Annotated in this window: 108 protein-coding genes, 2 tRNA genes, 2 pseudogenes and 2 riboswitches (2 of these 114 cut by a window edge); of the genes and pseudogenes, 70 read left to right on the forward strand and 42 right to left on the reverse strand. The window is 63.9% G+C overall.

Going from position 1 to position 111,095, the window contains the following annotated elements:
* Positions 1-19, forward strand: partial view of a DegQ family serine endoprotease gene (locus ACFX5Q_RS04095; protein WP_404275577.1) — the final stretch only. 1,499 nt of this gene lie to the left of the window's left edge; 19 of the gene's 1,518 nt are visible here — the last part of the coding sequence; its start codon lies off the left edge, out of view; the stop codon is at positions 17-19.
* Positions 20-65: 46 nt separating this feature from the next.
* Here ACFX5Q_RS04095 and ACFX5Q_RS04100 read toward each other — a convergent pair whose 3' ends face one another.
* Positions 66-638: a GNAT family N-acetyltransferase gene (locus tag ACFX5Q_RS04100; protein WP_404275579.1), complete on the reverse strand. Its 573-nt coding sequence runs from the start codon at positions 636-638 to the stop codon at positions 66-68.
* Positions 635-1,522 (reverse strand): phosphoserine phosphatase SerB, encoded by an 888-nt coding sequence (gene serB, locus ACFX5Q_RS04105; RefSeq protein ID WP_404275581.1) that lies wholly within the window; start codon positions 1,520-1,522, stop codon positions 635-637. The genes ACFX5Q_RS04100 and serB overlap by 4 nt, the downstream gene beginning before the upstream one ends.
* Here serB and miaA point away from each other — a divergent pair.
* Both miaA and ACFX5Q_RS04115 read left to right on the forward strand, forming a co-directional pair.
* Positions 1,512-2,480 carry a tRNA (adenosine(37)-N6)-dimethylallyltransferase MiaA gene (gene miaA, locus ACFX5Q_RS04110; protein WP_404275844.1) on the forward strand — a complete coding sequence of 323 codons (969 nt, stop codon included), beginning with the start codon at positions 1,512-1,514 and terminating at the stop codon, positions 2,478-2,480. The genes serB and miaA overlap by 11 nt on opposite strands.
* 127 nt (positions 2,481-2,607) lie before the next feature.
* The gene (locus ACFX5Q_RS04115) at positions 2,608-3,399 is read left to right on the forward strand and encodes a GGDEF domain-containing protein (RefSeq protein WP_404275582.1); all 792 of its coding nucleotides are present in this window, start codon (positions 2,608-2,610) and stop codon (positions 3,397-3,399) included.
* Positions 3,400-3,607: 208 nt separating this feature from the next.
* Here the strand turns inward: ACFX5Q_RS04115 and ACFX5Q_RS04120 are convergent, their stop codons facing one another.
* Positions 3,608-5,443: an ATP-binding protein gene (locus ACFX5Q_RS04120; protein ID WP_404275584.1), complete on the reverse strand. Its 1,836-nt coding sequence runs from the start codon at positions 5,441-5,443 to the stop codon at positions 3,608-3,610.
* A gap of 153 nt (positions 5,444-5,596) precedes the next feature.
* Between ACFX5Q_RS04120 and ACFX5Q_RS04125 the strand changes: the two genes are divergently transcribed.
* The 3 genes and pseudogenes from ACFX5Q_RS04125 (at position 5,597) to ACFX5Q_RS04135 (ending at position 7,070) form a co-directional block, all read left to right on the forward strand.
* Positions 5,597-6,163 carry a helix-turn-helix domain-containing protein gene (locus tag ACFX5Q_RS04125; RefSeq protein ID WP_404275586.1) on the forward strand — a complete coding sequence of 189 codons (567 nt, stop codon included), beginning with the start codon at positions 5,597-5,599 and terminating at the stop codon, positions 6,161-6,163.
* Positions 6,164-6,167: 4 nt separating this feature from the next.
* Positions 6,168-6,476: pseudogene (locus tag ACFX5Q_RS04130) on the forward strand (hypothetical protein).
* A gap of 66 nt (positions 6,477-6,542) precedes the next feature.
* Positions 6,543-7,070, forward strand: coding sequence for a GNAT family N-acetyltransferase (locus ACFX5Q_RS04135; RefSeq protein ID WP_404275587.1), 528 nt, complete (start codon positions 6,543-6,545; stop codon positions 7,068-7,070).
* Positions 7,071-7,072: 2 nt separating this feature from the next.
* Here the strand turns inward: ACFX5Q_RS04135 and ACFX5Q_RS04140 are convergent, their stop codons facing one another.
* Positions 7,073-7,954 (reverse strand): LysR family transcriptional regulator, encoded by an 882-nt coding sequence (locus ACFX5Q_RS04140; RefSeq protein WP_404275589.1) that lies wholly within the window; start codon positions 7,952-7,954, stop codon positions 7,073-7,075.
* Positions 7,955-8,060: 106 nt separating this feature from the next.
* Between ACFX5Q_RS04140 and ACFX5Q_RS04145 the strand changes: the two genes are divergently transcribed.
* The 4 genes from ACFX5Q_RS04145 to ACFX5Q_RS04160 all read left to right on the forward strand — a co-directional run bounded on the left by ACFX5Q_RS04145 (position 8,061) and on the right by ACFX5Q_RS04160 (position 11,655).
* On the forward strand, positions 8,061-9,212 hold the full coding sequence (locus ACFX5Q_RS04145) for a gamma-butyrobetaine dioxygenase (RefSeq protein ID WP_404275591.1): 1,152 nt from the start codon (positions 8,061-8,063) through the stop codon (positions 9,210-9,212).
* Entirely contained in the window at positions 9,209-9,793 is a 585-nt protein-coding gene (locus tag ACFX5Q_RS04150) for an HD domain-containing protein (protein WP_404275593.1), read from the forward strand. Before ACFX5Q_RS04145 ends, ACFX5Q_RS04150 begins: the two co-directional genes overlap by 4 nt.
* A gap of 700 nt (positions 9,794-10,493) precedes the next feature.
* Positions 10,494-10,802, forward strand: a complete 309-nt coding sequence (locus ACFX5Q_RS04155; RefSeq protein ID WP_404275595.1) for a hypothetical protein — start codon at positions 10,494-10,496, stop codon at positions 10,800-10,802.
* A gap of 1 nt (position 10,803) precedes the next feature.
* The gene (locus tag ACFX5Q_RS04160) at positions 10,804-11,655 is read left to right on the forward strand and encodes a PcfJ domain-containing protein (protein ID WP_404275597.1); all 852 of its coding nucleotides are present in this window, start codon (positions 10,804-10,806) and stop codon (positions 11,653-11,655) included.
* A 61-nt stretch (positions 11,656-11,716) separates the two neighbouring features.
* Here the strand turns inward: ACFX5Q_RS04160 and ACFX5Q_RS04165 are convergent, their stop codons facing one another.
* Complete coding sequence (locus ACFX5Q_RS04165) at positions 11,717-13,519, reverse strand: NAD(P)/FAD-dependent oxidoreductase (protein ID WP_404275599.1); 1,803 nt, start codon at positions 13,517-13,519, stop codon at positions 11,717-11,719.
* Positions 13,520-13,949: 430 nt separating this feature from the next.
* Here ACFX5Q_RS04165 and ACFX5Q_RS04170 point away from each other — a divergent pair, with 430 nt between their 5' ends.
* The 10 genes and pseudogenes from ACFX5Q_RS04170 (at position 13,950) to ACFX5Q_RS04215 (ending at position 25,839) form a co-directional block, all read left to right on the forward strand.
* On the forward strand, positions 13,950-15,731 hold the full coding sequence (locus tag ACFX5Q_RS04170; RefSeq protein WP_404275602.1) for an acetolactate synthase 3 large subunit: 1,782 nt from the start codon (positions 13,950-13,952) through the stop codon (positions 15,729-15,731).
* Between the two features lie 81 nt (positions 15,732-15,812).
* Positions 15,813-16,385 carry an acetolactate synthase small subunit gene (gene ilvN / locus ACFX5Q_RS04175; protein ID WP_404275604.1) on the forward strand — a complete coding sequence of 191 codons (573 nt, stop codon included), beginning with the start codon at positions 15,813-15,815 and terminating at the stop codon, positions 16,383-16,385.
* A gap of 119 nt (positions 16,386-16,504) precedes the next feature.
* Positions 16,505-17,101, forward strand: a complete 597-nt coding sequence (locus ACFX5Q_RS04180; protein WP_404275606.1) for a LysE family translocator — start codon at positions 16,505-16,507, stop codon at positions 17,099-17,101.
* 318 nt (positions 17,102-17,419) lie between these two features.
* Complete coding sequence (locus ACFX5Q_RS04185; RefSeq protein ID WP_404275608.1) at positions 17,420-18,703, forward strand: efflux RND transporter periplasmic adaptor subunit; 1,284 nt, start codon at positions 17,420-17,422, stop codon at positions 18,701-18,703.
* Positions 18,700-21,861: an efflux RND transporter permease subunit gene (locus ACFX5Q_RS04190; protein WP_404275610.1), complete on the forward strand. Its 3,162-nt coding sequence runs from the start codon at positions 18,700-18,702 to the stop codon at positions 21,859-21,861. Before ACFX5Q_RS04185 ends, ACFX5Q_RS04190 begins: the two co-directional genes overlap by 4 nt.
* A 61-nt stretch (positions 21,862-21,922) precedes the next feature.
* The gene (gene nthA / locus ACFX5Q_RS04195) at positions 21,923-22,528 is read left to right on the forward strand and encodes a nitrile hydratase subunit alpha (protein WP_404275612.1); all 606 of its coding nucleotides are present in this window, start codon (positions 21,923-21,925) and stop codon (positions 22,526-22,528) included.
* Positions 22,525-23,184: a nitrile hydratase subunit beta gene (gene nthB, locus ACFX5Q_RS04200; protein WP_404275614.1), complete on the forward strand. Its 660-nt coding sequence runs from the start codon at positions 22,525-22,527 to the stop codon at positions 23,182-23,184. Before nthA ends, nthB begins: the two co-directional genes overlap by 4 nt.
* Positions 23,171-23,560 carry a nitrile hydratase accessory protein gene (locus tag ACFX5Q_RS04205; protein WP_404275616.1) on the forward strand — a complete coding sequence of 130 codons (390 nt, stop codon included), beginning with the start codon at positions 23,171-23,173 and terminating at the stop codon, positions 23,558-23,560. The genes nthB and ACFX5Q_RS04205 overlap by 14 nt, the downstream gene beginning before the upstream one ends.
* A gap of 76 nt (positions 23,561-23,636) precedes the next feature.
* Positions 23,637-24,533 (forward strand): annotated as a pseudogene (gene fusA, locus ACFX5Q_RS04210) (elongation factor G); the annotation flags it as partial.
* Positions 24,534-24,711: 178 nt separating this feature from the next.
* Positions 24,712-25,839: an ATP-dependent RecD-like DNA helicase gene (locus ACFX5Q_RS04215; RefSeq protein WP_404275845.1), complete on the forward strand. Its 1,128-nt coding sequence runs from the start codon at positions 24,712-24,714 to the stop codon at positions 25,837-25,839.
* Here ACFX5Q_RS04215 and ACFX5Q_RS04220 read toward each other — a convergent pair whose 3' ends face one another.
* Positions 25,840-26,244: an STAS/SEC14 domain-containing protein gene (locus ACFX5Q_RS04220; RefSeq protein ID WP_404275618.1), complete on the reverse strand. Its 405-nt coding sequence runs from the start codon at positions 26,242-26,244 to the stop codon at positions 25,840-25,842.
* A gap of 108 nt (positions 26,245-26,352) precedes the next feature.
* Between ACFX5Q_RS04220 and ACFX5Q_RS04225 the strand changes: the two genes are divergently transcribed.
* The 3 genes from ACFX5Q_RS04225 (at position 26,353) to ACFX5Q_RS04235 (ending at position 30,189) form a co-directional block, all read left to right on the forward strand.
* Positions 26,353-27,093, forward strand: a complete 741-nt coding sequence (locus tag ACFX5Q_RS04225) for a pyridoxine 5'-phosphate synthase (protein WP_404275620.1) — start codon at positions 26,353-26,355, stop codon at positions 27,091-27,093.
* A 103-nt stretch (positions 27,094-27,196) separates the two neighbouring features.
* A complete protein-coding gene (locus ACFX5Q_RS04230; protein WP_404275622.1) occupies positions 27,197-29,116 on the forward strand; it encodes a potassium transporter Kup in 1,920 nt (639 codons plus the stop codon).
* Positions 29,117-29,148: 32 nt separating this feature from the next.
* The gene (locus tag ACFX5Q_RS04235) at positions 29,149-30,189 is read left to right on the forward strand and encodes an SDR family oxidoreductase (protein WP_404275624.1); all 1,041 of its coding nucleotides are present in this window, start codon (positions 29,149-29,151) and stop codon (positions 30,187-30,189) included.
* A gap of 17 nt (positions 30,190-30,206) precedes the next feature.
* Here the strand turns inward: ACFX5Q_RS04235 and ACFX5Q_RS04240 are convergent, their stop codons facing one another.
* Positions 30,207-31,127, reverse strand: a complete 921-nt coding sequence (locus tag ACFX5Q_RS04240) for an SDR family oxidoreductase (protein ID WP_404275626.1) — start codon at positions 31,125-31,127, stop codon at positions 30,207-30,209.
* Positions 31,128-31,263: 136 nt separating this feature from the next.
* Here ACFX5Q_RS04240 and ACFX5Q_RS04245 point away from each other — a divergent pair, with 136 nt between their 5' ends.
* Together ACFX5Q_RS04245 and ACFX5Q_RS04250 are read left to right on the forward strand one after the other, a co-directional pair.
* On the forward strand, positions 31,264-31,668 hold the full coding sequence (locus tag ACFX5Q_RS04245) for a winged helix-turn-helix transcriptional regulator (protein ID WP_404275628.1): 405 nt from the start codon (positions 31,264-31,266) through the stop codon (positions 31,666-31,668).
* Positions 31,669-31,759: 91 nt separating this feature from the next.
* Positions 31,760-32,998 carry an FAD-dependent oxidoreductase gene (locus ACFX5Q_RS04250; protein WP_404275630.1) on the forward strand — a complete coding sequence of 413 codons (1,239 nt, stop codon included), beginning with the start codon at positions 31,760-31,762 and terminating at the stop codon, positions 32,996-32,998.
* Here ACFX5Q_RS04250 and ACFX5Q_RS04255 read toward each other — a convergent pair.
* Positions 32,946-33,734, reverse strand: coding sequence for a glutathione S-transferase family protein (locus ACFX5Q_RS04255; protein ID WP_404275632.1), 789 nt, complete (start codon positions 33,732-33,734; stop codon positions 32,946-32,948). The two genes, ACFX5Q_RS04250 and ACFX5Q_RS04255, sit on opposite strands and share 53 nt — an antisense overlap.
* Before the next feature lie 97 nt (positions 33,735-33,831).
* On the opposite strand from ACFX5Q_RS04255, the gene ACFX5Q_RS04260 reads away from it, so the two are divergent.
* On the forward strand, positions 33,832-34,284 hold the full coding sequence (locus tag ACFX5Q_RS04260) for a MarR family winged helix-turn-helix transcriptional regulator (protein WP_404275634.1): 453 nt from the start codon (positions 33,832-33,834) through the stop codon (positions 34,282-34,284).
* 38 nt (positions 34,285-34,322) lie between these two features.
* Here the strand turns inward: ACFX5Q_RS04260 and ACFX5Q_RS04265 are convergent, their stop codons facing one another.
* Positions 34,323-34,757 carry a DUF1772 domain-containing protein gene (locus tag ACFX5Q_RS04265; protein WP_404275636.1) on the reverse strand — a complete coding sequence of 145 codons (435 nt, stop codon included), beginning with the start codon at positions 34,755-34,757 and terminating at the stop codon, positions 34,323-34,325.
* Positions 34,758-34,891: 134 nt separating this feature from the next.
* On the opposite strand from ACFX5Q_RS04265, the gene ACFX5Q_RS04270 reads away from it, so the two are divergent.
* Together ACFX5Q_RS04270 and ilvC are read left to right on the forward strand one after the other, a co-directional pair.
* The gene (locus ACFX5Q_RS04270) at positions 34,892-35,542 is read left to right on the forward strand and encodes a TetR/AcrR family transcriptional regulator (protein ID WP_404275638.1); all 651 of its coding nucleotides are present in this window, start codon (positions 34,892-34,894) and stop codon (positions 35,540-35,542) included.
* Positions 35,543-35,566: 24 nt separating this feature from the next.
* The gene (gene ilvC, locus ACFX5Q_RS04275) at positions 35,567-36,586 is read left to right on the forward strand and encodes a ketol-acid reductoisomerase (RefSeq protein WP_404275640.1); all 1,020 of its coding nucleotides are present in this window, start codon (positions 35,567-35,569) and stop codon (positions 36,584-36,586) included.
* 97 nt (positions 36,587-36,683) lie between these two features.
* On the opposite strand, the gene ACFX5Q_RS04280 is transcribed toward ilvC, so the two are convergent.
* A complete protein-coding gene (locus ACFX5Q_RS04280; RefSeq protein ID WP_404275642.1) occupies positions 36,684-36,968 on the reverse strand; it encodes a PilZ domain-containing protein in 285 nt (94 codons plus the stop codon).
* A 172-nt stretch (positions 36,969-37,140) separates the two neighbouring features.
* Positions 37,141-37,674 carry a BA14K family protein gene (locus tag ACFX5Q_RS04285; RefSeq protein WP_404275644.1) on the reverse strand — a complete coding sequence of 178 codons (534 nt, stop codon included), beginning with the start codon at positions 37,672-37,674 and terminating at the stop codon, positions 37,141-37,143.
* A gap of 177 nt (positions 37,675-37,851) precedes the next feature.
* Here ACFX5Q_RS04285 and ACFX5Q_RS04290 point away from each other — a divergent pair, with 177 nt between their 5' ends.
* Both ACFX5Q_RS04290 and ACFX5Q_RS04295 read left to right on the forward strand, forming a co-directional pair.
* On the forward strand, positions 37,852-38,964 hold the full coding sequence (locus tag ACFX5Q_RS04290) for an endonuclease/exonuclease/phosphatase family protein (RefSeq protein WP_404275846.1): 1,113 nt from the start codon (positions 37,852-37,854) through the stop codon (positions 38,962-38,964).
* A 2-nt stretch (positions 38,965-38,966) separates the two neighbouring features.
* Positions 38,967-39,713 (forward strand): hypothetical protein, encoded by a 747-nt coding sequence (locus ACFX5Q_RS04295; RefSeq protein WP_404275646.1) that lies wholly within the window; start codon positions 38,967-38,969, stop codon positions 39,711-39,713.
* 20 nt (positions 39,714-39,733) lie between these two features.
* Here ACFX5Q_RS04295 and ACFX5Q_RS04300 read toward each other — a convergent pair whose 3' ends face one another.
* Positions 39,734-40,855, reverse strand: coding sequence for a 1-aminocyclopropane-1-carboxylate deaminase (locus ACFX5Q_RS04300; RefSeq protein WP_404275648.1), 1,122 nt, complete (start codon positions 40,853-40,855; stop codon positions 39,734-39,736).
* A gap of 148 nt (positions 40,856-41,003) precedes the next feature.
* On the opposite strand from ACFX5Q_RS04300, the gene ACFX5Q_RS04305 reads away from it, so the two are divergent.
* Positions 41,004-41,480 (forward strand): Lrp/AsnC family transcriptional regulator, encoded by a 477-nt coding sequence (locus ACFX5Q_RS04305; RefSeq protein ID WP_192181050.1) that lies wholly within the window; start codon positions 41,004-41,006, stop codon positions 41,478-41,480.
* Positions 41,481-41,516: 36 nt separating this feature from the next.
* On the opposite strand, the gene ACFX5Q_RS04310 is transcribed toward ACFX5Q_RS04305, so the two are convergent.
* The 4 genes from ACFX5Q_RS04310 to ACFX5Q_RS04325 form a co-directional block, all read right to left on the reverse strand.
* Entirely contained in the window at positions 41,517-41,759 is a 243-nt protein-coding gene (locus ACFX5Q_RS04310; RefSeq protein ID WP_404275650.1) for a hypothetical protein, read from the reverse strand.
* A 133-nt stretch (positions 41,760-41,892) separates the two neighbouring features.
* The gene (locus ACFX5Q_RS04315; RefSeq protein WP_404275652.1) at positions 41,893-43,110 is read right to left on the reverse strand and encodes an ABC transporter permease; all 1,218 of its coding nucleotides are present in this window, start codon (positions 43,108-43,110) and stop codon (positions 41,893-41,895) included.
* A 3-nt stretch (positions 43,111-43,113) separates the two neighbouring features.
* Positions 43,114-43,818, reverse strand: a complete 705-nt coding sequence (locus tag ACFX5Q_RS04320) for an ABC transporter ATP-binding protein (protein ID WP_404275654.1) — start codon at positions 43,816-43,818, stop codon at positions 43,114-43,116.
* Positions 43,819-43,822: 4 nt separating this feature from the next.
* The gene (locus tag ACFX5Q_RS04325) at positions 43,823-45,115 is read right to left on the reverse strand and encodes an efflux RND transporter periplasmic adaptor subunit (protein WP_404275656.1); all 1,293 of its coding nucleotides are present in this window, start codon (positions 45,113-45,115) and stop codon (positions 43,823-43,825) included.
* A 101-nt stretch (positions 45,116-45,216) separates the two neighbouring features.
* On the opposite strand from ACFX5Q_RS04325, the gene ACFX5Q_RS04330 reads away from it, so the two are divergent.
* Together ACFX5Q_RS04330 and ACFX5Q_RS04335 are read left to right on the forward strand one after the other, a co-directional pair.
* Positions 45,217-46,128, forward strand: coding sequence for a PhzF family phenazine biosynthesis protein (locus tag ACFX5Q_RS04330; protein WP_404275658.1), 912 nt, complete (start codon positions 45,217-45,219; stop codon positions 46,126-46,128).
* 103 nt (positions 46,129-46,231) lie between these two features.
* A tRNA-Lys gene (locus tag ACFX5Q_RS04335) sits at positions 46,232-46,307 on the forward strand.
* A 528-nt stretch (positions 46,308-46,835) separates the two neighbouring features.
* Here ACFX5Q_RS04335 and cobT read toward each other — a convergent pair.
* Genes cobT through cbiE form a run of 7 tightly spaced genes read right to left on the reverse strand, consistent with a single transcriptional unit; the run spans position 46,836 to position 53,158 of the window.
* A complete protein-coding gene (gene cobT, locus ACFX5Q_RS04340) occupies positions 46,836-47,846 on the reverse strand; it encodes a nicotinate-nucleotide--dimethylbenzimidazole phosphoribosyltransferase (RefSeq protein WP_404275660.1) in 1,011 nt (336 codons plus the stop codon).
* Positions 47,847-47,870: 24 nt separating this feature from the next.
* Positions 47,871-48,647 (reverse strand): adenosylcobinamide-GDP ribazoletransferase, encoded by a 777-nt coding sequence (locus tag ACFX5Q_RS04345; RefSeq protein ID WP_404275662.1) that lies wholly within the window; start codon positions 48,645-48,647, stop codon positions 47,871-47,873.
* A 3-nt stretch (positions 48,648-48,650) separates the two neighbouring features.
* Positions 48,651-49,961 (reverse strand): cobyrinate a,c-diamide synthase, encoded by a 1,311-nt coding sequence (locus ACFX5Q_RS04350; protein WP_404275664.1) that lies wholly within the window; start codon positions 49,959-49,961, stop codon positions 48,651-48,653.
* A complete protein-coding gene (cobA, locus tag ACFX5Q_RS04355; protein WP_404275666.1) occupies positions 49,958-50,776 on the reverse strand; it encodes a uroporphyrinogen-III C-methyltransferase in 819 nt (272 codons plus the stop codon). Before cobA ends, ACFX5Q_RS04350 begins: the two co-directional genes overlap by 4 nt.
* Positions 50,773-51,537, reverse strand: a complete 765-nt coding sequence (cobM, locus tag ACFX5Q_RS04360) for a precorrin-4 C(11)-methyltransferase (RefSeq protein WP_404275668.1) — start codon at positions 51,535-51,537, stop codon at positions 50,773-50,775. The genes cobA and cobM overlap by 4 nt, the downstream gene beginning before the upstream one ends.
* Positions 51,534-51,920, reverse strand: coding sequence for a cobalamin biosynthesis protein (locus ACFX5Q_RS04365; RefSeq protein ID WP_404275670.1), 387 nt, complete (start codon positions 51,918-51,920; stop codon positions 51,534-51,536). Before ACFX5Q_RS04365 ends, cobM begins: the two co-directional genes overlap by 4 nt.
* Positions 51,917-53,158: a precorrin-6y C5,15-methyltransferase (decarboxylating) subunit CbiE gene (gene cbiE, locus ACFX5Q_RS04370; RefSeq protein ID WP_404275672.1), complete on the reverse strand. Its 1,242-nt coding sequence runs from the start codon at positions 53,156-53,158 to the stop codon at positions 51,917-51,919. Before cbiE ends, ACFX5Q_RS04365 begins: the two co-directional genes overlap by 4 nt.
* A 1-nt stretch (position 53,159) precedes the next feature.
* On the opposite strand from cbiE, the gene ACFX5Q_RS04375 reads away from it, so the two are divergent.
* Positions 53,160-53,927, forward strand: a complete 768-nt coding sequence (locus tag ACFX5Q_RS04375; protein WP_404275674.1) for a cobalt-precorrin-6A reductase — start codon at positions 53,160-53,162, stop codon at positions 53,925-53,927.
* On the opposite strand, the gene ACFX5Q_RS04380 is transcribed toward ACFX5Q_RS04375, so the two are convergent.
* From ACFX5Q_RS04380 to ACFX5Q_RS04415, 8 genes are all read right to left on the reverse strand, one after another.
* Complete coding sequence (locus ACFX5Q_RS04380; protein WP_404275675.1) at positions 53,891-54,655, reverse strand: precorrin-3B C(17)-methyltransferase; 765 nt, start codon at positions 54,653-54,655, stop codon at positions 53,891-53,893. The two genes, ACFX5Q_RS04375 and ACFX5Q_RS04380, sit on opposite strands and share 37 nt — an antisense overlap.
* A complete protein-coding gene (locus ACFX5Q_RS04385) occupies positions 54,652-55,410 on the reverse strand; it encodes a precorrin-2 C(20)-methyltransferase (protein ID WP_404275677.1) in 759 nt (252 codons plus the stop codon). Before ACFX5Q_RS04385 ends, ACFX5Q_RS04380 begins: the two co-directional genes overlap by 4 nt.
* Positions 55,407-56,039, reverse strand: a complete 633-nt coding sequence (locus tag ACFX5Q_RS04390; protein WP_404275680.1) for a precorrin-8X methylmutase — start codon at positions 56,037-56,039, stop codon at positions 55,407-55,409. The genes ACFX5Q_RS04385 and ACFX5Q_RS04390 overlap by 4 nt, the downstream gene beginning before the upstream one ends.
* 2 nt (positions 56,040-56,041) lie before the next feature.
* A complete protein-coding gene (cobG, locus tag ACFX5Q_RS04395; protein WP_404275682.1) occupies positions 56,042-57,553 on the reverse strand; it encodes a precorrin-3B synthase in 1,512 nt (503 codons plus the stop codon).
* On the reverse strand, positions 57,550-61,122 hold the full coding sequence (locus ACFX5Q_RS04400; RefSeq protein ID WP_404275684.1) for a cobaltochelatase subunit CobN: 3,573 nt from the start codon (positions 61,120-61,122) through the stop codon (positions 57,550-57,552). Before ACFX5Q_RS04400 ends, cobG begins: the two co-directional genes overlap by 4 nt.
* A gap of 19 nt (positions 61,123-61,141) precedes the next feature.
* Positions 61,142-62,194, reverse strand: a complete 1,053-nt coding sequence (gene cobW, locus ACFX5Q_RS04405) for a cobalamin biosynthesis protein CobW (RefSeq protein ID WP_404275686.1) — start codon at positions 62,192-62,194, stop codon at positions 61,142-61,144.
* A 2-nt stretch (positions 62,195-62,196) separates the two neighbouring features.
* Complete coding sequence (locus tag ACFX5Q_RS04410) at positions 62,197-62,625, reverse strand: DUF1636 family protein (protein WP_404275688.1); 429 nt, start codon at positions 62,623-62,625, stop codon at positions 62,197-62,199.
* Positions 62,626-62,663: 38 nt separating this feature from the next.
* Positions 62,664-62,870: riboswitch (cobalamin riboswitch) on the reverse strand.
* Positions 62,871-62,899: 29 nt separating this feature from the next.
* Positions 62,900-64,099 carry a winged helix-turn-helix domain-containing protein gene (locus ACFX5Q_RS04415; RefSeq protein WP_404275690.1) on the reverse strand — a complete coding sequence of 400 codons (1,200 nt, stop codon included), beginning with the start codon at positions 64,097-64,099 and terminating at the stop codon, positions 62,900-62,902.
* 334 nt (positions 64,100-64,433) lie between these two features.
* Between ACFX5Q_RS04415 and ACFX5Q_RS04420 the strand changes: the two genes are divergently transcribed.
* From ACFX5Q_RS04420 to ACFX5Q_RS04545, 26 genes are all read left to right on the forward strand, one after another.
* Positions 64,434-64,799 carry an NADH-quinone oxidoreductase subunit A gene (locus tag ACFX5Q_RS04420; RefSeq protein ID WP_006203254.1) on the forward strand — a complete coding sequence of 122 codons (366 nt, stop codon included), beginning with the start codon at positions 64,434-64,436 and terminating at the stop codon, positions 64,797-64,799.
* Positions 64,790-65,371, forward strand: a complete 582-nt coding sequence (locus tag ACFX5Q_RS04425) for an NADH-quinone oxidoreductase subunit B family protein (RefSeq protein ID WP_006203252.1) — start codon at positions 64,790-64,792, stop codon at positions 65,369-65,371. Before ACFX5Q_RS04420 ends, ACFX5Q_RS04425 begins: the two co-directional genes overlap by 10 nt.
* 4 nt (positions 65,372-65,375) lie before the next feature.
* Positions 65,376-65,978, forward strand: coding sequence for an NADH-quinone oxidoreductase subunit C (locus ACFX5Q_RS04430; protein WP_404275693.1), 603 nt, complete (start codon positions 65,376-65,378; stop codon positions 65,976-65,978).
* A gap of 41 nt (positions 65,979-66,019) precedes the next feature.
* Positions 66,020-66,397 (forward strand): four helix bundle protein, encoded by a 378-nt coding sequence (locus ACFX5Q_RS04435; protein WP_404275695.1) that lies wholly within the window; start codon positions 66,020-66,022, stop codon positions 66,395-66,397.
* A 65-nt stretch (positions 66,398-66,462) separates the two neighbouring features.
* Positions 66,463-67,653 (forward strand): NADH-quinone oxidoreductase subunit D, encoded by a 1,191-nt coding sequence (locus ACFX5Q_RS04440; protein ID WP_404275697.1) that lies wholly within the window; start codon positions 66,463-66,465, stop codon positions 67,651-67,653.
* The gene (locus tag ACFX5Q_RS04445; protein WP_404275699.1) at positions 67,654-68,949 is read left to right on the forward strand and encodes an NADH-quinone oxidoreductase subunit E; all 1,296 of its coding nucleotides are present in this window, start codon (positions 67,654-67,656) and stop codon (positions 68,947-68,949) included.
* Positions 68,950-68,959: 10 nt separating this feature from the next.
* Positions 68,960-70,264, forward strand: a complete 1,305-nt coding sequence (gene nuoF, locus ACFX5Q_RS04450; protein WP_404275700.1) for an NADH-quinone oxidoreductase subunit NuoF — start codon at positions 68,960-68,962, stop codon at positions 70,262-70,264.
* A 75-nt stretch (positions 70,265-70,339) separates the two neighbouring features.
* Positions 70,340-71,053: an NADH-ubiquinone dehydrogenase gene (locus ACFX5Q_RS04455; protein ID WP_404275702.1), complete on the forward strand. Its 714-nt coding sequence runs from the start codon at positions 70,340-70,342 to the stop codon at positions 71,051-71,053.
* Positions 71,054-71,056: 3 nt separating this feature from the next.
* Complete coding sequence (locus tag ACFX5Q_RS04460; RefSeq protein WP_404275704.1) at positions 71,057-71,362, forward strand: pentapeptide repeat-containing protein; 306 nt, start codon at positions 71,057-71,059, stop codon at positions 71,360-71,362.
* On the forward strand, positions 71,362-73,443 hold the full coding sequence (gene nuoG, locus ACFX5Q_RS04465; RefSeq protein ID WP_404275706.1) for an NADH-quinone oxidoreductase subunit NuoG: 2,082 nt from the start codon (positions 71,362-71,364) through the stop codon (positions 73,441-73,443). The genes ACFX5Q_RS04460 and nuoG overlap by 1 nt, the downstream gene beginning before the upstream one ends.
* A 2-nt stretch (positions 73,444-73,445) precedes the next feature.
* A complete protein-coding gene (gene nuoH, locus ACFX5Q_RS04470; protein WP_404275708.1) occupies positions 73,446-74,489 on the forward strand; it encodes an NADH-quinone oxidoreductase subunit NuoH in 1,044 nt (347 codons plus the stop codon).
* A complete protein-coding gene (gene nuoI, locus ACFX5Q_RS04475) occupies positions 74,489-74,980 on the forward strand; it encodes an NADH-quinone oxidoreductase subunit NuoI (RefSeq protein WP_006203240.1) in 492 nt (163 codons plus the stop codon). Before nuoH ends, nuoI begins: the two co-directional genes overlap by 1 nt.
* A gap of 241 nt (positions 74,981-75,221) precedes the next feature.
* Positions 75,222-75,842, forward strand: coding sequence for an NADH-quinone oxidoreductase subunit J (locus tag ACFX5Q_RS04480; protein WP_192180967.1), 621 nt, complete (start codon positions 75,222-75,224; stop codon positions 75,840-75,842).
* A gap of 1 nt (position 75,843) precedes the next feature.
* A complete protein-coding gene (gene nuoK / locus ACFX5Q_RS04485; protein ID WP_023798863.1) occupies positions 75,844-76,152 on the forward strand; it encodes an NADH-quinone oxidoreductase subunit NuoK in 309 nt (102 codons plus the stop codon).
* Between the two features lie 11 nt (positions 76,153-76,163).
* On the forward strand, positions 76,164-78,137 hold the full coding sequence (nuoL, locus tag ACFX5Q_RS04490; RefSeq protein WP_404275713.1) for an NADH-quinone oxidoreductase subunit L: 1,974 nt from the start codon (positions 76,164-76,166) through the stop codon (positions 78,135-78,137).
* Positions 78,137-79,642, forward strand: a complete 1,506-nt coding sequence (locus ACFX5Q_RS04495) for an NADH-quinone oxidoreductase subunit M (RefSeq protein WP_404275715.1) — start codon at positions 78,137-78,139, stop codon at positions 79,640-79,642. Before nuoL ends, ACFX5Q_RS04495 begins: the two co-directional genes overlap by 1 nt.
* 19 nt (positions 79,643-79,661) lie before the next feature.
* Positions 79,662-81,098 (forward strand): NADH-quinone oxidoreductase subunit NuoN, encoded by a 1,437-nt coding sequence (nuoN, locus tag ACFX5Q_RS04500; protein WP_404275717.1) that lies wholly within the window; start codon positions 79,662-79,664, stop codon positions 81,096-81,098.
* Between the two features lie 4 nt (positions 81,099-81,102).
* The gene (locus ACFX5Q_RS04505) at positions 81,103-81,924 is read left to right on the forward strand and encodes a biotin--[acetyl-CoA-carboxylase] ligase (RefSeq protein WP_404275719.1); all 822 of its coding nucleotides are present in this window, start codon (positions 81,103-81,105) and stop codon (positions 81,922-81,924) included.
* 20 nt (positions 81,925-81,944) lie between these two features.
* Positions 81,945-83,615 carry a ribonuclease J gene (locus ACFX5Q_RS04510; protein WP_404275721.1) on the forward strand — a complete coding sequence of 557 codons (1,671 nt, stop codon included), beginning with the start codon at positions 81,945-81,947 and terminating at the stop codon, positions 83,613-83,615.
* A gap of 161 nt (positions 83,616-83,776) precedes the next feature.
* Complete coding sequence (gene mce / locus ACFX5Q_RS04515; protein ID WP_404275723.1) at positions 83,777-84,181, forward strand: methylmalonyl-CoA epimerase; 405 nt, start codon at positions 83,777-83,779, stop codon at positions 84,179-84,181.
* A complete protein-coding gene (locus ACFX5Q_RS04520; RefSeq protein ID WP_192180974.1) occupies positions 84,178-84,462 on the forward strand; it encodes a DUF1467 family protein in 285 nt (94 codons plus the stop codon). Before mce ends, ACFX5Q_RS04520 begins: the two co-directional genes overlap by 4 nt.
* Positions 84,463-85,113: 651 nt before the next feature.
* On the forward strand, positions 85,114-86,442 hold the full coding sequence (gene proS / locus ACFX5Q_RS04525; protein WP_404275725.1) for a proline--tRNA ligase: 1,329 nt from the start codon (positions 85,114-85,116) through the stop codon (positions 86,440-86,442).
* Positions 86,439-87,725: a lipoprotein-releasing ABC transporter permease subunit gene (locus ACFX5Q_RS04530; RefSeq protein WP_404275727.1), complete on the forward strand. Its 1,287-nt coding sequence runs from the start codon at positions 86,439-86,441 to the stop codon at positions 87,723-87,725. The genes proS and ACFX5Q_RS04530 overlap by 4 nt, the downstream gene beginning before the upstream one ends.
* Entirely contained in the window at positions 87,722-88,405 is a 684-nt protein-coding gene (locus ACFX5Q_RS04535; protein ID WP_192180977.1) for an ABC transporter ATP-binding protein, read from the forward strand. Before ACFX5Q_RS04530 ends, ACFX5Q_RS04535 begins: the two co-directional genes overlap by 4 nt.
* A 478-nt stretch (positions 88,406-88,883) precedes the next feature.
* The gene (locus ACFX5Q_RS04540) at positions 88,884-89,300 is read left to right on the forward strand and encodes an endonuclease domain-containing protein (protein ID WP_404275730.1); all 417 of its coding nucleotides are present in this window, start codon (positions 88,884-88,886) and stop codon (positions 89,298-89,300) included.
* Positions 89,301-89,490: 190 nt separating this feature from the next.
* Positions 89,491-90,741 carry a site-2 protease family protein gene (locus tag ACFX5Q_RS04545; protein ID WP_404275732.1) on the forward strand — a complete coding sequence of 417 codons (1,251 nt, stop codon included), beginning with the start codon at positions 89,491-89,493 and terminating at the stop codon, positions 90,739-90,741.
* A 107-nt stretch (positions 90,742-90,848) separates the two neighbouring features.
* Here ACFX5Q_RS04545 and lipB read toward each other — a convergent pair whose 3' ends face one another.
* Entirely contained in the window at positions 90,849-91,592 is a 744-nt protein-coding gene (gene lipB / locus ACFX5Q_RS04550) for a lipoyl(octanoyl) transferase LipB (RefSeq protein WP_404275734.1), read from the reverse strand.
* A 268-nt stretch (positions 91,593-91,860) separates the two neighbouring features.
* Here lipB and ACFX5Q_RS04555 point away from each other — a divergent pair.
* Positions 91,861-91,945: transfer RNA gene (locus tag ACFX5Q_RS04555), tRNA-Leu, on the forward strand.
* A 286-nt stretch (positions 91,946-92,231) separates the two neighbouring features.
* On the opposite strand, the gene ACFX5Q_RS04560 is transcribed toward ACFX5Q_RS04555, so the two are convergent.
* The 6 genes from ACFX5Q_RS04560 to ACFX5Q_RS04585 form a co-directional block, all read right to left on the reverse strand.
* Positions 92,232-94,916 (reverse strand): phosphoenolpyruvate carboxylase, encoded by a 2,685-nt coding sequence (locus ACFX5Q_RS04560; protein ID WP_404275735.1) that lies wholly within the window; start codon positions 94,914-94,916, stop codon positions 92,232-92,234.
* 39 nt (positions 94,917-94,955) lie between these two features.
* Complete coding sequence (gene sucD / locus ACFX5Q_RS04565) at positions 94,956-95,855, reverse strand: succinate--CoA ligase subunit alpha (RefSeq protein WP_404275737.1); 900 nt, start codon at positions 95,853-95,855, stop codon at positions 94,956-94,958.
* Positions 95,856-95,866: 11 nt separating this feature from the next.
* Positions 95,867-97,051, reverse strand: coding sequence for a malate--CoA ligase subunit beta (locus ACFX5Q_RS04570; protein ID WP_404275739.1), 1,185 nt, complete (start codon positions 97,049-97,051; stop codon positions 95,867-95,869).
* A gap of 19 nt (positions 97,052-97,070) precedes the next feature.
* Positions 97,071-98,033, reverse strand: coding sequence for an HpcH/HpaI aldolase/citrate lyase family protein (locus ACFX5Q_RS04575; RefSeq protein WP_404275741.1), 963 nt, complete (start codon positions 98,031-98,033; stop codon positions 97,071-97,073).
* Positions 98,034-98,047: 14 nt separating this feature from the next.
* Positions 98,048-99,238 (reverse strand): aminotransferase class V-fold PLP-dependent enzyme, encoded by a 1,191-nt coding sequence (locus ACFX5Q_RS04580; RefSeq protein ID WP_404275742.1) that lies wholly within the window; start codon positions 99,236-99,238, stop codon positions 98,048-98,050.
* A gap of 112 nt (positions 99,239-99,350) precedes the next feature.
* Positions 99,351-100,013: a LuxR C-terminal-related transcriptional regulator gene (locus ACFX5Q_RS04585; RefSeq protein WP_404275745.1), complete on the reverse strand. Its 663-nt coding sequence runs from the start codon at positions 100,011-100,013 to the stop codon at positions 99,351-99,353.
* A 274-nt stretch (positions 100,014-100,287) separates the two neighbouring features.
* Between ACFX5Q_RS04585 and ACFX5Q_RS04590 the strand changes: the two genes are divergently transcribed.
* The 3 genes from ACFX5Q_RS04590 to ACFX5Q_RS04600 all read left to right on the forward strand — a co-directional run bounded on the left by ACFX5Q_RS04590 (position 100,288) and on the right by ACFX5Q_RS04600 (position 103,457).
* Positions 100,288-101,301 carry a phosphatase PAP2 family protein gene (locus ACFX5Q_RS04590; RefSeq protein ID WP_404275747.1) on the forward strand — a complete coding sequence of 338 codons (1,014 nt, stop codon included), beginning with the start codon at positions 100,288-100,290 and terminating at the stop codon, positions 101,299-101,301.
* 221 nt (positions 101,302-101,522) lie between these two features.
* Complete coding sequence (mgtE, locus tag ACFX5Q_RS04595) at positions 101,523-102,929, forward strand: magnesium transporter (protein WP_404275749.1); 1,407 nt, start codon at positions 101,523-101,525, stop codon at positions 102,927-102,929.
* Between the two features lie 141 nt (positions 102,930-103,070).
* Entirely contained in the window at positions 103,071-103,457 is a 387-nt protein-coding gene (locus ACFX5Q_RS04600; protein ID WP_006203215.1) for a MerR family DNA-binding transcriptional regulator, read from the forward strand.
* 50 nt (positions 103,458-103,507) lie between these two features.
* Here ACFX5Q_RS04600 and ACFX5Q_RS04605 read toward each other — a convergent pair whose 3' ends face one another.
* The gene (locus ACFX5Q_RS04605; RefSeq protein WP_192180987.1) at positions 103,508-103,984 is read right to left on the reverse strand and encodes an isoprenylcysteine carboxylmethyltransferase family protein; all 477 of its coding nucleotides are present in this window, start codon (positions 103,982-103,984) and stop codon (positions 103,508-103,510) included.
* Entirely contained in the window at positions 103,981-104,985 is a 1,005-nt protein-coding gene (locus tag ACFX5Q_RS04610) for a DUF1624 domain-containing protein (RefSeq protein ID WP_404275753.1), read from the reverse strand. Before ACFX5Q_RS04610 ends, ACFX5Q_RS04605 begins: the two co-directional genes overlap by 4 nt.
* Before the next feature lie 260 nt (positions 104,986-105,245).
* Between ACFX5Q_RS04610 and ACFX5Q_RS04615 the strand changes: the two genes are divergently transcribed.
* The gene (locus tag ACFX5Q_RS04615; RefSeq protein WP_404275755.1) at positions 105,246-106,445 is read left to right on the forward strand and encodes an MFS transporter; all 1,200 of its coding nucleotides are present in this window, start codon (positions 105,246-105,248) and stop codon (positions 106,443-106,445) included.
* A gap of 3 nt (positions 106,446-106,448) precedes the next feature.
* On the opposite strand, the gene ACFX5Q_RS04620 is transcribed toward ACFX5Q_RS04615, so the two are convergent.
* Positions 106,449-107,630, reverse strand: a complete 1,182-nt coding sequence (locus ACFX5Q_RS04620; protein WP_404275756.1) for an aromatic ring-hydroxylating dioxygenase subunit alpha — start codon at positions 107,628-107,630, stop codon at positions 106,449-106,451.
* A gap of 144 nt (positions 107,631-107,774) precedes the next feature.
* Between ACFX5Q_RS04620 and ACFX5Q_RS04625 the strand changes: the two genes are divergently transcribed.
* The 5 genes from ACFX5Q_RS04625 (at position 107,775) to cobO (ending at position 110,875) form a co-directional block, all read left to right on the forward strand.
* On the forward strand, positions 107,775-108,467 hold the full coding sequence (locus tag ACFX5Q_RS04625; RefSeq protein ID WP_404275758.1) for a gamma-glutamylcyclotransferase: 693 nt from the start codon (positions 107,775-107,777) through the stop codon (positions 108,465-108,467).
* 67 nt (positions 108,468-108,534) lie between these two features.
* A riboswitch (cobalamin riboswitch) is annotated at positions 108,535-108,732 on the forward strand.
* A 35-nt stretch (positions 108,733-108,767) separates the two neighbouring features.
* Positions 108,768-108,947 carry a CbtB domain-containing protein gene (locus tag ACFX5Q_RS04630; protein WP_404275760.1) on the forward strand — a complete coding sequence of 60 codons (180 nt, stop codon included), beginning with the start codon at positions 108,768-108,770 and terminating at the stop codon, positions 108,945-108,947.
* 15 nt (positions 108,948-108,962) lie between these two features.
* Positions 108,963-109,751 carry a CbtA family protein gene (locus ACFX5Q_RS04635; protein ID WP_404275762.1) on the forward strand — a complete coding sequence of 263 codons (789 nt, stop codon included), beginning with the start codon at positions 108,963-108,965 and terminating at the stop codon, positions 109,749-109,751.
* A complete protein-coding gene (gene cobU / locus ACFX5Q_RS04640; RefSeq protein ID WP_404275764.1) occupies positions 109,744-110,259 on the forward strand; it encodes a bifunctional adenosylcobinamide kinase/adenosylcobinamide-phosphate guanylyltransferase in 516 nt (171 codons plus the stop codon). Before ACFX5Q_RS04635 ends, cobU begins: the two co-directional genes overlap by 8 nt.
* Position 110,260: 1 nt before the next feature.
* Complete coding sequence (gene cobO, locus ACFX5Q_RS04645) at positions 110,261-110,875, forward strand: cob(I)yrinic acid a,c-diamide adenosyltransferase (protein WP_404275766.1); 615 nt, start codon at positions 110,261-110,263, stop codon at positions 110,873-110,875.
* Positions 110,876-110,914: 39 nt separating this feature from the next.
* Here the strand turns inward: cobO and cbiB are convergent, their stop codons facing one another.
* Positions 110,915-111,095, reverse strand: partial view of an adenosylcobinamide-phosphate synthase CbiB gene (cbiB, locus tag ACFX5Q_RS04650; protein ID WP_404275768.1) — the final stretch only. Its footprint extends 797 nt past the window's final position; only the last 181 of its 978 coding nucleotides appear in the window; the start codon falls outside the window, past its right edge; its stop codon occupies positions 110,915-110,917.

Consider the following 111,095-nt stretch of genomic DNA (forward strand, 5'->3'; position numbering starts at 1 on the left):
GACGATCCGGATGAATTGAGTCCGGAAAAGCCAGCAATAGTCTGATTGAAAAAGAAAAAGGGCGGCTAACGGGCCGCCCTTTTCCTTGCCTGCCAGTCCTGGCGCGACAGCCGGTAAAGGACATGCCGCTTGAGCGAAGGGTGGCTGTCGGGAATACTGGGATGGTCGAAGTCGCTTGATGGGTCGGCGCTCATGCCGAGGCGTTTCATGACGGCGGTAGAGCGATGGTTATCGGCCACGGCGAAGGAGACGATCTCCTCGAGATCAAGCGTTTCGAAACCAAAGGCCAGCCAGGCCTCCGCCGCCTCGGTCACATAGCCCTTGCCCCAGAATTCGGGCGCCAGCCGCCAGCCGATCTCGATCGTGCCGGCCGGCAGGGAGGGCACATGATCGGTGTCGAGGAGGCCGACAAAGCCGATGCACTCGCCGGTGGCCGCGATCTCGACTGCGGCGAAACCGTAACCATCCTCCGCGATCCAGTCCCTGAATTCGTCCATTTTGGCGTCGGCTGCGGTACGGTCGCGGCGAAACGGAAAGAACTCCATGACGCGTTCGTCGGAGTTGATGCGGTGGAAAAGCGCGCGATCGCGATCCTCCCAATTGCGCAGGATCAGGCGCTCGGTGCGCATCGGCTTCATTCGGCAAACTCCTCCCGACGGTAGCCCTGCAGATAGAGCAGCGCGGTGAGGTCGGCATGATCGATGCGGACCTTTGCCTCGGCTGCTACGGTGGGCTTGGCGTGCAGGGCGACGCCGGTGCCGGCGAGGCGGATCATGTCGAGGTCGTTGGCGCCGTCACCGACGGCAATGGCATCGGCCGGCGTCAGGTCGAGACGGGCAGCAATTTCGAGCAGCGCTTCAGCCTTGGCGGCGCGGCCAAGGATCGGCTCGGCGACGAGCCCGGTGAAGAGGTCGTTCTCCTCGATCAGCCGGTTGGCGCGGCTTTCCTGGAAGCCGAGCTTGGTGGCGATGCGACTGGTGAAGACATCGAAGCCGCCGGAGACGAGTGCCGTCCAGGCACCGTTGGCCCTCATGGTCTGGACAAGCGCGCGCCCGCCGGAAGCCAGCGTCAGCCGGTTGGCGATGATGCGGTCGACGACAGCCGTGTCGAGACCCTTCAGCAGACTGACACGCTCGCGCAAGGCCGGCTCGAAGGCGATCTCGCCGTTCATCGACCGCGCTGTGATCGCCGCGACGCGATCCTTGACGCCGATCTCGTCGGCCAGCTCGTCGATACATTCCTGGTCGATCATCGTCGAATCCATGTCGGCCAGCAGGATCTTCTTTCTCCTGCCGTCGGCCGGTTGCACGATGATGTCGACCGGTTCGGAGGCCAGTGCCGTGCGTAGCCTGGCGGTCATTTCGCCGGCTTCGGCTTGCTCGGGCAAAACGAGATCGCAGGCGATGTCTTCGGCCAGCCAATGAACAGCGCTTGCACCGACCGACCGTGAGGCCATATTCGCACGCGCGGCCGACACTGCGCGGCCTTCGGGATGGGACACAAGCGTGGCGATCAGGGGCATCGAAAATTCCGGTGGGCAGGCGGGCGAGGGCCGCGTGAAGAACGCGATCCTGATAGCCGGGCCAACCGCCAGCGGCAAGTCGGCGCTTGCGCTCGATCTCGCCGAACGCAGCGGCGGCGTCATCGTCAACACGGATTCCATGCAGGGCTATTCGGTGCTCGACGTGCTGACGGCGCGCCCGAGTGCCGCCGAACTCGCCCGCGTGCCGCATTTTCTCTACGGCCATGTCCATCCGTCCGTCGCCTATTCCACCGGCGCCTGGCTGCGCGACGTGACGAAGCTGATCGACGACGGCACGTTCTCCGAACGACCGGACGGCACGTTTTCTGAGCGGCCCGTGATTTTCGTCGGTGGCACCGGGCTTTACTTCAGGGCGCTTGCGGAAGGGATTTCGGACATGCCCGAGATTCCACAGTCGATCCGCGACCGCTGGCGCCATGAACTTAAGGAGCAAGGTGCTGCCAGGCTGCACGGCATCCTGCTGCGCGAGGATTCGGCGGTCGCAATGCAGCTGAAACCGACCGACAGCCAGCGCATCGTGCGGGCGCTGGAGGTGCTCGACGCCTCGGGCCGCTCCATTGCGGAATGGCAGGCGGCGCGCGGCCGGCCGCTGATCGACCGCGACAGCGCACGCTTCCTGGTGATCGAGCCGGACCGGGCGGAACTGGTCGAACGGATCGAGGCGCGGTTCGACCGGATGCTGGACAAGGGTGCGCTGGACGAGGTCAAGCGGCTGATGGCTCTCGGCCTCGATCCGGATCTCCCGGCGATGAAGGCGATCGGCGTTCGCGAGTTGCAGGCGGCAATGGCCGGGCAAATGGGTTTTCCCGAGGCGATCGAGCGCGCCAAGATCGCCACGCGGCAATATGCCAAGCGCCAGGCGACGTGGTTTCGGCATCAGCTGGGGCCAGAATGGCAACGATTGCATCCGTCTGCCGGCGCGGCGCTCCCGGTTTGATGCCCGTTTCCAATGCAATTAGAAAACTGGAAACAAACCGAGCTTCCCGCTCAGGTTGTCCCGATTAACCCTCCGTAAGGCGGCGGCATGTCATAACGCCGATGGGCTGTTTTGCTACGGGGAGCAAATGCGTTTCCATAAGGCGGAATCCGCATTTTTCGTGTTTATTTTCGTGATCCTGGCCGCCGGCCTGGTGACGCTGCACGCCTATGGTCTTCTGCAAGGCATCGCGACCGACCTGGATACAGCCTCGCGCCTTGAAAAGATCGTCTATCTCAACAAATTGCTGTTCGCGACCGGCGTGCTTCTGGCAACGGCGCTGTTCTTCGGCGTCTTCTTCATTTACCCGATGATCCGCGGTCAGGCGACGGAAGAGGGCAAGCTGCGCGCCATGACCGTCTCGCTCAGCGCGCGCTCGGAGACGCTGGAGCACGCAGCGCTGACCGACGGCCTGACCGGCATGCAGAACCGCCGCTATTTCGACGATGCGCTGAAGGAATATCTCGAGGAATTCCGCCGCATCGAAAAGCCGGTTGGGCTGATGATCCTCGACCTCGACCATTTCAAGCAGGTCAACGACACGCATGGCCACGATGTCGGCGACGAGGTGCTGAGGGCGGTCGCCGGCTGCCTGAAGGGCATGACCCGCTATCACGACGTGGTGGCGAGGCTCGGCGGCGAGGAGTTCGCCGTGGTGACGCCGAACATGGACGCCGAACTGCTCTCCAAATTCGCCGAACGCATCCGCAAGGCGATCGCCAACATGTCGGTTCTGTCGGGCAATGTCCGGCTGAAGATCACCACCAGCGTCGGCCTCGCCGTCTGGGACCGCAAGGAAACGGCCGAGGATTTCTACCGCCGCGCCGACCGCCAGCTTTATGAAGCCAAGAGGCAGGGACGCAATCGCGTCTGCGCCTAAAATCCCATCATTGAATTCGTGATGCTGGCCGTATGCTGCCGTTTTCTGTGCTTCCGGTGCTCACGGACTAAAATGTCCGCTCCGCTCCGGGTTCTCGAAAGCCACGTCATTCGATCCGGCCTGATGAATTCCCTTTCGGGATTTACCCACGCTGGCCAACGGAGCCTTGAGTTCAAATCTGTTGGTAAAAGGACGTAGGACCGTTGGCTCAGTCGTTCTGCGGGCGCAACCCGAAGGTCGACGGCTTGAGGCCGTAGCGCAGGTCGAAATCGTCGTCCGGCTGCATGCGCGGGGTTGTGGTGGCTGGCTTGCGATAGTCGGGGTCGCCGGCCTGCCGGCCGCTATCGACGACCTCGGCGAACGCCATCTGCTGCTGCGGTTTCGGCACATTGCGCAGCCGTTCGACGATCGCCGCGAGATCGACGTCGTCGCCGGTCTCGGACGACGAGGCCTGCTCGCGCTTGCCCGTGCCGGGGATCAGATCCTGCGGCAGTTTTTCGAATTTCAGCCGCATGGTCGTCGCCACGCCCTCGCCGAAGGCGATAGCCTCGCGCTGGCCCATGGATGACAGGAAGGCGAGCGTCGAGGCCGAGGAATCGGCGATCGCCGAACGGATGATCGCCTGGTCCTGCTCATTGGCGAGCCGCATGGCGAAGAAGGTCGAGCATTGCGACAGGATGGTGGGATCGAGTTCCCCCGGGCGCTGGGTGACGACGCCGAGATAGCAGCCATATTTGCGGCCTTCCTTGGCGATGCGCGACAGCGCGTGCCTGGTCGGCGCAAAGCCGAGGCGCGGATCGGCCGGCATGTAGCGGTGCGCTTCCTCGCACAGCAGCAGCAGTTGCAGCTTCCCTTCGCTCCACAAAGCAAGGTCGAAAGCCAAGCGCGCCAGTACCGAGCAGACGGAGTTGACGACTTCGGACGGCATGCCGGCCATCTCGAAGCAGGTGACCGGACGACCGTGGTGCGGCACGCGGAAGATGTTGCCGATCGTCTCGTGGATCGTGTCCTCGATCAGGCGCGAGTTGAACATGAAGCGGTAGCGCGGATCGGACGCCGCCGATTCGATGCGGGTCTTCAGCGATTTGAGGATGGGGCGGTCGTTCTTGCTTTCCAACATACCAATGCGCTCGTCGATCTGCTTGATGAGATCGGCGATACGGTAGGGCACCGGCGTATCGGCCGTCAGCGCGTCGCTGCCGCGCCTCAGGTAGGTACCGGAACCAGGGTTGCGATAGAGGTTCTTGGCGGCGGGGATGAGATCGCGCAAGGCATCGACTTCTTCCGCCACCGTCTCGCGGCCGCGAAACAGTACCTCGGCGAATTCCTCGAGCCTGAACATCCAGAAGGGCAGGTCCAGCGTCTTCGAATCGACCCTGACGCAATGTTCGGGCAGCGAGGCGGCAAACTCGTTGTGCGGGTCGAGGATGAGAATGCGCAAATCGGGCCGCGCGGCAATCGACTTGCGCAGGAGTAGCGAGACGGCAGTCGACTTGCCGACGCCGGTGGTGCCGACAATGGCGAAGTGACGCGCCAGCGTGTCGTCGATGGCGATGTTGGCGTCGATTGCCTCGTCCTGCGACAGCGTACCGATGGTGATCGAATGACGCCCGGCGAGATCGTAGACCGCCTGCAGGTCGCGGCTGCGGATGCGGTGGGCGATGGCGCCGATATGAGGATAGGTGGTGATGCCGCGATCGAAGACCGGCTTGGCGCCGGGCTCGGTGGCATCGCGCACTTCACCGATGAGCTCGATGCTGACCTCGATCGGGTTCTGGCCTTCATTGCTCCAGGCGCGGTCCGACTTGCCGATTTCATAGACAAGGCCGACGGTTCGCGTGGAGCCGAGATTGATCGAGATCATCTTGCCGACCGTCCACAGGCCGGTGATCGCACCTTCAATGTCGTCGGCATAGGCGCTGATGGTGGCGCGCGCGCCGTCGCATTGCACGACATTGCCCAGGATGCGCTTGTCGTTCTGTTCCGCGTGGCGGCGCTCCTGCGAGGTCGGTTCTCCGACGGAGGCTTCGCGTTCGACAAACATAAGCGGTCTGATCCCCATTCCCAGCAACGTCCACCCTACACAAATGGGGTTAAAGCCGGGTGAGGTCGGATGGTGTAGGCGGCGTTAAGGCCGGCACGAAAATTCAATCTATCGGCCTCTTCTCCTCGCCGTTGATTTCGGTATATTGAACGAATGAACGACATAACGAACGATATTTCTTCCAGCATCGGCAAAAGGATACGCTCCGAAAGGGCGCTGCGGGACTGGTCCCTGGCGGAACTCGCGGAACGATCGGACGTGTCCAAAGCCATGCTCAGCACGATAGAGCGCGGCAAGACCAGCCCGACGGCGGCACTGCTGGTGCGCATCGCCGCCGCCTTCGGCATGACGCTTTCCACACTCATTGCGCGCGCGGAACTGCAAGGCGGCGGCCTGTTGCGCGAAAGCGAGCAGCCGGTGTGGCGCGACCCCGCTACGGGTTATGTCCGGCGCCACCTATCGCCGGTCTCGGACATGCCGCTCGAACTGATCAAGGTGCGGCTGCCGGCGGGCGCCAGGGTCAGCTTCCCGGCGGCGTCCTACGCCTTCATCAAGCAGCAGATCTGGCTGATCGGCGGGCGGCTCGATTTCACCGAAGGCGACGTCGTGCACGATCTGCGGCCCGGCGACTGCCTGGCGCTCGGCGCGCCGTCCGACTGCACCTTCCACGCCCCGGGACCGGAGGCAGCCGACTATGTGGTTGCGCTGGTCAGAGGGTGATCGCGTGGCGAGACGTCCCAAGCGCTCCGACAATGGCGGGCCGCCGCTCGACGACTATGACGGCCCGCCCTGGGGCAAGGGCGACGCCTATGTCTTCCTCGCCTAGCAGGCGGCCCATGCGAAAGCCTGGAAAGCACCCAGCCGCGAAATCATGCTGATGCGGCTCGACAGGGCCGAGCGGCTTGGCCTGACCTATGAGGAATACACGCTCGAAATCCTCGAGCGCGGCCGGCACCTGCAGGAGGAAGACACCGAGCGCATCGCCGAAATCCGCCGGGCGCGGAAGCGAAGGCGCTTCAACCACTTCGAATGACGCCGACCTCTAACTGCTCCCGCCGCACCACCGATAATCACTGCTTCAAAGGACACACGGCAAAGCATGAGTTCCATCGAAATCAAGGTTTTGAGCCACGATGCGGAAACCGAGAAAATGCTGGCCGACCTGCTGGTCGAAACAGTTGCTGCCGGCGGATCGGTCAGCTTCATGCATCCGCTGGCGCGAGAAGCGGCGGAGGCATTCTGGGGCCAGTCGTTGGATGCAGCAGCGCGCGGTGAAAGGGTTGTGCTGGGCGCGTGGGATGGCGAGGCTCTGGTCGGCACCGTCACCTTGCTGCTCGACTATCCTCCCAACCAGCCGCACCGGGCCGAGATCGCCAAGCTGATGACCCGGCTCGCCCATCGCGGCAAGGGCGTGGCGACCCGGCTGATGCGGGCCGCGGAGGATCTTGCCGTCGAGATGGGTCGCACGCTGCTGGTGTTGGACACGGCGACAGAGGAGGGCGCTTCCGGCCTTTACGAAGAACTCGGGTTCACGCTCGCCGGCGAAATCCCGGACTTTGCGTTGAAGCCGCATGGTGGACTGACCGGCACGCTCATCTACTGGAAGCGCATCGGCGGGCGTCGCTGACCTTAGGTCGGCGCCGCGCCGGCGAGGCGCGACAAAAGCCACTGCCGGAAGTCTTGTTCGGCGCGTGTCAACGGTGCGGCCGACGCCCGTGTCAGGAAATGCCCGGAACTGCTCGAGAGCTCGAAATCGGAAAGCCTCATCAGATGTTTGCTGGCGAGCGCGGCGTCGATCAGCGGCCGCGAACCCAGCAGCACGCCGGCGCCGGTCTTGGCCGCTTCCATTGCGGCGACGAAACTGTCGAAGCGGTGTGAGCGCCTCGGGTGTCCCGGGACGCCGGCGGCGGCGAACCATTCCGCCCACATTTCACGCGCTCCGGCGACCAGAAGCAAAGGCAGCGAGGTCCAGTCGGGATTGCCGGCGAGGGTCGGGGAGGCCACCGGCACCAGCCGCTCGACGGTCAGCCTGTCGGCTTCGCGGCCGGGAAAGGCTCCGTTGCCGTAGCGAATGTCGAGCGCCAGGCCCGGCTGATCGTAATCCGTCGGCCGATGGATCGTCACCATGTCGAGCTGGATCTGTGGAAGAGCCTTCGCGAGATCGGGTAGCGAAGGCACCAACACCAGTAACGCAAAGGAGATCGGCACCCGGACGGTGACGGTCTGTATGGCGCGCGGCTCGAACAATTCCGTGGTGCTGTTTCGAATAGTGGCGAATGCCGACTGGATGTGAGGCAGGTAAGCAGCGCCCTCCGGCGAAAGCGCGACGCCGCGGGCGAGCCTCGAAAACAGCCGGACCTTCAACCGTTCCTCGAGAGACCGGATGTGCTGGCTGACGGCCGCCTGTGTCAGGCCAAGCTCGGTCGCCGCAGCCGTGAAATTCGACAGCCGCGCCGCCGCCTCGAAACTGCGCAGCCAATCGAGAGGGGGTAAAGCCGGAATTCGAGGCATTAGCTCTCTTTGGTCATTGGCCGAAAAATCATAATTTGAATTATGCCTGTCGGACGGCCAGCATGCAATCGAACCCTGCGGACCAAGGCAACAGGAACGGATCTCCATGCTGACCCACGCGCTTATCGGCGACGAAGGAAGAACGATCGAACTTGGCTGGGAGAATGGGACGCGCGCCCGCTTTCACGCAATGTGGCTGCGCGACAATGCGCTCGACGACAAGACGCGCAGCGCCGGCAACGGCCAACGGCTGATCACTATTCTCGACGTTCCCGCCGATACGCGCATCGGCGCGGCCCTGATCAAGCCCGGTGCCCTGGAGCTTACCTTTATGCCGGAAGGAAAGACGGTCAGCTTTCCAGCGGAATGGCTTGGCGCGCACGCCTACGACCGTGTCGAGTTGCGCAAAGGGGGCTGGACGAGCGATGCGGTCGAGCGCTGGACCAGGGCGACGATGCAGAAATCGGTGCCGCGCGCCGGCTACGCCGCCGCCAGTCATGATCGCCAAACGCTGCGCGAATGGCTCTCGGCTGTGAGGCGCTTCGGTTTTGCGGTGATGGATGGCCTGCCGGCCGAATCCGGCGCGCTTTGCAAGGTGTCCGACCTGTTCGGCTATATCAGGGAAACCAATTACGGGCGCTGGTTCGAGGTGCGCGCCGAGGTCAATCCGAGCAACCTCGCTTACACCAATCTCGGCCTGCAGGCGCACACCGACAATCCCTATCGCGATCCGGTGCCGACGCTGCAGATCCTGTCCTGCATCGAGAATACGGTGGATGGCGGCGAGTCCAGCGTCGTCGACGGCTTCGCGGTCGCCGAGGCACTGCAGACCGAGAACCCGGAAGGGTTCCGTCTGCTGAGCTCCTATCCGGCGCGCTTCGAATATGCCGGCTCGTCGGGCGTGCGGCTGCAGGCCAAGCGGCCGATGATCGAGCTTGGGCCGGATGGCGAACTCATCTGCATTCGTTTCAACAACCGCTCGCTGGCGCCTACGATCGACGTGCCCTTCGCCGAGATGGGCAAATACTATGCGGCCTATCGCCGGTTCGCCGAACTGATCGAGGATCCCCGTTTCGAAGTGACGTTCAAACTCGAAGCCGGGCAGGCCTTCATCGTCGACAACACCCGGGTCATGCATGCGCGCAAGGCGTTTTCCGGAACCGGCAAGCGCTGGCTGCAAGGCTGCTACGCCGACAAGGACGGCCTGCTGTCGACGCTCGCGGCGATCGAGCACGGTTTCAGGGAGGCGGCGGAATGAGCGGCCAGGACCTGAACGCGGACAACATCGTCGAGTTCATCGCTGACATTTTTAAACGCCGGGGCGCCGAATCCTATCTCGGCGAGCCGGTGACGATGTCCGAGCATATGCTGCAGGGGGCCTGGCTCGCCGAGCAGGACGGCGCGCCCGACGTCCTGGTGGCGGCCGCGCTGCTGCACGATATCGGCCACTATACGAGCGAATTCGGCACCTACTCACCCGACGATGTCGAGGACAAGCACCATGACGAGGCCGGCGGCGAAGTGCTTGCGCCGTTCTTCCCGCCGGTGATCGTCGAATGCGTCAGGCTGCACGTCTCGGCCAAGCGCTATCTGTGTGCCACCGACCCGACCTATTTCGGCAGACTCTCGCAGGCCTCGGTTCATACGCTGTCGTTGCAGGGCGGCCCCATGAGCACCGAAGAGGTGGCGGAGTTTCGCAAGAACCCGTTCCACGAAGAAGCGGTACGCGTCCGCATCTGGGACGAGGGCGGCAAGGTCGCCAACATGAAGACGCGGACTTTTCGCGACTACGTGCCGCTGCTGCAGCGCGTCGTTCGCGAGTTTCGTGATCGCGCCTGACGCAACCCTCACAGGCGGAGACGGCCCATGTGTTTTTGCTTCGACGGCGAAAGCGTGGTGACTGCATCCCGGCCGGATGACTGTCGCGAGCACCTGCCTGCCGCAAGCGCTCTTGCCTCGCTGCCTTCCCGCCGCGAGCCCGGCCGGCTCGCCGCTGCGTTCGAACCCATCGATACCAGGCACGTTCGCCATCTTGCTGCCGCGCCATTCCGTTATACTAGCCGCCTCCGACATGCGGCTCTCCTTTCATTGCCGCACCGTGTCAACCACGCTTTTGATGGAGGCGACGATGAGATCTTGTTCACGCGTTTTGCGCCTCCGCGGCAGTCAGTCGGCTGACTCGCGCCACAGCGGGTTCCCCACTTCCTGACAATCTGAGGACCGCCGCGCTGCGACGCGTGGCTGTCGTCTGGTTCGCGATGCAGCGACGTTCAAAACGGTGGGAGCAGAGAGCTCCCTGCCGACAATAGCGGCTGCCCGAAGGGCTGAGATGCGGCTTTGCAACACCTCGCCAGACCATTGTAATCATTGAAGAATAGGTCTTGCGCCGAGCTCGTCGTGGGCGTAGAGACGCCGCCCATTCCTAACCCCGTCTTCCTGAAAGGAGACCTGTCAATGTCCCGGCAATCCAGATCGACACAGTCCGTGCCGACGCTGGAATTGCGTGCGGCTGACAGGGTTCCAATCAGGAAGAACGGCCATGGCAAAGTCCATGATCCAGCGCAGGCAGGACGCCGAGCGCGAACGCATTGAAGCATATGCCGCAACGCTGCGGCGGGTTTCCCACGTCCCGCGTCCCGCTCCGGATTTCGAGCGGGCGCTTGATGAGGCACGCCGGGGCTTTGCCGGCGTCGCGATCCGCGACGGCGCGCTGTGGCGTCCGAAGCTGAAGACGCGCGACCGCGCGCGTTTGAGGGCTGGCCGCGGCGCGTCATCTCTATGCGCGCTACCCGGTCTCAGTCGCGCTCGAGGCCATCTGGCTCGACGCTTCGGGGCTGGATGCCAATGAGGTGGCGCTCCGCAAGGCCTGGTATATCGCGGTCGGGCGTGGCGACTCGCTGTACAAGGCGGGCGCCAATGCGTGGCTGTCGCGCAAGGAGGTGCATTGCTTCCTGAACGTGGCCGGCGATTTCACGTTCGACGAGGCGTTCTGGTTGGCGATCGCGCGGTCCTACACGGATGATCCCGGACTGGCCGCTCGTCTTGCGCGCACGAAGATCGCCCGCACGCCGCGCGGCGAGCTGGCCTTCTCGCGTGAGGTGACGCGGTTCTTCTGCGGGCATCCTGCCTCGAAGGAGGAGATCGACGATCTCTGCGATTACATCGGCGCCATGCACCAGCGCGACGCGGCGTACAGCCTGAAGGGCCGCACGCTCGCCTCGCTGCGCCGGCAGATGCTGGAATGGCATCGCGACATTGCCGCCATCGAACGCATCGAGGCAATGCGACGCCGCGCCGCTGGGCGGGGTCCACCTACTGCCGGACCGCAGTCGAAGAGCCGTGCCTGGGACGGCTCGCGTCTCGAGGACTGGGAGTGGCGGCCGTCGGCCAAGGAGGCGAAGGCGCATGGCGAGCGCTTCTTCGTTCGCCAGCTGAAGACGGCCGAGGACCTGGTTGCCGAGAGCCGGGCGATGCATCACTGCGTCTCGATGTACGCGGCCAAATGCATCGCCGGCTACGCGTCGATCTGGGTGCTGCGGCGCACGGCGCTCGGCAAGATCGAGCGGCTGCTGACGATCGAGCTCGACCCGCAAAACCGTGCGGTGCAGGTGCGCGGTTTCGGCAATCGCGTCGCTTCGCCGGAGGAGCGTAAGATCGTCGAGCGCTGGGCCAAGGCCAGGGGCGTGGTGCTCAAGGCCTGAAACGGAAGATCCGCGCGGCGGAGAACGCCGCGCGGGTCATGTCTTCTTTGTGGATGGCGGATTATCCCTTGTGGTGCGCCTGCTGCAACCCGTAGACCGGCGTCGGGATGCCTTCATGCCGCGCCTTCAGCTGCAGCGACAGGAACTGCGAATAGTGGCGCGACTGATGCAGGTTGCCGCCGTGGAACCAGAGCGCTTCCTGCTGTGTCGGCTTCCACATGTTGCGCAATTCGCCTTCCCAGGGGCCCGGGTCCTTGGTGGTGCTGGAGCCGAGACCCCAGCATTTGCCGACCTTGTCGGCGACCTCTCGGGAAATGAGGTCGGCCGCCCAGCCGTTCATCGAGCCGTAGCCGGTGGCGTAGACGATGAGGTCAGCCGGCAGTTCCGATCCGTCGCTGAGCAGGACCGAATGTTCCTTGATCTCCTTCACCTCGGCGCCGCTTTTCAGCTTGATCGAACCGTCGATGATCAGGTCGGACGCGCCGACGTCGATATAGTAGCCGGAGCCGCGCCTGAGGTACTTCATGAACAGGCCGGACTCGTCATCGCCCCAGTCGAGCATGAAGCCGGCCTTTTCCAGGCCCTTGTAGAATTCGGCATCGCGCTTCTTCATCTCGGCGTAGGCCGGGATCTGGAATTCATGCAGGATCTTGTAGGGCAGCGAGGCAAAGATGAGGTCTGCCTTGGCCGTGGTCATGCCTCCTTGCACGGCCTTTTCCGAGTAAAGCGCCCCCAGCCCGATTTCCATCAGCGTGTCGGATCTGGAGATATGGGTGGTCGAGCGCTGCACCATGGTAACATCGGCGCCGGCCTCCCAAAGGGCCGCGGCGATGTCGTGGGCTGAATTGTTCGAGCCGATGACGACGGCGCGCTTGCCGGCATAGGCATCGGGGCCGGGGTGCTGCGAGGAATGGTGCTGATCGCCCTTGAAGCTGTCCATGCCGTTGAATTTCGGCATATTGGCCTTGCCGGATTGTCCCGTGGCCAGCACCAGCTGCTTCGGCTTCAGCGTGATGTCCTTGCCGTCGCGGTGGACGATGACGGTCCATTCCTTCTTCTTGTCGTCATAGGTAGCGCTCTTGGCCTCGGTCGAGGACCAGTAGTTCAGCTCCATGACCTTGGTGTACATTTCCAGCCAATCGCCAATCTTGTCCTTGGGTGAGAAGACCGGCCAGTTCTTCGGAAAATCCATGTAGGGCAGATGGTCGTACCAGACCGGGTCGTGCAGGCAGAGCGACTTGTAGCGCTTGCGCCAGCTGTCGCCGGCGCGCTCGTTCTTCTCGACGATGATGGTCGGCACGCCGAGCTGTCGCAGCCGCGCGCCGAGCGCGATGCCGCCCTGGCCGCCGCCGATGATCAGCGTGTGCGGCTGCGTCTTGAAGCCGAGTTCGGCGGCTTCCTTCTCGCGCTCTTCCTTCCAGGTCGGGCGGTTCTTGCCATGGCCATGCTTGGCGCCCATCGGCCGGGCGAAGCCCGCCGGCTCCTCGTGGCCCTTCAACTCGACCATGGTGGTGAGCAGCGTCCAGATCTTGCCGTCCTTCAGTCTGATATGGCCGAAGCCGCGCGCCACTTCCGTTTCGAAGCTGATCCAGCCTTCGAGCAACCCGTCGCTTTCGGTGGCGTCCTCGCCTTCGGCGATCGCCCAGTTCGAAGGTTTCGTTTTCGCCAGCTGGCTGACCAGCATGTCGCGCACCTGGTCGCGGCCTTCCATGGTTTTGATGTTCCAAGTGAAGGTGACGAGATCGCGCCAGTAGCAGTCGTCCTGAAAACAGGTGACTGCCTTGTCGATATCGCCGGCGGCGAGAGCCTTGCCGAATTTGTCGAGCAGGTCGGCAAGTTTCTTGTTCGGGGCCTTTTCCAGCATCAGTTTCCTCCGGGTCTTGGGATCGCTTCTTGGGTGAGCGCGTGGCGGGGGCATTGTCCGGCGCGGCGAAAGTATTTCGCCAAAACCGCCATCGCGTCACGCCCTCCAATAGTTTGGCGCGTTTTCAGCGGTTTAGCGGGTATTCGCCCGTCATAGCCTCTGCCGGTTCTCAAACAGGACGGCCAACCCGTTTCATCAGGTTGATGCATTCACATTCGCCGTTGACAGCGGCGCAAAACCAATTCTATTGTCCGCGACCATGAAAACGGCACTCATTCTCGTAGGAAAGCGCGTGGGCAAGGCGGTGTAACCGCCGGGCGAAAACCTCCCATGCGCAACACACAGGCTCCCTCGGGGGCCTTTTTTATTGCCCGAAACACGACTAAACGACCAGCAATCGCCAGATGGCGGACAGTACGGGACCAGACCGATGAGCAATGGACAGAGTGAGCGGCGCGAAATGACGGGCGCCGAAATGGTAGTGCAGGCGCTGAAGGACAATGGCGTCAAGCATGTCTTTGGCTATCCGGGCGGCGCCGTTCTCCCGATCTACGATGAAATCTTCCAGCAGGACGAGGTCGAGCACATCCTGGTGCGCCATGAGCAGGGCGCGGGCCATGCGGCGGAAGGCTATGCGCGCTCGACAGGCAAGGCAGGCGTCATGCTGGTGACCTCGGGACCTGGCGCCACCAATGCGGTGACGCCGCTGCAGGATGCGCTGATGGATTCGATCCCGCTGGTCTGCCTGACCGGGCAGGTGCCGACCTCGCTGATCGGCTCCGACGCCTTTCAGGAGTGCGACACGGTCGGCATCACGCGCCCCTGCACCAAGCACAACTGGCTGGTGAAGGACGTCAACGAACTGGCCGCGACCATCCACGAGGCCTTCCATGTCGCGACCACCGGGCGTCCCGGCCCGGTCGTGGTCGACATCCCCAAGGACGTGCAGTTCGCCAAGGGCATGTATGTGCCGCCGCAGACGGCGCCGCGCACCAGCTACCAGCCGAAGGTCCAGGGCGACCTCGACAAGGTCAAGGCAGCGGTCGACCTGATGGCCGGTGCCAAGAGGCCGATCATCTATTCGGGCGGCGGCGTCATCAACTCCGGCTCCGAGGCCAGCCATCTGCTGCGCGAACTGGTCGACCTGACCGGTTTTCCCATCACCTCGACGCTGATGGGCCTCGGCGCCTATCCGGCTTCCGGCAAGAACTGGGTCGGCATGCTCGGCATGCACGGCACCTACGAAGCCAACATGGCCATGCATGATTGCGACGTGATGATCTGCATCGGCGCGCGCTTCGACGACCGCATCACCGGGCGGCTCAACGCGTTTTCGCCGAATTCTAAGAAGATCCACATCGACATCGATCCATCGTCGATCAACAAGAACGTCCACACCGACGTGCCGATCATCGGCGATGTCGGCCGGGTGCTGGAGGATCTGGTGCGGCTGTGGCGAGCCAGCGCCAAGGCCGACAAGAAGGCGCTGCACCCCTGGTGGGAGCAGATCGCCAAATGGCGCGCACGGGACTCACTCGCCTACAAGATGAACCACGACGTGATCATGCCGCAATATGCAATCCAGCGGCTCTATGCGCTGACCAAGGACATGGACACCTACATCACCACCGAGGTCGGCCAGCACCAGATGTGGGCCGCGCAGCACTATCATTTCGAGAAGCCGAACCGCTGGATGACCTCCGGTGGGCTGGGCACGATGGGCTACGGCCTGCCGGCCGCGCTCGGCGTGCAGATCGCGCATCCCAATGCGCTGGTCATCGACATCGCCGGAGACGCCTCGGTGCAGATGACGATGCAGGAGATGAGCACGGCGGTGCAGTACAATGCGCCGATCAAGATCTTCATCCTCAACAACCAGTATATGGGCATGGTGCGGCAGTGGCAGCAGCTGCTGCACGGCAACCGGCTGTCGCATTCCTACACCGAGGCGATGCCCGACTTCGTCAAGCTGGCCGAGGCCTATGGCGGCCACGGCATTCGCTGCGACAAGCCGGACGAGCTGGACGACGCGATCAAGGAGATGATCTCGGTGAAGAAGCCGGTGCTGTTCGACTGCCGCGTCGCGACTTTAGCCAACTGCTTCCCGATGATCCCGTCGGGCAAGGCGCATAACGAGATGCTCCTGCCGGACGAGGCGACCGACGAGGCGGTGGCCAACGCCATCGACGCCAAGGGTAGGGAACTGGTGTGACATCAGCCGAGGCAGGGCTGTCGGAAGAAGCCGTGCGGAAACAGAGAATTAGCTCAAAAGTCTGAAATCGAGATTCATGTCATGAACGCACAGCTACAGCCGACCGGCTCCGCCTATTTCATCGCCAAGGAAACGGAAAAGCCTGAGAACCACACGCTTTCCGTGCTGGTCGACAACGAGCCGGGCGTGCTTGCCCGGGTCATTGGTCTTTTTTCCGGGCGTGGCTACAACATCGAGAGCCTCACCGTTTCCGAGACCGAGCACGAAAAGCATCTGTCGCGCATCACCATCGTGACGCGCGGCACGCCGCATGTGCTGGAGCAGATCAAGCACCAGCTCGAGCGCATCGTGCCGGTGCACCGCGTCGTCGATCTCACCGTGCGCTCGCATGAGCTTGGCCAGGAGCGGCCGCTGGAGCGAGAGCTGGCGCTGGTCAAGGTTGCCGGCACCGGCGTTTCCCGGGTCGAGGCGCTCCGGCTCGCCGACGCCTTCCGCGCCAGCGTCATCGACGCCAACACCGAGCATTTCATTTTCGAGATCACCGGCAAGGGCTCCAAGCTCGACCAGTTCATCGCCATCATGAAGCCGCTCGGCCTGGTCGAAATCTGTCGCACCGGCGTGGCGGCAATGAACCGCGGCCCGCAAGGGATGTAGTTCCCAGCCGTCTTCGTTCAGCTTGCAATCCTGAGCATCTGGCCCGGCCAAAGGCTGTCGGTGGCCTTTGTGTACTCGATGTAAAGGGACAATAATACTGACTTATCTGGGAGGGTATCATGTCGCTCGACGCGTTTCTTGCCCTGCTGGTCTATGCCCTCGTGACCTCGATCACGCCGGGGCCGAACAACCTCATGCTGCTGGCGTCGGGCGTGAATTTCGGCATCGTCAGAACGGTTCCGCACATGCTGGGCATCAGCATCGGCTTCCTGGTGCTGCTGATAGCCGTCGGCCTTGGCCTGGGTGCCGTGCTGACGGCATTTCCGGCGTTGCATACGGGATTGAAGATCGCCGGGGGTGCCTATCTGCTCTATCTGGCCTGGAAAATCGCGATGTCACGTTCGCTGACCGGCAAGGGTGAGGCAGAGGCGCGGCCGATGCGTTTCATCGATGCTGCGGCGTTCCAGTGGGTCAATCCCAAGGCCTGGGTGATGGCGATCACCGCCATGGCCGTCTACACCAATCCCGACCATCCGTTCCTTTCGGTGGTGCTGATCTCAATCGCCTTCACTGTCGTCAACCTGCCGAGCGTCTCGGTATGGGCGGGGTTCGGCACCGCGCTGCGCGGTTTCCTGTCGGACCCGATGCGGCTGAAATGGTTCAACATCGCCATGGGCGTGCTGCTGGCGGCAACGCTGTGGCCGATGCTGCGCTAAGGCGTGCCGATATTCAGGTGATGCCGGCCTGCAAACGGCGGTTTTCTGCGCTTCCGATGCTCACGGACCCGAATGTCCGCTCCGCTTCGGTTCTCGAAAACCACCATTTTCGGCTCGGCCTGACCTGAATCTCAGCACACCTTGGCTCAGTTGCTTCGTTATTGTGCAGTGCACATTAAATCTTCGTAATGCCGCGTTTTGGCCCTTTTCCGACAAAGGCGTGTCCTATCTATTCGGCGAATTCGCGGCGCGGAGCTGTGATTTGAGCTGGAACAAGACCACCGGTATCGGCGTGTCGGATGAGAGGACTTGTTGTCGATGCGCGGAAAAATCCTCTTTGCGGTGATTGCGGTGGCCTGCCTGGCGGGGGCTGGTCTCTATCTTTCGCCCACGGCCATGGGCAAGGTCCAGCAGCTGATTTCGGGCAAGCAGCCGGCGGCGGCGGACAAGACCGCCAAGGCATCGGACAAGCCCGCAGCCGGCGCCAATGGCGCTCGTTCGGCTTCGATCGTTTCAGCAACCGCATCAACCGCGGATTTCCCGATCCGCCGCTATGCCATCGGCTTCGTGTCTTCGCCGGCGGTGGTCAGCATCAACGCCCGGGTATCCAGCCAGATCGTAGCGATCGCGGTCAAGGACGGCCAGATGGTGAAGGCCGGCGACCTTTTGCTGTCGCTCGACGACCGTGCCTTGAAGGCACAACTGGCCAAGGACCAGGCGACGCTCGTCAAGGACCAGGCGATGCTCGTCAGCGCCACTGCGGATCTCCAGCGCGCCAAGGACCTCGTTGCCAAGCAGGCCGGCACGCAGCAGACCTACGATCAGGCGATCGCTGCGCAGAAAGCCGCGGTCGCAACCATCGATGCCGACAAGGCGACGATCGACGCCGATAACGTTCAGCTCAGCTATGCAACCATTTCGGCGCCGATCGCCGGCAGGCTCGGCGCCGTCAATGTCTCGGTCGGCGATCTCGTCAACACCAGCAATGGCAGCAGCACCACAACGCCGCTCGTCACCATCACCCAGATGGACCCGCTGCAGGTGAATTTCACCCTGCCGGAAAGCAACCTCGCTCTGCTGCACAAGGCGCTTGCAAACCCGCAGCAAGGGGCGGTGACGCTGACCAAGGACGGCGATCCGACGCCGATCGGCAAGGGTACGCTCGATTTCGTCGATTCCAGTGTCGACACCGCGTCGGGCACAATTGCCACGCGGGCAAGCATACCAAATGCCGATCTTTCGCTATGGCCGGGCCAGTATGTGAATGTCATCCTGGACGCCGGCATCATGCCGCAGATGACCTCCGTTCCCACCGTCGCGGTGCAGCCCAGTCAGAAGGGGCCATTCGTCTATGTGGTCAAGCCGGACAACACTGTCGAGATGCGGCCGGTCCAGGTGGCGCTGACCGAGGGCGACAACAGCGCCATCAGCCAGGGGCTGAAAAGCGGTGAGAAGGTTGTCACCGAAGGCCAGACAAGGCTGAAGGACGGCGCCGCCGTGCACGAAGGCAAGGCCGCGACCAACGGCGATCAGGCAGCTCCCAAGGTGGCGCAAGCAGACAAGGCGAGTGGTGCCGACAAGGCCGGCGAGGCGCGTCCATGATTTCCGAATTCTGCATTCGCAGGCCCGTCGCCACCCTTCTGATGTCGTTCGCCCTCGTGCTGGGCGGGTTGTTTGCCTACAAATTCCTGCCGGTGGCAGCGCTCCCAAGCGCCGAATTTCCAGTGGTCAACGTGTCGGCCCAACTCGCCGGCGCCTCGCCGGAAACCATGGCGACTTCGTTGGCGACGCCGCTGATCAAGCAGTTCGCCACCATTGCCGGCATTGATTCGATCTCGACCACAAATTCGCTCGGCCAGACCTCGATCGCCATCCAGTTCGTGCTCAATCGCGATATCGACGCGGCAGCCGCGGACGTGCAGGCGGCGATCGCGCGCACGCAGAAATCATTGCCGCCGCAGATGACGGCGCCGCCGAGCTACCGCAAGGTCAATCCGGCCGATGCGCCGATCCTTTTGATGTCGCTGGTCAGCGACACGGTTCCAATGACCGACCTTGATGCCTTCGCGGAAAACGTCATTTCGCCGTCGCTGTCGACGATCGACGGCGTGGCGCAGGTCTCGATCTACGGCCAGCAGAAGTACGCGGTGCGCATCCAGATCGATCCGACCGCGCTTGCCGCACGCGGCATTTCGATCGATCAGCTGCAGACGGCGGTAGCCTCGGCCAACAGCAACACGCCGCTTGGCGTGCTGCAGAACAACAAGCAGCAGCTCACCATCACCGCCAACACGCAGCTCAGCGACGCCGCCGGGTTTTCCAACATCATCATCGCCACCAAGAACGGTCACCCGGTACGGCTGGGCGAGGTGACCCGGGTCGTCGATTCGGTCGAGACGACGACGACGGCGAGCTGGTATGACGGCACCCGCGCCATCATCATGGCGGTGCAGCGCCAGCCCGACGCCAACACCGTCGACGTCGTCGACAAGGTCAAGGCGATGCTGCCGTCCTTCCAGGACCAGATGCCGGCCGCTGCCTCGATCAAGCTGCTCAACGACCGTTCGACCTCGATCCGTCAGGCCGTCGACGACGTCCAGTTCACGCTGCTGCTGACCATCGCGCTGGTGGTGATGGTGATCTTCGTGTTCCTGCGCCGGGTGACGGCGACAATCATCCCGGCCGTGGCGGTGCCGATCTCGCTGATCGCGACGCTTGGCGCGATGTTCCTGTTCGGCTTTTCCATTGACAACATATCGCTGATGGGCCTGACGCTTGCGGTGGGCCTCGTCGTCGACGATGCCATCGTCATGCTCGAAAATATCTTCCGCCATATGGAGGAGGATGGGTTGTCGGCCTTCGACGCGTCGCTGAAGGGCGCGCGCGAAATCGGCTTCACCATCATCTCGATCTCGATTTCGCTGGTGGCGGTGTTCATCCCCGTGCTTCTGATGGGCGGCGTGATCGGCCGCATCTTCAACGAGTTCGCTGTGGTAGTGACGGTCGCCATCCTGGCGTCGATGTTCGTGTCGCTGACGCTGACGCCGATGCTTTGTTCGCGGCTGCTTTCGGTGACCAAGGCCGACCGCAAGGCGCACGGTGATGGCCACAGGCACGACCTCTTCACGCGCGGCTATGACGTGGTTTTGAGCTTCTGCCTGCGGCACACATTCCTGGTGTTCCTCGTCTTCGTCGGAACCGCGGCAGCGTCGGTGTGGCTGATCCAGGTCTCGCCGAAAGGTTTCTTCCCGCAGGAGGATATCGGCCAGATATCGGTGACGACCATTGCCCGCCAGGACATCTCTTTCGATGCCATGGCGAAGCTGCAAGGGCAGGTGGCCAGCGTGTTCTCGCATTCGCCCTATGTCGACCATGTGGCGTGGTCAGCGGGCAGCGGCAACAATGCGCTCAACCAGGGGCAGCTCTTCGTCCAGCTCAAGGGCAAGGACCAGCGTCCCGATATCGAGAAGGTGCTTTCGGATCTGCGCAAGCAACTGGCCGGCGTGGCGGGCATCGAGACTTACATGCAGCCGGTGCAGAACCTGAGGCTGGGTTCGCGCTCGTCGGCCAGCGCCTACCAGCTCGTGGTTCAGGGCCTCGACACCGGCCTGACCGATATCTGGGCGCAGAAACTGAATGACGCGATGGCGGCCGACCATGCGACCTTCACCGACGTCACCAGCGACCTGCAGAACAACGCACTGCAGGCATCGCTGGTGGTGGATCGCGACAAAGCCGCCGAGCTCGGCATCGACACAGACACGCTGCGTTCAGCCCTCTATGGCGGGTTCGGCACCGACCAGGTTTCGACAATCTTCGGTTCGGCCGACAGCTATGAAGTCATCACCGAGCTCGATCCCAAGATCGAATGGTCGCCCGAGCGGATGCTGGCCATCCAGATGAGGACGGCGAGCGGCAGTCTGGTTCCGCTTGGCGCCTTCGCCCGGGTCGACCGCACGGCCGGCGCGCTGACGGTCAACCAGCTCGGCCAGCTTCCGGCCGTGACCATCTCCTACAATCTGCCGCAAGGCGTGGCGCTCGGCGACAGCGTGACCCGCATCAACGCGCTCAAAGAGCAGATCGGCATGCCGAAGGCGATCTCGACCACCTTCGCCGGCACGGCCAAGACCTTCCAGGATTCGCTGGCCAACCAGGGCCTGCTGGTCGGCGGCGCGATCCTGACCATCTACATCGTGCTCGGCATTCTGTACGAGAGCTTCATCCACCCGCTCACCATCCTCACCGGCCTGCCATCGGCGGTGCTGGGCGCCGTTGTTGCCTTGCGCTTTGCCGGCATGGATCTGTCTGTCATCGCGGTGATCGGCATCCTGATGCTGATCGGCATCGTCAAGAAGAACGGCATCATGATGGTCGACGTCGCGCTCGAACTGCGACGAGAAGGCATGTCGGCGACCGAGTCTATCCACAAGGCCTGCCTGATGCGTTTCCGCCCGATCATGATGACGACGCTGGCGGCGCTGATGGGCACGTTCCCGATCGCGCTCGGTACTGGCGCCAGCGCCGAGCTGCGGCAGCCGCTGGGCGTCGCTGTGGTCGGCGGCCTGCTCGCTTCGCAGGCGCTGACCCTGTTCGTCACACCGGTGATCTATGTCTACATGGAGAATTTCTCGGGCTGGCTGATCGGGCTCATGCCGAAGCGCAAGGCCGAGTTGCACCTGGTCGAAACCGGGGATCAGCCCTCGCTGTTCGATCGCGACGAAGAACAGGACATCGAACCCCAGAAGGCAGCCGCCGAATAGGCGGTCGGTGGCCCAAGGCGTCATGCTTGCCGAGGCAGGCGGGCGGTCGTAACCTTGCGCCATGTCCCACGATCATGACCACGACAACGAACTCGACCCGTTTGCCGCGCGGGTGCGCGCGCTGGAGACGATCCTCACCGAGAAGGGCCTGATCGATCCGGCCGCCATCGACATCATCGTCGACACCTACGAGACAAAAGTCGGCCCGCGCAACGGCGCCAGGGTGGTGGCGAAGGCCTGGATCGACCCGGAGTTCGCCGCCTGGCTGAAGCGCGATGCGACGGCGGCGATCGCCTCGCTCAGCTATACCGGCCGGCAGGGCGAGCACATGCAGGCGGTGTTCAACAGCGAGGCGACGCACAATCTCGTCGTCTGCACGCTCTGCTCCTGCTATCCGTGGTCGGTGCTCGGCCTGCCGCCGGTCTGGTACAAGGCGCCGCCCTATCGCTCGCGCGCGGTGATCGATCCGCGCGGCGTGCTGGAGGAATTCGGCCTGACCTTGCCGGCCGGGACAAAAATCCGCGTCTGGGATTCGACCGCCGAGTTGCGCTACCTGGTGGTGCCGATGCGGCCGGAAGGGACACAAGGCTGGAGCGAGGAGCGGCTGGCCGAACTGGTGAGCCGCGATGCGATGATCGGCACCGGCCTGGCGAAGGAGCCGGCATGAACGGGCCGCAGGATCTCGGCGGACAGATGGGTTTCGGGCCGGTCGCACCCGAAAGGGACGAGCCCTGTTTCCATGCGGATTGGGAGAAGCGAGCGCTTGGCGTGACGCTCACCGCCGGCGCTATGGGCGCCTGGAATATCGACGAAAGCCGGCATGCGCGCGAATCGCTGCACCCAGCCGACTATTATGCCTCGAGCTACTACCAGATCTGGATCAAGGCGCTGGAGGTGCTGCTCAAGCGCCATGGTTTTGTCAGCGAGCGCGATCTTGAGGCCGGCAAGGCTATTGATCCAGCCGCAACCCCCAAAAGGATGCTGAAGGCCGAAAACGTGCGGGCCGCGCTGGCCAGGGGCGGTCCGTGCGACCGGCCGGTTGCGACGCCGGCGCGATTCAAGGCCGGCGACCTCGTGCGGACCAAGAATTTCCATCCGGCCGGCCATACGCGGCTGCCACGCTATGCGCGCGGCAAGCAAGGCACCGTCGAGGCGGTGCGCGATGGTTTCGTCTTTCCCGACAGCAACGCGCATGGCCAGGGCGAGAACCCGCAATGGGTCTACACGGTGGTTTTCGCCGGCGCCGAGATCTGGGGCGAGGGGGCCGACCCGACGCTGACCGTCTCCATCGACGCCTGGGAGAGCTATCTTGAGCCGGCATGAAGCAGCCGCCGACCTGCCGGCGGGTTTCGACGAGCCTGTGTTTGCCGAACCGTGGCAGGCCGAAGCCTTCGCCTTGACGGTGGCGCTGCACGAAAAAGGCCTGTTTTCGTGGAGCGAATGGGCGGACGCGCTGTCCGCCGAAGTGAAGAAGCCGGACGCTGCAAGCGACGGCCACGATTATTACGAGCATTGGCTGGCGGCACTGGAAAAGCTGCTAGCGGCCAAGGGCGTCGCCGGTAAGAGCGATGTCGACACACTCGCCGCCGCCTGGGAACGCGCCGCGCATGCGACACCGCACGGCAAGCCGATCCTGCTGGAGAACGATCCGGCCCCTGACAGTAGGCTGCGGGCAGCCAGGCCAAAAAGATCAATTTAGCCTTCTGTTATCCAAGTCCTGATTCCGCCCTTGGCAAGTAGTTGTAAATATTGTGGCTACCAGCAACCATATCGCCATGATGGAAAAGCCTGCCGCGCCCTGGCCTTTGCTGCAAATGGCGATCGAGCCGAAATCGAAGGCCGATCAGGAGCGGCTGCGTATCGCGTTGACGAAGCTGGCGGACGAGGATGCTTTCTTCCGCGTCAAGCAGGACGAGGAATCGGGCCAGACGATTATCGCCTTCATGGACGAACTCGATCTCGACATCATCATAGACCGCCTGCGCCACGAGTTTGAGGTCGGCGTGAATGTCGGTTCTCCACAAGTGGCCTATCGCGAGACGATCACTCGTACGCACGAGCAGGACTTCACGCATAAGAGACAGTCCGGCGGCACCGGCCAGTTCGCCCGCGTCAAGATCATGTTCGAGCCGAACCCGGACAGCGCGGACTTCATGTTCGAGTCCAAAATTGTCGGTGATGCGCTTCCCAGCGAATACGCTGCGGGCGTCGAAAAGGGGCTGCTCACCGTCCTGTCGGCGGGTCCGTTCGCGGGCTTCCCGATGATCGGCATCAAGGCGACGCTGGTCGACGGCGCCCATCACGATACCGATTCCTCGGCTCTGGCTTTCGAGATCGCCGGTCGCGCCTGTCTTCGCGAAGCTGCGCCACGCCTCGGCGTGCAACTGCTCGAGCCGATCATGAAGGTCGAGGTGGCGACACCGCAAGATTACGTCGGCAGCATCATCGCCGAACTGCACAGCCGCCGCGGCCAGATCCGAGGTCAGGAAACCCGCGGCGTGGTGGTCGTCGTCAACGCAATAGTGCCGCTCGCAAACATGTTCAAATTGGAAGATGCACTCCGGTCGCATTCGAAGGGGCAGGCACGCTTGAGCGCCAGCTATACCGCATACGCTCCCGTTCCTCTGCCGCCCGACGACCGCGACCCGCCGGCCGCCATGGCCATTGCCTGACTTCCGCTTTCCACCCGAAGCCGAAATTTCAAGCTAAGAAGCAGTCGCCATGTTCTCTTTACGTTCTTGTTTGCGCCTGATAACCTGAGCCCTCGGAGGTGCTGAGTTCGCCGCCGGCGGCGGTCGATATGATGGCGGCTGTCTTGTCTTTCCCATGCGAATCCGGTCTTTCGCGCTGATGGAATTCTCTCCCCAACAGGATGATGCCCTGAAGGCGGTCGCGCGCTGGCTCAAGGAAGGCCGGCCGCAGCTGTTCCGGCTGTTCGGCTATGCCGGTACCGGCAAGACGACGCTGGCGCGCTATTTCGCCGAGCATGTCGACGGCCAGGTGCAGTTCGCCGCCTTCACCGGCAAGGCGGCGCAGGTGCTGCGCTCCAAGGGGGCGACCAACGCCCGCACCATCCATTCGCTAATCTACAGACCGAAGGGCGAGGAATCGGTCTCCGACGAGGTGACCGGCAAGACCTCGATCTCGCCGACCTTCTCGCTCAACCGGCAAAGCCCGATCTCGCGGGCAAAGCTGGTCATCATCGACGAATGCTCGATGGTCGACGAGCAACTCGGCCGTGACCTGATGAGCTTCGGCACGCCGATCCTGGTGCTCGGCGATCCCGGCCAGCTGCCGCCGATCTCGGGCGGCGGTTTCTTCACCGACCACGAGCCGGATGCGCTGCTCACCGAAATCCACCGCCAGGCGCGCGACAACCCGATCATCCGGCTGGCGCTCGACGTGCGCGAGGGCCGCGAATTCATGCGCGGCGACTACGGCACGGCGCAGGTCATCGGCAAGGAAGACGTCAACCAGGAACTGGTGCTGAAGGCGGACCAGGTGCTGGTCGGCACCAACCGCACGCGGCGGCGCTATAACCTGCGGCTGCGCGAATTGAAGGGGTTCAATGCCGATTATCCGCAGGCCGGCGACAAGCTGGTCTGCCTGCGCAACGATCCGGCCAAGGGCCTGCTCAACGGTTCGCTGTGGAAGGTGATGACCTCGTCGCGCGAGACGGTGAAGCCGGGCATCAACCTGCTGGTCTCGCCGGAAGAGGACGATCCGGACCGCGGCGTTGCCAAGATCAAGCTGCTCAAGGCAGCATTCGAGGATCCGGATGCGGAGATTCCGTGGCAGCAGAAGAAGCGCTTCGACGATTTCGACTATGGCTATGCGCTGACCGTGCACAAGGCGCAGGGCTCGCAATGGAACGAGATCGTGCTGTTCGACGAAAGCTGGGCGTTCAAGGAAACCCGCCAGCGCTGGCTTTACACCGCGATCACCCGCGCGGCCGAACGGCTGACGATCGTCAGATGATCATGGGGGCTTGGCCGGTCTGGCACCGAGCCAGCGCCATGCCGCCGCTTCGTCCTCCCTGTCGAAATGCCGGAGCTCGAAAGGCGGCGGCGTGGCGAAAAAGCCCTGGGCGTAGGGGATCCAGTCCGGTTCGCCGACCGCGGCACAGCGGCGGATATGCTCCAGGGCATGGGCCGTGCCCTGTCTGGCGGTTTCGTCGGACACGTGGGGCCAGTCGACACCATCGTGGTCGATCAGGCGCACCAGCACGTCCAGTTTCGGATGGAGCGCATAGGCCGCCTCCAGCAGTCCGAACAGGTTTTCCGCGTCGGCGGCCGCGACATGGCCGACGATATCGACAGCGAAAAGGTCTTCACGGTCGGTGTCGATGCGGCGCACCGCCGGCACGGCGTCGAGAAAATTCAAGGGCTGTTCCTTTCGCGGTTCATCCCCTTGGAACACCCAAAACCCTCTGTCTGTTCCCGACAAAGGCGCTATAGATGCGCCCCGTCTCGTGAAACTGGACCCGATGCCATGCCCGCAAAGCTCTCCGTCAACCTCAATGCCATCGCCATGCTGCGCAACCGGCGCGACCTGCCGTGGCCGAGCGTCATCGGGCTCGGGCGCCTCGCTCTTTCCGCCGGCGCGCATGGGCTGACGGTGCATCCGCGACCCGATGAGCGGCATACGCGGCACTCCGATTTGCCGGAGATCAGGGCCTTGATCGATGACGAATTTCCCAAGGTCGAGTTCAACATAGAGGGCTATCCGTCGGAGGATTTCCTGACGCTTGTGGAAAAGCACCAGCCAGAACAGGTGACGCTGGTGCCCGACGACCCGGCCCAGGCCACGTCGGACCATGGCTGGAACTTCGCAGTGGACGCCGCATTCCTCACTCCGATCGTCAAACGCCTGAAAAAGGCAGGTGTGCGCGTGTCGTTGTTTTCCGATTCGGATCCGGACGGCGCCAGGATCGCGCGCGATATCGGCGCCGACCGGATCGAGCTTTACACGGGGCCGTATGGCAGCTGCCATTCCGATTCCGCCAAGGCGGCCAAGGAATTGGAAAGATTGGGAAAAACCGCGGATGCAGCGCTTGCGGCGGGTCTGCAGGTCAATGCCGGGCACGATCTCACGGTGAACAACCTGCCGGCGCTGGCCAAGCGCATTCCGGCACTGGCCGAAGTGTCGATCGGCCATGGGTTGACAGCCGATGCGTTGGAGTATGGCATGGCCGGCACGGTGGGGCGGTTTCTCAGGGCTTGCGGATGGTAAAAAGGCAAGCCCCGCGTCGCCGGCATGGAAGCCATAACGTCGGGGCACTTGATATTGCATCGCAGCAAGCGTAGAGCACCGCGCGTTTATCGGAGTGTCGTTTATGGCCCTTGCCAACACTGGTAGTGAGGCAGAACCCGTCGACCAATCGAGCCATCCTGAAATCGAGCAGCATAGCACCAAGGTGCTGATGCTGGGGGCGCTCGGCGTGGTCTATGGCGACATCGGTACCAGTCCGATTTATGCGTTTCGTGAGGCATTGCATGCTTCGTCCGGCGGCAATGTCGCCGAGCGCGGCGATATTCTCGGCGTGCTTTCGCTGATCATCTGGTCGCTGGCGATCATCGTCACCATCAAATATATCATGTTCGTGCTGCGCGCGGACAACCGCGGCGAGGGCGGCGTGCTGTCGCTGATGGCGCTGGCGCGCGGCAGTTTCCCGACGCGCTCGGCGGTCATCCTCGGCGTCGGTATTGTCGGCGCCTCGCTGTTCTTTGGCGACGCCGTCATCACGCCGGCAATCTCGGTGCTTTCCGCGGTCGAGGGCATGAATGTCGTCACGCCAGCGTTCCAGCCCTATGTGGTGCCGCTGACATTGCTCATTCTCGCCATGGTGTTCGCGGTGCAACGGTTCGGCACGGGCGGCGTGGGCCTGGTGTTCGGCCCGGTGACGGCCGTATGGTTCCTGGCCATCGGGCTTTCCGGCCTGAACCACATCGTCGACGACCCGGAAATCCTGCTGGCGGTCAGCCCTCACTACATCGTCGCTTTCCTGATCAATTCGCCTGACGTCGCCTTCGTCACGATCGGCGCTATTTTCCTGGCCGTCACCGGCGCCGAGGCGCTCTATGCTGATCTTGGCCATTTCGGGCGCAAGCCGATCGTGCTCGCCTGGCTGGCGATCGTGTTCCCTTGCCTGCTGCTCAACTATGCCGGGCAGGGCGCGTTCGTGCTGGCGCATGGTGGCGTCGTCGGCCATCCCTTCTTCGAGATGAACCAGGGATGGACGCTTATCCCGATGGTGGTGCTGGCGACGGCGGCAACCGTGATCGCCAGCCAGGCGGTGATTTCCGGCGCCTTTTCGCTGACCAGGCAGGCGGTGCAGCTCAACATGCTGCCGCGGCTCGAAATCCTGCACACGTCGGAAAAGCAATCCGGCCAGATTTACATGCCGCGCGTCAATCTGCTGCTGGCACTGACGGTGATGCTGCTGGTCGTCGGTTTCGGCGAATCGAGCCGGCTTGCCTCGGCCTACGGCATTTCGGTCACCGGCAACATGCTGGTGACGACGGTGCTGCTCTTTGTCGTCATGACCCGTATCTGGAAATGGCGGCTCTGGGTGGCAATTGCGATGACGGCATTGTTCGCCTTCATCGACATAGGCTTCTTTGCCTCCAACATCGTCAAGGTCTTCGAAGGCGGCTGGGCGTCGCTGGCGGTGGCCTTCACCGTCGTGCTCGCCATGTGGACCTGGGTGCGCGGCAGCCGCTATCTGTTCGACAAGACCCGCCGCAACGAGATCCCGCTCGATTTCCTCGCCGGCAATCTGCTGAAGAAGAAGCCGCAGCTGGTGTCGGGCACGGCCGTATTCCTGACCAGCGATCCGCTGAGCGCGCCGACCGCGCTGATGCACAGCCTGAAGCATTACAAGGTGCTGCACGAACAGAACGTCATCCTGTCTGTGGTGACGGCGCCGCAGCCGGTTGTGCCCGACAGCGACCGCGTCAAGATGGAGACGGTCAACGAGCTGTTCATGCGGGTGACGCTGAACTTCGGCTATATGGAACAGCCGAACATTCCGCGCGCGCTGGCGATCTGCCGCAAGCAGGGTTGGAAGTTCGACATCATGACGACGTCCTTCTTCCTGTCACGGCGTTCGCTCAAGGCCTCGCCCAATTCAGGCATGCCGGTGTGGCAGGACAAGCTGTTCATCGGCCTGGCGCGCACGGCGGCGGATGCGACCGAGTATTTCCAGATTCCGACCGGGCGCGTTGTCGAGATCGGCACGCAGGTGGCCATCTGATGGGCTCGAACTAGACCATCGAGGAGGCGGGCATGAGCGGCGAATTGGTGCTTGTGTCCGGCGGGTCGGGCTTCCTCGGCGCTCACTGCATCCTGGCTCTGCTGGATGCAGGCTACCGCGTTCGCACGACCGTGCGGTCTAGCAAGCGTGAAGCCGATGTTCTGGCGATGCTGAGGGCCGGCGGCGCCGAACCCGGCGATGCGCTCTCCTTTGCCCATGCCGATCTCATGGCCGACGCAGGCTGGCCGCAGGCCGTTGCCGGTTGCGACTATGTCCTCCATGTCGCCTCGCCGTTTCCGCCCGGCGTGCCGAAACATGAGGACGATCTGATCGTTCCTGCCCGCGAAGGCGCATTGCGCGTGCTCAGGGCCGCACGGGACGCCGGTGTCAGACGGGTGGTGATCACCTCCTCCTTTGCTGCCGTCGGCTACGGCCAGACGCCAATTGCCGGACGCCCGTTCACGGAGGAGAACTGGACCAATCTGGCGAGCAGTGTGAGCGCCTATGTGAAATCGAAGACGCTGGCGGAGCGGGCCGCGTGGGATTTCATTGCCAATCAAGGCGGCGCATTGGAGCTGGCAGTCGTCAATCCGGTCGGGATTTTCGGACCGGTTCTGGGTCCCGACCATTCGACCTCGACAGATTTCATAGGACGCCTGCTGGACGGTGCGATGCCCGGTCTGCCACGCATGCTGTTCGGCGTGGTCGACGTGCGGGACGTGGCGGACCTGCATCTGCGCGCCATGGCCAACCCCGCCGCCAGGGGCGAACGGTTCCTGGCCATCAGCGGCGATTTCATGACGATGCTGGAGATCGCACAAACGCTGAAGGCGCGGCTGGGCGATGCAGCGTCGCGCGTTCCGACAAGAGTGCTGCCGGATTGGCTGGTGAGGCTCGTCGGCCTGTTCGACGGGCAAGCGGCCCAGATCGTGACGGAGTTGGGCAAGGCCAGGAACGCAACGAGTGCGAAGGCCATGCGCCTGCTCGGCTGGGCACCGCGTTCGCGCGAAGATGCGCTGGTTGCGACCGGGGAAAGCCTGATCCGGCTGGGGCTGACCAAGACATCGAAATAGCGGTGCGGGAAGCCGACCTACCTGGCTTCCCGCACCGCAGACCTCAACCGGCCAAGGCGGACTTTGTTCGCCTCGAGGAACTCTCTCAGCGTTTGCGGCTTCCTGCCCGAAAGCGTCTCGATCGCATCGGTCACCATGGCGATGCGGCCCGAGCGCGTGTTGGCGTCGAAGGAGACGATGACGCGCGCGAATTCCTCGGGGACGCCGGCCGCTTTCACGCCCTCGGTCAAGGCCTCGTCGGGCAGCTGGATGACATCCAGCGGCTTGCCGGTGACTTCGCTGACCAAAGCGGCGATCTCGGCCGTCGTATGCGCCTGCGGGCCGGTCAGCGTGTAGGTCTTGCTTTCGCTCGAGCCGGAAGCGAGGCCGGCGGCTATTGCCGCCGCCATGTCGTCGCGCGCAGCGTGGGCAATGCGGCCGTCGCCCGCGGACGTGTACCACTGTCCCGAGGCGATGGCGTGCGGCAGCGCCATGAACAGGTTCTCCTGGTACCAGCCGTTGCGGAAAATCGTATAGGGGATGCCGCTGGCCTTGATCGCCTGCTCGGTGCCGTAGTGGTCCCCGGCAAACAACACCGGCGATACCGGTTCAGGGTTGGGCATCGAGGTGTAGAGCAGGTGCGAAACGCCGGCCTTCTTGGCCGCGGCGACGGCAGTCTCGTGCTGCTTCAGGCGTTTGCCGGTTTTGAGATCGAGATCGCCGGTCGAAATGATCAGGACCCTGTCGGCGCCCTTGAATGCGCTTTCCAGCGAGGCTGCGTCGCTGAAGTCGGCGGCTCTGACAACGACGCCACGCGCCGCCAAATCGGCCAGGCCCTCCGGATTGCGCGTCGTGGCGATGATCTGCCCAGGGGCAACTTTGTGCGTGTCCAGAAGATAGTGGATGACGCCGCGGCCAAGCTGGCCGGAAGCGCCGGTGACGAGAAGGGTTTCGGTCATCGGGAGATCCTGATTTTGCGCCGAAGCGACGGGTGCTGCGACAGTCTCAAAAAGAGACCAGCACTAAAATAGGAATTGACCTGTTGCCGTAAAGAAGGCAGTTTTTCGGGAGGTAGGCACACGCAGGGAACCAGCGATGGACGGCAAGATCGTCAATCTGAAATCGAAGCTCGAGATCTACAAAGCCATGACGGCGGGCGCCAATTTCGCCGATTGCCCGGTTCGCGACGTCATGCGGGGCATCAACGGCAAATGGAGCCCATTGCTGGTCATGGCGCTGGCGGAAAAGCCCTATCGCTTCGGTGAGCTGCGCCGGCTGGTTCCTGACATCTCGCAGCGCATGCTCACGCAGACGCTGCTTGAACTGCAGCGCGATGGCTATGTGCATCGCGAGGTATTCCCGACCAAGCCGCCGAGCGTCGAATACAGCCTGACCGACCTCGGACGGTCGATGTTCCATCCCTTGTATCAACTGGTCCAATGGGCCGAGCTCAATCATGAGGCCGTGCGCGACGCGCGCGCTACCTTCGACGCTGCTTAGCCCAGAACTCGGCTCTCGAAGCGTCAAAGCGCCGAGTTGATTTGGCGATGCCCCTGAGGGATTGTGCCCGCCGGTGGGGCTTGGGCGGGCAATGCAAAAATCTCTCGACATCGCGATTGCCGGCGCCGGGCCTGCGGGGCTGGCCACGGCGCTCTATTTGAAACGCGCCGGGCACCGCGTCACCATCTTCGAGCGCTTCGACGAGCCGAAGCCCGTCGGATCGGGGCTGATCCTGCAGCCGACCGGGCTGACCGTGCTTGCCGACCTTGGTCTGCTAGACGACATCCTGGCGCTGGGCAGCCGCATCGATCGCCTGCACGGGGCGGATGCCAGGAGCGGACGCACGGTGCTCGCCGTTCGCTACGATGCGCAGCGCGGCCGCCGGTTCGGGCTGGCGGTGCATCGTGCGGCGCTGTTCGGCGTGCTGTTCCGCGCCGCCCTGCGCGAGGCGATCGCCATCGAAACCAGTGTCGAGATCGAGGCGCTGGAGAGCGGCGAACGTGTGATGCTCGCCAGCGCCAACGGAAGAAGGATCGGACCCTTCGATCTGGTCGTCGACGCCAGCGGTTCGCGCTCGAAGCTGCGCCAGTGCCTGAGCGACCCAGGCGAGGTGCGCTCGCTGGCCTATGGCGCGTTCTGGGCCTCGCTCGGCTGGCGTGGCGAGGGCTTTGACGAAAACGCGCTGCTGCAGCGCTACGACAGGGCCAGCATCATGGTCGGCGTGCTACCGATCGGCCGGCCGGAGCCCGGCGCGGAAGGGATGGCGGCATTTTTCTGGAGCCTGAGGTCGGCGGACGCAGAAAGCGTACGGTCTGCGGGGCTCGAGGCCTGGAAGGCGAGGGTGGTCTCGCTGTGGCCGCAATGCGAGGCCTTCACCAGCCAGATCGACAGTTTCGACCAGCTTTCGCTGGCGCGCTATGGCCATCATACGATGAGGCTGCCGGCCGGCCGCCGGCTGGCGATCATCGGCGACGCCGCGCATTCGACCAGCCCACAGCTTGGGCAAGGGGCGAACATGGCGCTGCTCGACGCGGCTGCGCTCTGCCACGCGCTGGCAAGGACGAACGGTGTCGACGAGGCACTGAAAGCCTATGTGAGGGCGCGGCGCTGGCACGTGCGGATATTTCAGGCGCTGTCGCTGGCGTTCACGCCGTTCTACCAGTCAGATTCCGCGGCGCTGCCATTCATCCGCGACAGGCTGGTGGCGACGATCGCAAAGATCCCGCCGGCGCCGCAATTGCTCGCTTCGATGGTGGCAGGAACGGTGATCGATCCGTTCAGGCCGATCGGGCTACAGGAAGCGAAGTGGCCTGATCGCTCCTCAGGATGAGTTCCGAAAGATGCGAGCCCTTCGCCTGCAGGAAGGCATGCAGCCGCTGCGGATAGTCTGAGGCAACCGCGTCCCGTACCGAATGGCGTTCGCTCAATGCCTTGCGCCACACCCGGACAAGCGGCTTTCCGCTGAGAATGTCGAAATCGCCGATCCGGTCGAAGACATCGAAGTAGCGGAAGATCGGCCCGTAGACGGTATCGACGAGGGAAAGGCGCTCGCCGGCGAACCACGGTCCCAGGGAGGTGCGATCGGCCAGTTCTGTCTCGATCCGATCGAACATCGCCGCTAGGCCTTCGCTCTCGGCCCGGGAGGCGGCCTCGCTGGCAGCGGAATAGAACCGGCCGATGGCGTTGAGGATGGCCGAGCCGAACTCGATCCAGGCGCGGTGTCGGGCGCGGGCATAGGGGTCGGCAGGGTGGAGCGGATTGGCCTCGGTCTCTTCCAGGAATTCGAGGATGACGGCCGATTCGAAAATCACCGTCTCCTGGCCGTTCTGCCGGACGCGCAGCAGCGGCACCTTGCCGAGCGGCGATATCGCCTCGAACCAGGCAGGTTTGTTGGCGAGGTCGATGGTGATGCGTTCGAACGGCACGCCCTTTTCGGCAAGGGAAATCGCCGCGCGCTGCACATAGGGGCAGAGATGATGGCTGACCAGGATGAGCTTGTCGGTCGTCCTATCGATCAGGCCGCCCGTATCCGGGATGTCGGTGATTTTGCAGATTTCGCGTTTCATTGGCTGCTTCCCAAGTTAATGCAGATGCATCTATATAGATGCGGAAGCATCTATCGTCAAGCTTGATGCAATTGCATCTATCGCCTATGCTGCTCGGATGAACAAGAAAGCCGCCCCTTCGCCCGAGGCCATCAAGGCTTGGGCGCGCCTGATGCGTGTTTCGCGCCAGCTCGTCGAGAAGGCTGAGGATGCGCTGAAGGAGGGCGGCCTGCCACCGCTGGCCTGGTACGACGTGCTGCACGAGCTTGCCGAAGCGGGCGAGGGCGGGTTGCGGCCGTTCCAGCTGATCGAGCGGACCCTGTTTGCGCAATACAACATCTCGCGGCTGCTGGCGCGGCTCGAAACCGACGGGCTGGTCGAGAAACTGCCGGTCTCAGATGACGGCCGCGGCCAGACCATCCGCATCACCGGCAAGGGACGCGAAACGCGTCGCCTTATATGGGCCGTCTATGGCAGGTCTATCGCGGATCTGGTTGGCGCCAGGCTTTCCGCTGATGAACTCGAAACATTGGCGGGACTGCTTGGGCGGCTGCGTCAACCGCCGGAGTGACTTGTCGCCGGAAAACTGGCCTGCGAGATCCTGCGATTTCAGACCGGGTGGCTGCCCCAGAAAAAGGCCAGCGTCGCCAGCGCGCCAAGTGCCGCGCGAACCAGATGCAGATTGCCCCATTTGAGGATCAATGCCCTGGCTTGCGGATTGACGCCGGCCGCATCCATCGCTTCCAGCGCTCTGTTTGTCGGCATCATCACGATCAACGTCCATGGCCACGGCAAGATGATCAGCACCGCCCCGACCAGATAGGCGAGACTGCTGGTCTGCCACCAGGCAAGGACACCGAGAACAAAGGCGACAACCGCGATCGAGGCCTGCATGGCGGCGCCGCGCTTGTAGGAGGGCTGCCATTCCTGCAACAGCGGCCGATCTTCCAGTCGAAGTCGGGCCGGCTGCTCGGCGACGCTTACATAGATGGCGGCACCCGTGAAAGCGGCGGCAACGACCAGTGCAAGCAATCCGATGAACATCGTGCATTCCGGGATTTGGACCTTTTGGGACAAATAGCGCTTGCACCGGGCCGGGCAATGCGCCATAGAAGTGCCGAACCGTAACGTACGGTACGCTGCTTGGGCGGCTGGCGATTGTTGGGCAGGAAGACGTGTTGCAGGCAAGCGCCGATATCGACACCAGTGAAGCGCTGACGGAGCGGCAGAAGGCCGTGCTGGATGCAGCACTTCGCCTGCTGGTCGAGGAGGGCGATAATCTGACCATGACGGCGGTGGCGCGCCGCGCAAGCTGCTCCAAGGAAACGCTCTACAAATGGTTCGGCGACCGCGACGGGCTGCTGACGGCAACGGTGCAATGGCAAGCCTCGAAGGTGCGCGTGGCGGCGGTCGACGGCAAGGGGCTCGGCCTCGCCTCGCTGACCGCGAGCCTGGAGCGCTTCGCTTCCGACTGGCTCAACGTGATCTCAAGCGACACCTCGATCGCGCTCAACCGGGTGGCGGTCAGCCATGCCGGATCGGGCAAGGACAATCTTGGCGCCGTCGTGCTGGAAAATGGCCGCTTCGCTTTGGCCCGGCGCCTGAAGCCGGTGCTGGAAGCAGGTCGTCAGGCCGGGCTTCTCGACTTTTCGGATGCCGAAACGGCGTTCCGGAGCTTTTTCGGGCTGGTCGCCCGCGACGTGCAGATCCGTCTGCTGCTCGGCGACCGGCTGGAATTGACTGAGGCGACAATCGGCGGCGATGCCGCCCGGGCGACGCAACAGTTTCTCGCTCTTTTCGGAGCAAAAACCGGGCCACAAGGCCTCTGATACCAAACGGGAAGGAAGACGAAAATGCGTGTCTATTACGATCGCGATGCCGATCTCAACCTGATCAAAGGCAAGAAGGTCGCCATCATCGGCTATGGCAGCCAGGGCAGGGCACATGCGCTCAATCTCAAGGATTCCGGTGCCAAGGACATCGCCATCGGCCTCAAGGCTGGCTCGGCGACCGCCAAGAAGGTCGAGGCCGACGGTCTCAAGGTGATGAGCGTGGCGGAAGCCGCCAAATGGGCCGACCTGATGATGATGGCGACGCCCGACGAATTGCAGGCCGACATCTACAGATCAGAGATCGCGCCGAACATCCGCGACGGCGCCGCAATCGCCTTCGCGCACGGCCTCAACGTGCATTTCGGCCTGATCGAGCCGAAGGCGTCGGTCGACGTCGTCATGATCGCGCCGAAGGGCCCGGGCCACACGGTGCGCGGCGAATACCAGAAGGGCGGCGGCGTGCCGTGCCTGGTCGCCGTCAACCAGGACGCTTCGGGCAACGCGCTCGATCTGGCGCTGTCCTACGCCTGTGGCGTTGGTGGCGGCCGTTCGGGCATCATCGAGACCAACTTCCGCGAGGAATGCGAGACCGATCTGTTCGGCGAGCAGGTGGTGCTGTGCGGCGGCCTGGTCGAACTGATCCGCGCCGGCTTCGAGACGCTGGTGGAAGCCGGCTACGCGCCGGAAATGGCCTATTTCGAGTGCCTGCACGAGGTCAAGCTGATCGTCGACCTGATCTATGAGGGCGGCATCGCCAACATGAACTACTCGATCTCGAACACCGCCGAATGGGGCGAATATGTTTCGGGTCCGCGCATCATCACCGCCGACACCAAGGCCGAGATGAAGCGCGTGCTGAAGGACATCCAGACCGGAAAATTCACCTCGGAATGGATGCAGGAATACCGAGCCGGCCTGTCGCGCTTCAAAGGCATCCGCCGCAACAACGACAACCACCAGATCGAGGAAGTCGGTGCCAAGCTGCGTGCGATGATGCCGTGGATTTCCAAGAACAAGCTGGTCGACAAGGCCAAGAACTAATTCGCTACTTATGGTTGCTGCGAAAGCCGGCGGAGCAATCCGCCGGCTTTTTCTTTCCGCTCAAGCGGTGGAGAGCTGGTTCGCCGAAGGCCGACGTTCAGCCGTAGTGCCAATGCGGCTTCGGCTCGGTGCCGGTGAACTCGACGCCGATGCGGTCCTCGCGGCGCCAGCGGACCACGGCCTTGTAGCCGATTCCGTCGGTCGGCACATAAAGCAGGAACTCGTCCGGCACGCGCGCGCCGACCGGGACTTTGAGTTCGGCGCCGCCCGCATGCATGTTGCGCAGCGTGCATTTGACTTCGGAGTTGGTGAGCCCGGTCAGGATCGACGCGCCCTTGAGCACGCGCTGCCGGTGCCTGTCTCTGTTTTCGTCCTCGGCCATCGTGCGGGATTCCAGGGGTGCGATCGTCGCTCGGGAAGCGCTCGATCAGACCAGTCGATAAACCGGCCTGATAAACAGAGCGTTAGCGTCGATCGGCTTTGTCGGAACCGGTCGCCGAACGCAAAGCGGCGCCGCATCGTGCGACGCCGCCTGGCATTCCTGTATCTGCCGCTCAGCTATAGGGCGACCAGCACTGCTGGCGGGGACCATGGTAAGGCTGGAACGTATTGTCCCACGCCCGGTAAGAGCGGTAGCGATCGTAGCACCACTGGACATGGGCACTGGACGACCGGTATATGCGGCGGGGGTAAACGTAGCGCGGATAGGGATCGTAGTAATTGCCGTAGGCTAGGCTGCCCAGACCCAGGCCGAGGCCCAGTCCCAGAAGCGCGTCACCGCCATGGTAATGACGGCGGTGATGGTAACGTCTCCAGCGCCAGTTGTCGCCATTGTCCCAGTTGCGGGAAAAACGACGCTCGCGGAAATTGCCGCCACGGTTGCGCCAACGCCAATCCTGATAGACCTGCCGGTCGTTGCCGCCAGCCCATTCGTCGCGCACGGGTGTGATTCCGGACGCTGCGGAACTGGCCGGGGTCGAAAGATCGGGTTGCAGGATCGGGCCGGCGAGAGACGGAGCCGTCAGGCCCGCCACAAGACCCAAGGTCATCAGACCGGATCTGACAGAAGACAAAAAGAGCGGTTTCATGGCACTCTCCGAAGAACAAGGCCCCACGCCCAGATTACCCGGCAAGAAGCCTATTGATGGAACTTTCCGTCTGAACGGAGGATGAACGGAAAGGTTCCGTCAACCATGGCGATCAACCATGGCGGGCAGAGATCCGGCTCTTGTCTTCGTGCCCGCTTGCGGGCAAAGGTCACGGCCATGTCGCTGCGCCTCGCTACCTTCAATGTCGAGAACCTGATGAACAGGTTCGATTTCTCCGGCTATCGCAACCAGCTCAACGAGGATCGCACGCTGGCGCTCTTCGATATCAAGAGCGAGGCCGAATACAGGATGCTCGAGCAGGCCCGCGCCATCGCCCAGTCCGACGACACGCGCCAGCTGACGGCGCTGGCGATCGCCGCCACCCGCGCCGATATCATCTGCATGCAGGAGGTCGACAATATCGAGGCGCTGAAGGCCTTCGAATACGGCTATCTGTTCAAGATGGTGGGGGAGGGCTACCGGCAGAAATACACCACGGCCGGCAATGATTCACGCGGCATTGACGTCGCCGTCATGATGCGCAGCGAGACGGCGCAGGGCCAGCCGATCGAATTCGTGCGCATGACCAGCCACGCCTATGTCACTTACGAGCAGTTCGGGCTGCACACGCCGGAACTGGCGGCACTCGGAAACGACGCCAATGAGCGCATCTTCCGCCGCGACTGCCTGGAGATCGACCTGACGGTGGGCGGCGTGCCGCTGACGCTCTATCTCGTGCATTTCAAGTCGATGGGCTCGCCCCGCAACGGGCTGGATGGACGCGAGGCGACGATGCCGATCCGCATCGCGGAGGCGCAAGCGGTGCGCCGCATCATCGAGGAGCGTTTCGGCAAGGAGCATGCCGCCGACAAGCGCTGGGCGATCTGCGGCGACATGAACGATTACCGGCAGCGGGTGAAGATCGAGGGCGACAGTTTCGATGGCTACCGCTTCCAGGTGATCGACGAGAGCCAGTCCTGCATCAACGTTTTGACCGCCGGCGGCTTTTGCGAAAACGTCGTCGAGCGGCGACCGGAAATGGATCGCTGGAGTTTCTACCACACGCGCGGGCCGCAGGAGCGGCATCTGTGCCAGCTCGACTACATCCTGTTGTCGAAGGGACTGGCGGCCAAGAACGCGACGGCCGTTCCCGACATCATCCGCAGCGGCCAGCCCTGGCGCACCATCTTTCCGGCGGGCCAGGAGGTCGATCGCTTCCCGCGCGCCGGCTGGGACCGGCCGAAGGCGTCCGACCACTGCCCGGTGGCGATCACGCTGGACATGGCCTGAACGTGAGCTTCGACCTGCCGCGCAACGTCATCCTGCCGGTCGACGCCGTCGACGTCCGGCTCGATCCCGGCCCGCATCCCTTTGCGCGCGACAACGAACGGGCGATCGCCGAGAACTGGCAGCGCGAGATAGAGGCCAATCCCGCGCTTTTCGATGGCACAGTGGTGCTGCTCTCCGCACTTGCCTATCGCGACCGACGCCTGGTTGGCCGCTGCCATGCGGTCAACTACTCCACGTTCATGCTCTGGCGTAAGCGGCGCGAGAATTCGGGTGCCGAGCATGCCTATGCCCATGCCATGCTGGTCGCCGCCGACAATGCGCTGGTGGCGATCCGCATGGGTCCGCACACGGTCAATGCCGGCCGCGTCTATTTCGCCGCCGGCTCGTTCGAACCCATCGATTTCCGCGACGGCCTCGTCGATGTCGATTTCAACATGATGCGCGAAGTGGGCGAGGAGACCGGGATCGATCTGTCGGGTGCGCAACGCGGCCAGCGTTATTACGCGCTATCGACACCAAGCGGCACGGTGATCTTCCGCCGTTACCGCGAGACTGCATCCGCTGACGAACTGGCGCGGCGCATCAGCGCCTTCGTTGCGGCCGAAGCGGAGCCGGAGATCGAAGGCCCGGTGATCATCCGCCATGCTTCCGACCTGCCGGAAGGACTGATGGGGTACATGAAGCCGCTCATCGAGTGGCACTTCGCGGGCAGCGGCCAAAACCCGAGCGGCGCCCCGTCGTTTCGTTGACCGCCTGAACGGAAGCCGGATTACGGAAAGAGCGGCGGTAGGGCGTCGTGTCTCGTGCTTTCCCCAATGCGAGGTTCGCCCACAGGGACAGCAGCCGGTTTCGGACGGTTCGGAAGGGTGGGGCCGTCGTCCTTGTAGTAGTAGCTGTAGCCATTGATGGCCGGCGCGCCACCGAGATGCGCGTAGAGAATTCTTGAACCCTCGGGGAAAAAGCCTTTCCTGGTCAGGTCGATCAGGCCCTGCATCGACTTTCCCTCGTACACCGGATCAGTGATCATGGCCTCCGTGCGGGCCGCCAGCCGGATCGCGTCGTTCGTAGCGTCCGACGGAACGCCATAGGCGGGATAGGCATAGTCGGGGTTGATGACGATTTCGTCGTCGCGGACGGCGCGGCCCAGACCGACGAGTGTAGCGGTGTCGTCGACGATGCGGCGGACCTGGGCGCGGGTCTGGTCGAGCGTCCCGGAGGCGTCGATGCCGATCACCCGGTCGGCGCGGTTTTGCGCGGCGAAGCCGACGATCATGCCGGCCTGCGTCGACCCGGTCACAACGCAAACGATGACATAGTCGAAAGTGAAGCCAAGTTCGGCTTCCTGGCTGGCCACCTCCTCGGCGAAGCCGACATAGCCCAGCCCGCCGAACTTGTGCACGGAGGCGCCGGCCGGGATCGGATAGGGCTTGCCGCCGGCGTCCTTCACCGACTGGATCGCGTCATCCCAGCTCTTGCGGATGCCGATGTCGAAGCCGTCGTCGACGAGCCGGCTGTCCGCGCCCATCAGGCGCGTCAGCAGAATGTTTCCGACCCGGTCGTAGACCGCATCGTAGTGGGGCACCCATTTTTCCTGGATCACCACGCACTTCATGCCGATTTTGGCTGCTGTCGCGGCGACCATCCGCGTGTGGTTCGACTGAACGCCGCCAATCGACACCAGCGTGTCGGCGCCGGATGCGATCGCGTCAGGCACGATGTATTCGAGCTTTCGCAGCTTGTTCCCGCCCATGGCGAGCCCGGAATTGCAATCATCACGCTTTGCGTAAACCTGTACTTTCCCGCCTAACGCCGCGCTCAGCCGCGGCAGAAGCTCGATAGGCGTCGGGCCGAAGGTCAGCGGATAACGTTCAAACTTTGCGAGAAGTGACATCGACATCAGACTCCGCCGTGGTCATTTTCTATGGGTTGATTATAGGCGGACTCCTGCGAAAGGTGCTCTCGAACTTGCTCATGAAATTTACACACATCCCACACAATTGCAGTATGATTGGCCTGATCGTCCACTTGAGCGCCCAGAAATGGAAGAATCTTCCACTGAAACTCTCGACCGCATCGACGTCAGGATTCTGCGTGCCCTTCAGGCCGAGGGACGGCTGACCAATGCCGATCTGGCGGCCCGCGTGAATGTCAGCGCCGCCACCTGCCATCGGCGCACGCAACGCCTGTTTGAAGAGGGCTACATCACCGGGGTCAGGGCGGAGATCGCGCCAGCTGCGGTAGGGCTTGGCGCGCTGGTGATGGTCGGCGTCGTGCTCGACCGCTCGACACCTGAAAGCTTCGCTGCTTTCGAAGAGGCCGTGCACAAGCTCAAGGAAGTCCTGGATTGCAATCTCGTGGCCGGCGACTTCGACTATCTGTTGAAGATAAGAGTTCGCGATATGGCGGATTTCAACAAGCTCCACGGGCAGAAGCTGATCGCGCTACCAGGCGTTCGGCAGACCCGGACTTTCTTTGTCATGAAGGAGGTCAAAGAAAACGCGCGACTGCCGTTTTGACGGGCCGCTGGCCCTGTTTCCATGTTTGGCTGACGGTCAGCCTTGCCCCTTGCCATGCGCCGCCTTGCGGTCGTTGCGGGCGGCGACGAAGAACAGGATGACGCCGAGACCGAGCAGCGCACCCATTGCCGTTCCCATGGTCTGGCCGACCACCTGCTGGAACTCGGCAGTGACGCGATCGGGATTTTCCATGCCATAGCGGGCGAGGTACCACCAGAGGCCCGCGAGGGCCGCCTCGATGATCACCAGCACCAGGATCAGCCGCGCCTTCTTGCTCATGTGCATTCCTCCACCCAAGGGTGAATTGCACTACCATCGCAAACCGAGCGGCGACAGTGGTGCGCGGGGCGGAAACGTCAAAGCCTGTGCATAGTCGGATCGGGGCGGCGGACAGGTTTCCGGCGCGGCTGCTCTATTCGTGCCGCAGCGCGTCGATCGGGTCGAGCCTTGCACCACGTAGCGCCGGGAAGAAGCCGAACACCATGCCGATCAGCGCCGAAAAGCCGACGGCGAGCAGGATGACCGCCGGGCTTGGCGCAAAGGGGATGGTCAGCGCCACCGAGGCGATGGCGGCCAGCGCCAGGCCGATGAGGATGCCGATAATGCCGCCGAGCAGCGACAGCACCGTCGCCTCGACCAGGAACTGTATGAGGATGTGCTTCTCATGCGCGCCGATGGCGAGCCTGATGCCGATCTCGCGGGTGCGCTCGGTGACAGAGACCAGCATGATGTTCATGATGCCGATGCCGCCGACCAGCAGGCTGACGCCGGCGACGGCACCCAGCATGCCGGTCATCGTCGTGGTGGCGCTCGCCATGGCGTCGGCGATCTGGGTCATGTCGCGGATCGAGAAATCGTCATCGCGGTCCGGTGTGATGCGGCGCGTGTCGCGCAAGATGTCCTCGACACGCGGCTGCAATTCGGTGGTCGGCGTCCGATCGTCGGCAGCGATGTAGATCGAATCGATATCGCGGTTGCCGGCGATGCGGCGCTGATAGGCGGCAAGCGGCATCAGCACGACATTGTCCTGGTCCTGGCCGAAGCCGGTATAGCCCTTCGGCTCGAGCAGGCCGATGATCTTGCAGGACGCTCGGTTGACGCGGATGATCTCGCCCTCGGGATTGCCGGCGCCGAAGAATTGCTGGCGCACCGTCTCGCCGACCAAGCAGACGCCGGTGCCGGAGCGGGTTTCGGAATCGCTGAACGGACGGCCGGAAACCAGCTTCCAGTCGCGGGCATCGAGATAGGCACTGTCGGTGCCGGTGACGCCCGAGGTCAGGCTCTCGGTGCCGAAGATGACACGCACCTGTTTTTGCGAGGCCGGCGAGATGGCGCGGGCGCCGCTGAGATGGGCGACCAGCGCGGCAAGGTCCTTTTCGGCAAGCGGACGCACCACCTGGTCGAGCCCGCCCGGTCCGCCGGGCCCGGCCGGGCGGCCGGAGCGGACGACAAGCAGATTGCTGCCGAGCTTGGAGATGTCGGCCTTGACCTTCTCGGTGGTGCCGGAGCCGATGGTCAGCATGGCGATGACCGCGGCGACGCCGATGACGATGCCGAGCAAGGTCAGGAACGAGCGCAGCACGTTGCGGCGGATGGAGATCAGCGAGAGGCGGACGGTTTCCCAGATCATCGGTCAGGCCACTTCCAGCTTCGCGGAGTCCGACGCGACGTGGCCGTCGAGGAAGCGAATGGTGCGCTCGGCATAGGCGGCGACGTCGGCTTCGTGCGTGACCATGGCGATGGTCAGGCCAAGCTCGGCGTTCAGCCGCGTCAGCAATTCCATGATCTCATGCGTGCGGGCGGTGTCGAGATTGCCGGTCGGCTCGTCGGCGACGAGCAGCGTCGGCCGCGTGACGATGGCGCGCGCGATCGCCACGCGCTGCTGCTGGCCGCCGGAGAGTTCGGCCGGCGTATGATGCTCGCGGCCGACAAGGCCGACCTCCGCCAGCGCCTGCATGGCAAGCGCACGGCGCTCGCTTCTGGCGACGCCACGATAGATCAGCGGCAGCTCGACATTTTCGGCCGCCGTGGTGCGCGGCAAAAGATTGTAGCCCTGGAAGACGAAGCCGACATAGAGGTTGCGCAGCAGGGCGCGGCGATTGCGGTCGAGCCGTCCGGCGTCGATGCCTTCGAAACTGTAGGTGCCCGCCGTCGGCGTGTCGAGGCAGCCGATGATGTTCATCGCCGTCGATTTGCCTGAACCGGACGGGCCCATGATGGCGACGAACTCGCCCTTGCGGATGGCCAGATCGACGCCGGCCAGCGCATGCACCCGGGCCTCGCCCTGGCCATAGGTTTTCCAGACCTTGTCGAAGCTGATGAGGACGGGGCCCGGCACGGGGTCAGCTCCGCAGCTGCGAGCCGGTGATGACCTCAGCGCCTTCATCCAGGCCCGAAATGATCTCGGTCAACTCCCCGTCGGTGGAGCCGATCTTGACGTTGACGGCACGCGGCCGGCCGTTTTCCAGAACGTAGAGCGTGCGCGAGCCGTCGGTCGGGGTCGTCGTTGCCTGGCGCTGGCGGTTGCCGCCGGGGCGACCCATGCGGCCGGTGAACAGGTCGCTCAGGCTCCAGCTACGGGCGGCGGCTTGCGCCGGCCGGTAGCGGAAGGCGGTGGACGGCACGGTAAGCACGCCCTTGGCCTGTTTGGTGACGACCGAAACGGTGGCGGTCATGCCCGGCCTGAGCAGAAGCTCGTTGTTGTCGACCTCGAGGCGCGCGTCATAGGTGACGACGCCATCGGTGGTGACGGAAGCGTAGGAAATGTCGCGGATCTCGGCGTCGAAGGGCCGCTCCGGGAAAGCGTCGACGGTGAAGCGCGCATGCTGGCCGGTCTTGACCGCGCCGATGTCGGCCTCGTCGACAGCCGCCTTCAACTCCATGTTTCTAAGATCGGCCGCGATGATGAACAGCACCGGCGCTTGCAGCGAGGAGGCGACGGTCTGGCCGGGATCGACCGAGCGCGTCAGAACGATGCCGTCTATGGGGGCATAGATGGTGCTCTTGGCCAGATCCGTCTGCTGCGCCTTGAGGTCGGCATTGGCGATGGCAAGATTGGCTTCGGCGCTGTCGAGCGCTGCCTTGGAGCGGTCACGCGTCGCTGTGGCCGCCTCGAGCGACTGGTCCGTCGCCATGCCGCGCTTGGTCAGCGCTGCCGCGCGGGTGAGTGCGCTTTCGTTTTCCTTCAACGTTACCGTCGCGTCCTCGAGGCTCGCCGCCGCTGCCTTGGCGGACGCCTGGGCGCGCTCGATCTGCACCTCCAGCTTGGCGGTGTCGAGCGCCGCCAGCACGTCTCCCTTCTTCACTTGCTGGTTCTCGTTGACCGAGACCGAACGGACGACGCCGGACAATTCGCTGGAAATATCGACCTGGGTGAGGGGCTGTAGCGTGCCGGTGGCCGAGACCGCGACGGTGAGGTCGGCAATGGCGGCCGGCACGGTCGTATAGTCGATCTTGGCGGGCGCCGCGGCATACCATTGGTAGCCGCCGACGCCGGCGGCAACAGCGATCAGTGCCAGCAGCGCGTAGAGCCAGCCACGGCGGCGTTTCTTCCTCAGACCGCCCCGATCAAGCCCAAGCGCCGTTTCGATGGCGGAGTCCGATTCCGCCTTTGGCGGATTGACAAGCTGGTCCAAGCCGGACCCCTATAATGCGCAATGTCCCTATCTGTGCACAGATCAGGCTTTGTGGTTCAAATTTCAAATTAAATTTCGCCCATGTTTGGATTGAGGCAAGAATGCAAACCCGGAACTACTTGCTTTACGACGTGTTTACGACCGAGCGGCTGGCCGGCAACCCGCTGGCTGTCGTGCTGGATGGCAAAGGACTGGACACGGCCGCGATGCAGGCCATCGCGCGCGAATTCAACCTGTCGGAGACGGTCTTCGTGCTGCCGGCCGACAATCCGAAGCATCGTGCCCGCATTCGCATCTTCACGCCTGACTACGAAATGCCGTTCGCCGGCCATCCGACCGTCGGCTCGGCGATCGCGCTTGCCGAACGGGCCGGCGATGGCGAGGCCGCCGGCATCTTCGTGCTGGAGGAGAATATCGGTCCGGTGCGCTGCGCCGTCAGCAAACACGATGGCGCCACCTTCGCCGAGTTCGACCTGGCGAAGCTGCCGGAGCGGCTGGAACTGTCCGCTGACCCGGAGGCGATCGGCGCGGCACTTGGCCTCGGGCCGCACGAGCTTGGCTTCGAGAATCACCGTGTCTCGTTCTGGTCGGCGGGCGTGCCTTACGTGACCATCCCCGTTGCCAGCCTTGAAGCGGCGGCGCGGATCAGACTGGACAACCAGGCCTGGTCGGAGCTAGCGCCGCGCAAGAGCAACTGGGCGTTCGCCAGCCCCTATGTCTACTGCCGCGAGACGGTGAACCACGAAAGCGCTTTCCATGTCCGCATGATCGTGCCCGGCAGCCCTTCTTATGAAGACCCCGCGACCGGTTCCGCGGCGGCCGCCTTTGCCGGCGCCATCATGCATTTCGACGGTCCGACGGACGGCATTTCGCAGCTATGGATCGAGCAGGGGCTGGAAATGGGGCGGCCGTCGCGCATCCGGCTCGAACTCAATGTCGAAGGCGGAAAACTGGCGTCCGCCCGCATTGGCGGCCATGCCATCAGGGTGGCGGAAGGCAAGCTTTTCGTTTGATCGCAAGCGGCCTGGTCGATTTGTCGGGAAATGATTCCGGCAGGGCTGGACATCCCCGAGATCGGCGGCTATATGCCCGCCGACGCCGGTTTTCCGGCCGAGTGGGTGCGTAGCTCAGTTGGTAGAGCAGCTGACTCTTAATCAGCGGGTCCACAGTTCAATCCTGTGCGCACCCACCAAATTTTTCAAAAACTTGGTGGAAAAGACCCTGGAACGATGGGACGTGAGGCGGCTCGCGTCAACGTGAACGTTCTTGTTCAAAAGCAGCGTTTCCCGGGTTCAAAAACGCGGCCGAATCGAAAAGCGATATTGGCGTCCGCAGGCAGCGGTCTCGTCGCAGATGAACGGGGGAGGCGGCCCGTTGGTCGCCGCCTGCTCAAAGCCGCGGTCGTTAACTTTAAGGTTAGGTAGTAAGGTTAATCGCACGTATGAGTTGCATACGGGAAAATTTGCTTTAAAAGTAGTGGCCGCGCTAGCCTTGGCGGGGCTTGGCTGGGTCCGAAAAACTAGCGCGACCTCTACCCGACGATGATCTGCCGTCGGATGTCTCAAATTAGGACAGCGTAGCTAACGAACAGTTAACGCTGTTCTTGGCCCGTGATCCGCTGTCCACCGGACCTGTTCGTCCTGCGAAAGCGTGGTCGCAAGTAGAGCGGCCACGCTCGCTGTCTTCAAATGCACCAGCAGCGTTGAAAATCTGACCGGGTTTACTTTTCCGATACGCCGGCTTCCGCAAAGCTTGCCATGCGGGCGTGGCATTCGAGCGCCGAGCGGACGATGTTGACCGCCAGGCAGGCGCCGGAGCCTTCACCGAGCCGCATGCCGAGGTCGAGCAGCGGCTGCAGGCCGAGCGCCTCCAACAGACGACGGTGGCCGGATTCGGCCGAGACATGGGCGGCGAGCGTGTGGGCGAGGCCGGTCGGGTGCAACCGAGCCAAAGGTGCAGCGGCGGCGCTGCAGACAAAGCCGTCGAGCAGCACCGGCACATTGTTGTGGCGCGCGGCGAGCGTGGCGCCGAAGATGGCGGCAAGTTCGCGGCCGCCCAGCGTGGCGGCGATCGTCAGCGGGTCGGTCAGAGCCTCGGCATGGCGCTTCAGGCCGGCTTCGATTGCCGTGACCTTACGCTTCAGGCCGGCATCGTCGACGCCGGTGCCGCGTCCTGTCCATTTCTCCGCGCCACCACCGAAAAGTGCCGCCGAAATCGCTGCCGCAGGCGTGGTGTTGCCGATGCCCATTTCGCCGAAGCAGACGAGGTCGATATCGTTCGTCACCGCATCGTAGCCGGCCGAGACGGCGGCGAGGAATGCCGTCTCGTCCATCGCCGCGGCTTGCGTGAAGTCGCCAGTCGGATGGTCGAGATCGAGGGGAATGACGTCGAGTTCGGCGCCGGCGATGCGGGCAAGCTGGTTGATGGCGGCGCCGCCGCCGGCGAAGTTCGCCACCATCTGCACGGTGACCTCGGACGGGAAAGCCGACACACCCTGCGCGGTGACGCCGTGGTTGCCGGCGAAGACGAAGACTTTGACACGATCGAGCTTCGGCATGTCGCGGCCCTGCCAGCGGGCGAGCCAGGCGGCGATGGTCTCGAGACGGCCAAGGCTGCCTTGCGGCTTGGTCAGCGTGTCCTGGCGGCGGGCGACGGCTGTCGCCGCCGTGTCGCTGCCGGCACGCAGGTCGAGGCAAGCGGCGCGCAGTTCATCAAGCGATTTGAAGGGCATGGGGGCAAAGTCTCCGGGGAAGAGTCAGGATAGGGAAACGGAAGCGACGAGCAGGATCGTGATCTCGCCCAGCTGCTGCAGGGCGCCGACCGTATCGCCGGTCTGGCCATCGATCTGGTTGAGGCAAAGGGCGCGGAACGCGGCAAACAGCAGGCCAAGCAGGATGACCGCGACAATGGCGCCTCCGGGCCCAAGCAAGAGCAGCGGAACCGCGCCGAGCAGGGCGCCGGCCATGGCGGTTTCGACCGAAACGGTGCCGGCGCCGGCCGAGAGGCCGTCGGACCGCGCCGAGGGCAAGAGATGCATGAAGGCGCCGAGCAAGCAGCGCGAGGCGGCGTGCGCGGCAATGAGGGCAAAGAGCGCCTGTGTGGGGTCGACGAGTTGCGAAAGCGCGCTCCAGCGGATCAGCAGCGACAGAGCCAGCGCCGATGCGCCGTAGGCGCCGATGCGGCTGTCGCGCATGATCTCCAGTTTCAGGCCGCGCGTCTTGCCACCACCAAAGCCGTCGGCGACATCGGACAGCCCGTCCTCATGCAGGCAGCCGGTGGTGAGCATGGTTGCCGCAAGGGCAAGTGCCGCCGCCGGACCCATGGCAAGGCCAAACCGTTCCGCCGTGGCGTAGACGACCGCGCCGATCAGGCCGACGGCAAGGCCGGCGACCGGTGCGGCCCAGATCGCGGCGGCGAGGCTGCGGCCGCGAAAGTCGAAGACGGGCAGCGGCAGTCTTGTGAAGAAGACCAGGCAAAGCGCGATGTCGTCGAGGATTTGCCGGGGCGAAAGGGTCGAGTTCCGGAGCTTCATCCGCTAGCCCCTCGCAATGGCATGGAAGAACGTGCCGCTGACATGGCCACGCCGGTAGCCGGAGGCACCGAGCGGATTGCCTTGCCCGTCGGCGAGGTCGGCGAGCGGCTCGTCATTGCCGGCAGCAAGCATCTGCGCATAGTGGAACTCATGTCCGCGGACCAGCGTGCCCTGGCTGCCCAGCGGACAATCGGCGCGCAGCCGCGCCTCGCGATAGCCGAGGTTCATCTTGCGCTTGGCGAAGCTGGTGGAGTGGCCGAGCAGGCCAAGCATTTTGTGAGTCTCGCCCGCCGCGTCCTCCAGCGCTTCGCCCAGCACCATGAAGCCGCCGCACTCGCCGTGGACGGGCTTCGTTGCAGCGAAGCTCGCCATGCCGGCCCGGAAATTCCGGGCATCGGCAAGGCGGCCGGCATGAAGCTCGGGATAGCCGCCCGGCAACCAGCAGACATCGCAGCTGGCGTCGGGCGCCTCGCCGGCGAGCGGCGAGAAGGGGACGATCTCGGCGCCGGCCTTGCGCCAGTAGGCGGCGACATGCGGATAGAGGAAGGTAAAGGCGGCATCCTCCGCCAGCGCGATGCGCTGGCCGGGCGGTTGCAAGGCATCGCCGAAGCCGCCGGGCGCCGGCTGGAAGGGCGTTGCCAGCGCCATGATGGCGTCGAGATCGAGCGAGCGCTCGGCCATGTCGGCCAAAAGGTCGAGATGCGCCATCAGGTTCTCGTATTCGCCGGCCTGGACGAGGCCGAGATGGCGTTCGGGCAGGTTGAGCGTGGGATCGCGCAAAATGGCGCCGACGACGGGCAGGCCGAGCGCCTCGATGGCGTCGCCGCAGAGGCGGCGGTGGCGTTCGCTGCCGAGACGGTTGAGCACGACGCCGGCCATGCGCACATCGGGATCATAGGTGGCAAAGCCTTTGGCAACCGCTGCGGCAGTCGTCGACTGTCCGGACACGTCGAGCACCAGCAGCACCGGCAAGCCGTAGAGCCGTGCCAGGTCGGCTGCCGAGCCGGAGCGCCCGGCCGGCGCGGGAATGCCGTCGAACAGGCCCATGGCGCTTTCGAGGAAGACGAAATCGGCATCCTCGGTTGCGTTGCCGGCGAGCGCGTTGAGCAAGGCCGGCGACATCGCCCAGCTGTCGAGGTTGACGCCGGACAGCCCTGTGGCGGCGGTGTGGAAGCCGGGGTCGATATAGTCGGGACCGGACTTGGCGCCGCGCACCTTGACGCCGCGCCGGGCAAGCGCGCGCAGGATGCCGATGGTGACGCTGGTCTTGCCGGAGCCCGAGCGCGGCGCGCCGATGATGATGGCGCGGGTCATGGTTCGCCCGCCAGTGCCGCGCGCATGGCGACGATGCCGCCGACGACGATCAGTGCCGGCGCGGTCAAACCGGCTGCGGCCGCCTCTTCAGCGATGGTGGAGAGCGTGGCGACGACGATGCGCTCCTGCGGTGTCGTCGCGGACACGATCACCGCCGCCGGTGTCGACGGTGCCAGGCCGCCATCGAGCAGCGAAGCGGCGATGACGGGGAGATTGGCCATGCCCATATAGACGACCACGGGCTGGCCGGTGCGGGCGATTGCCGCCCAGTCGAGGTCGTCTTCGGTGCCGGCGGCGTGGCCGGTCGCCAGGATCACCGCCTTGTTGATGCCGCGCATGGTGGCGGGGATGCCTGCGGCGGCGAGCGCGCTGAGGCCCGACGTCAGCCCGGTCAGGACGCGGAACGGGATCGCTTCACGCGCAAGCGCCAACGCTTCCTCGCCGCCACGGCCGAAAATATAGGGATCGCCGCCCTTCAGCCTGACGACGCGGCGTCCCTCGCGCGCCAGCCGCACCAGCAAGGCGGTGATGTCGTCCTGTTTCATTGACGGCTGGCCACCGCGCTTGCCGGCATAAAACAGCTCGGCGCCCTCGGCGACAGCAACGACATCGGGCGAGACCAGCGCATCATAGACAAGCGCGTCGCATTGTCCGAGTGCGGCCAGCACCTCCAGCGTCAGGCAGCCGGGATCGCCGGGGCCGGCACCGGCCAGCCAGACGTGTCCGGGCTCCAGCTCACGCGGCTTGAAATTCAGCCGCGCGAGCGCCTGCTCGACCGTTGCGTTTCCGCTCTTATGCTTGGCGCTGCCGCTCACAATCCGTCCCGTCCGCGAAAACGCCGCTGGTAGTGGGCGTCGTAAAGTGAACTTTCGCCGAAATTCTGTGCCGCCAGTGAACTGCCGACAAAAATGATCGCCGTGCGCTCCATCGGATCGGCGGCGAGTAGCGCCTCGATGGTCGCCAGCGTGCCGGTCATGACGCGCTCGTCCGGCCAGGAGGCGCGGAAGACCACTGCCACCGGGCAATCGGTGCCATAGAGCGGTGTCAGCTCGGCGACGACGCGGTCGATCGCATGGATGGCGAGATGGATGGCAAGTGTGGCGCCGGTGCGGCCGAAGCCGGCAAGTGTTTCGCCGGGCGGCATCTTCGACGCGCGGCCGGAGACCCGGGTCAGCACCAGGCTTTGCGCGATTTCGGGAATGGTCAATTCGCGGCGCAGCGCTGCCGCTGCGGCGGCGAAGGAGGGCACGCCCGGCGTCAGCGTGTAAGGGATGCCATGCTTCTCCAGCCGACGGATCTGCTCGGCCACCGCGCTCCATACCGAGAGGTCGCCGGAATGCAGGCGGGCGATATCGTGGCCGGCTTTGTGAGCGGCGACATATTCGGCCTCGATCTCGTCCAGCGACATCGGCGCGGTGTCGATTATCTTTGTCCCGGGCGCGCAGTGCTGCAGCAATTCCGGGGCGACGATCGATCCGGCATGGAGACAGACCGGGCAACTGGCCAGCAGCCTTGCGCCGCGCAAGGTGATGAGGTCGGCAGCTCCGGGGCCGGCGCCGATGAAGTGGACGGTCATGGCGCATCTCCGCTGATGGCGATGGCGCAGGTGACCGCGCCAAGCACGGTGCATGGCCCCAGCAGCTTTGCGCCTTTGCCGGCCGCGGCGAGCGCGGAGGCTTCGGACACCGACGGCGTGCCGGCATGCGCTTCCGACAATTCGGAGCGGCTGAGCGTGCGCGAGGATGCAACCTTGAGGGCATCGTCCTCGACAACGATCACCGGGAGAGCGAGTTCGCGCCCAGCGGAGAAGATTGCCGGTTCGTCCTGCTTGAGAGAGGCGGTCGCCAGGGCGGACAGCGCCGTCATCGCCAGCCCGTGTGCCTCCAGCGCGGTTTCAATCGCTGCAAGCACCTCGCTTGCTTTGACGCCCTTGCGGCTGCCGATGCCTGCAACCATCATGGCTTCACCCAGCTCCATTGGGTGACCGGCATGGCCGGCCGCCATGCCTGCATCGAGCCGACCGGGGAAACCCGGGATATGGCGATGCGGGTCAGATCGCCGCCGTGCCTGGTGTGCTGGGCAAGCAGCAAGGCCTCCATCTCCAGCGTCACGGCATTGGCCACCAGGCGGCCACCGGCGCGTAGCGCCTTAATGGCTGCGCTGAGCACGCCGGTATCGCTGCCACCGCCACCGATGAAGATGGCATCGGGTGTGTCCAGTTTGGCTAGCGCCTTCGGCGCCGAACCTTCCACGACGACAAGACCGGGTACGCCGCAGGCAGCAGCGTTGCGATGAATGCGGGCGGCACGGGTCGAATCGGCCTCGATCGCGATGGCGCGCATCGAGGGGTGGGCCAACATCCATTCGATGCCGATCGAGCCGGAACCGGCGCCGATATCCCACAGCAGTTCGCCGCGCCTCGGTGCCAGCGCAGACAAGGTGATGGCGCGTATCTCGCGCTTGGTGATCTGGCCGTCATGGTCGAACAGATGGTCGCCAAGGCCCGATGTCAGCGGCAGGATTCGGGCATCCGGAGTTGAGTCAACTTCGATCGCCAGCACGTTGAGCGGGCTGATGGTTTGCAGTTCGAAAGTATTCGCGCGCGCCTCGCGGACTTGCTCGTTTCTGCCACCCAGCGCCTCCAGAACGGTCAGCTTCGATTTGCCGAAATCGAGTTCGGTCAGCAGCCGTGCGATGGCGGCCGGCGCCTCGGCGTCGGAGGTCAGGGCGAGGATGCGTGTGCCGGGGTGCAGCAGCGGCCGGATCAGGTCGATCGAGTGGCCATGCAGGGAAATGGTCTCGATATCCGGCAAAGCCCAGCCGAGGCGGGATGCAGCCAGCGAAAGCGACGATGGCGCGGGAATGACATGCATGTCCTGCGTCCTCACCTTGCGGGCGAGGGTGGCGCCAACCCCGTGGAAGAACGGGTCGCCGGAGGCGAGCACGCAGACGCTTTTGCCGGCCAGCGCCAGCACGTCGCGCATGTCCGCGTCGAAGGGCGTTGGCCAAGGCCGAGCTTCGCCCTTGATGAGCGGCGTCACCAGCGCAAGGTGGCGCTTGCCGCCGAAGACGAACTCGGCCCCGGCAATGCGCTGCTTGGCCTCGTCGCCGAGACCCGCTAAACCGTCCTCGCCGATGCCGACGATTGTGAGCCATCTTGAGTTGAGCTTGGCGTCGCGCGGACCCTCAGCAGGCATGATGACCCACCGTATTCTGATCCTCGGCGGAACCTCCGAAGCCCGGCAACTGGCTGGAAAGCTCGCAGCGCGCGCCGATCTTTCGGTCACGCTGTCGCTGGCCGGCCGCACCGAGAGCCCTGTCGCGCAAGGCGTGCCTGTCCGCACGGGAGGGTTCGGCGGTGAGCACGGGCTGGCGGCGTATCTCAAGGAAGCCGGCACGGATCTGCTGATCGACGCCACGCATCCCTATGCGGCGCGCATCTCCGCCAATGCGGCGCAAGCGGCGCGGCGAGCCGACGTGCCGATCATGGCACTCAGGCGTCCCGGCTGGGAGCCTGTCGAGGGTGACCGCTGGACGCTGGTCGACGAAGTGGCTGGCGCGGTCGAGGCGCTCGGCCAGGCGCCGCGCCGTGTCTTCCTGGCGCTTGGCCGGCAAGAGGTCGGCGCCTTCGAGGCAACACCTCAACACCGCTACCTGATCCGCAGCGTCGATCCGGTGGAGCCGAGGCCGGCGGTGCCCGACGCAACCTATCTGCTGGCGCGCGGGCCGTTTCGGGAAGCCGACGAACGCGCGCTGCTTGTCGAGCACGGCATCGACGTTATCGTGTCCAAGAACAGCGGCGGCGAGGCGACCTACGGCAAGATCGCGGCGGCACGAGCGCTCGGCATCGAGGTGATCATGGTGCGCAGGCCGGCGCTGCCGGACGTTCCCTCGGCTGAAACCGTCGAAGCGCTCGCCGACATGGTCGATCATTTTCTCGAACCCGTCGCCGAGCGCGGCGTGTAGACCAGCGACGGCCGCTCGCCGCGGCGGATGATCCTGGTTTCCGGAGAGCCGATGATGATGCAGGTCGCCATGTCGGCCTTTTCCGCATCGGCGTCGGCCAGCAGAAAAACCTCGATGCGCTCGTCGGGCCGGCCGGCGGCGCGGCCGAAGATGACAGGCGTCGTGCCGGGCAGGATGGCGGCCAGGCATTCGAAGGCGCGGCCGAGCTGCCAGGGGCGCGCCTTGCTGATCGGGTTGTAGAGCGCGATGACGAAACCGGCGCCGGCCGCCGCCAGCAAACGCAGTTCGATCAATTCCCACGGCTTCAGATTGTCGGACAGCGAGATGGCGCAGAAATCATGGCCGAGCGGCGCGCCGATGCGGGCGGCAACGGCGAGCATGGCGGTGATGCCGGGCACGACGGCGACGTCGACAGCGCGCCATTCGGCAGGGCCGGCCTCGATCGCCTCGCAGACGGCCGCCGCCATGGCGAAAACGCCGGGATCGCCACCGGAAACGACGGCGACGTCATGGCCTTCGGCGGCCTTGATCAAAGCATCCTTGGAGCGGGCGAGCTCTTCGCGATTGTCGGAGGCGACGCGGGTCTGGTCCGGGCGCAGCTCGAGCCGGTCGAGATAGGGCTTGTAGCCGTAGAAGAACTTGGCTTCCGCCACGGCGCGGCTCGCCTCGGGCGTGACCTGGTCGGCATTGCCGGGCCCAAGGCCGATGACAGTCAGGCGGCCACTCATGGCTTGGCTCCCGACGCGCCGGGCCGGGCCGACCAACCGGCCACCAGCACGATGGCGAAGTAGGGGGCCTTGTCGTCCTGCTTGTCGGCCAGCCGCATCGAGACGCTGCCCGGCATGGTGCCGCGCTCGACATAGACGGCTTTCGTCAGCTTGCCCGTTGCCTGCAGCGCCCGCCTGATCTTGGGCAGGTTGCGGCCGACCTTCATGATGACCGCGGCATCGGTGTCGGCCAGGCGGCGCGTCAATTCGAACTCGCTCATCGTGCCCGGCAGCACGGTCAGCACGTCGTCGCCCTGGACGATCGGCAGGCCTGTCGCCGACCAGCAGCCGGACATGGCGGTGACGCCGGGAATGACCTCGGTCGAAAAGCGATGCGCCAGGCGGACATGCAGGTGCATATAGGAGCCGTAGAAGAGCGGGTCGCCTTCCGACAATACCGCGACCATCCTGCCGGCATCGAGATGTCCGGCGACCGCCTCGGCCGATTGCTCGTAGAATTCGGTGATCTGCGAGCGGTAGTCGTCGTGATCCTTGTCGATCTCGGTCGTGACGGGATAGAGCAGCGGCAGTTCCAGCATATCCGGCCGGAAGCGCGCCTCGACGATGGCGCGCGCATTGCTGTTGTTGCCGCGCTTGGCGAAATAGGCGACGACATCGGCTTCAGCCAATGCCCGTGCTGCCTTCAGCGTCAACAATTCGGGGTCGCCGGGACCGGTGCCGACGCCAACCAGACGGCCTTTTGCGAGCGCGTTCACAGGCCGGGCCTCGCCAATGCGTTGAGCGCGGCGGCGGTCATGGCGCTGCCGCCCAGCCTGCCGCGCACGATGGCGTAGGGCACGCCATAGGAATTCTCGGCCAGCGCATCCTTGGATTCGGCAGCGCCGACAAAACCGACCGGCATGCCGATGATCGCTGCCGGCTTCGGCGCGCCGTCGCGCAGTTTCTCCAGCAGATAGAACAGCGCAGTCGGCGCATTGCCGATGGCGACGACGGAACCGGCCATGCGCTCGCCCCAAAGATCGATGGCGGCGGCCGAGCGGGTATTGCCGATCTCCTTGGCAACCTCAGCGGTGCGCGGGTCGCGCAAAGTGCAGATCACCTCGTTGCCGGCCGGCAGCCGGGCGCGGGTGACGCCATGCGAGACCATCTCGGCATCGCAGAAGATCGGCGCGCCGGCCGAAAGTGCGGCGCGCGCGGCGGCGACGAAATCGCTGGAAAAGACAAAATGCTGAGCGGCCTCGACCTGGCCGCAGGCATGGATCATGCGGATGGCGACATCGGCCTCTGCCTCCGAGAAGCGCGACAGGTCGGCCTCGGCGCGGATGATGGCGAAGGAGCGCTCGTAGATCGCCGTGCCGTCGTGGATATAGTCGTAGGCGGCCATGCTCATTCCTGTCGGTAAGCTTCTGCGATGCCGGCCGCGCCAAGCCTTGCCAGGCAGGCAGCAGCGGTCTCGCCCCGAAGTCGTTCTTTGCGGATTGCCGCTGCAACGCCACTGACACCGCGCGCGGCGTCATAGCCCGGCCTGTATCCGGCAGGAAGAGCCTTTGCCGTCGCGTCCACGACAAGTCCGGCTCCGTTTTCGCCACCGACCAATGTCAGTGCTGCTTTGCCCGGATGTGCGCAGCCCTTGGCACAGCCGGAAATGTGCAGGGTCAGGGAGGCATCGAGGATGTCGGCGTTTTCGGCCGCGATGGTCTCGGCGATGTCGCGGGTGGCTATTTGGCCGGAGGCGCAGGCCGGCGTGCCGGGGCAAGCGGCGATGCGCGTGCGTGGGTCGGCGGGGGTTGTGACGAAGCCGAGGGTGGTGGCTGTGTGCTGGAGGGGCGGGCAGGCGGCTGGCGAGAGGCCGAGGAAAAGTATGGCGCGGCCGGGCGCCAGCCGGATTTCGGTAACGCCGAGGGTGAGGGCACGTTGGGCGAGATCGATGAGTTTTTCCGCTGGCATGCTGCCGAAGGGCAGGCCAATGCCGAGGGCGACGCTGGCTGCGGCCAAGTCGAAGATGCCGACGGGTGAGCGGGCCGAAGGTGTCTGAGGAAGGCGTTCCTTCGCGCCCCCCTCTGTCCTGCCGGACATCTCCCCCACAAGGGGGGAGATTGTACTCGCGCGGCCGGTTTCGCCAATCGCCGAAGTTGAAGCATGCGGTGAGAATGCAGAAAGCAAGCCGTCGGCGGAGCTGCCAATCTCCCCCCTTGTGGGGGAGATGTCCGGCAGGACAGAGGGGGGCGCGAAGGAATGCCAACTTGCGAGGGATCTGAGCTGTCTCTCCGACAAATCCCGTGCATGGGCTTCGCGACCCTTTTCGGCAATCATCCTTAGAGCGGCAACGGCGGTGTCACGGGCCGCATCGCCCTCGGCAACGGCAAGCGGCGTCGCGGTCTGCCCATCCCCCGCAACAGACACCTGCCAGCAAAGTCCCACGTTGGTCCGCACCGCGATCAGGCGCACATCGGCCGTCACCGCATCCATGGTCAACTGCCCGCCGCCGTCGACGATGACCGAAACCTTGGGGCCCAGCCGCTGCGCCAGCCCGGCTTGATCAACCGCTGCACGCACGCTCTCCGCCAACGGGCGCGGGTCGGCGACCTCTTGCGGGTCGAGCCCCGCCAGCGGTCCGGTCTCGACCGGTACACCGGTGCGCACGGCAATGCCCAGCGCGTGGACCTCTCCGGCCAGCCGCCGCGCGCTTTCAGCCGTCAACCCCCGTATCTGCAAACTGCCGCGCGCGGTGACTTCCATGATGCCGTTGCCGTGCCGCAATGCGGATTCGCCGAGTCCGATCAGCGACTTCGGCGAAAGTCCTCCAGCGAATGGATTGAGCCGCACCAGCAGCCCGTCGCCGGTCTGCATGGGCTTGCTGAGCGCAGGGCAGGCGCCACGGCGGGAGAAGGCGTTCATGCCGCCACCCCATGGGCTTCGGCGATCAGGGTGGCGAGATCGTCGTCGATGGAATTGCGCAGCGGATGCCACAGCCCGCGCCTCCGCGCTGATTGGAACCGCTCGGCGATGACTTTGGCTGCCGCCGGGTTCTCGCGCAGGATGAAGGCGCGGACATCTGGATCGCCAAGATAGGCGTCGTGCACCGCTTCGATCAGCGTGCCCGAAATGGCCTGGGTGGTTTCGGCAAAGCCGACCAGGCGGTCGACCGTTTCGGCGAATTCCGAGGCGCCGCGCGGACCATGGCGCATCTGCCCGGCGATGAAGCGCGGATTGACGGCGCGGGCGCGCACGACGCGCGACACAGCCTCGCCGACCGAACGCGGCTTCGGTTTCTGCGGATCCGTGGTGTCGAGCACGATGACGTCGGCGTTCCTGCCGAGGGCCGCAAGAGCTGCCGAAAAGCCGCCGATGAAGGCGACATCGGCTGAGCCTTCCAAAATGTCGCGGCCGGGGTCGTCGCCAGTGTGGACGAGGAGGTCGGCTTCGGCGATGCGGGTCTCGAAGGCGCCGGGCGCGGAGACCGCTTCGCCGTCGGCGCCGCCATAGGCATGCGAGGTGGCATTGAGATAGGCACGGCCGATTTCTTCGCGCGCGGCCCAGTAGCCGCTTGCCAAAAGATCCTCGACGCCGGCGCCGTAGGTGCCGGGCGAGGTGCCGAAGATGCGCGGGCTGATCTTGCCTTCGGTCCGGGTCCTGGCCGCCAGCGGGTTTTCCGAATCCTCCTCGTCGCGGGTGGCAACGGCATTCGCCGCGGCGTCGATCAGCGCGATCTGGGTCGGGAACATGTCGCGGAACAGGCCCGAAATGCGCCAGGTGACATCGACGCGCGGACGGCCGAGCGTGGCCGGCGGCAGCACTTCGATGCCTGTGACGCGGGCAGTCGCGGCATCCCATTGCGGCCGGCAGCCCATCAGCGCCAGGCCTTGCGCGATTTCTTCGCCGCCGGTGCGCAGCGACGCCGAGCCCCACAGGTCGATGACCAGAGAGCGCGGCCAGTCGCCATGCGATTGCATGTAGCTGCGCACCACTTCTTCCGCCGCAGCTTTGCCCAGATCAAAAGCGGTCGGCGTGGGCATGGTGCGCGGATCCGACGTGAACAGGTTGCGGCCGGTCGGAAGCACGTCGGAACGGCCGCGCGCGGGCGCGCCGGCCGGGCCGGCCTTGATGTGGCGGCCGTCGAGCGCCGCGAGAAGCGCCGACTTTTCGGCCTCGGCACTTTGGCGGCGCATGGCATCGGGCTCGTTGTCCGGTGCACGGCCGTAGATATGCAAGCCGTCCTTGATGGCGAAATCCTTGAGGTCGCAAAGCCAGGCGTCGATGCGGCGCAGCGCCTCGTCGGGCGCGTCGGTCCTGGCGACGCCGGCTTCTGAGGCGAGGCCGGTCTTTTGCGCGGTGTCGACGATCAGCTTCGCTAGCCGGTCGCGGCGGCGGCGGTCGAGCCCGTCGGCCTGGGCGTATTCGTCGACCAGTCGCTCAAGCTTGTGCTGGTTCTCGTCCAGTCCGGCGCCGGTCAGCGGTGGCGGCAGATGGCCAAGGGTGATGGCGGCAATGCGCCGCTTGGCCTGCGCCGCCTCGCCGGGGTTGGAGACAATGAAGGGATAGATGACGGGTAGCGCGCCGGTGACGATCTCGGGAAAGCAGGTATCGCTGAGCGCGACCGTCTTGCCGGGCAGCCATTCCAGCGTACCGTGGGCGCCGACATGGATGAGGGCATGGACGCCCAGCGATCTGCGCAGCCACAGGCCGAAGGCGATCAGCGCATGGCGCGGAGGTAGGGTTGGGTCGTGGTAGTCGGCGCGGCGGTCGGCTGACCGGCCGCGATCGGGGGCGAGGGCTACGGTGACGTTGCCGAAGGTGGCGGCGCGGAAGGGGAAGCGTTTGCTGTCCGCTACCGGCAAAGGTTGGCGTTCTGTCACGCCCCCCTCTGTCCTGCCGGACATCTCCCCCTCAAGGGGGGAGATTGGCAGCTCCGCTGACGGCGCCATCCTTGGAGCGCTGGCGATTAGCGAAGGCCGAGGTGAAGAAACAATCTCCCCCCTTGAGGGGGAGATGTCCGGCAGGACAGAGGGGGGTGCCTCGCGCAAACCTGTCTCTTCGGCCTTGCCCCATGCGGCTTCTACTGCGGAAATTGCCTCAACCGGCAGGTCTTTCGATAAGTCGAGATAGTCACCCAGCCGCAACCCACGATTGCTCCGCTCCAGCGCCTCCAGCAACCCACGCGGCGTTTGCGGAATCCCTTCAACAGCGTAGCCCTGTTCCCTGAGGTCATGCAGCATAGCGAGCACGCTGGACGGCACGTCGAGGCCGACGGCATAGCCGGTGCGGCCGGGGGCGCTTGGGTAGTCCGGGATCAGGATGGCAAGTTTGCGCTCTTCGCGCGGCGCGCGCTGCAGACGGAGGAAGGCTTCGACGCGCCTCGCCACCTGCGCGACGCGGTCTGGCTCGGGCCGGTTGGCGAAGGCGCGAAAGGCCAGTGCCGGATCGGTTTCGCTTTCGCCCTTGAAGGAGATGGTGCCGGCGAGGATGCGGCCGTCGAGTTCGGGCAGGACGACATGCATGGCAAGGTCGGCGGGCGCCAGGCCGCGCTGGTTTTTCTCCCAGACGTCGCGCCTGGTCGTGGCGACGATGACCTGGAAGACTGGCACGCCGGCGCGGTCGAACAGGGTTTCGATGCCGGGCTCCGAGCCGGAGGCGAAGGCTGTGGCGGTGACGATGGCAGCGGAGTTCAGGTTTGCCAGTGCATTCTCGACAAAGGCGAGTGAAACCGGGTCCTTGAGGCTCGAGACGAAGATCGGCACGGGAACCATGCCACGCTGGCGGAGCTCGTCAAAAAGAGCGTCGATGGGCGCGACATCGGCGGCAAGCAGCATCGAGCGGTAGAACAGGATGGGGATGACGGCGACGCGGACGTAGGTGTTGTCGACGTCGAGTTCCTTGACACCTCCCTTTGAGAGGTCTGGCCTCTCTACGACCCCAAGTCCCGGTCGATAGTAGCCGGCCTTCGGCACCGCAACCGGCTCGGCGACCGCCGCATCTGACCCAGCCAGCCGCGCCAGCCTCTGCACCAGCGCGCTCATATTCGCCGGCCCACCCTCGCGGAAATAGCCGAGCAAGGGGTCCAACTCCTCGCGCGGCAGTGTCGAGCCTTCGATCAGCCGCAGATCCTCGTCGTGGCTCTCGCCCGGCAACAGTGCCAGTTTGATGCCGCGTTCCCGCGCAATCGCGGCAAGCTGGTCGCAGCCATAGCGCCACCAGTCATAGCCGCCGAGGATGCGCACCAGGATCACCCTGGCATGTCGCGCCACGCTGTCGACCCAGAGGTCGACGGACATCGGATGGCGCAAATCGCGAAGTGCGGCGAGCCGCATCGACGGCAGTCGTGCCGCATCCGCCTTCCACGCCGCCGCCAGTCCGGAGAGATCGCTGTCGGTAAACGACAGCGCCACGATATCCGCCGGCGTCTGCCGCAGATCGACAGGCTCGGCGAGGTCGTCGAGCGAGGCGGATGTTGTGGTGAGGATGTGCATTGCGGTTCGGTTTTTTGCCTCAGCCGGCGAGAATACGCTCGATGGCCGGGCGGTTCAGCCCTTTCAGGCCGATGACGACGAGGCGCGAGCGGCGGTCGTCGTCGGCCGTCCAGGCACGGTCGTAATAGTGGTTGACGCGCGGGCCGACGGCCTGCAGCAAAAGCCGCATCGGCTTGCCGCCGACCTCGACGAAGCCTTTCACGCGCAATACGTTTTCCTCTTCGGCGGCGGTGGCGACACGCTTGGCCAGTTCGTCGGGGTTGGCGATCGAGGGAATGTCGACAATGAACGTGTCGAAGTCGTCATGCTCGTGGTCGAATGCGCCGTCATGATGGGATTTGCGGTTCTCGATGTCGTCTTCGACGGCAAGACCGAGGCCGAGCAGCACCGATGGGTCGACCTTGCCTTGCGACGTCGGCACGATCTTCACGGCGCGCGCGGAGTGTTCGTTGATGATCGCGTTGGCGCGGGCCGAGCCGGCGGCGTCCATCAAATCGCTCTTTGACAATATGATCAGGTCGGCGCAGGCGATCTGATCCTCGAACACCTCTTCGACCGGGTCGTCATGATCGAGCGTCTCATCCTGAGCGCGTTGCGCCTGCAGGGCGTCCATGTCGTTGGCGACGCGGCCTTCGGCCAGTGCCGGTCCATCGACAACGGCGATCACGCCATCGACCGTGACGCGACTTTTGACTGTCGGCCACTGGAAGGCCTGGACCAGCGGCTTGGGGAGAGCAAGGCCGGAGGTCTCGATCAGGATGTGGTCGACCTTCGGCGTCAGCGACAGGATCTGGTCCAGTGCAGGGACAAAATCGTCGGCGACGGTGCAGCAGATACAGCCATTGGCCAGCTCGACGATGTTTTCCTCCGGGCAGGTGTCGATGCCGCAGCCTTTCAAAATCTCGCCGTCGATGCCGATATCGCCGAACTCATTGACGATGATGGCCAGCCGCTTGCCGCCGGCGTTTTCCAGGAGATGGCGGATCAGCGTCGTCTTGCCGGCGCCGAGGAAGCCGGTGACGACGGTGCAGGGGACACGGGAGAGGTTGGTGGACGAATCTGGAGCGGTCATGGTCAGTCCTTCAGGATGTCGAGGGGAGGGATGCGGGCGACGAGGCCGCGCTTCAAGGAATCGGGGCGGCCGCGCCAGGGGATGAGGCCGTCGGTCGAGGTGGCGAAGAGCTTTGCGCCGGTGACGAGGTCGGCGCCGCTGGTCGTGGTCAAGTCGCCGAAGACGTAGCTCCAGCAGCCGTCGCGCAGGATCGCGGCGCTGAGGCGGCGCTTGCAATTGCCGAGGCACTCGACGGTGCGGATGCGGAGGTTTTCGCCCGAAGCGGCACGGCGCGCGTCTTGCGCCAGCAGTTCGCCGGCGCGGGGATGGGCGTCGGAGCCGGTTTCGTCGCGGCAGGAGGCGCAGACGATGATTGTGACGCCGGCCAGGGAATCGTCCCCGCCGGACGATATGTCCGCTGTCTCAGCCGGAAAACTGCTGTCGCGCTCCAAATCAGGCTCCTTGCCCGGAAAACCCGCCAGGCGATCGGATTCTTTATGTCACAGACGGCAGGTCTCCTGGCTCGCGGGTCATCGCCTCGGTGCCGCCTTCCCGGGAACATCCCAGTGGTTTTCGGCTGAGGCTCGTCGCTTACAGTTGCGGGGACAGCCGCGGATTTGAGATCTTCAGATCCCGCACCGCATTCCCTCTTGGCTCCTCCCTTTGCCGAGAGGAGACCGTCTGCAGCGGATTTAGGCTTGTAGGGACAGTCGTGTCAACGCGCGTCTACGACACGGCAATGTCGGCCAGCGCCGGACCCAGGTCGCCCGCGGGCGTCACCTCGATGCGCTCCAGGCCGAGCCAGCCTTGCATCTGCTTCAATTCCTCGAAGAGTTCTGCAGCGGTTTCTGGCGGTGCGCAGGCTTCGGCATAGGCGGCGTGGACGCGCAGCACGCTTGCGGGGCGGTCGGCCTTGAGGTCGACGCGCGCCACGATCCGGTCGCCGAGCAGGAATGGCAGGACGTAATAGCCGTACTGTCGCTTTTCGGCCGGCGTGTAGATCTCGATGCGGTAGCGGAAATCGAACAGTCTTTCCGCCCGCGCCCGTTCGAAGACGACCGGGTCGAACGGCGCCAGCAAGGCGCGCGCCTCGATCCGGCGCGGCAGACGGGCGTCCTTGTGCATGTAAGCCGGCTTGTCCCAACCCTCGACACGCACCGGCAGCAGCTCGCCCGTTTCGACCAATTCCTCGAGGCGGCCCTTCATGTCGGCTGGCGAGAGGCGAAAGTAGTCGCGCAGGTCGCCGGCGGTGGCGACGCCATGGGCGCGGGCGGACATGCGCAGCAATTCGCGGTGCGCATCCTCGGCAGCCGGCACCGGCAGGTCGAGGATCGCCTGCGGCAGGACGCGTTCGGGCAGGTCATAGAACCGTTCGAAGCCGCGCCGCGACGCCGTGGTGATGCGGCCGGCCCAGAACAGCCATTCGAAGGCGTGTTTGGCGTGGCTCCAGCCCCACCAGCCGCCCGAACCTTTCTGGCCTTCGAGCGCCGATGCTGCGATCGGGCCGCGATCGACGACCTCGCGATAGACCTCCTCGATATAGCCGGCGTGTTCGCGACCCCATTTGGCGAGCCCCAGATACATCTCGTCACCTTGCTCGGCGCGCTGCATGCGCCAGCGCATCAGCGGGTATGTCTCGACCGGCAGGAAGGAAGCCTCATGCGCCCAATATTCGAACACCGTGCGCTTGCGCGTGACGGCGGCATTGTCGAGCAAGGTAAGCGGGTAGGAACCAAGGCGCGAATAGAGCGGCATATAGTGGGCGCGCACCACCGCGCTGACGGAATCGATCTGCAGCAGGCCGGTACGGCCGAGCACGCGGGCCAGGTGGCGGCGGTCCGGTGTGCCGCCCGGCCTCGGGTCGGTAAATCCCTGTGCGGCGAGCGCGATGCGCCGGGCCAAGCCGAGCGAGATTTTTTCCTTCATAGAGACGTCGCCCTGATGCTGTTCAAGCCAAGCAAAAACCGATGATTCCGGGTCATGCTAGCAGGGTTTTGGCGGGATATATGTCAGGAGAGAAAAGTGGAGTAAAAAGTGAAGGAAATCAAACAGGAGCGGATCGGACCAGTTTTCCGGGATATGCCGTCCAGCACCGCGTTTTGAACAAGGTTTGACTTGCTTCGCCGAAAGCGCTGCGCTAACCCTCGCCGCGTTGCAGCATAGGCCACCTAAAACGGTTCAGCGGTTAATCTGTCACGCTTCCGCATTAAGGTTGGTTGCTGTAATCAAAGTGGATCGACCGCCAACGGAAAGCCGCAGCATGAACGCACTTTTGAGTTCGTACCTGCCCATAGTCCTCTTCATCGGCGTGGCGCTGGTCGTCGGCCTGGCGCTGATCATTGCGCCGTTCCTGGTGGCCTACCGCAACCCCGATCCGGAAAAGCTCTCCGCCTATGAGTGCGGCTTCAACTCCTTCGACGATGCCCGCATGAAGTTCGACATCCGCTTCTACCTGGTGTCGATCCTGTTCATCATCTTCGATCTGGAAGTGGCCTTCCTGTTTCCCTGGGCGGTGTCGTTCTCGAAGATCGGCATGCTCGGTTTCTGGTCGATGATGGTGTTTCTGGCGGTGCTGACCATCGGCTTTGCCTATGAATGGAAAAAAGGAGCGCTGGAATGGGATTGAACGACAGTTCCGGCACGCTCGTCGCACCGAAGCCCAAGGGCATCATCGACCCCAATACCGGTCGACCGGTCGGTTCCGACGACCCGTTCTTCCTCGAAATCAACAACGAGTTGGCCGACAAGGGTTTTCTCGTCACCTCGACCGAGGCGCTGATCACCTGGGCGCGCAGCGGTTCGCTGATGTTCATGACCTTCGGTCTGGCCTGTTGCGCCGTCGAGATGATCCATACCTCGATGCCGCGCTATGACAGCGAGCGCTTCGGCGTCGCGCCGCGCGCGTCGCCGCGCCAGTCCGACATCATGATCGTCGCCGGCACGCTGACCAACAAGATGGCGCCGGCGCTGCGCAAGGTCTACGACCAGATGCCGGAGCCGCGCTACGTCATCTCGATGGGCTCCTGCGCCAATGGCGGCGGCTACTACCACTATTCCTATTCGGTGGTGCGCGGTTGCGACCGCATCGTGCCGGTCGACATCTACGTGCCCGGCTGTCCGCCGAGCGCCGAAGCCCTGCTTTACGGCATTCTTCTGTTGCAGAAGAAGATCCGCCGCACCGGCACGATCGAACGGTGAACCCATGAGCCAGTCGTTGAACGAACTCTCGACCTATCTGGGCGAGAAGCTGATCGGCAGGGTCAACAACGCGGTGCTGGCCTATGGCGAGCTTACCGTCTCGGTCGAGCCAAGCGACCTGATCGAGGTGGCGACCTTCCTGCGCGACGATCAGCGCTGCCAGTTCATCTCGATCATCGACGTCTGCGGCGCCGACTATCCGTCGCGGCCGAAGCGCTTTGACGTCGTCTATCACCTTTTGTCGCCGAAGCAGAATGTGCGCATTCGGATCAAGGTTCAGGCCGACGAGGAAACGATGGTGCCGTCGCTCACCGCCGTTTATCCCGGCGCCGACTGGTTCGAGCGCGAGACATACGACCTCTATGGCGTGCTGTTTTCAGGCCATCCCGACCTGCGCCGGATCCTGACCGACTACGGTTTCGAGGGCCATCCGCTGCGCAAGGACTTTCCGCTGACCGGTTTCGTCGAGGTGCGCTACGACGACGAGGCCAAGCGGGTCATCTACGAGCCGGTGGAATTGAAACAGGAATTCAGAAACTTCGATTTTCTCTCGCCGTGGGAAGGGACGGATTACGTCCTGCCGGGCGATGAGAAGGCGAAACAGTGAGTAGGGAAGTAGTGAGTAGTCAGTAGTCAGTAGGGAAGGAATTGGAAAAAAGGATCGAATCTTATCGTGACCTGTTGGTGTGGCAATCGGCGATGGTGCTTGCCGAAAATTGCTATCGCCTCACCAAAGGTTTTCCGAAAGAGGAGATTTATGGAATGACCTCCCAAATGCGCCGCTCGGCGGTTTCGATCGCCGCCAACATCGCCGAAGGGTACGGTCGTGAGAATAGAGGTTCGTTCGTTCAGTTTCTGCGCATGGCGCAGGGGTCGCTGAAGGAACTGGAGACGCACATACTGCTGGCATGCCGGGTTGGTTTGCTGGAAAGAGACAATGAGACTGAACTGCTGCTGCGATGCGAAGAGATTGGAAAAATGATGCGATCTCTCATCAGAACGGTCCAGGCAAAGCAGGCGGAATAAGTAGGCATTGAGATTGATGATCACTACTCACTACTCACTACTGACTCTTCGCCAGAGGCGCCAGAATGGCTGAAACCTCCGTCCGCAATTTTAACATCAACTTTGGCCCTCAACACCCTGCAGCGCATGGTGTTTTGAGGTTGGTGCTTGAGTTGGACGGCGAGGTCGTCGATCGCGTCGATCCGCATATCGGGCTCTTGCATCGCGGCACGGAAAAGCTGATCGAGCACAAGACCTACCTGCAGGCGGTGCCTTACCTCGACCGGCTCGATTATTGCGCGCCAATGAACCAGGAGCATGCCTTCGCGCTTGCCGCCGAGCGGCTGCTCGGCATCGAGGTGCCGAAGCGCGGCCAGCTGATCCGCGTGCTCTATTCCGAGATCGGCCGCATCATGTCGCACATCCTCAATGTGACGACGCAGGCGCTGGACGTCGGTGCGCTGACGCCGCCGCTATGGGGCTTCGTCGAGCGCGAAAAGCTGATGGTGTTCTACGAGCGCGCCTCCGGTTCGCGCATGCACGCGGCCTATTTCCGCCCCGGCGGCGTGCACCAGGACCTGCCGCAGAAGCTGATCGAGGACATCGGCAAGTGGATCGATCCGTTCCTGACGTCGCTCGACGATCTCGATGCGCTGCTCACCGGCAACCGCATCTTCAAGCAGCGCAATGTCGACATCGGCACGGTCTCGCTGGCCGATGCCTGGGCCTGGGGTTTTTCCGGCGTCATGGTGCGCGGCTCGGGTGCTGCCTGGGACCTGCGCAAATCGCAGCCCTATGAATGCTATTCCGAAATGGATTTCGACATCCCGATCGGCAAGAACGGCGACTGTTTCGACCGCTACCTCGTGCGCATGGAAGAGATGCGCCAGTCGGCGAAGATCATGCGCCAGTGCGTCGATCTGCTGCTCGGCAAGGAGGGCACCGGGCCGGTGTCGAACCTCGACGGCAAGGTGGTGCCGCCGAAGCGCCAGGCGATGAAGCGCTCGATGGAAGCGCTGATCCATCACTTCAAGCTCTACACCGAGGGCTACCGCGTGCCGGCCGGCGAGGTCTACGCCGCCGTCGAAGCGCCGAAGGGCGAATTCGGCGTCTATTTGGTCTCGGACGGCACCAACAAGCCCTACCGCTGCAAGCTGCGCGCGCCCGGCTTCGCACATCTGCAAGCCATGGACTTTTTGTGCCGCGGCCACATGCTGGCCGACGTCACTGCCGTGTTGGGTTCACTCGATATCGTGTTTGGTGAGGTTGATCGCTAAATGTCAGTCCGCCGTCTCGCAGAAGCCAGCGTCCAACCAGCGTCCTTCGCCTTCAACCGGGCGAATGCGGCGGCGGCCAAGCAATGGATCAAGAAATATCCGAAGGGCCGCGAACAGTCGGCGATCATCCCGCTGCTGATGCTGGCGCAGGAGCAGGAAGGCTGGGTGACCAAATCGGCGATCGAGACGATCTCCGACATGCTAGGCATGCCCTACATCCGGGGCCTTGAAGTCGCGACTTTCTACACGCAGTACCAGCTCAATCCGGTCGGCACGCGCGCGCACATCCAGGTTTGCGGCACCACGCCCTGCATGCTGCGCGGCTCGGAAGCGTTGATGGATGTCTGCCGCTCGAAAATCCATCACGACCAGTTCCACACCAACGACAAGGGCACTTTGTCGTGGGAGGAGGTCGAATGCCTCGGCGCCTGCGTCAACGCGCCGATGGTGATGATCTTCAAGGATACGTTCGAGGATTTGACGCCTGAGCGGCTGGCCGAGATCATCGATCTCTACGGCGCCGGCAAGGGCGCCTCGGTGACGCCAGGGCCGCAGAATGGCCGCACCACGTCGGAGCCGATCACCGGCCTGACCACGCTGACCAGCGAAAAGGCGATCCTCAAGTCGACGCGCGACAAGGAAGCCAAGGCCGCGACAAAGGCCGCCAAGGCGGCGCCGGATGCGATCGTCGCCGAGCCCGTGCCGGCGCCGGCTACCCCCGTCGCGCCGTCGAAGGCCAGCAAGCCGAAGACCGACGCGCCTGAAACCAGCCCGGCGTTGCAATCGCCTTCGCCGGTCAAGGTTGCGCCTGCCGTAGAAAAGGCTGCGAGCGTTGCCGCCCCGCTGCATTCGGCCGCCAACGCCAACAAGGCGGCACCCGAGGTCGAGAAGGTTTCGAAACAGCGCAGCGGTCCGAAGAACAAAGCTGAGCCGGCGGCTGCCTTCAAGGCGCCGGAAGCCAAAGTGCCGGTGGCGAAAGCAGACACTGGTTCAAAGACGGGCAAACCGTTGCTCGACGACAAGAACCGCCCCGCCGGCATCGCCAAGCCTGCGCTGGTCGACGATCTCAAGCTGATTTCCGGTGTCGGCCCGAAGATCGAAGGCACCCTGCACGAATTGGGCATCTTCACCTTCGCGCAGGTCGCTTCCTGGAAGAAGGCCGAGCGCGAATGGGTGGACGGCTATCTCTCCTTCCACGGCCGCATCGAGCGCGACGACTGGGTCAAGCAGGCCAAGGCGCTCGCCAAGGGCGGGGTCGACGAATACATCCGCGTCTTCGGCAAGAAACCGGTCTGAGGGACGAACAATGCTTCAGGACAATGACCGCATCTTCAACAACATCTACGGCCGCTTCGACAAGTCGCTGGCGGGCGCAATTTCGCGTGGCGCCTGGGACAACACGCCCGGCATCATCGCCAAGGGGCGCGATTGGATCGTCAACGAGATGAAGGCGTCGGGCCTGCGCGGCCGCGGCGGCGCCGGCTTCCCGACCGGCCTGAAATGGTCGTTCATGCCCAAGCAGAGCGACGGCCGGCCGAGCTACCTCGTCGTCAATGCCGACGAATCCGAGCCCGGCACCTGCAAGGACCGCGACATACTGCGCCACGACCCGCACACGCTGGTCGAGGGCTGCCTGATCGCCGGCTTTGCCATGGGCGCAATCGCCGCCTACATCTATGTGCGCGGCGAGTTCATCCGCGAGCGCGAGGCGCTGCAGCGCGCCATCGACGAGGCCTACGAGGCCAAGCTGATCGGCAAGAACAACACGTCCGGCTACGACTTCGACATCTACATGCATCACGGCGCCGGCGCCTATATCTGCGGCGAGGAGACGGCGCTGCTCGAAAGCCTCGAGGGCAAGAAGGGCCAGCCCCGGCTGAAGCCGCCATTCCCGGCCAATGTCGGCCTCTATGGCTGCCCGACCACGGTCAACAATGTCGAGTCCATCGCGGTTGCGCCGACCATTTTGCGCCGCGGTGCGGCCTGGTTCTCGTCCTTCGGCCGGCCCAACAATGTCGGCACCAAGCTGTTCTGCATCTCCGGCCACGTCAACAATCCGTGCACCGTCGAAGAGGCGATGTCGATCCCGTTCCGCGAGCTGATCGAGACGCATTGCGGCGGCATCCGCGGCGGCTGGGACAATCTGCTTGCGGTCATTCCGGGTGGCGCTTCGGTGCCGCTGGTGCCGGCCGAGCAGATCATCGACACGCCGATGGATTTCGACGCTCTGCGCGACCTGAAGTCGGGCCTCGGTACCGCGGCTGTCATCGTCATGGACAAATCGACCGATATCGTGAAGGCGATCGCCAGGCTCTCGTATTTCTACAAACACGAGAGCTGCGGCCAGTGCACGCCGTGCCGCGAAGGCACCGGCTGGATGTGGCGGGTGATGGAACGGCTGGTGCGCGGCGAGGCGCAGAAGCGCGAGATCGACATGCTGCTCGACGTCACCAAGCAGGTCGAGGGACACACGATCTGCGCGCTGGGCGATGCGGCGGCATGGCCGATCCAGGGTCTGATGCGGCATTTCCGCGGCGAGGTGGAGCAGCGCATCGACGAGTTTTCGCGCAACGCGCACCGGGCGGAGCCGGTGATGGTGGCTGCGGAATAGAAATTGAAATGCGGGCGTAAGCCCGAGACGAGGATACCGGGCGGGGCATACGAAGAAACGACCAGGAGACGACCGATGGCGCCGTATTCGATACCCTACCCAATGATGCCCGACGTGGACCAGTTCGAGAAGATGAACCAGGACTTGACCAGGATGATGCCGAAGGAGATGGCAAGCGCCGTCAATCTCTTCGCGCATCCTGTCGCGAGCGCTGCGGCAATGTCGGCGCTCGGCTTCGGCTTCGCCAACCACGCCCTTGGCGTCTGGCTCGGCGCGCTCTCCGGCGCGGCCGAGGCTTCGCAGCGGCTGTTCCAGCCGATCGTCGATGATTTCGAGGCAAGAAGCGAAGAGTTTGCGGACGCCGCAGAAAGCGCATCCAAGGCACGCAAGGCGACCAAGACGCTGATAGCCGAGGCGCAGACCTTCGCCAGGGATGTGACCGACATTGCCGCCAACACCGTCGAGAAGGCGCAGGACACTGCTAGCGCCGACACGGTGGCAGGCAATGCGGCAACCGGGTTGATGCCTGAGGATTTCAGGCAGCCCAAAGCCATGGAGCGGCCGGCGAAACCGTCCGATCTCAAGGCGATATCGGGCATCGGTCCGAAGCTGGAGAAGGTTCTGAACGGCCTGGGCGTCTGGACCCATGCACAGATCGCGGCCTGGACGCCCGAAGAGATCGCCTGGGTCGAGGACTATCTATCGTTGGCGGGCCGCATCGGCCGTGACGACTGGACCCGCCAGGCGGCTGCACTTGTGCTGGCCGCCAAGGCCAAGAGGCAGGGGTAGGGCATGGAGGTCCACGACAAGCGTGACGTTCTCGATGTTCGCAATGCCACCAATTCGAGCTTCGATGACGTGAACATGTCGAACACGCAGTTCCACAACGTCAACCTGTCGGCGGCCAGGATCCAGCGCACCAACCTGACCAACGCAAAGGTGGAAGACGCAAATCTCTCGAATACGTTTTTCACCAATGTGAACATGAGCAACGTGAAGATAGAAAACGCAGAAGTCGCCGGCATGATGATCAATGGCATCAGCCTTGGCGACCTCATCCAGGCATATGAGACGGCGAAGACCGCCGGGGGCAATTGATGGCAAAGCTCAAGGTCGACGGGAAAGAGATCACTGTACCCGACCACTACACGCTGCTGCAGGCGGCCGAGGATGCGGGCGCGGAAGTGCCGCGCTTTTGCTTCCATGAGCGGCTGTCGATCGCCGGCAACTGCCGCATGTGCCTGATCGAGGTGAAGGGCGGCCCGCCCAAGCCGCAGGCCTCCTGCGCCATGGGCGTGCGCGACCTGCGCCCCGGTCCGAACGGCGAGGCGCCGGAAATCTTCACCAACACGCCGATGGTCAAGAAGGCCAGGGAAGGCGTGATGGAGTTCCTGCTGATCAACCATCCGCTCGATTGCCCGATCTGCGACCAGGGCGGCGAGTGCGACCTGCAGGACCAGGCGATGGCCTTCGGCGTCGATTCCTCGCGCTATCACGAGAACAAGCGCGCCGTCGAAGACAAGTATATCGGGCCGCTGGTCAAGACGGTGATGAACCGCTGCATCCACTGCACGCGCTGCGTCCGCTTCACCACCGAGGTCGCCGGCATTTCCGAGCTCGGCCTGATCGGCCGTGGCGAGGATGCCGAGATCACCACCTATCTCGAAAGCGCCATGACCTCGGAACTGCAGGGCAATGTCATCGATCTCTGCCCGGTCGGCGCGCTGACCTCGAAGCCCTTTGCGTTCCAGGCGCGGCCGTGGGAACTGACCAAGACCGAATCCATCGACGTCATGGATGCCGTCGGTTCGGCGATCCGCGTCGACAGCCGCGGCCGCGAAGTGATGCGCATCCTGCCGCGCGTCAACGAGGCGGTGAACGAGGAGTGGATTTCCGACAAGACCCGCTTCATCTGGGACGGCCTGCGCACGCAGCGCCTCGACCGCCCCTATGTGCGCAAAGACGGGAAGCTGGCACCGGCAAGCTGGGCGGAAGCCTTCGCCGCGATCAAGGAGCAGGTGTCGAAGACCGCGCCGGAGAAGATCGGCGCCATTGCCGGCGATCTCGCCGCGGTCGAGGAGATGTACGCGCTCAAGCTTTTGATGGCCGCGCTCGGCTCGAAGAATACCGACTGCCGCCAGGATGGTGCAGCCCTCGATCCATCGCTCGGACGTGCCAGCTACATCTTCAACCCGACCATCGAGGGCATCGAGCAGGCCGACGCGGTGCTGATCATCGGCGCCAATCCGCGCTTCGAGGCCTCGGTGCTCAACGCCCGCATCCGCAAGCGCTGGCGCATCGGCAATCTGCCGGTCGGCGTCATCGGCGAGGTCGGCGACACGCGCTATGAGTATGAGCAGCTGGGTGCAGGTCCGGAATCGCTGAAGGACCTCGCCGACGGCAATGGCAAGTTCTTCGAGGTGCTGAAGAAGGCGACGCATCCGCTGATCATTGTCGGGCAGGGCGCTCTGGCGCGCGCCGATGGTGCGGCCGTTCTCGGACAGGCGGCGAAGCTGGCGGCCGCCGTCAATGCCGCCCGGGCCGACTGGAACGGCTTCGCCGTGCTGCACAACGCGGCAGGCCGCGTCGGTGGCCTCGATCTCGGCTTTGTACCGAGCGAGGGCGGCAAGAACGTCGTCGGCATGCTTGGCGGCACGGATCTCCTGTTCCTGCTCGGCGCCGACGAGATCGACATGGGCAAGACCGGCGGCGCCTTCGTCGTCTATATCGGCACCCATGGCGACCATGGCGCGCATCGCGCCAACGTCATCCTGCCGGCGGCCGCCTACACCGAAAAGTCGGGCACTTACGTCAACACCGAAGGCCGGGTGCAGCAGACCAACCGTGCCGGCTTCGCACCGGGCGATGCGCGCGAAGACTGGGCGATCCTGCGGGCGCTTTCGGATGTTCTGGGCAAGAAGCTGCCCTTCGATTCCCTGCCGCAACTGCGCGCCAAGCTTTACGGCGAATATCCGCATCTTGCCCGCATCGACCATGTCGCGGCCGGCAATGCCGACGACATCGCCAAGGTGGCGAAGCTCGGCGGGCGGCTGAACAAGGGCAGCTTCACCTCGCCGGTGAAGGATTTCTACCTGACCAACCCGATCGCGCGGGCCTCTGCCGTGATGGCGGAATGCTCGGCGCTGGCCAAGAGCGGCTTCAAGCAGGCGGCGGAATAAGCATGGACACGTTCTTCTCCATCTATGTACTGCCGGCGCTGATCATCCTCTTGAAGTCGGTCGTGCTGATCGTCGTGCTGCTGATCGCGGTCGCTTATCTGCTTTATGCCGACCGCAAGATCTGGGCTGCGGTGCAGCTGCGCCGCGGCCCGAACGTCGTCGGCCCCTGGGGCACGCTGCAGGCCTTCGCCGACCTGCTGAAATTCGTGTTCAAGGAACCGGTGATCCCGTCCGGCGCCAACAAGGGCGTGTTCCTGCTGGCGCCGCTGGTGTCGGCGGTGCTGGCGATCTCGGCCTGGGCCGTCATCCCGGTTAACCAGGGCTGGGCGATTGCCAACGTCAATGTCGGCATCCTTTATGTCTTCGCCATCTCCTCGCTCGAGGTCTATGGCGTGATCATGGGCGGCTGGGCGTCGAATTCGAAATATCCGTTCCTCGGCGCGTTGCGCTCGGCGGCGCAGATGGTGTCCTACGAAGTCTCGATCGGCTTCGTCATCGTCACTGTGCTGCTCTGCGTCGGCTCGCTCAATCTGTCGGACATCGTGCTGTCGCAGCAGGATGGGCTGGGCACGCGGGTTGGCCTGCCCAACACTTTCCTCGACTGGCACTGGCTGTCGCTGTTCCCGATGTTCGTCGTCTTCTTCATTTCGGCGCTGGCTGAGACGAACCGCCCGCCTTTCGACCTCGTCGAGGCCGAATCGGAACTGGTCGCCGGCCACATGGTCGAATATTCCTCGACGCCGTTCCTGCTGTTCTTCCTCGGCGAATATGTCGCCGTCGTCTTGATGTGCGCCTTGGCCACCATCCTGTTCCTCGGCGGCTGGCTGCCGCCCTTCGACTTCGCGCCCTTCACCTGGGTGCCGGGGCTGATCTGGTTCGTGCTCAAGGTCTGTCTGATGTTCTTCATGTTCTCCATGGTGAAGGCCTTCGTGCCGCGCTACCGCTACGACCAGTTGATGCGGCTGGGCTGGAAGGTCTTCTTGCCGATCTCGCTGGCGATGGTGGTGATCGTCGCTGCCTTCCTCAAGATCACGGGGTTTGCGTGATGTCTGCTCTTTCCCAGGCTGCAAAATCGCTGCTGCTGCAGGATTTCGTCAGCGCCTTCTTCCTGTCGATGCGCCAGTTCTTCGCGCCGAAGGAGACGATCAACTATCCGCATGAGAAGGGGCCGATCAGCCCGCGCTTCCGCGGCGAGCACGCGCTGCGCCGTTATCCCAACGGCGAGGAACGCTGCATCGCCTGCAAATTGTGCGAGGCGATCTGCCCGGCGCAGGCGATCACCATCGAGGCCGGGCCGCGCCGCAATGACGGCACGCGGCGCACCGTGCGCTACGATATCGACATGGTGAAGTGCATCTATTGCGGCTTCTGCCAGGAAGCCTGCCCGGTCGACGCCATCGTCGAGGGGCCGAATTTCGAGTTCGCGACGGAGACGCGCGAGGAGCTCTACTACGACAAGGACAGGCTGCTGGCGAATGGCGATCGCTGGGAGCGCGAACTGGCGCGCAACATCGCGCTGGACTCGCCCTATCGCTGACATTTGACGCATGGACGGGGCGAGGGGCCTCGTCCAGAGGATGATCCCGAAAAGTTGCAGACTTTTCGGACGAGATCATCCTCCGGAATGAAAGAGTGGCGCATGTTTCTTTCGATCGGGTCTTTCAACCCGATCGGAACATGCGCTAGGACAACGCGGCTTCGGCGCCGGAGGCGGAACGAAGCCAGAGAGAACGAAACAGGACGAACGTCCTGTTTCGGACAGGAACCCGGGGGAACCCATGCTGAGTGGACTAGAGGCGGCCTTTTTCTACCTCTTCGCCTTTGTCGCCGTGGCATCGGCGTTCATGGTCATTTCGTCGCGCAACCCCGTGCATTCGGTGCTGTTCCTGATCCTGACCTTCTTCAATGCCGCCGGCCTGTTCATGCTGACCGGGGCCGAGTTCCTGGCGATGATCCTGCTCGTCGTCTATGTCGGCGCGGTCATGGTGCTGTTCCTGTTCGTCGTCATGATGCTCGATGTCGACTTCGCCGAGATGAAGGAAGGCGCCCTGCAATATGCGCCGATCGGTGCGCTGGTCGGGCTGATCCTGGCGGCGGAGTTGATCGTCGTGCTCGGTGGCTACACTTTCGCGCCGCAACTGGCGGCGACGGTGTCAAAACCCATTCCGGACCTCGCCACGCGCTCGAACACGGCGGCATTGGGCGACATCCTCTATACGGACTACCTCTACTACTTCCAGATCGCCGGCCTCGTGCTCCTGGTCGCCATGATCGGCGCCATCGTCTTGACGCTGCGCCACAAGCCGGGTGTCAAGCGGCAGTCGATCGCAGCCCAGGTCGGCCGCACGCCGGCGACGGGCATGGAAATCCGCAAGGTCAAATCGGGCGAGGGCATCTGAGATGGTCGTCGGCATCGCACATTACCTCACCGTATCGGCGATCCTGTTCACGCTCGGCGTGTTCGGCATCTTCCTCAACCGCCGCAACATCATCGTCATCCTGATGTCGATCGAACTGATCCTGCTCGCGGTCAACATCAATTTCGTCGCCTTTTCGGCGGCGCTCGGCGATCTGGTCGGCCAGGTGTTCGCGCTGTTCGTGCTGACAGTCGCTGCCGCCGAAGCGGCCATCGGTCTCGCCATTCTTGTCGTCTTCTTCCGCAACCGCGGCTCGATCGCGGTCGAAGACGTGAACATGATGAAGGGTTGACGGAAACCACCATGTACCAGGCCATCGTCTTCCTTCCGCTGCTCGGCTTCCTGATTGTCGGTCTGTTCGGCAATTCGCTCGGCGCCAAGGCCTCCGAATACATCACCTCCGGTTTCCTGGTGATCTCGGCGGTGCTGTCGTGGGTCGCCTTCTTCTCGGTCGGTTTCAGCGAGGGCGAGGTGTTCACCGTGCCGGTGCTGCGCTGGATCCAGTCGGGCGGGCTCGACGCCGCATGGGCGCTCAGGATCGACACGCTGACGGTGGTGATGCTGGTCGTCGTCAACACGGTGTCGGCGCTGGTCCACATCTACTCGATCGGCTACATGCACCACGACCCGAACCGGCCGCGCTTCTTTGCCTATCTGTCGCTGTTCACCTTCGCCATGCTGATGCTGGTGACGGCGGACAATCTGGCGCAGATGTTCTTCGGCTGGGAAGGCGTGGGTCTCGCGTCCTATCTGCTGATCGGCTTCTGGTACAAGAAGCCGTCGGCCAACGCCGCGGCGATCAAGGCCTTCGTCGTCAACCGCGTCGGCGATTTCGGCTTCGCGCTCGGCATCTTCGGCGTCTTCGTGCTGTTCGGCTCGGTCAATCTCGGCACCATCTTCGCCAATGCGGCGACATTCGTTCCGGCCGAGGGCGCCGAGCACGGTGCGGCCGTGCTCACCTTCCTCGGCTATGCGCTCGACAAGCACTCGGCGATGACCGTTGTCTGCCTGCTCCTGTTCATGGGCGCCATGGGCAAGTCTGCGCAGGTGCCGCTGCACACCTGGCTGCCGGACGCCATGGAAGGCCCGACACCGGTTTCCGCGCTGATCCATGCCGCGACGATGGTGACCGCCGGCGTGTTCATGCTGGCCAGGCTGTCGCCGCTGTTCGAGCTGTCGCATACGGCGCTGACGGTGGTGACCTTCATCGGCGCCTTCACCGCCTTCTTCGCGGCAACGGTCGGCCTCGTCCAGAACGACATCAAGCGCGTCATCGCCTATTCGACCTGCTCGCAGCTTGGCTACATGTTCGTGGCGCTCGGCGTCGGCGCCTATAGCGCGGCGATCTTCCATCTGTTCACGCACGCCTTCTTCAAGGCGCTGCTGTTCCTCGGCTCGGGCTCGGTCATCCATGCCGTCTCCGACGAGCAGGATATGCGCAAGATGGGCGGCTTGAGGACACTCATTCCAAAGACCTACTGGATGATGGTGATCGGCACGCTGGCGCTGACCGGCGTCGGCATTCCGGTGACCGTCATCGGCACCGCCGGCTTCTTCTCCAAGGACGCCATCATCGAAAGCGCCTTTGCCGGCCACAACATGTTTGCCCCCACCGCCTTCGTCCTGCTGGTCATCGCCGCCTGCTTCACCTCGTTCTATTCCTGGCGGCTGATCTTCATGACTTTCCATGGCGAGCCGCGCGCCAGTCACGAGGTGATGCACCATGTCCATGAATCGCCGCCGGTGATGCTGGTACCGCTGTTCATCCTGGCGGCGGGAGCGCTGTTTGCCGGCATCATCTTCCATGGCGCCTTCATCGGCGAGGGCTATGCAGAGTTCTGGAAGGCGTCGCTGTTCACGCTACCTGACAACCATATCCTGCACGATATCCACGAACTGCCGCTGTGGGTCGAACTGGCGCCGTTCGTCGCCATGCTCATCGGCTTTGGCATCGCCTGGAAGTTCTATATCCGCTCGCCGGAATTGCCCCGGAGCGTCGCCGCCAACCATCGCCTGCTCTACGCCTTCCTGCTCAACAAGTGGTATTTCGACGAGCTCTACGACGTGCTGTTCGTGCGGCCGGCAAAGGCTCTCGGCAGGTTCCTGTGGAAGACCGGCGACGGCACGATCATCGACGGTCTCGGGCCTGACGGTGTTTCGGCACGCGTCGTCGACGTCACCAACCGCGTCGTCAAGCTGCAGACCGGCTACCTCTATCACTATGCCTTCGCCATGCTGATCGGCGTTGCCGCACTCGTCACCTGGATGATGCTCTGATGACCGCCGTGCCAATCCTCTCGCTGGTCACCTTCCTGCCGCTGGTAGGTGTGCTGCTCATCCTGTTCATCAACGATGATAGCGAGAACGCCCGCCGCAACATCCGCGCCATCGCGCTGTGGACGACGAGCATCACCTTCATCGTCTCGCTGTTCATCTGGACCGGCTTCGACAATTCGCAGGCCGGTTTCCAGTTCGTCGAGAAATTCGCCTGGCTGGATTCCGGCATCTCCTACCATCTGGGCGTCGACGGCATCTCGATGCTGTTCGTCATCCTGACCACCTTCCTGATGCCGCTCTGCATCCTGGCGTCGTGGGAATCGATCGAGAAGCGCGTCAAGGCCTACATGATCGCCTTCCTGCTGTTGGAGACGCTGATGATCGGCGTGTTCTGCGCGCTCGACATCGTGCTGTTCTACGTCTTCTTCGAGGCCGGCCTTATCCCGATGTTCATCATCATCGGCGTGTGGGGCGGCAAGCGGCGCGTCTATGCCTCGTTCAAGTTCTTCCTCTATACGCTGGCCGGCTCGGTGCTGATGCTGCTCGCCATCATGGCGATGTTCTTCCAGTCCGGCACCACCGACATCCCGACGCTCTTGACGCATAACTTCCCGGCCAGCATGCAGACTTGGCTATGGCTCGCCTTCTTCGCCTCCTTCGCGGTGAAGATGCCGATGTGGCCGGTGCACACCTGGCTGCCCGACGCGCATGTCGAGGCGCCGACGGCGGGCTCGGTCATCCTGGCCGCCATCCTCCTGAAGATGGGCGGGTACGGCTTCCTGCGTTTCTCGCTGCCGATGTTCCCGCTGGCGTCCGAAATGTTCGCGCCGCTGGTGTTCACGCTGTCGGTCGTCGCCATCATCTACACCTCGCTGGTGGCGCTGATGCAGGAGGACATGAAGAAGCTGATCGCCTATTCCTCGGTCGCCCATATGGGCTTCGTTACCATGGGCATCTTCGCGATGAACCAGGAAGGCGTGCAGGGCGCGATCTTCCAGATGCTATCGCACGGCCTCGTCTCCGGCGCGCTGTTCCTGTGCGTCGGCGTCATCTACGACCGCATGCACACGCGCGACATCGACGCCTATGGCGGCTTGGTCAACAACATGCCGAAATACGCCACCGTGTTCATGGTCTTCACCATGGCCAATGTCGGCCTGCCCGGCACCAGCGGCTTCGTCGGCGAGTTCCTGACCATGCTCGGCGTGTTCCGGGCCAACACATGGGTGGCGTTCTTCGCCGCCACCGGCGTCGTCCTGTCGGCCGCCTACGCGCTCTGGCTCTATCGCCGGGTGATCTTCGGTGCGCTGACCAAGGAGAGCCTGAAGGGCCTGCTGGACCTGTCGCCACGCGAGAAGGCGATCATCTACCCGCTGGTCGTGCTGGTCATCTTCTTCGGCGTCTATCCCGCACCGGTCTTCGACGCGACGGCTGAATCGGTCAAGGCGCTCGTCACCAATGTCACTGCATCCATCGGCTCCGCGCAGACCGCGGCGGCGAATTAACCCAAGGGTTTTGCGAACCATGACGCCGGACCTTCTCTCCAGCCTTTCGCTCTCGACGCCGGAGCTGATCCTCGCCGTCGGCGCGCTGGCGCTCTTGATGGTGGGCGCCTATTCGCGCTCCGACAGTACCAACACGGTGACGGGCCTTGCCGTTGCCATCCTGGTGATTGCCGGACTATGGCTCGTCACGTCCAGCGGGCAGGGTACCGCCTATGGCAGTGCCTTCGTCCAGGATCCGTTTGCGCGCTTCATGAAGATGCTGTCGCTGATCGGTTCGGCGGTGACCCTGGTCATGTCGATGCGCTTCGCCAAGCAAGAGCATTTCGACAAGTTCGAATATCCGGTGCTGATTCTGCTCTGCACGCTCGGCATGATGCTGATGATCTCGGCCAACGGCATGATCGGGCTCTATCTCGGCCTCGAACTGCAATCGCTGGCGATCTACGTGCTGGCGGCGATCAATCGCGACAATCTGCGCTCGACCGAGGCCGGTCTGAAGTATTTCGTCCTCGGCGCGCTGTCGTCGGGCATGCTGCTCTACGGCATCAGCCTCGTCTACGGCTACACCGGCAACACCGGCTTCCAGGAGATCGCCATCGCGCTCGGCAGCGGCGAGCGCCAGCTTGGCCTCGTCTTCGGTCTGGTCTTCGTGCTGGCCGGCCTTGCCTTCAAGATCTCGGCGGTGCCGTTCCATATGTGGACGCCGGACGTCTATGAAGGCGCGCCGACCCCGGTGACGGCCTTCCTGGCGGCGGCGCCGAAGATGGCGGCGATGGCGCTGATCGTGCGCGTCACCATGGGCGCCTTCAAGCCGATCGCTTCCGACTGGCAGCAGATCATCGTCTTCATCTCGATCGCCTCGATGGCGCTCGGTGCCTTCGCGGCGATCGGCCAGACCAACATCAAGCGGCTGATGGCCTACTCCTCGATCGGTCATATGGGCTACGCGCTGGTCGGCCTTGCCGCCAACAGCCAGGCCGGTGTGCGCGGCGTCGCCATCTACATGCTGATCTACCTGGTGATGACGCTCGGCACCTTCGCCTTCATCCTCGCCATGCGGCGCAAGGAAGGCAATGTCGAACAGATCGGCGATCTCGCCGGACTGTCGTCGACCAACCCGGTCATGGCGACGATCCTCACCATCCTGATGTTCTCGCTGGCCGGCATCCCGCCGCTCGCCGGGTTTTGGGGGAAGTGGTACGTCTTCCTCGCCGCCATCAACGCCAACCTCTATGCGCTGGCGATCATCGGTGTGCTGGCCTCGGTGGTGGGCGCTTACTATTACCTGCGCATCATCAAGATCATGTGGTTCGACGAGCCGGTCGGCGGCTTCGTGCCGATGGCGAGCGAACTGCGCCTCGTGCTCGGCGTCTCCGGCGCGTTCGTGCTGTTCTATGTGCTGATCGGCGGGCCGATCGGCACCTATGCCGAAGCCGCCGCCAAGACATTCTTCTGACGGGATGGCATTTCGGCTGGCTCCAACCGCAGCGTCGGAAGGCTTCCGGCTCGAGGCACATGACACGGTCGGTTCGACCAATGCGCTGGCGCTTGCCCATGCGCGGGCGGGCGATCCGGGAAAGCTCTGGGTCGTCTCCAAGCAACAGGAAAGCGGGCGGGGTCGGCGCGGCCGCGTCTGGGCAACGCCCGAAGGCAATCTGGCGGCGACGCTGCTCGTCGTCACCGGCGGCGAGCTTCGGCTTGCCGCGACGCTCGGCTTCGTCGCCGGACTGGCGCTGGCCGACGCGCTCGACGCCGTCGTGCCGCAAGGCAGGATCGCGATCGGTCTCGACGGCGCAAGCCAGGGGAAGAACCGCTTCGAGCTGAAATGGCCGAACGACGTGCTCGCTTCCGGTGCCAAGCTTGCCGGCATCCTGCTGGAATCGGCGATCCTCGAAGGCGGCCGCTTCGCGGTGGCGGTCGGCATCGGCGTCAATGTGGTGGCATACCCCGAGGATTTGCCTTATCCCGCGACATCGCTCAGAACATTGGGGGCGTCCTGCGATGCCGAGACCTTGTTCCTGGCGCTGTCGGACGCGTGGAGCGAGAACGCCCGGCTGTGGAGCGAGGGGCGCGGATTGTCGGCGATCCGGCAGCGCTGGCTGGCGCGGGCAGCGGGCCTGGGCAGCCAGGTTGCTGTCAGAATTGACGGCAATGTGGTGCGCGGGACGTTCGAGACCATTGACGAGGACTGTCGTTTCGTGATCCGCGACGATGAGGGGACTGTTGTGACGATCGCCGCCGGCGACGTGCATTTCGGTGCCGTTGCGTCGGCAGCGTTTTGACCGGCCAGGAAGGGAATATCATGGCGAAAGCGGAAAACGCCGAACTCGTCTTCGTGCCGCTTGGCGGCGTCGGCGAGATCGGCATGAACTTCGCCCTCTACGGCTACGGGCCGGCCAATGCGCGCGAGTGGATCGTCGTCGATGTCGGCGTCACCTTCCCGGATGCCGCGCATCCGGGCGTCGACCTGATCCTGCCCGATACGCGCTTCATCGAGGAGAACCTCGACAGCCTGCGCGGCATCGTCATCACCCATGCGCATGAAGACCATTACGGCGCGCTGCTCGATCTGTGGCCGAAGCTGAAGGCGCCGGTCTGGATGACGCCGTTCAGCGCCGGCCTGCTGGAAGCCAAGCGGCAAGGCGAGCAGGGCGCGCCGAAGATCCCGCTGACGATCTACCGGGCGGGCGAGACATTCAGCGTCGGTCCGTTCGAGATCGAGGCCATACCCGTCGCTCACTCCATTCCCGAACCGATGTCGCTGGCGATCACAACGCCGGCCGGCACCGTCATCCACACCGGCGATTGGAAGATCGATCCGGAGCCGACCATCGGGCCGAAGACCGACGAGGCGCGCTTCCGCGCCTATGGCGACAAGGGCGTGCTGGCGCTGATCTGCGATTCCACCAATGCGCTGCGGGAAGGCGAGTCGCCGTCGGAAGTGGCGGTCGGCGAGGGGCTCAAGGGCGTCATCCAAAGCGCCAAGGGCCGCGTCGCGGTGACCACCTTCTCGTCCAATGTCGGGCGCATCGTCTCCATCGCCAAGGCGGCGCGCGATGCCGGCCGCCAGTGTCTGGTTCTCGGCCGCTCGCTGAAGCGCGTCATCGATGTCGCAGGCGAGCTCGGCTACATGGACGGGCTGCCGGAGTTCATCGCCGAGGAGGATTACGGTTTCATCCCGCGCGAGAACCTGGTCATCATCTGCACCGGCAGCCAGGGCGAGCCGCTGGCCGCACTTGCCAAGCTGTCGCGCGACGAGATGAAGTCGGTGTCGCTGACGGCAGGCGACACGGTGGTGTTTTCCTCGCGCACCATTCCCGGCAACGAGAAGGCGATCCTCGAGATCAAGAACCGCCTCATCGACCTCGGCATGAAGATCATCGAGGATGGCGACGCGCTGGTGCATGTCTCGGGACATCCGCGCCGCAGCGAATTGCGCAAGATGTATGAATGGGTGCGGCCGCAGATCGGCGTGCCGGTGCATGGCGAAGCGGCGCATCTGGTGGCGCAGGGATCGCTGATGTCGATGTCCGGCATCGGCCAGGTGGCGCAGGTGCGCGACGGCGATGTGCTCAGGCTCTATCCCGGTGCTGCCACGATCGTCGACCAGGTGCCGTTCGGCCGCATCTACAAGGACGGCCGCCTGATAGGCACCGACCAGGCGATGGGCATCCGCGACCGGCGCAAGCTATCCTTTGCCGGCCATGTTGCGGTCAATGTCGTGCTCGACGACAAATATGAACTGGCTGGTGATCCCGACCTGGTCGCCATCGGTGTCGCCGAGGCCGACGCCAGCGGCGAAACGCTGGAAGACCTGATGCTCGATGCGGCAGTCGGCGCGGTGGACTCCATCCCCCGCCAGCGCCGAAAAGACCTCGACCTCGTGCAAGAGGCGGTGCGCCGTGCCGTGCGCGGCGCCGCCAACGAAGCCTGGGGCAAGAAGCCGTTGGTGACGGTGTTTGTCACGAGATGAGTGAGTAGTGAATGGTGAATAGTGAATAGTGAATAGTGAATATTGGGTTGCGTCGTTCACTGCTTGGCGCCAGGCGTACCATTCACCATTCACCATTCACCATTCACCATTCACCATTCACCATTCACCATTCACAACTGACTACTGCCTTGGAGCCTTGCATGCTTGGACGCCTGAACCATGTCGCGCTTGCCGTGCCGGATCTGGCCGCGGCGACGGCCGCTTATCGCGACACGCTTGGCGCCAACGTGAGTGCGCCACAGGCGCTGCCGGAACATGGCGTGACGGTCGTGTTCGTCGATGTCGGCAACACCAAGATCGAGTTGCTGGAGCCGCTGGGCGCGGGCTCGCCGATCGCGGCATTCCTGGAGAAAAACCCGTCGGGCGGCATGCATCATGTGTGCTATGAGGTGGACGACATTCTGGCGGCGCGCGACAGTCTGCAGGCCAGCGGCGCGCGCGTGCTTGGCGACGGCAACCCAAAAACCGGCGCGCATGGCAAGCCGGTGTTGTTCCTGCATCCCAAGGACTTTTTCGGCACGCTGGTCGAATTGGAGCAAGCATGAGCTGGGTTTCATTCACCGCTTTGTTCTTCGCCACCTGGTGGGTGGTGTTGTTCGCCGTGCTGCCGTTCAGCGTGAAGACGCAGGACGACGACCATGATGTGACGCTGGGGACGGTTTCAAGCGCGCCGCGCGGGCCGCACATGCTGCGCGCCGTGATCAGAACGACGATCGCCACCGCTGTGCTGATGGGTATTTTCTACGGCCTGACCAGAGGGCTGGGGCTCAGCCTCGACGAAGTTCCGCACATTATCCCGGAAGCTGCGCAGACGCCGTCACAATAGGCCTTGGACGACAGTTTCGTGACAGGCGGGCGGGCATCGACCCCGGCCAGGGGCAACCGGCCCAGGATTGTAAGCCGGCGCACTGACGCTACGTCATGCGATTTGAGAGCTGTTTGCTCTAAGCAGATGTTTGCACAAAAAAAATGCAAGGCACAAGGCCTTGCAATTTGAACGCGTCCGATCTGTTTCCGGTGTCCGGCGGCAGCGAGTAACCGCGCCTAGATCGCATCCTCCCAAGACTTTGACCGCGTAGGAGAGCAGATTTTTCTCTGCCCTCTCGGTTATCGGGGCACACTAGCCTAAGGCAGATGAAAATGTCACGAAGAATTTTGCCCCGAAACAGGCAATATCGTGCTGCACTGCACAATAGTGTGGCAGGCCTTGCTTGTAAATCGATCAACGCAGCCGGCGCAACATTGCCGCGGCCTGGAGCGCCGCGCATCTTTGGCTGCGGCAAGGGCGCTCCAACGCTTTCCATCTCCGCATCGCGCTTCCGAACCGCGAGGCCAGCGCAGCAAAAAATCGATTCCCGATTGCGGGCCGATGCGGCAGCTCGGGTTTCCATTCTGTCATGAAATAGCTATGAAGCCGGGGCAAGCAGCCTGCGTTGCGCCGATTCCGGCGCGGCCATCCTCTCTCACGGACCAGTCCATGCGTTTGTCGCGCTATTTCCTGCCTATTCTCAAAGAAAATCCGCGCGAGGCCGAGATCGTCTCGCACCGGCTGATGCTGCGCGCCGGCATGATCCGCCAGCAGGGGCAAGGCAGCTTTTCCTGGCTGCCGCTCGGCAAGCGGGTGCTGGACAAGGTCTGCCGTATCATCCGCGAGGAACAGGATCGGGCAGGGGCGCTGGAGATCCTGATGCCGACCATCCAGTCGGCCGAGCTGTGGCGCGAAAGCGGCCGCTACGACGACTACGGCAAGGAGATGCTGCGCATCAAGGACCGGCAGGAGCGCGACATGCTCTACGGCCCGACCAATGAGGAGATGGTCACCGAGATCTTCCGCGCCTATGTGAAGTCCTACAAGGATCTGCCGCTCAACCTCTACCACATCCAGTGGAAGTTCCGCGACGAGGTGCGGCCGCGCTTCGGCGTCATGCGTTCGCGCGAATTCCTGATGAAGGACGCCTATTCCTTCGACCTCAACTATGAGGGCGCCAAGGCGGCCTATAACCGGATGTTCGTGTCCTATCTCAGGACGTTCACGCGCATGGGCCTGCAGGCGATCCCGATGCGCGCCGACACCGGTCCGATCGGCGGCGATCTCAGCCATGAATTCATCATCCTGGCCGATACCGGCGAGAGCCAGGTCTATTGCCATCGCGACTATCTTTCGCTGGATGTGCCGGGGGCGAATACCGACTTTTCGAATGACGCCGAGATCGCCGACATCGTCAAGACATGGACGACGCCCTACGCCGCCACCGACGAGATGCATGACGAGGCGGCCTGGGAGAAGGTCGGCGACGGTGACAGGCTCTCGGCGCGCGGCATCGAGGTCGGCCATATCTTCCATTTCGGCGACAAATATTCGAAGCCGATGGGCGCCAAGGTGACCGGGCCGGACGGCAAGGATCATTTCGCTTCCGGCGGCTCCTATGGTATCGGGCCCTCGCGCCTGGTCGCGGCGATCATCGAGGCGAGCCATGACGACAACGGCATCATCTGGCCGGAAGCGGTGGCGCCGTTCGATATCGGCCTCATCAACATGAAGGTTGGCGACGCCGATTGCGACCGCGTCAGCGGCGAACTCTATGCAGCGCTCACCGCTGCCGGCAAGGACGTGCTCTACGACGACACCGACCAGCGGCCGGGCGGCAAGTTCGCCACCGCCGACCTGATCGGCCTGCCGTGGCAGGTGATCGTCGGACCGCGCGGCGTGGCCGCCGGCGAGGTCGAGATCAAGAACCGCAGGACCGGCGAGCGCGAGACGCTGCCAATCGCCGAGGCGAGAAAGCGCTTGGGTATCGCCGCATGAGCGAAACGGCTGCAGCCAAGGCCCCGGCCGCCGGCGCCTTTTCGGTGTTCGAGCGCATGGTGGCGTGGCGCTATCTGCGCTCACGGCGCAAGGAGACGGTGATCTCGGTCATCGCCTCAATCTCTTTCCTCGGCATCATGCTTGGTGTCGCGACCTTGATCGTCGTCATGGCCGTGATGAACGGGTTCAGAGCCGAACTTCTGACGCGCATCCTTGGCGTCAACGGCCATCTGATCGTGCAGCCGCTGGACTCGCCGCTTGAGGACTATGCGCAGGTCGCCGGCCGCATCAACGGCGTGCCCGGCATCAAATACGCCATTCCGCTGATCGACGGGCAGGTTCTGGCGCAAGGCAATGTCGGCGGCGGCACCGGGGCGCTGGTGCGCGGCATACGCGGTGACGACCTAGCCAAGATCTCGATCGTGGCAAGCAACATCAAGCAGGGCACGCTTGACGGCTTCGACGGCGGCGAGGGCGTGGCCATAGGCAAGCGCATGGCCGAGAACCTCGGCCTTGTGCTCGGCGACACCATCACGCTGATCTCGCCCGACGGCGATGTGACGCCGCTCGGCACGACACCGCGCATGAAGGGCTACAAGATCGCGGCGATCTTCGAAGTCGGCATGTCGGAATATGACAGCTCCATCGTCTACATGCCGTTTTCCGAAGCGCAGCTCTATTTCAACTTGGACGGACGGGCGCAGACGATCGAGATCTATGTCGACAATCCCGACGATGTCGATGCACTGAAGCCGCTGGTCGAGCAGGCGGCGCAGCGGCCGATCGACATCGTCGACTGGCGCCAGCGCAACGAGACGTTCTTCTCGGCGCTCCAGGTCGAGCGCAACGTCATGTTCATGATCCTGACGCTGATCGTGCTGGTGGCGGCGCTCAACATCATTTCGGGCCTGATCATGCTGGTGAAGGACAAGGGGCACGACATCGCCATCCTGCGCACGATGGGGGCTTCGCGCGGCGCCATCCTGCGCATCTTCCTGATGACGGGGGCGGCGATCGGTGTCACCGGCACCATTGCCGGCGTGCTGCTCGGCATCGTCATCTGCACCAACATCGAATCGATCCGCCAGTTCTTCTCCTGGATGACCGGCAGGATCCTGTTCAATCCTGAACTCTATTTCCTCAGCCAGCTGCCGGCGAAGATGGATCTGCGCGAGACGACTTATGTTGTCATCATGGCGCTCGTGCTCTCCTTCCTGGCAACGGTGTTTCCGGCATGGCGGGCAGCACGGCTCGATCCGGTCGAAGCCTTGAGGTACGAATGAAGGCCGAGACCCTTATCGAGCTGAAGAGCGTCGAGCGGCACTATGTCCAGGGACCGCGCAAGCTCACCATTCTCAATGGCGCCGATTTTTCCCTGAAGCGCGGCGAGATGGTGGCGCTGGTTGCGCCGTCGGGCACCGGCAAGTCGACATTGCTGCACACGGCGGGTCTGCTGGAGCGGCCCGACGCCGGCGACGTGATCCTTGCCGGGCGCGCCTGCGGCCGGCTTTCCGACGAGGAGCGCACGGCGATCCGCCGCAACGATGTCGGCTTCGTCTATCAGTTCCATCATTTGCTGCCGGAGTTTTCCGCCCTGGAGAACATCATGATGCCGCAGCTGATCAAAGGGCTGTCGCGCAAGGAGGCTGCCGAGCGGGCGGCGCAGCTGCTCGACTATATGCAGATCGGCAAGCGCGCGCATCACCGCCCGTCGGAGCTCTCCGGCGGCGAACAGCAGCGCGTCGCCATCGCGCGCGCCGTCGCCAATGCGCCGCTGGTGCTTCTGGCCGACGAGCCGACCGGCAACCTCGACCCGGTCACCGCTTCCTATGTGTTCGAGGCGCTGGAAGCACTGGTTCGGCAATCGGGCCTGGCGGCGCTGATCGCCACCCACAACCACCAGCTGGCATCGCGCATGGACCGGCGGGTGACGTTGGCCGAGGGCAAGGTCGTCCCGCTTTAGGGTACATTGATATTCAGGTGAGGCCGGCCTGCGAAAGGCGGGCTCCTGCGCTTCCGGTGTACTTCAAGTACGCTCGGTTCCGGTTTTCGGACCCACCATCCTCGGCTCAGCCTGACCTGAATCTCAACGCACCCTGGCTCATCGCCAAGGCTGGTGGTCCGCAGTCCGGGCAACTGGCACCCGTCAACCTTTCCTTAACCGTGCCGATCTGATCGCCGGAGAATTCCGTCGCTGGCTCGGATTCCGGCCGTTGACATTCGAACAAAAATAGAACAAAATACGAACATACTAACAACTGGAGAGAGTTATGACCGATCTTGTTCAGGATGTTGTGTCGCTCGTGTGCATGAGCACGTTTCTGATTTCCATGGCGATCTGGATCGGAGCCATGTGAGGAGGGGGCTAAAGATGTGCGCCAACGCTGACGCCCCCCTCTCCCCGTTCTTCACGGGGAGAGGGTAAGGGTGAGGGGCAGCGCATGCGTGGACCGGAAATCGAGACAACGAAGCGGGCAAGACGCTTGCGCCAGTCGGACAACGACGCCGAAAGCGCACTTTGGCTCGAACTGCGCGGCCGCAGACTGAACGGCCACAAATTCGTGCGGCAGTTTCCGATAGGCAGTTACTTTGCTGATTTTGCCTGCAGGGAATGCCAGCTGGTCGTCGAGGTCGATGGCAGTCAGCATGCCGACAACAAGTATGACCAGATCAGGGATCGCTTCATGGTTTCAAATGATTGGTCCGTCATCCGCTTTTGGAATGTTGACGTCTTGAAGGGCCGGGAGGAAGTGCTCGAAACCATACTGGCTGCGATTGAGGGCCGCCTCGAACACTGTATCGAAACGCATGATCTTCGATTTATTGCCGCCAGAGGTTATGGGGAGACATGTCCTTGACCCGTTGCGCTGCCCCTCACCCTTACCCTCTCCCCGTGAAGAACGGGGAGAGGGGGGCGTCAGCGTTGAGCCAGGTCCTTCACCGACATGCTGGCGCGGTTTTTCCGGCAGGCGAGAATGGGGTCTCGCCGTTAAGCCTTTCTTGCCGTCCCCAACGCTAGGTTTCCTCAAAGGCAGGGAGTAGCGTCACGTGTCGCCCATCGTCATGGCCATCCTGGTGGCCAGCAATCTTGGACTGATCTTTCTGCTGATGACCGTGCCGCTCGGGCTGCGCACGGTCAGGCTCAGCCGGCTGGTGGCGGCGGACCGCCACCGCCTCTGGCAGGCGCTGTGGCCGCTTGGCAAGGATGCCGGCTGGTCGGGCGAGATCATCTCCGCCGAGGCGCTTGACGGGCAGGGCACGGCCCGGATCAGGCTGTCCTGGGAAGGACGCGACGGGCAGCCGATCGAGCGCAAGGTCATGCTCGAGGATGTCGCGGAAGGGAGTCGCTTTTCCATGCGGGTCCTCGATGACGCATCGCTCGACGCGTCCTTCTGGGCCGATTATCGCGAAACCACGGAACTCGTTTCCGAGGGGAGCAGAACGCGGATTGTCCTTAGTCAGACCGATCGCTATCGCGGCGTCGCCTTTCTGGTCTTCCGCTATTTCGCCATGCGGCGTGAACTCGGCAAGCTGCAGAAATGGGCCAGGACCGGACAGTATCGCAAAGGCGGCTGGTTCGAGCATCCGCTCAGCCAGGTCGGCTTCGCCATCCTTTCGGCTTTCATCCTGTGGCCGTTCTTCGGGCTCAACCTCGGCGGCTTGGCGCTGGCCGCGATCCTGACCTCCGTGGTGGCCCTGCATGAGCTCGGCCATATGGCGGCATTCCGGCTGATGGGGCATCGCAAGGCGCGGATGATCTTCATCCCGCTGCTCGGCGGCATCGCCATTGGCGGCAGGCCTTATGACAGCCGGTTCGAAGTCGCCTTCGTGGCGCTGATGGGCGCCGGGTTTTCCGCCTTCCTGGTGCCGGTGCTGATCGCCGCCAGCGGGTTTGCCAGGGGCGAGGGGCATTATCTCGCCGCGGCGCTGCTGGCCACGCTTGCCGGCTGCTCGGCGCTCTTCAACATCGCCAATCTGGTGCCGGTGTGGAAATTCGACGGCGGTCAGGTGCTGCGCCAGATCTGCCCTGGTCCGCTCGCGCTGGCGCTGGCATCGTTTTTCCTGCTCTCGGCCTTGCTGGCACTCGGCTGGCGCGCCGGCTTCTCATCCGGTTTCCTGCTTGCGGCCGGCGCCGTCTTTTCCGCGCTCAGCCTGCTGACCATGGGCAGTGCGGTGAAGCCGCGCCATGAGCTGAAGCCGATCCGCGCCTTCGACCGTTTCGCCATGGCCGGCGCGCTGCTGGCGGTGTTCGCCATCCACGGCTATGGCGTCCTGTGGGCGTCCGCGCTGCTGGCCTGAGCCGCTGCTCCAGAGCGGTTCGTTGAACCGCTCTAACCTTTTGTTTTTACGCAATTCCGGACGGAAAACCGCTACGCACTTTCCCTGGAACTGCTCCAGGGAAAACGTCAGCCGGCCTTGCGGGCCGCTTCGACGCCCAAGATCGTGGCCGGGCCGAACACCTCCTCGAAGGCGGACTTCAGCGCCAGGTCGAGGTCGGCAATCGTGACGGGAAGGCCGAGGTCGACCAGGCTGGTGACGCCGTGATCGGAAACGCCGCAGGGCACGATGCCGCTGAAATGGCCGAGCTCCGGCTCGACATTGATGGCGATGCCGTGAAAGCTTACCCAGCGCCGCAGCCTGATGCCGATGGCGGCGATCTTGTCCTCGGCCGGCGACCCGTCGGCAAGCGGCGGACGATCCGGCCGCACCACCCAGACGCCGACGCGGTCCTCGCGCCGTTCACCGCGCACATTGAAGGCCGCGAGCGTGCCGATGATCCACTGCTCGAGCGCCGCGACGAAGGCGCGGACATCCTCGCGCCGGCGCTTCAGGTCGAGCATCACATAGGCGACCCGCTGGCCCGGGCCGTGATAGGTGTATTCGCCGCCGCGCCCGGCGGCAAAGACCGGAAAGCTGCCGGGGTCGATCAGATCCTCGATGCGGGCGCTGGTGCCGGCCGTGTAGAGCGGCGGATGCTCGACCAGCCAGACTATCTCGCTGGCGGCACCGCTGCGGATCGCCTCGGCGCGCGCCTCCATGAACGCGAGCGCGTCGGGATAGGCGGTAAGGCCAGGTTCGACGCGCCATTCGACCGGCGCGGAACCGGGCAAAGGCAGGAACGACGTGGCGATCTGGCTGCGTTCTGTCATGGTCTATCTCGTCTGAAGCGTGCCTGGTTGAAGCTGCGCTCCAGAAGTTTCCTGTGCCTGTCGCATTCCCAAAACCGCTCAGCACTTTCGGGCGACATGCATCAGCCCCTCATATGGCTGCAATCGGCCGAAACGTCCAGTTCCCCGCATTTTCCGGGGCTATGGAGCATTGCACCGATCCGCGGCGATTATTCCTCGCCGCGCACTTGTTTCGCCGGAAACGATTTGCTACAGGCCCCGAGCCGGTTCGTTCCGGCTCCTACCACGTGCGGTCGTGGCGGAATTGGTAGACGCGCAGCGTTGAGGTCGCTGTGGGGCAACCCGTGGAAGTTCGAGTCTTCTCGACCGCACCAGAACATCCCTGACAATTCGCTTCTGGCAAGCTTGCGGGATCGGAGCAGCTAAGCTCACATTGGCATGCCAGGGGCTACATGCAGCCGCCTGGCTTTTGCGAGGACCGAAACGAAAGCGGCGCTCCACATGGGCGCGTTACCGTTTTCGCTTTTGCAGGTGCCCGCAGGACAGTGTGCCCTTGGGGATCGCGCAGCCTTCTTCGTCCGCGCCAGCGTGTCCGCGCGGTGGACGATGAGCCTCGAACGATGACGCGAGGTGGCGTTGGTAGCTTGACGAAAACCGGGCCTATCCCGTCCACCCAAGGCCAGCCGAGATGCAATTGATCGATACAAGCAGGGCGTCGGTCGCCCGCTTTTGATTCGCCGTGCCGGTATTTGCCCGAACTTCACGCAGCAGATCGACCTGCAGCCGATGAATGTCGTCCATCTGTCGCCGCAGATTGTCGAAACGTCGCTTGAACATCGGGAAGCGCGCGGAAAGATCGCCTCCCGTGAGGTCACCAATCAGGCGTCGCGTCAACTCGTACTCGGCGGCGATGCGGGCGTAGATTCGTCGGGCCGCATCGCTGTCGGCCACCAGGCCGGCGTAGAGCCGCGCGATCTCCATGTCGGACTGGTAAAGCGTCTTCTCGGCCTCGTCGACGATCAGCCGGAAGAAGCGCGAGTGCTCGAACATGCTAGCCAGAAGTTCACGCCCGGCCTCGCCGCGCACCGCGACGAATGAGCTGAGTGCGCTGCCGATACCATACCAGCCGGTCAACAGATGACGGTTCTGGCTCCAGGCGAACACCCATGGAATGGCGCGCAGGTCGGCAATGCCGCTGGCGCCGAAACGGCGATCCGGCCTCGAGCCCATTTTCAGGAGCGCCAGTTCCGCGACCGGGCTCGCCTGGTTGAAATAATCGAGGAAGCCGGGCTCAGCCATCAGCCTGGCATAGGATGCCTGCGACATGCCTGCCAGCGCTTCCAGCGCTTCGTCGAACTCCGGCGTTTCCTTCGGCTCGACATCACTGCGCGATCCGACACTGTGGGCCAGCACGCCGGCGGCGAGAACCTCGAGCTGGTGGAGGCCGGTGCCGCGATTGGCGAATTTCGACGATACGACCTCGCCCTGCTCCGTCACCCGCATGGTTCTGGCGACAGTGCCTTGCGGCTGTGCCGCGATCGCCCGGCCGGTCGGCGCACCGCCACGGCTGACGGAGCCGCCGCGACCGTGAAAGAAACTGATCCTGACGGTGTGCTTGCGGCCGACGGCGGCGAGGCGCTTTTGCGCTTTTGCCAGTTCCCAATTGGAGGCCAGGAAACCGCCGTCCTTGTTGGAATCCGAATAGCCAAGCATGATTTCCTGGCGCGCGCCGAAATCCCGCACCGTCCGCCTCACGAGCGAAACGCCGAGCAATCCATTCAGGATGCCAGGGGCGGCCTGTAGATCGGCGATGGTCTCGAACAATGGCACGATCCGCAGCCTGATTGTGCCGCCGCCACCGGGCGCGGTTGAAAGTCCGCAATATTGCGCCAGCAGATAGACCGCGAGCAGATCGTCGGCCGAGCGGGTCATGCTGAGAACGAAAGAGCCGACAGCGTCGGCATCCGAGCTCGAGATGTGCTCGCGGATGACGGAGAATGTCGACAGCAGTTCACCTGCTTCAGGCGAGAGCCGGTCTGCGTCGATCTCCAGCCGCTCGCCCTGGCTGATGGCTGCGCGAATGCGCGCCGACCATTGCGGCGTGCCGACTGCGACCGGATCGGCGGGATTTGTCAGCGCAAAGAGTTCGGCCAGCACCCTGTTGACGACCGTGGAGTTCTGCCGGATGTCGAGCGAGACTGTACGGAAGCCGAAGCTTCCGACTTGCCAAAGCAGAGGCTGGACGAAACGCCCGGCTACCGCGCGCCCTCCGATCGCTTCGAGAACGCAAGTCAGCGCGTTCAGATCAGCACGAAACGCCTCCGCCGAGAGGTACGCCGCCACACCGCCGTCCCGCGTGGCCACCAGCCGGGCAAGCAAGGCCGAAGCGAACTGGCGAAGCGGTTCGTCGGGGTTGCGGGCGGCGATCACGTTCGCCTGACCGCTTTTATCAAGCGCCGTTTGCAGCACCGGCCTGAAGCTGGCCGGCAGGTCAATGACGTTCGAGCTGGCGCTGAGCACCGTCACCAGCCGCTGCATCTGCGTCAGATACCAGCCTATGGCGGTATTGCGATATTCGGCCATGGCATGGGCGGTGACTGCGGCCGTCACATTTGGATTGCCATCGCGGTCGCCGCCGATCCACGACGCGTAGCGCATGAAGGAGGGAATTCTGACCGGCTCTCCCGGATAGTGACGCTCGAAGGCGCCTTGAAGCTTGCTATAGAGCTGCGGCGTCGCCTCGAAGATGACTTCGCGAAAGAAATGCAGGCCCCAGGCGATCTCGCGTTCGACCGTCGGGCGTTCCAGTCGCAGCTCGCCCGTCATCCACAGAAGCTCGATCTCGCTCTCCAGATCGGCGACCAACAGGTCGCGTTCGCGCGGCGCCCAGCGCGGCTGGTCGAGCTCGGTCAGCTTGCGATAGATACGGCGGTGGATCTCCAGCACCGTGACGCGTTTGGCCTCCGTCGGGTGCGCGGTCATGGTCGGGCCGACGCAAAGCTCGTCGAGCGCCGCCTGGACTTTCTCCGCCGAGTGGCCGTTCGCTGCCATCTGCGCGATCACGCTGGCGAAGGATCCGGGCACTTCGTCGACGCCCGCGCCTTGTTCGAGTTCGCGACGCGCCCGCATGGCAAGCAATTCGTCGGCAATTGTCAGCAACTGGAACCATACGCCGCTCGCCTGCAGCGCCGGAATGCGCTGCTCCGCGGCGAGGGAGACAAGCGACCTGCGTCCGCTCAGAACGGCGGCGATCTCGGGCTCGCGCGCGCTTGCGACCTGAAGCAGCAAGCGCAACAAAAGGCTGCGCTCGTCCTCGCGAAATCTGATGGGTCTGCTCTGTTCCAAACCGCTTTCCTATTCCGTCCGCATCGGTTGCCGCTGCTATCACGCGGCCTTCTTCGTCCGGGACAGCGTTTCGGCCACGACCTCGCCGAACGACGACGGCGTCGGCACGATGACGACGCCGGCCTCTTTCAGGATTTCGACTTTCTCCTGCGCCGACTCGCCGAAGGCCGAGATGATCGCGCCGGCATGGCCCATGCGGCGGCCTTTCGGTGCGGAAAGGCCGGCGATGTAGGCGATCAAGGGCTTGCGCATATTGTCGCGCGCCCAGATCGCTGCCTCGGCTTCCTGCGGTCCGCCGATCTCGCCGATCATGACCACGGCGTCGGTGTCGTCATCCTGCTCGAACAGCTTCAGCATGTCCTTGAAGGACGAGCCGTTGATCGGATCGCCGCCAATGCCGACGCTGGTCGAGACGCCGATGCCGAGCGCTTTCATCTGCGAGGCCGCCTCGTAGCCCAGCGTGCCCGAGCGGCCGACGATGCCGACGCGACCGGGGAGATAGATGCTGCCGGGCATGATGCCCATCAGCGCCTGTCCGGGCGTGATCACGCCGGCGCAGTTCGGCCCGATCAGCCGCATGCGGTCCTCGAAGCGGTAGCGGAGCATGTAGCGCTTGACCTGCATCATGTCCTGCGAGGGAATGCCGTCGGTGATGCAGACGCAGAGCTTTATACCGGCATCCGCGGCTTCCATGATGGAATCGGCGGCAAAGGGCGGTGGCACGAAGACGATGCTGGCTTCGGCGCGGGTCTCGCGCACCGCGCCCTTGACGGTGTTGAAGATCGGCAGGCCGAGATGCGTCTGGCCGCCCTTGCCGGGCGTGACGCCGCCGACAAGTTTGGTGCCATAGCGCTTCATGTCCTCGGCATGGAAGCTGCCGATCTTGCCGGTGAAGCCCTGGACGATGACCCGCGTGTTGCGGTTGAGCAGGATTGCCATTTTCTCGACCCTCAGTTTGCTTTTTTCTTGGCGGCCGCGCGCCAGGCGGCGACGGCTTTTTCGGCGGCTTCGGCAAGTGTTTCGGCGACGATCACCGCCTCGCCGGAATCGGCCAGGATGCGGCGCCCTTCCTCGACCTTGGTGCCGGCCAACCGCACCACCAGCGGCACGTTGACGCCGACCTCGCGGATCGCCTTGACGACGCCCTCGGCGACCCAGTCGCAGCGGTTGATGCCGGCGAAGATGTTGACGAGGATGGTCTCGACATTCTTGTCGCCGAGCACGGCGCGGAACGATTTCGCCACCCGCTCGGGCGAAGCGCCGCCGCCGATGTCGAGGAAGTTGGCCGGTTCGCCGCCGGCGATCTTGATCATGTCCATCGTCGCCATGGCGAGGCCGGCGCCATTGATGATGCAGCCGATATTGCCGTCGAGGCCGACATAGGAGAGGCCGCGGTCGCTGGCGAAGGTCTCGCGCGGATCTTCCTGGCTCTTGTCGCGCAGCTCGGAGATTTCCGGCCGCCTGAACAGCGCGTTCTCGTCGAACGACATCTTGGCGTCGAGCGCGACGAGGTTGCCGTCGCGGGTCACCACCAGCGGATTGATCTCCAGCATCGAGGCGTCGTAGTCGCGGAACACCTGGTAGCAGCTGAAGATGGTTTCGGTCGCCTTGCCGATCAGGTTCTGGTCGAGGCCGAGCCCGAAGGCGATCTCGCGCGCCTGGAAGCGCTGCATGCCGACGCCGGGATCGACGGTGGTGCGGATGATGGAATCCGGCGCCCGCTCGACGATATCCTCGATCTCCATGCCGCCGGCGGCCGACGCCACGATCATGACGCGCTCTTCCTTGCGGTCGAGAACGAAGCCGACATAGAGCTCCTGCGCGATGTCGACGGCTTCCTCGAGGTAGAGCCGCGAAATCAGCTTGCCGCGCGGCCCGGTCTGCTGGGTCACCAGCTTGCGGCCGAGCATGGCTTCTGCCGCGTTGGAGATCTCGTCGTCATTGGCGCACAGCTTGATGCCGCCGGCCTTGCCGCGGGCGCCGGAATGAACCTGCGCCTTCAGCACCCATTTGCCGCCGCCGATTTCCCTGGCACGATAGGTCGCCTGCTCGGGGCTGTAGGCGAGGCCGCCGCGCGGGACATGGACCCCATGCCGGGCGAGCAGTTCCTTGGCCTGATATTCGTGAATGTCCATTTTGTCCTCCCGGTAACCGTCAATGCGCGGCGGAGCGCGGCTGGCTGGCGCGTTCGATCGCTTCGTTGACCACCAAAACATTCCGCGCCATGCGCTCCGACGCAGCGTCGATCATCTTGCCGTCGAGGGCGGCCGCTCCCTTGCCCGCTGCCTCGGCCTCCTTCAGCACTTCGAGGATGCGCCTGGCGCGCGTGACCTCCTTTTCCGGAGGCGAGAAGACGTCGTTGGCGAGCGCGATCTGCGAGGGGTGGATCGCCCATTTGCCCTCTATGCCGAGTGCGGCGGCGCGCTTTGCACCGGCGATATAGCCCTCCGGATCCGAGAAATCGCCGAACGGCCCGTCGATGGCGCGCAGGCCGTAGGCCCGGCAGGCGACCGTCATGCGCGACAAAGCGAAATGCCACTGGTCGCCGGGGTAATCGGGGTTTAGCCCGCCGATATTGACGGTGCGCGCCTTGCAGCTGGCCGCATAGTCGGCGACGCCGAAATGCATTGCCTCCAGCCGGCCTGGCGTGGCGGCGATGGCCTCGACATTGGCCATGCCGAGCGCGGTTTCGATCAGCGCTTCGAGGCCGACTCGAGTTTTGAAACCCTTGGCCATCTCGATCTGGTTGACCATGGCCTCGACCATGTAGAGGTCGGCTGGAACGCCGACCTTCGGCACCAGAATCGTATCCAGCCTGTCGCCGGCCTGTTCCATCACGTCGACCACGTCGCGATACATGTAGTGCGTATCGAGGCCGTTGATGCGCACCGAGACGGTCTTGCCCTTGGCGCGCCAGTCGATGTCGTTGAGCGCCTGGATGATGTTCTTGCGAGCCCGTTCCTTGTCCGGCGGCGCGACGGCATCTTCGATGTCGAGGAAGATGAAGTCGGCGGCGCTGTTCGCCGCCTTGTCGATCATCCCCGGGCTGGAACCGGGAACCGCCAGTTCGCTGCGCTGCAGCCTCAGTTTCTTCAGGTGGTTGATCGTGTGGCTCATGGTGCGCTCCGGGATCAGGCGGCTTCGGCGATGGCGGACTGAGGCGAGCGACGGAAATGCGCGATCGCGGCTCCGACGCCGGAGCCCGGCGCCAGCTTGACGCCGCAGTCGAGCAGCGCCAGTTCGGCGGCGGACAGCGAGGCCAGCACCATCACCTCGTTCAGCCAGCCGAGGTGGCCGATGCGGAAGACCTTGCCGAACACCTTGTTGAGGCCGCCGCCGAGCGAGGTCTGGTACTTCTGGTAGGCATGTTTGACGACGTCGCCGCTGTCGATGCCTTCCGGCACGAGGATGGCGCTGACCGTGTCGGAATGCCATTTCGGCGCCTTGGCGCAAAGCTTCAGGCCCCAGGCGTCGACTGCCTTGCGCACGCCTTCGGCCAGGCGATGGTGGCGGGCGAAGATGTTGTCGAGCCCTTCGTCGGCGATCAGGTCAAGCGAGGCGCGCAGGCCGCGCAGCAGCTGCGTCGCCGGCGTGTAGGGGAAATAGCCGGCGTCATTGGCGCGGATCATGTCCTCGAAGGAGAAGAAGCAGCGCCGGTGGGTAACCGTCCTCGAGGCGACGAGCGCCTTCTTGCTTACCGACAGGAAGCCGAGACCGGCAGGCAGCATGAAGCCTTTCTGCGAGCCGCTGACGGCGCAGTCGACGCCCCATTCCTCCTGGCGGAAATCGATCGAGCCGATCGACGACACGCCGTCGACAAAGAGCAGCGCCGGGTGGTTTGCCGCGTCGAGCGCGGCGCGGCAGCCGGCGACGTCGCTGGTGACGCCGGTGGCGGTCTCGTTCTGCGTGCAGAAGACCGCCTTGATGCGGTGCGCCTTGTCGGCCTTCAGCCGCTCCGCATAGAGCTCGAGCGGCACGCCGGTTCCCCATTCGCAGTCGATCACGTCGACCTCGAAGCCGAGACGTTCGGCCATGTCGACCCACAAATGCGAGAACTGGCCGAAGCGCGACATCAGCACACGATCGCCGGGGCTGAGCACATTGGTCATCGCCGCTTCCCAGGCGCCGGTGCCGGACGAGGGATAGATGAAGACGCGGCCGGTTTCGTTCTTGAAAACTTTCTTGATGTCCTCGAACAGCGGCAGGGTGAGATCGGGGAACGAGGCGGCGCGCATGTCCTCCATTGGAAGGTTCATCGCTTGCCGGACCTGTTCGGGGATGTTGGTTGGCCCCGGAATGAAAAGATGGGTGAAGCCGGCCATGCTGCGAACTCTCCTCTGATCCAGCAAAATTGATGAGGGGAGTCTCGTTTTTACGGCGGGCGGCAACAACACCTTGCCGGGTAAGATCTCGCCGCGCGCGGGTGGGGAAAGCCTACCCGGTCGGCCTACCCGAATGGCTGCCCTGACTGCGGCGCCTTTCGCTCGAATAGAGCGCGACAGCCATCGCCCGGTTGCGGACGTCGAGCTTGTCGTAGAGATTCTTGAGGTGGTACTTCACCGTGTTCTCGGAAATCCCTGTCCGCGTTGCGATCTGAAGGTTGGTCCAACCGTCGGAAAGCACCGCCAGCAGTTCGCGCTCGCGAACCGTGAGTTGCGACAGCGGCGTGTCGTTGACCTTGTTGATGTCGATATAGGGGATGCAGATGCGGCCATGCGCAACCGCCAGGATCGTCTCGAAGATGATCGGCGGGTCGTCGAACTGGAAGCAATAGCCATGCGCGCCGAGCCGCACGCATTGCTTAAGGATGCCGATATCGTGGTCGTTGGAAAACACCGTGATCCGCACGTCGAGCCTGCGGCTCTGGATCTCGGCCAGAACATCGGCGCCGTCCATGTCGGCGAGCTTCCAGCCGATGACGGCGACGTCGAATTGCGGCTCTGCCGCCAGGTCCAGGAGTTGCTTGCCGCTTTGCACGGAGCCGAAAAATTCGAAGCGCCCGTCGCATTCCAGCATTTCGCGCAGCGCCGATACGACGAGCGGATTGCGTTCGGCGACGACGACGCGCACGCGCCGCTCGCCGATTGCCTCACTCATTCTCTGCGACTTGATCTTCAAGGGCTTCCTCTGGACCAATTTGCGGGCGTACGGGTTCCGTCGCGTCTCTGGATCCCCGTGACGGTAATTCTGCCCCAATGGCAAATGGGTGCTCTTTCCCTAGCGACATGCATTGTCGCGCTGCTTGAACCCGGTTTTGCATCTCGGGCAGGCCATAAACCACGGCCTGGCACCGCGGAAAATGGTCGGATTTCGTCGGGGCTTCCCTGACCGCTCAGTAACGCAAATGTAAGGTCGACACGCTATTGCTCACTTGGTCACGCATGTTCAATTTCGGCGGATCAGCATGTCCTTATCTTCTGAAGTCTCGGACTACAGTCCGGCCGGCAAATGGTCGCTGAGATTGGCCTTCTTCATCGTCACATACGTGCTGATCTCATTTTTCTTGAGTCCGGCGACTTTTCTCACCCTCGGCCTGATCTACGTCGACAAGTTCGCTCGTGCGGTCCCGATATTGCTGGTTGGCAGCGCCGCTGTCGCGGGACTGCTTTATGGCCGGGACGCGCCGACGAAATATGCAATCAACTGGGTTCGGACGAGATGGTGGAACTGCCTGCCGGTGCTCCTGTTCTTTCTCGCCGGCGTGACAGCGTTCTCCAACTTCAAGATCCTGATTCCGACGGTCCTTCCGTTTTATGCCGACGCGTGGCTTGCCGATCTGGACGAGTGGATACACGGCGCGGCACCGTGGGAATTGGCGCATCGCCTCGACAATGGGCTTTGGGCGTTTTTCATCTTCAATATCTATGAGGTGGTGTGGTTCGCGCAGTGGTTCGGCACGATCCTGCTGGTGGGCATGTGGTCGAACCCGATCGCACGCATCCGCTATCTTTGGGCGGTGGCCTTGACCATCTCGATCGTCGGCACCTTGCTTGCGCTCCTGTTGTCGTCTGCTGGTCCCATCTACTACGACCACTTTGTCGGCGGCGATCGCTTCGGCGGTCTGAGGGTCGCCCTGGCCGGCCTGGAGTCCAGCGTCGTCGTGCGCGAATATGCCGACTATCTCTTGATGCTCTATACGACGGGACATACAGGCCTGGGCGGAGGCATTTCGGCCATGCCCAGCCTGCATGTGGCGCTTGTCGTGCTGAATGCCCTTTTCCTGTCGTCCCTGAACCGTTGGGCTGGCGCTGCCGGCTGGATCTTCGCGGGTCTGATCCTGTACGGGTCGGTCTATACCGGATGGCACTACGCTGTTGACGGCTACGTCGCTATCGCCGTGGTGTCGGTGATCTGGTGGGCGACCGGGCGCCTCGTGCGCGAATAGCAAGCGCCGCATTGCCGGCTTCGAAACGCTGGCCACGCGGGGCAGGGCGCGTTTCGCTTGATATTCCCATGCGTTAGAGCAAAAGCTTCTCAAGCCGAATCGTGCCGCCGCCCTATCTTGGGTCCGAGCATCGGATTTTCCCAAAACCGGTTTCCCCTTTGGGTCCAATGCTCTAGACCTGACAAGCACCCTTTCCGGAATCGTGATGGCGGGAGGCGCTTGTGGAAGGCCAGAACGAACAGGAGATCCGGTCCGCCGAGGGCGCCGATATCTATGGCGAGGACGGCGCCGTTCAGTCGTCGTTTCTGGCGCATGTCGGCGCGGCGATCGCCGATCGCGATACGCTGACGCTGAAGCGCGAAGTCGGCGACCTGCACCAGTCGGAACTCGGCGATCTGCTCGAAGCGCTTCATCCCGAGCAGCGTCGCGCGCTGGTCGAGCTGTTGGGCGCCGACTTCGACTTTTCCGCGCTGACCGAGGTCGATGAAGCGATCCGCCTCGACATCGTCGACAATCTGCCCAACGCACAGATCGCGCAGGCAGTGCAGGAGCTCGATTCCGACGACGCCGTCTACATTCTGGAAGACCTCGACCAGGAGGACCAGGACGAGATCCTGTCCCAGCTGCCATTCACCGAGCGGATCAGGCTGCGCCGCTCGCTGGACTATCCGGAAGAGACGGCCGGCCGCCGCATGCAGACGGAGTTCGTCGCGGTGCCGCCGTTCTGGACGATCGGCCAGACCATCGACTACATGCGCGAGGACAAGAACCTTCCCGATCGCTTCAGCCAGATCTTCGTCATCGATCCGAGCTTCAAGCTGCTTGGCGCCATCGATCTCGACCAGATCCTGCGCACCAAGCGGGCGGTGAAGGTCGAAGAGGTCATGCATGAGACAAGACACGCCATCCCGGCCACCATGGACCAGGAAGAGGCGGCGCGGGAATTCGAGCAATACGACCTTCTCTCCGCTGCCGTTGTTGACGAGAACGAGCGGCTGGTCGGCGTGCTGACCATCGACGACGTGGTCGACGTCATCCAGCAGGAGGCCGAGGAGGACCTCTTGCGCATGGGCGGCGTCGGTGACGAGGAATTGTCGGATACCGTGCTCGCCACCTCGCGCTCGCGCGTGCCCTGGCTGCTCGTCAATTTGCTGACGGCGTTCCTCGCTGCGTCGGTGATCGGCCTGTTCGACCATACGATCGAACGCATCGTGGCGCTGGCGGTGCTGATGCCGATCGTGGCAGGCATGGGCGGCAATGCCGGCTCGCAGACGATGACGGTCACGGTGCGGGCACTGGCGACCAAGGATCTCGACATCTACAATGCCGGCCGCATCATCCGCCGCGAGATGGGGGTGGGCTTCATCAACGGCATCGTCTTCGCGGTGCTGATCGGCATCGTCGCGGCGGCATGGTTCCGCGACCCCAATCTGGGCGGCATCATCGCGGCGGCGATGATCATCAACATGTTCGTAGCGGCACTGGCCGGCATCCTGATCCCGCTGCTGCTCGACCGGTTCAAGGTCGACCCGGCGGTGGCTTCCGCGGTTTTCGTCACCACAGTCACCGATGTCGTCGGCTTCTTCGCCTTTCTTGGGCTGGCGACATGGTGGTTCGCCGTACCCTGAAGCTTCAATTGACTTTTACGTAAATGCCGTGCGAGGCTCGCCAGGGGTTTTATGCCGATTCCGGCATGGAACGGGTTTTGATCGGGATGGCAGGCGGCTGCGCATGGCGGGCGTCCTGGCCATCCGGCATTGGGAGCGAGAATGCGGGAATATTATTCGATCACCGAACTGACCCGCGAATTCGATGTGTCGACGCGGACGCTGCGCTTTTACGAGGACGAGGGCCTGGTGCAACCGGTGCGGCGCGGCCGCACCCGGCTGTTTCGTCCGTCCGACCGGCATCTGATCCGCCAGATCATGCGCGGCAAACGGCTCGGCTTCTCGATCAACGAGATCCGCGAAATCATCCAGATGTACAAGGAGCCGCCCGGCGAGGTCGGCCAGCTCAAGCTGATGATCAAGCGCATCGAGGAAAAGCGCGAGGATCTCAGGCAGAAGCGCCGCGACCTCGAGGAGACGCTGGCCGAACTCGACCAGGCTGAAGAGTCCTGCGTCGAGCGGCTGGTGGAGCTCGGCGTCAACACCTGAACACGGCCGTTTTGATAATTCTACTCCAGCGGCCTTAGCGAGCCCTGAACTCAAATCCAGCGCCGCACGCGTTTGGCGTAGTCGCGGTATTTCTTGCCGAATTTTGCCGCCAGTATCTTTTCCTCCTTTTCGATCGCCAGCTTCTGCGTCGCAAAGGCGGCGATGAAGGCGAACAGCAGGAACCAGACGATCCCAGTGATAAAGGCGACGCCGATCAAAAGCAGCGTGTTGGCGAGATACATCGGGTTGCGGCTGACGGAGAAGGGGCCGGAGGTGACCAGATGGTCCGGCACGGCGTTCGGATTGAATGTGGTCTTTGCCCGCAGCATGACGCGGATGGCGGTGAACCACAGCGCGGCGACGCCGAACAAAGCCACCCAGCCGGCGGCGAAGAGGATCTCGCCCAGCAGATCGCCGATCCATGGCAGCGGATAGAGCAGGCCGAGCATGACGCTGATGATGATTGCCGCGACATAGATCAGCGGCGGCCATGGGATGAGCCCGGGTTTCGGGGTGACGTCGGTCATTGTTGGCCTCCCTCCATCAACGTGCTGTCGGTCTTGGCGGTGCAGACACCGGCGAGATCGCCCAGATGTGCTTTGAATTCCGGGGTCTGGTCGCCGTTGTAGAGCCGGTCGAATGTCGCTTCGCTCTGCAGCGTATCGAGCATGCACACACAATAGCTGGAGCAGAACTCGGTGTCGCGCTGCTGCTCGCAGGATATCTGACAGGATTTCAGGAAGGTGACTTCGCGCGTTTCGACCGGCGCCGGCGCGATCTGCGAAAGCAACCAGACGGCGCCGAACAGCAAGGGCTGGTGGATCAGATAGAAGGCGAGGCTGTGCCGGCCGATGAAGACCAGCGGGTTCGACCAGCGGCCGGGTGCAAGGTCGGCCAGCCGGGCAAGCAAGCCAGACGCTGAAGCGAGCTTCGCCGCGGCTATGCCCAAAAGTACGGCGCCGAACCAGGGGAACAGCGGCACATAGTCGTTGGAGCGCGGATTGGTGGCCGACAGGCCGACCCACCACAGCGCCGGATGGTCGAAGAATTCGGACCGCAGATAGAATGGCGCTGCAATGACGAGCGCCGCAACGACGATCGTCAGCAGCGCCGGCAGCCGCAGAAAGGCAAGGCCGAGCAGGCTGGCCAGCGCGATCTCGTGCAGGATGCCGAAGAAGATGACGCCGCCCGGCGTAACGAAGTGGGTGACAGCCGATATGGCGAGCGCCGCCGCGGCGACCATGACGAACCGTTTCCAAAAACCCGGCCAACGAATTTGCCTGCCATGGGCGAGGAACAGGCTGACGCCGACCAGGAATAGGAAGGTCGAAGCGATGCAGCGCGCATAGATCTTCCACCAGCCGAAGGCGGTGAGGCCGGGATCGGTATAGCCGAAATTCTCGAGATCCCAGGTGAAATGGTAGCTCGCCATGGCCAGCAGGGCGATGCCGCGCACGATGTCGATGGTTGTGATGCGCCTCGACTTCGACGGGTCCTGAACGGGTTCTGCCGGCGTTTGAAGGCTCATCGTCTCGCATTCCGATTCACTGGTGCCAAACGACTATCACGGTTGCACAGGGCAAAAGAAGGCGGGCCGCCGCCGCTTCCGCGTCAATCTCCCGTTTGACTTCTTCCTTCCGGTTCGAAGCCGCATCGGAATTCGCTTTAGGCCAGTGGCGGAAAGCCTTTGGCCGGTTTCGCTTTTCGGCTTGAGCGGGTCGATTTCCTGCTACCGGCTAGCCACTGGTCCGGCCAGATTTGACCGGCGATTCCACGGCCGGAGGGTCAATGTCCACCCATGTGCGCCATCCGATCTGGCTTCCGGCTCTCAGGCCGGCGGATGCGCGCACCTTCGCCTCGCTCTATGCGGTCGAGTCCTTCGCCCGCGCCACTATTTCCAGCGTCATCCCGATCCAGGCCTACGAGATCCTGCACAACGAGCAGGTCGTCTCGATCCTCTACACCATCGTGGCGCTGCTCGGGCTCTCGGTGACATTGTTCATGCCGATGCTGATCCGCCGCTTTGCCCGGCGCTGGGTCTACACAGCCGGCGCCTGCCTGCTCGCCGTAGGCTCGCTGTTTTTCGTCACGCATACGCTGACCGGGCAGCTCATCGGCATGCTCTGCCGCGTCATGGGCGCCAGCGCGCTGTCGATCACGCTCAACCTCTACATCATGGATCACATCCGCAAGACCGACTTCATGCAGGCGGAATCGCTGCGCATGGCGTGGTCGATGTTCGCCTGGACCGGTGGACCGACGCTGGGAATCTTCCTCTACACCAGCTTCGGCATCGCTGCCGCGCATGGCGCGGTCGCGATCTTTGCCCTGGCGCTGCTCGTGCTGTTCTGGACCTACCGGCTCGGCGACAACCCGTCGATCCGCCCCGGCAAGAGCCGACCGGCCAACCCGCTTGCCAATATCGGTCGCTTCGTCGCGCAACCCAGGCTGAGGCTTGCCTGGCTGATCGCCTTCGGCCGCTCCTGCTTCTGGACGACGTTCTTCGTCTACGGGCCGCTGTTCATGGTCATCGCCGGCGAGGGCGAACTCGCCGGTGGCCTGCTGGTGTCGGCAGGCAACGCGCTTCTGTTCACGGCGATCTTCTGGGGCAGGGCCGGAAAGCGCTATGGCGGCCGACGGACGATGACATTTGCCTATTTCGCCATGTCGGCCACGCTTCTGGCGGCGGGTGCGGTGGGCGAAACCGTGCCGCTGCTTACCGGCGCCTTCCTGCTGTGCGGGGCCTTCTTCGCCATTGCGCTCGACGCACTCGGCTCGACCGCCTTCATGCGTTCGGTCAGGTTCTATGAGAGGGCGCAGATGGCGGCGGTCTATCGCACCTATCTCGACTTCTCCGAGCTGACGCCGCCGCTGGTCTATTCGGTGGTGCTGGCGTTTTTCGGTCTGGGCTCGGTCTTTGCCACGCTCGGGTTACTTGCCGCTGCCTGCGGGTTCGTCACCTGGCGCTATCTGCCCAAATCGCTTTGATGTTCAGGCCTTGGGTGAGACTGCGCTGTGACGCACGCGCACCCAGTTGTGAAAACGGTGCAGGTCATACTCCTCGGGCATCAGCACGCCGGCCGCGTGGCGCAGCGAGCGCAGGCCCTTCTGGTTGACCTCGCAGATCGCTGCGTCTTCTTCCAGAACCTGCCGGCCGAAGGCGACGATGTTGTCGATGTCGGCCTGGGGTGCTGTCAGCGCTTCGGCCGGAAACAGCCATTCGGCGGTGAGTTCGGTCTGCTCCGGGCCAAGCGGCACCAGCCGCACTGTGCGGACATAGTCGACATGGCCGACGATGAACATCGACGGCAGGCTGGTGGCGTAGGTCTGCCCGGCGGCGCGTTCGGCCGGCGTCAGGCCGGCAAAGACCGGGCCATGTGCTTGCCCGTCGCGCGACCAGGTTTCGGCGCCTGCGCGCAGGCCGCCGGAAAATTCCGGCGCATCATTGTCGGCGTGACGGGCCCATTCGGGGTCGTCGTGCCTGCCCATCAGGCCGCGGCCATAGATCGGCACCAGCCGCGACAGATCCTTGTGGACGCCGGGGCAGTGCAGGCACTCGTTGAAGTTCTCCCAGAAGATCTTCCAGTTGCAGCTCATCACCTTGCGCAGCACATGACCTGATACCAGCGTTTCCAGCGGCCAGTTGGCGACGTTGCCGGAAGCGGGATCGAAGGAGGTTTCCGCTGAGCCGCCGGCATCTTCCTCGAGATTGACGAAGACGAAACCGCGCCATACCGACAGCGCCACGCGGTAGAGCGGATGATCGGCCTTGTCGAAGTCCTCGGGCAGCGACTTCGACGTCACGCGCACCAGATCGCCGCGCAGCGAATAGGACCAGGCGTGGTAGGGGCAAGTGATCAGCCGCGCCTTCAGCCGGCCCTCGCTCTCCTGGCAAAGCTGCGAACCACGGTGACGGCAGGTGTTATGGAAGGCGCGCAATTCGCCGGTGTCGTCGCGCAGCACGACGATCTCCTGGGTGCCGACACGAAAGGTCCTGAATGCCAGCGGCTGGCCAAGGTCGGCCTCGCGGCAGACCAGCAGCCAGCTTTTGTACCAGATGGCGTCGAGATCGCGTTGGTAGGCATGAGCGTCCCAATAGGCCGGCGACGGCAGCGTCGGCTCGAGACGCGTCAAACAATTATAGAGGTCGCGTTCCGTCTGATCGGGTTGCATGGCTGGCTCCCTGGATGGAGCAGCCGACACCCGGCCGGGACCTTTGTCAATTGGCGCGCGCCGCCGCCATTGTGGCTCGCGATCGCGAACTTTATGGTCGATTCATCCTCTCCGGCATTCCGTTGGTCGCCCAGGTCGCAAGTCATGTCCGCAAGAACGATGTCGCTCACGCAAGAGCTGGTCGCCCGCTGCCATCGGCAGGTCGAGGACACCGGACCAGACCCGGACGCCGCGCATCTGGGCGACAGCGACTATGAGGCGATGGTGGACGCGCTCGAGGCGGAACTGCCCGCCACCGAGCCACTGTGGCTGTTCGGCTATGGGTCGCTGATCTGGAAGCCCGAAATCGATCATGTCGAGGAGCGGGTGGCGGTGGCGCGCGGCTGGCACCGCTCCTTCTGCATGAAGATGACCCGCTGGCGCGGCACCAAGGATCAGCCCGGCCTGATGATGGCGCTGGACCGCGGCGGGCAATGCAAGGGCGTCGCCTTTCGGCTGGGCGATGGTGATCGGCGCCAGCAACTCGACAAGCTTTTGCGGCGCGAAGTGACGCTGAAGCCGACCAGCTACCATCCGCGCCTGCTCACGCTGGCGAGCGACAGCGGGCCGCTCAAGGGCTTGGCTTTCGTCATCAACCGCAAGGGCACTACCTATGCGGGGCCGCTCGACGAAGACGAGGTGGTCGAAAGGCTGGCGACGTCGTGCGGGCACTGGGGCTCCGGCGCCGATTATCTCTACAACACGGTGAAGAATCTGGAGCAGCGCGGCATTCACGACCGCCATCTGTGGCGGTTGCAGCATCTGGTGGCTGAGCGGATCGCTGCATTGCGGGGATAGAGCTATGCGCCGCTTTCGCGATGGCCGGTGGCGGAATTTGGTTTGCCGGGCGCGGCGATTCTTCGTATAGTCACGAACTGTCGTCGGTTCCGTTTGGAGCCAAGAGGGAATGCGGTGCGGGCAAAAAAATCGCCCAATGCCGTGGCTGCCCCCGCAACTGTGTGCGGTAGTCCTCTCCATAAGCCACTGAAGATATTTCTTCGGGAAGGTGGGGAAGGGCGCTGATCCGCGAGCCAGGAGACCTGCCGGCGACAGGGAACTGACTTCTGTGCCCTCGGGTGGAGGGCGAAAGGACAAGACATGAATACCGCTTCGGTCTCTCTCGGCGCTTCCGTCTCCTCGCAGTCGCGTTTCACGCAGCTCGTGCTGAGCGCGTTTCTGGGCATTTTCGTCATCGGCGTTGTCGGCTTCTCGCATATCGATGCGGTCCACAATGCCGCGCACGACTATCGCCATTCGATGGCGTTTCCCTGCCACTGACGAGGATTTGACATCATGAATCTGTTTCGCAACGTCGTGTTCATCGCGGCGATCGCAGGGCTCGTGGCCGGCGTCGTTCTCGCCTGCATGCAGGCCTTCGCCACCGTGCCGCTCATCCTGAAGGCCGAGGTCTATGAACAGGCCGGAGGCGGCCACCAGCATGAGCATGCCGCGGCGCCGGCGGCGCCGGCCGCCAACGCTACGGATACCAATGCCATGAGCAGCGCCGCACCGGCGCCGGCTGAGGCGGCGGCTCCGGCGGAGGGCGAAGGCTGGGCGCCGGCCGATGGATTCGAGCGCTTCGCCTTCAGCGTGCTGGCCAACATCGTCACCGGCATCGGCTTCGCACTGGTCCTGGTCGCGGTTTCGGAGTTTGCCGGCGGCATCGGCAACTGGCGCCAGGGCGTGTTCTGGGGGCTGGCCGGTTTTGCCGCGTTCACGCTGGCGCCGGGCCTCGGCCTGCCGCCGGAACTGCCGGCCATGCCGGCAGCCGACCTCACCGAACGCCAGATCTGGTGGTGGGCAACGGTGGCGGCGACCGCAGCCGGTCTCGGCCTGATCGCCTTCCGCAAGTCGCTGCCGCTGGCGATCCTGGCCGTGGCCTTGATCGTAGCGCCGCATATCGTCGGCGCGCCGCAGCCCGACAGTTTTGAGACGCCGATCCCCGAAGGCTTGCATCACCAGTTCGTGGTGGCGGTGACGGTGACCAACCTGGTGTTCTGGCTGGTGCTCGGCGCCGTCGTCGGCGTGGTGCGCGGACGCTTCACCGGCACGGCGACCAGCCTGCGCGACAGCTTTGCCTGATCGCAAAGGATTGACCTTCATCATCGGTGGTGCGCGCTCCGGCAAGAGCGCGCATGCCGAAACTCTGGTGACGGCAGGGCCGGCGCCCTGGACTTATATCGCCACCGCGGAAGCCTATGACCAGGAGATGCGCGAGCGCATCGCGCTGCACCGCTCGCGGCGTGGTGAAGGCTGGGCGACCGTGGACGCGCCGCTCGATCTTGTCGGCGCGCTCACGGCTTTGCCCGACGGGCAGCCGGTGCTGGTCGACTGCCTGACGCTGTGGCTGACCAACCATATGCTGGCCGAGAACGACGTCGAGGTCGAATGCCTGCGGCTGGCGGATGTGCTGTCGCGGCCGCGCGGGCCGTGGTTTGTGGTTTCCAACGAAGTCGGCCAGGGTATCGTGCCGGACAATGCGCTTGCCCGTCGGTTTCGAGATGCCGCGGGCCGCCTCAACCAGCAGGTTGCGGCAATTGCCGACACGGTGCTGCTGATGGTGGCGGGGCTGCCGCTGAAGGTGAAGTGAGATGACCGATATCGATCCCAAGGACGAGGAACGCCATCGCGCCAAGATGGCCAAGCGCAAGGCGGTGCAGGATGCCGAGGTGGCGGGCAAGACGATCGAGAAAGGCCTGCTGATCGTCAACACAGGTCCGGGCAAGGGCAAGACCACGGCCGCTTTCGGGCTGGCGCTTAGGATGCTCGGCTACGGCAAGCGTGTCGGCGTCGTCCAGTTCATCAAGGGCAAATGGCACACCGGCGAGAAGGAAGCCTTCGCTGCCTTCGGCGACCGCGTCGTCTGGCATGCGATGGGCGAGGGTTTCACTTGGGAAACGCAGGACCTGAAGCGCGACATCGCCGCCGCCGAGGCCGCCTGGGCGAGGGCGCTGGAACTGATGGCCGATCCGTCGATCAGCCTCGTGGTGCTCGACGAACTCAACATTGCGCTGCGCTATGACTATCTCGATCTCGACAAGGTGGTCGCAGCGCTGAAAGGCCGGCGTGAAGGCCTGCACGTCGTCGTCACCGGACGCAACGCCAAGCCGGCGCTGGTCGAGGCCGCCGATCTCGTCACCGAGATGGGCGTGACCAAGCACCATTTTTCGGCCGGCGTGAAGGCGCAGCAGGGGATCGAGTTCTGAGTGCCTTACCCTCCCACAAGGGGGAGGGTAAGGCGCGGCTCAGAACGTCAGGTAGATGAGCACCACCGATAGGATCGCAAACAGCCCGATCAGCAGATAGTCGGCGATCCGGTAGAGCTTCAGTGCCCGCCTGATGTCGGTGCTATCGGCCTCGCGCCGGCCGCCTTCGCCCATGAACGCGTCGTCGACGACAACGCCGCCATAGCTGCGCGGTCCGGCC

Origin of the sequence: Mesorhizobium sp. IMUNJ 23033, from assembly GCF_044778005.1 — a bacterium.
Taxonomy (GTDB): Bacteria; Pseudomonadota; Alphaproteobacteria; order Rhizobiales; family Rhizobiaceae; genus Mesorhizobium; species Mesorhizobium amorphae_A.

Excerpts from the sequence above, each read along its gene's own strand:
- ACFX5Q_RS04100 (WP_404275579.1), bottom strand. The coding sequence starts at position 638 with ATGAAGCCGATGCGCACCGAGCGCCTGATCCTGCGCAATTGGGAGGAT.
- serB (WP_404275581.1), bottom strand. The coding sequence starts at position 1,522 with ATGCCCCTGATCGCCACGCTTGTGTCCCATCCCGAAGGCCGCGCAGTG.
- ACFX5Q_RS04115 (WP_404275582.1), top strand. The coding sequence starts at position 2,608 with ATGCGTTTCCATAAGGCGGAATCCGCATTTTTCGTGTTTATTTTCGTG.
- ACFX5Q_RS04120 (WP_404275584.1), bottom strand. The coding sequence starts at position 5,443 with ATGTTTGTCGAACGCGAAGCCTCCGTCGGAGAACCGACCTCGCAGGAG.
- ACFX5Q_RS04125 (WP_404275586.1), top strand. The coding sequence starts at position 5,597 with ATGAACGACATAACGAACGATATTTCTTCCAGCATCGGCAAAAGGATA.
- ACFX5Q_RS04135 (WP_404275587.1), top strand. The coding sequence starts at position 6,543 with ATGAGTTCCATCGAAATCAAGGTTTTGAGCCACGATGCGGAAACCGAG.
- ACFX5Q_RS04140 (WP_404275589.1), bottom strand. The coding sequence starts at position 7,954 with ATGCCTCGAATTCCGGCTTTACCCCCTCTCGATTGGCTGCGCAGTTTC.
- ACFX5Q_RS04145 (WP_404275591.1), top strand. The coding sequence starts at position 8,061 with ATGCTGACCCACGCGCTTATCGGCGACGAAGGAAGAACGATCGAACTT.
- ACFX5Q_RS04150 (WP_404275593.1), top strand. The coding sequence starts at position 9,209 with ATGAGCGGCCAGGACCTGAACGCGGACAACATCGTCGAGTTCATCGCT.
- ACFX5Q_RS04155 (WP_404275595.1), top strand. The coding sequence starts at position 10,494 with ATGGCAAAGTCCATGATCCAGCGCAGGCAGGACGCCGAGCGCGAACGC.
- ACFX5Q_RS04165 (WP_404275599.1), bottom strand. The coding sequence starts at position 13,519 with ATGCTGGAAAAGGCCCCGAACAAGAAACTTGCCGACCTGCTCGACAAA.
- ACFX5Q_RS04170 (WP_404275602.1), top strand. The coding sequence starts at position 13,950 with ATGAGCAATGGACAGAGTGAGCGGCGCGAAATGACGGGCGCCGAAATG.
- ilvN (WP_404275604.1), top strand. The coding sequence starts at position 15,813 with ATGAACGCACAGCTACAGCCGACCGGCTCCGCCTATTTCATCGCCAAG.
- ACFX5Q_RS04180 (WP_404275606.1), top strand. The coding sequence starts at position 16,505 with ATGTCGCTCGACGCGTTTCTTGCCCTGCTGGTCTATGCCCTCGTGACC.
- ACFX5Q_RS04185 (WP_404275608.1), top strand. The coding sequence starts at position 17,420 with ATGCGCGGAAAAATCCTCTTTGCGGTGATTGCGGTGGCCTGCCTGGCG.
- ACFX5Q_RS04190 (WP_404275610.1), top strand. The coding sequence starts at position 18,700 with ATGATTTCCGAATTCTGCATTCGCAGGCCCGTCGCCACCCTTCTGATG.
- nthA (WP_404275612.1), top strand. The coding sequence starts at position 21,923 with ATGTCCCACGATCATGACCACGACAACGAACTCGACCCGTTTGCCGCG.
- nthB (WP_404275614.1), top strand. The coding sequence starts at position 22,525 with ATGAACGGGCCGCAGGATCTCGGCGGACAGATGGGTTTCGGGCCGGTC.
- ACFX5Q_RS04215 (WP_404275845.1), top strand. The coding sequence starts at position 24,712 with ATGGAATTCTCTCCCCAACAGGATGATGCCCTGAAGGCGGTCGCGCGC.
- ACFX5Q_RS04225 (WP_404275620.1), top strand. The coding sequence starts at position 26,353 with ATGCCCGCAAAGCTCTCCGTCAACCTCAATGCCATCGCCATGCTGCGC.
- ACFX5Q_RS04230 (WP_404275622.1), top strand. The coding sequence starts at position 27,197 with ATGGCCCTTGCCAACACTGGTAGTGAGGCAGAACCCGTCGACCAATCG.
- ACFX5Q_RS04235 (WP_404275624.1), top strand. The coding sequence starts at position 29,149 with ATGAGCGGCGAATTGGTGCTTGTGTCCGGCGGGTCGGGCTTCCTCGGC.
- ACFX5Q_RS04240 (WP_404275626.1), bottom strand. The coding sequence starts at position 31,127 with ATGACCGAAACCCTTCTCGTCACCGGCGCTTCCGGCCAGCTTGGCCGC.
- ACFX5Q_RS04245 (WP_404275628.1), top strand. The coding sequence starts at position 31,264 with ATGGACGGCAAGATCGTCAATCTGAAATCGAAGCTCGAGATCTACAAA.
- ACFX5Q_RS04250 (WP_404275630.1), top strand. The coding sequence starts at position 31,760 with ATGCAAAAATCTCTCGACATCGCGATTGCCGGCGCCGGGCCTGCGGGG.
- ACFX5Q_RS04255 (WP_404275632.1), bottom strand. The coding sequence starts at position 33,734 with ATGAAACGCGAAATCTGCAAAATCACCGACATCCCGGATACGGGCGGC.
- ACFX5Q_RS04260 (WP_404275634.1), top strand. The coding sequence starts at position 33,832 with ATGAACAAGAAAGCCGCCCCTTCGCCCGAGGCCATCAAGGCTTGGGCG.
- ACFX5Q_RS04265 (WP_404275636.1), bottom strand. The coding sequence starts at position 34,757 with ATGTTCATCGGATTGCTTGCACTGGTCGTTGCCGCCGCTTTCACGGGT.
- ilvC (WP_404275640.1), top strand. The coding sequence starts at position 35,567 with ATGCGTGTCTATTACGATCGCGATGCCGATCTCAACCTGATCAAAGGC.
- ACFX5Q_RS04280 (WP_404275642.1), bottom strand. The coding sequence starts at position 36,968 with ATGGCCGAGGACGAAAACAGAGACAGGCACCGGCAGCGCGTGCTCAAG.
- ACFX5Q_RS04285 (WP_404275644.1), bottom strand. The coding sequence starts at position 37,674 with ATGAAACCGCTCTTTTTGTCTTCTGTCAGATCCGGTCTGATGACCTTG.
- ACFX5Q_RS04290 (WP_404275846.1), top strand. The coding sequence starts at position 37,852 with ATGTCGCTGCGCCTCGCTACCTTCAATGTCGAGAACCTGATGAACAGG.
- ACFX5Q_RS04300 (WP_404275648.1), bottom strand. The coding sequence starts at position 40,855 with ATGTCACTTCTCGCAAAGTTTGAACGTTATCCGCTGACCTTCGGCCCG.
- ACFX5Q_RS04305 (WP_192181050.1), top strand. The coding sequence starts at position 41,004 with ATGGAAGAATCTTCCACTGAAACTCTCGACCGCATCGACGTCAGGATT.
- ACFX5Q_RS04310 (WP_404275650.1), bottom strand. The coding sequence starts at position 41,759 with ATGAGCAAGAAGGCGCGGCTGATCCTGGTGCTGGTGATCATCGAGGCG.
- ACFX5Q_RS04315 (WP_404275652.1), bottom strand. The coding sequence starts at position 43,110 with ATGATCTGGGAAACCGTCCGCCTCTCGCTGATCTCCATCCGCCGCAAC.
- ACFX5Q_RS04330 (WP_404275658.1), top strand. The coding sequence starts at position 45,217 with ATGCAAACCCGGAACTACTTGCTTTACGACGTGTTTACGACCGAGCGG.
- cobT (WP_404275660.1), bottom strand. The coding sequence starts at position 47,846 with ATGCCCTTCAAATCGCTTGATGAACTGCGCGCCGCTTGCCTCGACCTG.
- ACFX5Q_RS04345 (WP_404275662.1), bottom strand. The coding sequence starts at position 48,647 with ATGAAGCTCCGGAACTCGACCCTTTCGCCCCGGCAAATCCTCGACGAC.
- ACFX5Q_RS04350 (WP_404275664.1), bottom strand. The coding sequence starts at position 49,961 with ATGACCCGCGCCATCATCATCGGCGCGCCGCGCTCGGGCTCCGGCAAG.
- cobM (WP_404275668.1), bottom strand. The coding sequence starts at position 51,537 with ATGACCGTCCACTTCATCGGCGCCGGCCCCGGAGCTGCCGACCTCATC.
- ACFX5Q_RS04365 (WP_404275670.1), bottom strand. The coding sequence starts at position 51,920 with ATGATGGTTGCAGGCATCGGCAGCCGCAAGGGCGTCAAAGCAAGCGAG.
- cbiE (WP_404275672.1), bottom strand. The coding sequence starts at position 53,158 with ATGCCTGCTGAGGGTCCGCGCGACGCCAAGCTCAACTCAAGATGGCTC.
- ACFX5Q_RS04375 (WP_404275674.1), top strand. The coding sequence starts at position 53,160 with ATGACCCACCGTATTCTGATCCTCGGCGGAACCTCCGAAGCCCGGCAA.
- ACFX5Q_RS04380 (WP_404275675.1), bottom strand. The coding sequence starts at position 54,655 with ATGAGTGGCCGCCTGACTGTCATCGGCCTTGGGCCCGGCAATGCCGAC.
- ACFX5Q_RS04390 (WP_404275680.1), bottom strand. The coding sequence starts at position 56,039 with ATGGCCGCCTACGACTATATCCACGACGGCACGGCGATCTACGAGCGC.
- cobG (WP_404275682.1), bottom strand. The coding sequence starts at position 57,553 with ATGAACGCCTTCTCCCGCCGTGGCGCCTGCCCTGCGCTCAGCAAGCCC.
- ACFX5Q_RS04400 (WP_404275684.1), bottom strand. The coding sequence starts at position 61,122 with ATGCACATCCTCACCACAACATCCGCCTCGCTCGACGACCTCGCCGAG.
- cobW (WP_404275686.1), bottom strand. The coding sequence starts at position 62,194 with ATGACCGCTCCAGATTCGTCCACCAACCTCTCCCGTGTCCCCTGCACC.
- ACFX5Q_RS04415 (WP_404275690.1), bottom strand. The coding sequence starts at position 64,099 with ATGAAGGAAAAAATCTCGCTCGGCTTGGCCCGGCGCATCGCGCTCGCC.
- ACFX5Q_RS04420 (WP_006203254.1), top strand. The coding sequence starts at position 64,434 with ATGAACGCACTTTTGAGTTCGTACCTGCCCATAGTCCTCTTCATCGGC.
- ACFX5Q_RS04425 (WP_006203252.1), top strand. The coding sequence starts at position 64,790 with ATGGGATTGAACGACAGTTCCGGCACGCTCGTCGCACCGAAGCCCAAG.
- ACFX5Q_RS04430 (WP_404275693.1), top strand. The coding sequence starts at position 65,376 with ATGAGCCAGTCGTTGAACGAACTCTCGACCTATCTGGGCGAGAAGCTG.
- ACFX5Q_RS04440 (WP_404275697.1), top strand. The coding sequence starts at position 66,463 with ATGGCTGAAACCTCCGTCCGCAATTTTAACATCAACTTTGGCCCTCAA.
- ACFX5Q_RS04445 (WP_404275699.1), top strand. The coding sequence starts at position 67,654 with ATGTCAGTCCGCCGTCTCGCAGAAGCCAGCGTCCAACCAGCGTCCTTC.
- nuoF (WP_404275700.1), top strand. The coding sequence starts at position 68,960 with ATGCTTCAGGACAATGACCGCATCTTCAACAACATCTACGGCCGCTTC.
- ACFX5Q_RS04455 (WP_404275702.1), top strand. The coding sequence starts at position 70,340 with ATGGCGCCGTATTCGATACCCTACCCAATGATGCCCGACGTGGACCAG.
- ACFX5Q_RS04460 (WP_404275704.1), top strand. The coding sequence starts at position 71,057 with ATGGAGGTCCACGACAAGCGTGACGTTCTCGATGTTCGCAATGCCACC.
- nuoG (WP_404275706.1), top strand. The coding sequence starts at position 71,362 with ATGGCAAAGCTCAAGGTCGACGGGAAAGAGATCACTGTACCCGACCAC.
- nuoH (WP_404275708.1), top strand. The coding sequence starts at position 73,446 with ATGGACACGTTCTTCTCCATCTATGTACTGCCGGCGCTGATCATCCTC.
- nuoI (WP_006203240.1), top strand. The coding sequence starts at position 74,489 with ATGTCTGCTCTTTCCCAGGCTGCAAAATCGCTGCTGCTGCAGGATTTC.
- ACFX5Q_RS04480 (WP_192180967.1), top strand. The coding sequence starts at position 75,222 with ATGCTGAGTGGACTAGAGGCGGCCTTTTTCTACCTCTTCGCCTTTGTC.
- nuoK (WP_023798863.1), top strand. The coding sequence starts at position 75,844 with ATGGTCGTCGGCATCGCACATTACCTCACCGTATCGGCGATCCTGTTC.
- nuoL (WP_404275713.1), top strand. The coding sequence starts at position 76,164 with ATGTACCAGGCCATCGTCTTCCTTCCGCTGCTCGGCTTCCTGATTGTC.
- ACFX5Q_RS04495 (WP_404275715.1), top strand. The coding sequence starts at position 78,137 with ATGACCGCCGTGCCAATCCTCTCGCTGGTCACCTTCCTGCCGCTGGTA.
- nuoN (WP_404275717.1), top strand. The coding sequence starts at position 79,662 with ATGACGCCGGACCTTCTCTCCAGCCTTTCGCTCTCGACGCCGGAGCTG.
- ACFX5Q_RS04505 (WP_404275719.1), top strand. The coding sequence starts at position 81,103 with ATGGCATTTCGGCTGGCTCCAACCGCAGCGTCGGAAGGCTTCCGGCTC.
- ACFX5Q_RS04510 (WP_404275721.1), top strand. The coding sequence starts at position 81,945 with ATGGCGAAAGCGGAAAACGCCGAACTCGTCTTCGTGCCGCTTGGCGGC.
- mce (WP_404275723.1), top strand. The coding sequence starts at position 83,777 with ATGCTTGGACGCCTGAACCATGTCGCGCTTGCCGTGCCGGATCTGGCC.
- ACFX5Q_RS04520 (WP_192180974.1), top strand. The coding sequence starts at position 84,178 with ATGAGCTGGGTTTCATTCACCGCTTTGTTCTTCGCCACCTGGTGGGTG.
- proS (WP_404275725.1), top strand. The coding sequence starts at position 85,114 with ATGCGTTTGTCGCGCTATTTCCTGCCTATTCTCAAAGAAAATCCGCGC.
- ACFX5Q_RS04530 (WP_404275727.1), top strand. The coding sequence starts at position 86,439 with ATGAGCGAAACGGCTGCAGCCAAGGCCCCGGCCGCCGGCGCCTTTTCG.
- ACFX5Q_RS04535 (WP_192180977.1), top strand. The coding sequence starts at position 87,722 with ATGAAGGCCGAGACCCTTATCGAGCTGAAGAGCGTCGAGCGGCACTAT.
- ACFX5Q_RS04540 (WP_404275730.1), top strand. The coding sequence starts at position 88,884 with ATGCGTGGACCGGAAATCGAGACAACGAAGCGGGCAAGACGCTTGCGC.
- lipB (WP_404275734.1), bottom strand. The coding sequence starts at position 91,592 with ATGACAGAACGCAGCCAGATCGCCACGTCGTTCCTGCCTTTGCCCGGT.
- sucD (WP_404275737.1), bottom strand. The coding sequence starts at position 95,855 with ATGGCAATCCTGCTCAACCGCAACACGCGGGTCATCGTCCAGGGCTTC.
- ACFX5Q_RS04570 (WP_404275739.1), bottom strand. The coding sequence starts at position 97,051 with ATGGACATTCACGAATATCAGGCCAAGGAACTGCTCGCCCGGCATGGG.
- ACFX5Q_RS04575 (WP_404275741.1), bottom strand. The coding sequence starts at position 98,033 with ATGAGCCACACGATCAACCACCTGAAGAAACTGAGGCTGCAGCGCAGC.
- ACFX5Q_RS04580 (WP_404275742.1), bottom strand. The coding sequence starts at position 99,238 with ATGGCCGGCTTCACCCATCTTTTCATTCCGGGGCCAACCAACATCCCC.
- ACFX5Q_RS04585 (WP_404275745.1), bottom strand. The coding sequence starts at position 100,013 with ATGAGTGAGGCAATCGGCGAGCGGCGCGTGCGCGTCGTCGTCGCCGAA.
- ACFX5Q_RS04600 (WP_006203215.1), top strand. The coding sequence starts at position 103,071 with ATGCGGGAATATTATTCGATCACCGAACTGACCCGCGAATTCGATGTG.
- ACFX5Q_RS04605 (WP_192180987.1), bottom strand. The coding sequence starts at position 103,984 with ATGACCGACGTCACCCCGAAACCCGGGCTCATCCCATGGCCGCCGCTG.
- ACFX5Q_RS04610 (WP_404275753.1), bottom strand. The coding sequence starts at position 104,985 with ATGAGCCTTCAAACGCCGGCAGAACCCGTTCAGGACCCGTCGAAGTCG.
- ACFX5Q_RS04615 (WP_404275755.1), top strand. The coding sequence starts at position 105,246 with ATGTCCACCCATGTGCGCCATCCGATCTGGCTTCCGGCTCTCAGGCCG.
- ACFX5Q_RS04620 (WP_404275756.1), bottom strand. The coding sequence starts at position 107,630 with ATGCAACCCGATCAGACGGAACGCGACCTCTATAATTGTTTGACGCGT.
- ACFX5Q_RS04625 (WP_404275758.1), top strand. The coding sequence starts at position 107,775 with ATGTCCGCAAGAACGATGTCGCTCACGCAAGAGCTGGTCGCCCGCTGC.
- ACFX5Q_RS04630 (WP_404275760.1), top strand. The coding sequence starts at position 108,768 with ATGAATACCGCTTCGGTCTCTCTCGGCGCTTCCGTCTCCTCGCAGTCG.
- ACFX5Q_RS04635 (WP_404275762.1), top strand. The coding sequence starts at position 108,963 with ATGAATCTGTTTCGCAACGTCGTGTTCATCGCGGCGATCGCAGGGCTC.
- cobO (WP_404275766.1), top strand. The coding sequence starts at position 110,261 with ATGACCGATATCGATCCCAAGGACGAGGAACGCCATCGCGCCAAGATG.